This is a genomic window from Streptomyces sp. NPDC085524 (assembly GCF_044541755.1).
Lineage (GTDB): Bacteria > Actinomycetota > Actinomycetes > Streptomycetales > Streptomycetaceae > Streptomyces.
On the sequence record NZ_JBITTH010000013.1, the window covers coordinates 56,989 to 168,755 of the forward strand.

The 111,767-nt window shown below is 70.6% G+C and carries 109 protein-coding genes, 1 tRNA gene and 2 pseudogenes (2 of these 112 only partly in view); 68 read left to right on the top strand and 44 right to left on the bottom strand.

Going from position 1 to position 111,767, the window contains the following annotated elements; translation table 11 throughout:
* Window positions 1-433: the final stretch of a styrene monooxygenase/indole monooxygenase family protein gene (locus tag ACIGFK_RS21150; RefSeq protein WP_400053096.1), read on the top strand. 917 nt of this gene lie to the left of the window's left edge; the window shows 433 of its 1,350 coding nt (coding positions 918-1,350); its start codon lies beyond the left edge, outside the window; it ends in the stop codon at window positions 431-433.
* Between the two features lie 122 nt (window positions 434-555).
* Here ACIGFK_RS21150 and ACIGFK_RS21155 read toward each other — a convergent pair.
* From ACIGFK_RS21155 to ACIGFK_RS21170, 4 genes and pseudogenes are all read right to left on the bottom strand, one after another.
* A pseudogene (locus ACIGFK_RS21155) lies at window positions 556-1,602 on the bottom strand (C40 family peptidase); the annotation flags it as partial.
* Between the two features lie 870 nt (window positions 1,603-2,472).
* Window positions 2,473-2,970 (bottom strand): pyridoxamine 5'-phosphate oxidase family protein, encoded by a 498-nt coding sequence (locus tag ACIGFK_RS21160; RefSeq protein ID WP_400053097.1) that lies wholly within the window; start codon window positions 2,968-2,970, stop codon window positions 2,473-2,475.
* Between the two features lie 84 nt (window positions 2,971-3,054).
* Entirely contained in the window at window positions 3,055-3,507 is a 453-nt protein-coding gene (locus ACIGFK_RS21165; protein ID WP_376656674.1) for an iron chaperone, read from the bottom strand.
* A gap of 46 nt (window positions 3,508-3,553) precedes the next feature.
* Complete coding sequence (locus tag ACIGFK_RS21170) at window positions 3,554-4,009, bottom strand: carboxymuconolactone decarboxylase family protein (protein WP_376656673.1); 456 nt, start codon at window positions 4,007-4,009, stop codon at window positions 3,554-3,556.
* A gap of 172 nt (window positions 4,010-4,181) precedes the next feature.
* Here ACIGFK_RS21170 and ACIGFK_RS21175 point away from each other — a divergent pair, with 172 nt between their 5' ends.
* Complete coding sequence (locus tag ACIGFK_RS21175; RefSeq protein WP_376656672.1) at window positions 4,182-6,560, top strand: tetratricopeptide repeat protein; 2,379 nt, start codon at window positions 4,182-4,184, stop codon at window positions 6,558-6,560.
* Between the two features lie 176 nt (window positions 6,561-6,736).
* Here the strand turns inward: ACIGFK_RS21175 and ACIGFK_RS21180 are convergent, their stop codons facing one another.
* Together ACIGFK_RS21180 and ACIGFK_RS21185 are read right to left on the bottom strand one after the other, a co-directional pair.
* Complete coding sequence (locus tag ACIGFK_RS21180) at window positions 6,737-6,949, bottom strand: hypothetical protein (protein ID WP_386471433.1); 213 nt, start codon at window positions 6,947-6,949, stop codon at window positions 6,737-6,739.
* 224 nt (window positions 6,950-7,173) lie between these two features.
* A complete protein-coding gene (locus ACIGFK_RS21185; protein ID WP_376656670.1) occupies window positions 7,174-7,581 on the bottom strand; it encodes a DUF6325 family protein in 408 nt (135 codons plus the stop codon).
* Window positions 7,582-7,726: 145 nt separating this feature from the next.
* Between ACIGFK_RS21185 and ACIGFK_RS21190 the strand changes: the two genes are divergently transcribed.
* From ACIGFK_RS21190 to nadE, 3 genes are all read left to right on the top strand, one after another.
* A complete protein-coding gene (locus tag ACIGFK_RS21190; RefSeq protein WP_376656669.1) occupies window positions 7,727-9,163 on the top strand; it encodes an FtsW/RodA/SpoVE family cell cycle protein in 1,437 nt (478 codons plus the stop codon).
* On the top strand, window positions 9,160-10,617 hold the full coding sequence (locus ACIGFK_RS21195; protein ID WP_376656668.1) for a penicillin-binding transpeptidase domain-containing protein: 1,458 nt from the start codon (window positions 9,160-9,162) through the stop codon (window positions 10,615-10,617). Before ACIGFK_RS21190 ends, ACIGFK_RS21195 begins: the two co-directional genes overlap by 4 nt.
* A gap of 171 nt (window positions 10,618-10,788) precedes the next feature.
* Window positions 10,789-11,619: an ammonia-dependent NAD(+) synthetase gene (gene nadE, locus ACIGFK_RS21200; protein ID WP_376656667.1), complete on the top strand. Its 831-nt coding sequence runs from the start codon at window positions 10,789-10,791 to the stop codon at window positions 11,617-11,619.
* A gap of 439 nt (window positions 11,620-12,058) precedes the next feature.
* On the opposite strand, the gene ACIGFK_RS21205 is transcribed toward nadE, so the two are convergent.
* Window positions 12,059-13,165 (bottom strand): ferritin-like domain-containing protein, encoded by a 1,107-nt coding sequence (locus ACIGFK_RS21205; RefSeq protein ID WP_376657923.1) that lies wholly within the window; start codon window positions 13,163-13,165, stop codon window positions 12,059-12,061.
* 212 nt (window positions 13,166-13,377) lie between these two features.
* Here ACIGFK_RS21205 and ACIGFK_RS21210 point away from each other — a divergent pair, with 212 nt between their 5' ends.
* Genes ACIGFK_RS21210 through ACIGFK_RS21220 form a run of 3 tightly spaced genes read left to right on the top strand, consistent with a single transcriptional unit; the run spans window position 13,378 to window position 15,341 of the window.
* A complete protein-coding gene (locus tag ACIGFK_RS21210; RefSeq protein ID WP_376657924.1) occupies window positions 13,378-14,307 on the top strand; it encodes a diiron oxygenase in 930 nt (309 codons plus the stop codon).
* Window positions 14,308-14,347: 40 nt separating this feature from the next.
* Window positions 14,348-15,064: a TetR/AcrR family transcriptional regulator gene (locus tag ACIGFK_RS21215; RefSeq protein WP_376657925.1), complete on the top strand. Its 717-nt coding sequence runs from the start codon at window positions 14,348-14,350 to the stop codon at window positions 15,062-15,064.
* Window positions 15,065-15,074: 10 nt separating this feature from the next.
* Window positions 15,075-15,341, top strand: a complete 267-nt coding sequence (locus tag ACIGFK_RS21220; protein ID WP_376657926.1) for a hypothetical protein — start codon at window positions 15,075-15,077, stop codon at window positions 15,339-15,341.
* Window positions 15,342-15,543: 202 nt separating this feature from the next.
* Here ACIGFK_RS21220 and ACIGFK_RS21225 read toward each other — a convergent pair whose 3' ends face one another.
* The 3 genes from ACIGFK_RS21225 to ACIGFK_RS21235 form a co-directional block, all read right to left on the bottom strand.
* A complete protein-coding gene (locus ACIGFK_RS21225; RefSeq protein ID WP_400053101.1) occupies window positions 15,544-16,806 on the bottom strand; it encodes a histidine kinase dimerization/phospho-acceptor domain-containing protein in 1,263 nt (420 codons plus the stop codon).
* A complete protein-coding gene (locus ACIGFK_RS21230) occupies window positions 16,803-17,711 on the bottom strand; it encodes a hypothetical protein (protein ID WP_400053103.1) in 909 nt (302 codons plus the stop codon). Before ACIGFK_RS21230 ends, ACIGFK_RS21225 begins: the two co-directional genes overlap by 4 nt.
* A gap of 229 nt (window positions 17,712-17,940) precedes the next feature.
* Entirely contained in the window at window positions 17,941-18,534 is a 594-nt protein-coding gene (locus ACIGFK_RS21235; protein WP_376657929.1) for a hypothetical protein, read from the bottom strand.
* 187 nt (window positions 18,535-18,721) lie between these two features.
* Here ACIGFK_RS21235 and ACIGFK_RS21240 point away from each other — a divergent pair, with 187 nt between their 5' ends.
* Window positions 18,722-19,531, top strand: a complete 810-nt coding sequence (locus ACIGFK_RS21240; RefSeq protein WP_376657930.1) for a nuclease-related domain-containing protein — start codon at window positions 18,722-18,724, stop codon at window positions 19,529-19,531.
* A 132-nt stretch (window positions 19,532-19,663) separates the two neighbouring features.
* Here the strand turns inward: ACIGFK_RS21240 and ACIGFK_RS21245 are convergent, their stop codons facing one another.
* On the bottom strand, window positions 19,664-20,758 hold the full coding sequence (locus ACIGFK_RS21245) for a Ku protein (protein WP_400053105.1): 1,095 nt from the start codon (window positions 20,756-20,758) through the stop codon (window positions 19,664-19,666).
* Window positions 20,759-20,798: 40 nt separating this feature from the next.
* Here ACIGFK_RS21245 and ligD point away from each other — a divergent pair, with 40 nt between their 5' ends.
* Window positions 20,799-21,683 (top strand): non-homologous end-joining DNA ligase, encoded by an 885-nt coding sequence (gene ligD, locus ACIGFK_RS21250; protein WP_376657932.1) that lies wholly within the window; start codon window positions 20,799-20,801, stop codon window positions 21,681-21,683.
* The gene (locus tag ACIGFK_RS21255; RefSeq protein WP_386469139.1) at window positions 21,683-22,567 is read left to right on the top strand and encodes an ATP-dependent DNA ligase; all 885 of its coding nucleotides are present in this window, start codon (window positions 21,683-21,685) and stop codon (window positions 22,565-22,567) included. The genes ligD and ACIGFK_RS21255 overlap by 1 nt, the downstream gene beginning before the upstream one ends.
* 41 nt (window positions 22,568-22,608) lie before the next feature.
* Here the strand turns inward: ACIGFK_RS21255 and ACIGFK_RS21260 are convergent, their stop codons facing one another.
* Together ACIGFK_RS21260 and ACIGFK_RS21265 are read right to left on the bottom strand one after the other, a co-directional pair.
* Window positions 22,609-23,004, bottom strand: a complete 396-nt coding sequence (locus ACIGFK_RS21260) for a DUF6479 family protein (RefSeq protein ID WP_376657942.1) — start codon at window positions 23,002-23,004, stop codon at window positions 22,609-22,611.
* A 68-nt stretch (window positions 23,005-23,072) separates the two neighbouring features.
* A complete protein-coding gene (locus ACIGFK_RS21265) occupies window positions 23,073-24,059 on the bottom strand; it encodes an XdhC family protein (protein WP_386469058.1) in 987 nt (328 codons plus the stop codon).
* Window positions 24,060-24,553: 494 nt separating this feature from the next.
* Here ACIGFK_RS21265 and ACIGFK_RS21270 point away from each other — a divergent pair, with 494 nt between their 5' ends.
* Together ACIGFK_RS21270 and ACIGFK_RS21275 are read left to right on the top strand one after the other, a co-directional pair.
* Entirely contained in the window at window positions 24,554-24,805 is a 252-nt protein-coding gene (locus ACIGFK_RS21270; protein ID WP_400053108.1) for a hypothetical protein, read from the top strand.
* Window positions 24,806-24,823: 18 nt separating this feature from the next.
* Window positions 24,824-25,747: an ABC transporter ATP-binding protein gene (locus ACIGFK_RS21275; RefSeq protein WP_400053110.1), complete on the top strand. Its 924-nt coding sequence runs from the start codon at window positions 24,824-24,826 to the stop codon at window positions 25,745-25,747.
* A 650-nt stretch (window positions 25,748-26,397) separates the two neighbouring features.
* Here the strand turns inward: ACIGFK_RS21275 and ACIGFK_RS21280 are convergent.
* Window positions 26,398-26,583, bottom strand: a pseudogene (locus ACIGFK_RS21280) (NERD domain-containing protein); the annotation flags it as partial.
* Window positions 26,584-26,773: 190 nt separating this feature from the next.
* Between ACIGFK_RS21280 and ACIGFK_RS21285 the strand changes: the two are divergent.
* Window positions 26,774-28,267 carry an HNH endonuclease gene (locus ACIGFK_RS21285; RefSeq protein ID WP_400053112.1) on the top strand — a complete coding sequence of 498 codons (1,494 nt, stop codon included), beginning with the start codon at window positions 26,774-26,776 and terminating at the stop codon, window positions 28,265-28,267.
* Window positions 28,268-28,378: 111 nt separating this feature from the next.
* Window positions 28,379-31,828, top strand: coding sequence for a DEAD/DEAH box helicase (locus ACIGFK_RS21290; RefSeq protein WP_400053113.1), 3,450 nt, complete (start codon window positions 28,379-28,381; stop codon window positions 31,826-31,828).
* Window positions 31,829-31,900: 72 nt separating this feature from the next.
* Here the strand turns inward: ACIGFK_RS21290 and ACIGFK_RS21295 are convergent, their stop codons facing one another.
* The 4 genes from ACIGFK_RS21295 to ACIGFK_RS21310 all read right to left on the bottom strand — a co-directional run bounded on the left by ACIGFK_RS21295 (window position 31,901) and on the right by ACIGFK_RS21310 (window position 34,020).
* The gene (locus tag ACIGFK_RS21295) at window positions 31,901-32,203 is read right to left on the bottom strand and encodes a hypothetical protein (protein WP_400053115.1); all 303 of its coding nucleotides are present in this window, start codon (window positions 32,201-32,203) and stop codon (window positions 31,901-31,903) included.
* A gap of 14 nt (window positions 32,204-32,217) precedes the next feature.
* A complete protein-coding gene (locus tag ACIGFK_RS21300; protein ID WP_400053117.1) occupies window positions 32,218-32,847 on the bottom strand; it encodes a ParA family protein in 630 nt (209 codons plus the stop codon).
* On the bottom strand, window positions 32,844-33,155 hold the full coding sequence (locus ACIGFK_RS21305) for an ATP-binding protein (RefSeq protein WP_400053119.1): 312 nt from the start codon (window positions 33,153-33,155) through the stop codon (window positions 32,844-32,846). Before ACIGFK_RS21305 ends, ACIGFK_RS21300 begins: the two co-directional genes overlap by 4 nt.
* A 238-nt stretch (window positions 33,156-33,393) precedes the next feature.
* Window positions 33,394-34,020 carry a helix-turn-helix domain-containing protein gene (locus ACIGFK_RS21310; protein ID WP_400053120.1) on the bottom strand — a complete coding sequence of 209 codons (627 nt, stop codon included), beginning with the start codon at window positions 34,018-34,020 and terminating at the stop codon, window positions 33,394-33,396.
* 456 nt (window positions 34,021-34,476) lie between these two features.
* On the opposite strand from ACIGFK_RS21310, the gene ACIGFK_RS21315 reads away from it, so the two are divergent.
* Window positions 34,477-35,964: a hypothetical protein gene (locus ACIGFK_RS21315; RefSeq protein WP_400053122.1), complete on the top strand. Its 1,488-nt coding sequence runs from the start codon at window positions 34,477-34,479 to the stop codon at window positions 35,962-35,964.
* Between the two features lie 642 nt (window positions 35,965-36,606).
* On the opposite strand, the gene ACIGFK_RS21320 is transcribed toward ACIGFK_RS21315, so the two are convergent.
* Both ACIGFK_RS21320 and ACIGFK_RS21325 read right to left on the bottom strand, forming a co-directional pair.
* Complete coding sequence (locus ACIGFK_RS21320; protein ID WP_400053124.1) at window positions 36,607-37,158, bottom strand: hypothetical protein; 552 nt, start codon at window positions 37,156-37,158, stop codon at window positions 36,607-36,609.
* A gap of 231 nt (window positions 37,159-37,389) precedes the next feature.
* Window positions 37,390-37,752: a hypothetical protein gene (locus ACIGFK_RS21325; RefSeq protein WP_400053126.1), complete on the bottom strand. Its 363-nt coding sequence runs from the start codon at window positions 37,750-37,752 to the stop codon at window positions 37,390-37,392.
* Window positions 37,753-38,537: 785 nt separating this feature from the next.
* Between ACIGFK_RS21325 and ACIGFK_RS21330 the strand changes: the two genes are divergently transcribed.
* Window positions 38,538-39,455, top strand: coding sequence for a nuclease-related domain-containing protein (locus tag ACIGFK_RS21330; protein ID WP_400053128.1), 918 nt, complete (start codon window positions 38,538-38,540; stop codon window positions 39,453-39,455).
* 10 nt (window positions 39,456-39,465) lie between these two features.
* On the opposite strand, the gene ACIGFK_RS21335 is transcribed toward ACIGFK_RS21330, so the two are convergent.
* From ACIGFK_RS21335 to ACIGFK_RS21345, 3 genes are all read right to left on the bottom strand, one after another.
* A complete protein-coding gene (locus ACIGFK_RS21335; RefSeq protein ID WP_400053130.1) occupies window positions 39,466-39,951 on the bottom strand; it encodes an NUDIX domain-containing protein in 486 nt (161 codons plus the stop codon).
* A gap of 19 nt (window positions 39,952-39,970) precedes the next feature.
* Window positions 39,971-41,185, bottom strand: a complete 1,215-nt coding sequence (locus ACIGFK_RS21340; RefSeq protein WP_400053132.1) for a helix-turn-helix domain-containing protein — start codon at window positions 41,183-41,185, stop codon at window positions 39,971-39,973.
* 237 nt (window positions 41,186-41,422) lie between these two features.
* Window positions 41,423-41,791 carry a winged helix-turn-helix domain-containing protein gene (locus ACIGFK_RS21345; protein WP_400053134.1) on the bottom strand — a complete coding sequence of 123 codons (369 nt, stop codon included), beginning with the start codon at window positions 41,789-41,791 and terminating at the stop codon, window positions 41,423-41,425.
* Between the two features lie 151 nt (window positions 41,792-41,942).
* Here ACIGFK_RS21345 and ACIGFK_RS21350 point away from each other — a divergent pair, with 151 nt between their 5' ends.
* The 11 genes from ACIGFK_RS21350 to ACIGFK_RS21400 all read left to right on the top strand — a co-directional run bounded on the left by ACIGFK_RS21350 (window position 41,943) and on the right by ACIGFK_RS21400 (window position 48,697).
* Entirely contained in the window at window positions 41,943-42,299 is a 357-nt protein-coding gene (locus ACIGFK_RS21350; RefSeq protein ID WP_384729822.1) for a hypothetical protein, read from the top strand.
* A gap of 2 nt (window positions 42,300-42,301) precedes the next feature.
* Complete coding sequence (locus ACIGFK_RS21355) at window positions 42,302-43,657, top strand: FtsK/SpoIIIE domain-containing protein (protein WP_400053137.1); 1,356 nt, start codon at window positions 42,302-42,304, stop codon at window positions 43,655-43,657.
* 83 nt (window positions 43,658-43,740) lie between these two features.
* Window positions 43,741-43,926 (top strand): hypothetical protein, encoded by a 186-nt coding sequence (locus ACIGFK_RS21360; RefSeq protein WP_400053138.1) that lies wholly within the window; start codon window positions 43,741-43,743, stop codon window positions 43,924-43,926.
* A 72-nt stretch (window positions 43,927-43,998) separates the two neighbouring features.
* Window positions 43,999-44,667 (top strand): DUF2637 domain-containing protein, encoded by a 669-nt coding sequence (locus ACIGFK_RS21365; protein ID WP_400053140.1) that lies wholly within the window; start codon window positions 43,999-44,001, stop codon window positions 44,665-44,667.
* Between the two features lie 14 nt (window positions 44,668-44,681).
* Window positions 44,682-44,876: a mobile element transfer protein gene (locus ACIGFK_RS21370; protein WP_112446752.1), complete on the top strand. Its 195-nt coding sequence runs from the start codon at window positions 44,682-44,684 to the stop codon at window positions 44,874-44,876.
* A 19-nt stretch (window positions 44,877-44,895) separates the two neighbouring features.
* Window positions 44,896-45,054 (top strand): hypothetical protein, encoded by a 159-nt coding sequence (locus ACIGFK_RS21375; protein WP_328298446.1) that lies wholly within the window; start codon window positions 44,896-44,898, stop codon window positions 45,052-45,054.
* Between the two features lie 23 nt (window positions 45,055-45,077).
* The gene (locus ACIGFK_RS21380; RefSeq protein ID WP_400053142.1) at window positions 45,078-45,398 is read left to right on the top strand and encodes a SpdD protein; all 321 of its coding nucleotides are present in this window, start codon (window positions 45,078-45,080) and stop codon (window positions 45,396-45,398) included.
* 89 nt (window positions 45,399-45,487) lie between these two features.
* The gene (locus ACIGFK_RS21385) at window positions 45,488-45,673 is read left to right on the top strand and encodes a hypothetical protein (RefSeq protein WP_400053144.1); all 186 of its coding nucleotides are present in this window, start codon (window positions 45,488-45,490) and stop codon (window positions 45,671-45,673) included.
* A 47-nt stretch (window positions 45,674-45,720) separates the two neighbouring features.
* Window positions 45,721-47,142 carry a replication initiator gene (locus ACIGFK_RS21390; RefSeq protein ID WP_400053210.1) on the top strand — a complete coding sequence of 474 codons (1,422 nt, stop codon included), beginning with the start codon at window positions 45,721-45,723 and terminating at the stop codon, window positions 47,140-47,142.
* An 11-nt stretch (window positions 47,143-47,153) separates the two neighbouring features.
* A complete protein-coding gene (locus ACIGFK_RS21395; RefSeq protein ID WP_073798448.1) occupies window positions 47,154-47,327 on the top strand; it encodes an AlpA family transcriptional regulator in 174 nt (57 codons plus the stop codon).
* Window positions 47,324-48,697 (top strand): tyrosine-type recombinase/integrase, encoded by a 1,374-nt coding sequence (locus ACIGFK_RS21400; protein WP_400053146.1) that lies wholly within the window; start codon window positions 47,324-47,326, stop codon window positions 48,695-48,697. The genes ACIGFK_RS21395 and ACIGFK_RS21400 overlap by 4 nt, the downstream gene beginning before the upstream one ends.
* A gap of 213 nt (window positions 48,698-48,910) precedes the next feature.
* On the opposite strand, the gene ACIGFK_RS21405 is transcribed toward ACIGFK_RS21400, so the two are convergent.
* Window positions 48,911-48,982, bottom strand: a tRNA-Arg gene (locus tag ACIGFK_RS21405).
* A 106-nt stretch (window positions 48,983-49,088) separates the two neighbouring features.
* Here ACIGFK_RS21405 and ACIGFK_RS21410 point away from each other — a divergent pair.
* The 25 genes from ACIGFK_RS21410 to ACIGFK_RS21530 all read left to right on the top strand — a co-directional run bounded on the left by ACIGFK_RS21410 (window position 49,089) and on the right by ACIGFK_RS21530 (window position 75,198).
* The gene (locus ACIGFK_RS21410) at window positions 49,089-49,562 is read left to right on the top strand and encodes a response regulator (RefSeq protein WP_376657954.1); all 474 of its coding nucleotides are present in this window, start codon (window positions 49,089-49,091) and stop codon (window positions 49,560-49,562) included.
* Window positions 49,563-49,669: 107 nt separating this feature from the next.
* Window positions 49,670-50,692: an ArgS-related anticodon-binding protein NrtL gene (gene nrtL, locus ACIGFK_RS21415; RefSeq protein WP_400053148.1), complete on the top strand. Its 1,023-nt coding sequence runs from the start codon at window positions 49,670-49,672 to the stop codon at window positions 50,690-50,692.
* Window positions 50,693-50,711: 19 nt separating this feature from the next.
* Window positions 50,712-52,103, top strand: a complete 1,392-nt coding sequence (gene lysA / locus ACIGFK_RS21420; protein ID WP_386469076.1) for a diaminopimelate decarboxylase — start codon at window positions 50,712-50,714, stop codon at window positions 52,101-52,103.
* 194 nt (window positions 52,104-52,297) lie between these two features.
* Entirely contained in the window at window positions 52,298-53,587 is a 1,290-nt protein-coding gene (locus tag ACIGFK_RS21425; RefSeq protein ID WP_365166373.1) for a homoserine dehydrogenase, read from the top strand.
* Window positions 53,588-53,593: 6 nt separating this feature from the next.
* Entirely contained in the window at window positions 53,594-54,664 is a 1,071-nt protein-coding gene (gene thrC / locus ACIGFK_RS21430; protein ID WP_376657953.1) for a threonine synthase, read from the top strand.
* Between the two features lie 345 nt (window positions 54,665-55,009).
* Complete coding sequence (gene thrB, locus ACIGFK_RS21435; protein WP_069921954.1) at window positions 55,010-55,936, top strand: homoserine kinase; 927 nt, start codon at window positions 55,010-55,012, stop codon at window positions 55,934-55,936.
* Window positions 55,937-56,360: 424 nt separating this feature from the next.
* Complete coding sequence (gene rho / locus ACIGFK_RS21440) at window positions 56,361-58,442, top strand: transcription termination factor Rho (protein ID WP_376662369.1); 2,082 nt, start codon at window positions 56,361-56,363, stop codon at window positions 58,440-58,442.
* A 282-nt stretch (window positions 58,443-58,724) separates the two neighbouring features.
* Window positions 58,725-59,825 carry an LCP family protein gene (locus ACIGFK_RS21445; RefSeq protein ID WP_376658932.1) on the top strand — a complete coding sequence of 367 codons (1,101 nt, stop codon included), beginning with the start codon at window positions 58,725-58,727 and terminating at the stop codon, window positions 59,823-59,825.
* A gap of 171 nt (window positions 59,826-59,996) precedes the next feature.
* A complete protein-coding gene (gene rpmE, locus ACIGFK_RS21450; protein WP_007266580.1) occupies window positions 59,997-60,215 on the top strand; it encodes a 50S ribosomal protein L31 in 219 nt (72 codons plus the stop codon).
* 127 nt (window positions 60,216-60,342) lie between these two features.
* Window positions 60,343-61,422, top strand: a complete 1,080-nt coding sequence (prfA, locus tag ACIGFK_RS21455; protein ID WP_376658933.1) for a peptide chain release factor 1 — start codon at window positions 60,343-60,345, stop codon at window positions 61,420-61,422.
* Window positions 61,423-61,491: 69 nt separating this feature from the next.
* Window positions 61,492-62,337: a peptide chain release factor N(5)-glutamine methyltransferase gene (gene prmC / locus ACIGFK_RS21460; RefSeq protein WP_030008688.1), complete on the top strand. Its 846-nt coding sequence runs from the start codon at window positions 61,492-61,494 to the stop codon at window positions 62,335-62,337.
* Between the two features lie 49 nt (window positions 62,338-62,386).
* Window positions 62,387-63,034: an L-threonylcarbamoyladenylate synthase gene (locus tag ACIGFK_RS21465; RefSeq protein WP_376658934.1), complete on the top strand. Its 648-nt coding sequence runs from the start codon at window positions 62,387-62,389 to the stop codon at window positions 63,032-63,034.
* The gene (locus tag ACIGFK_RS21470; protein WP_376658935.1) at window positions 63,031-63,660 is read left to right on the top strand and encodes a protein-tyrosine-phosphatase; all 630 of its coding nucleotides are present in this window, start codon (window positions 63,031-63,033) and stop codon (window positions 63,658-63,660) included. Before ACIGFK_RS21465 ends, ACIGFK_RS21470 begins: the two co-directional genes overlap by 4 nt.
* 196 nt (window positions 63,661-63,856) lie before the next feature.
* Window positions 63,857-65,086, top strand: coding sequence for a serine hydroxymethyltransferase (glyA, locus tag ACIGFK_RS21475; RefSeq protein WP_376658936.1), 1,230 nt, complete (start codon window positions 63,857-63,859; stop codon window positions 65,084-65,086).
* A 116-nt stretch (window positions 65,087-65,202) separates the two neighbouring features.
* A complete protein-coding gene (locus ACIGFK_RS21480) occupies window positions 65,203-66,537 on the top strand; it encodes an MraY family glycosyltransferase (protein WP_376658937.1) in 1,335 nt (444 codons plus the stop codon).
* A gap of 275 nt (window positions 66,538-66,812) precedes the next feature.
* On the top strand, window positions 66,813-67,250 hold the full coding sequence (locus ACIGFK_RS21485; RefSeq protein ID WP_376658938.1) for a hypothetical protein: 438 nt from the start codon (window positions 66,813-66,815) through the stop codon (window positions 67,248-67,250).
* A gap of 210 nt (window positions 67,251-67,460) precedes the next feature.
* The gene (gene atpB / locus ACIGFK_RS21490) at window positions 67,461-68,300 is read left to right on the top strand and encodes a F0F1 ATP synthase subunit A (RefSeq protein ID WP_376658952.1); all 840 of its coding nucleotides are present in this window, start codon (window positions 67,461-67,463) and stop codon (window positions 68,298-68,300) included.
* Window positions 68,301-68,377: 77 nt separating this feature from the next.
* Window positions 68,378-68,611: an ATP synthase F0 subunit C gene (atpE, locus tag ACIGFK_RS21495; RefSeq protein ID WP_030857147.1), complete on the top strand. Its 234-nt coding sequence runs from the start codon at window positions 68,378-68,380 to the stop codon at window positions 68,609-68,611.
* A gap of 70 nt (window positions 68,612-68,681) precedes the next feature.
* The gene (locus ACIGFK_RS21500; RefSeq protein WP_376658939.1) at window positions 68,682-69,194 is read left to right on the top strand and encodes a F0F1 ATP synthase subunit B; all 513 of its coding nucleotides are present in this window, start codon (window positions 68,682-68,684) and stop codon (window positions 69,192-69,194) included.
* A complete protein-coding gene (locus ACIGFK_RS21505) occupies window positions 69,191-70,006 on the top strand; it encodes a F0F1 ATP synthase subunit delta (RefSeq protein ID WP_376658940.1) in 816 nt (271 codons plus the stop codon). The genes ACIGFK_RS21500 and ACIGFK_RS21505 overlap by 4 nt, the downstream gene beginning before the upstream one ends.
* Before the next feature lie 130 nt (window positions 70,007-70,136).
* Entirely contained in the window at window positions 70,137-71,732 is a 1,596-nt protein-coding gene (gene atpA / locus ACIGFK_RS21510; RefSeq protein ID WP_376658941.1) for a F0F1 ATP synthase subunit alpha, read from the top strand.
* Between the two features lie 20 nt (window positions 71,733-71,752).
* Complete coding sequence (locus ACIGFK_RS21515; RefSeq protein ID WP_376658942.1) at window positions 71,753-72,670, top strand: F0F1 ATP synthase subunit gamma; 918 nt, start codon at window positions 71,753-71,755, stop codon at window positions 72,668-72,670.
* The gene (gene atpD / locus ACIGFK_RS21520) at window positions 72,670-74,112 is read left to right on the top strand and encodes a F0F1 ATP synthase subunit beta (RefSeq protein WP_054224704.1); all 1,443 of its coding nucleotides are present in this window, start codon (window positions 72,670-72,672) and stop codon (window positions 74,110-74,112) included. Before ACIGFK_RS21515 ends, atpD begins: the two co-directional genes overlap by 1 nt.
* A 141-nt stretch (window positions 74,113-74,253) precedes the next feature.
* Window positions 74,254-74,628, top strand: coding sequence for a F0F1 ATP synthase subunit epsilon (locus ACIGFK_RS21525; protein WP_329379191.1), 375 nt, complete (start codon window positions 74,254-74,256; stop codon window positions 74,626-74,628).
* Between the two features lie 123 nt (window positions 74,629-74,751).
* Window positions 74,752-75,198: a DUF2550 domain-containing protein gene (locus ACIGFK_RS21530; RefSeq protein ID WP_376658943.1), complete on the top strand. Its 447-nt coding sequence runs from the start codon at window positions 74,752-74,754 to the stop codon at window positions 75,196-75,198.
* 128 nt (window positions 75,199-75,326) lie between these two features.
* Here ACIGFK_RS21530 and ACIGFK_RS21535 read toward each other — a convergent pair whose 3' ends face one another.
* A complete protein-coding gene (locus tag ACIGFK_RS21535; RefSeq protein WP_376658944.1) occupies window positions 75,327-77,231 on the bottom strand; it encodes a glycosyl hydrolase family 18 protein in 1,905 nt (634 codons plus the stop codon).
* A gap of 394 nt (window positions 77,232-77,625) precedes the next feature.
* Between ACIGFK_RS21535 and ACIGFK_RS21540 the strand changes: the two genes are divergently transcribed.
* Window positions 77,626-78,381 carry a DUF6777 domain-containing protein gene (locus ACIGFK_RS21540; RefSeq protein ID WP_376658945.1) on the top strand — a complete coding sequence of 252 codons (756 nt, stop codon included), beginning with the start codon at window positions 77,626-77,628 and terminating at the stop codon, window positions 78,379-78,381.
* A 6-nt stretch (window positions 78,382-78,387) separates the two neighbouring features.
* A complete protein-coding gene (locus ACIGFK_RS21545) occupies window positions 78,388-79,812 on the top strand; it encodes a hypothetical protein (RefSeq protein WP_400053156.1) in 1,425 nt (474 codons plus the stop codon).
* Between the two features lie 22 nt (window positions 79,813-79,834).
* Here the strand turns inward: ACIGFK_RS21545 and ACIGFK_RS21550 are convergent, their stop codons facing one another.
* A complete protein-coding gene (locus ACIGFK_RS21550) occupies window positions 79,835-80,479 on the bottom strand; it encodes a response regulator (RefSeq protein ID WP_376658947.1) in 645 nt (214 codons plus the stop codon).
* A complete protein-coding gene (locus ACIGFK_RS21555) occupies window positions 80,476-81,660 on the bottom strand; it encodes a sensor histidine kinase (protein ID WP_400053158.1) in 1,185 nt (394 codons plus the stop codon). The genes ACIGFK_RS21550 and ACIGFK_RS21555 overlap by 4 nt, the downstream gene beginning before the upstream one ends.
* 162 nt (window positions 81,661-81,822) lie before the next feature.
* Between ACIGFK_RS21555 and ACIGFK_RS21560 the strand changes: the two genes are divergently transcribed.
* The gene (locus ACIGFK_RS21560) at window positions 81,823-82,389 is read left to right on the top strand and encodes a hypothetical protein (RefSeq protein ID WP_376658949.1); all 567 of its coding nucleotides are present in this window, start codon (window positions 81,823-81,825) and stop codon (window positions 82,387-82,389) included.
* Here ACIGFK_RS21560 and ACIGFK_RS21565 read toward each other — a convergent pair.
* Window positions 82,386-82,958 carry a cob(I)yrinic acid a,c-diamide adenosyltransferase gene (locus ACIGFK_RS21565; protein ID WP_376658950.1) on the bottom strand — a complete coding sequence of 191 codons (573 nt, stop codon included), beginning with the start codon at window positions 82,956-82,958 and terminating at the stop codon, window positions 82,386-82,388. The genes ACIGFK_RS21560 and ACIGFK_RS21565 overlap by 4 nt on opposite strands.
* 318 nt (window positions 82,959-83,276) lie before the next feature.
* Here ACIGFK_RS21565 and ACIGFK_RS21570 point away from each other — a divergent pair, with 318 nt between their 5' ends.
* The 3 genes from ACIGFK_RS21570 to ACIGFK_RS21580 all read left to right on the top strand — a co-directional run bounded on the left by ACIGFK_RS21570 (window position 83,277) and on the right by ACIGFK_RS21580 (window position 87,686).
* On the top strand, window positions 83,277-84,125 hold the full coding sequence (locus ACIGFK_RS21570; protein WP_030708166.1) for a 3-hydroxyacyl-CoA dehydrogenase family protein: 849 nt from the start codon (window positions 83,277-83,279) through the stop codon (window positions 84,123-84,125).
* 197 nt (window positions 84,126-84,322) lie between these two features.
* The gene (locus tag ACIGFK_RS21575) at window positions 84,323-84,646 is read left to right on the top strand and encodes an STAS domain-containing protein (protein ID WP_030153791.1); all 324 of its coding nucleotides are present in this window, start codon (window positions 84,323-84,325) and stop codon (window positions 84,644-84,646) included.
* A gap of 202 nt (window positions 84,647-84,848) precedes the next feature.
* A complete protein-coding gene (locus ACIGFK_RS21580) occupies window positions 84,849-87,686 on the top strand; it encodes an ATP-binding protein (RefSeq protein WP_400053161.1) in 2,838 nt (945 codons plus the stop codon).
* Window positions 87,687-87,719: 33 nt separating this feature from the next.
* Here ACIGFK_RS21580 and nucS read toward each other — a convergent pair whose 3' ends face one another.
* The gene (gene nucS, locus ACIGFK_RS21585) at window positions 87,720-88,391 is read right to left on the bottom strand and encodes an endonuclease NucS (RefSeq protein WP_376658830.1); all 672 of its coding nucleotides are present in this window, start codon (window positions 88,389-88,391) and stop codon (window positions 87,720-87,722) included.
* Between the two features lie 220 nt (window positions 88,392-88,611).
* Between nucS and ACIGFK_RS21590 the strand changes: the two genes are divergently transcribed.
* The gene (locus ACIGFK_RS21590) at window positions 88,612-89,004 is read left to right on the top strand and encodes an SCO5389 family protein (RefSeq protein WP_376658831.1); all 393 of its coding nucleotides are present in this window, start codon (window positions 88,612-88,614) and stop codon (window positions 89,002-89,004) included.
* Window positions 89,005-89,087: 83 nt separating this feature from the next.
* Here the strand turns inward: ACIGFK_RS21590 and ACIGFK_RS21595 are convergent, their stop codons facing one another.
* The gene (locus tag ACIGFK_RS21595) at window positions 89,088-90,119 is read right to left on the bottom strand and encodes an LLM class flavin-dependent oxidoreductase (protein WP_376658832.1); all 1,032 of its coding nucleotides are present in this window, start codon (window positions 90,117-90,119) and stop codon (window positions 89,088-89,090) included.
* Between the two features lie 228 nt (window positions 90,120-90,347).
* On the opposite strand from ACIGFK_RS21595, the gene ACIGFK_RS21600 reads away from it, so the two are divergent.
* Window positions 90,348-90,674 (top strand): ATP/GTP-binding protein, encoded by a 327-nt coding sequence (locus ACIGFK_RS21600; protein WP_400053164.1) that lies wholly within the window; start codon window positions 90,348-90,350, stop codon window positions 90,672-90,674.
* Window positions 90,675-90,678: 4 nt separating this feature from the next.
* On the opposite strand, the gene ACIGFK_RS21605 is transcribed toward ACIGFK_RS21600, so the two are convergent.
* The 7 genes from ACIGFK_RS21605 to mce form a co-directional block, all read right to left on the bottom strand.
* A complete protein-coding gene (locus ACIGFK_RS21605; protein WP_400053166.1) occupies window positions 90,679-91,494 on the bottom strand; it encodes an ABC transporter permease in 816 nt (271 codons plus the stop codon).
* Window positions 91,491-92,606 (bottom strand): ABC transporter ATP-binding protein, encoded by a 1,116-nt coding sequence (locus tag ACIGFK_RS21610; protein WP_376658835.1) that lies wholly within the window; start codon window positions 92,604-92,606, stop codon window positions 91,491-91,493. The genes ACIGFK_RS21605 and ACIGFK_RS21610 overlap by 4 nt, the downstream gene beginning before the upstream one ends.
* A 152-nt stretch (window positions 92,607-92,758) precedes the next feature.
* On the bottom strand, window positions 92,759-93,538 hold the full coding sequence (locus tag ACIGFK_RS21615; protein ID WP_400053212.1) for an ABC transporter permease subunit: 780 nt from the start codon (window positions 93,536-93,538) through the stop codon (window positions 92,759-92,761).
* A gap of 2 nt (window positions 93,539-93,540) precedes the next feature.
* Window positions 93,541-94,563, bottom strand: a complete 1,023-nt coding sequence (locus tag ACIGFK_RS21620) for an ABC transporter ATP-binding protein (protein ID WP_376658836.1) — start codon at window positions 94,561-94,563, stop codon at window positions 93,541-93,543.
* 114 nt (window positions 94,564-94,677) lie between these two features.
* Window positions 94,678-95,616 carry a cellulose-binding protein gene (locus ACIGFK_RS21625; protein ID WP_376658837.1) on the bottom strand — a complete coding sequence of 313 codons (939 nt, stop codon included), beginning with the start codon at window positions 95,614-95,616 and terminating at the stop codon, window positions 94,678-94,680.
* A gap of 193 nt (window positions 95,617-95,809) precedes the next feature.
* Window positions 95,810-100,366, bottom strand: coding sequence for a polarized growth protein Scy (gene scy, locus ACIGFK_RS21630; protein WP_386469113.1), 4,557 nt, complete (start codon window positions 100,364-100,366; stop codon window positions 95,810-95,812).
* A 408-nt stretch (window positions 100,367-100,774) separates the two neighbouring features.
* Window positions 100,775-101,218: a methylmalonyl-CoA epimerase gene (mce, locus tag ACIGFK_RS21635; RefSeq protein WP_376658839.1), complete on the bottom strand. Its 444-nt coding sequence runs from the start codon at window positions 101,216-101,218 to the stop codon at window positions 100,775-100,777.
* 137 nt (window positions 101,219-101,355) lie between these two features.
* Between mce and ACIGFK_RS21640 the strand changes: the two genes are divergently transcribed.
* Window positions 101,356-102,558: an acetyl-CoA C-acetyltransferase gene (locus ACIGFK_RS21640; RefSeq protein ID WP_376658840.1), complete on the top strand. Its 1,203-nt coding sequence runs from the start codon at window positions 101,356-101,358 to the stop codon at window positions 102,556-102,558.
* Window positions 102,559-102,621: 63 nt separating this feature from the next.
* Entirely contained in the window at window positions 102,622-103,584 is a 963-nt protein-coding gene (gene meaB, locus ACIGFK_RS21645; protein WP_376658841.1) for a methylmalonyl Co-A mutase-associated GTPase MeaB, read from the top strand.
* Between the two features lie 140 nt (window positions 103,585-103,724).
* Here the strand turns inward: meaB and ACIGFK_RS21650 are convergent, their stop codons facing one another.
* The 5 genes from ACIGFK_RS21650 to ACIGFK_RS21670 form a co-directional block, all read right to left on the bottom strand.
* A complete protein-coding gene (locus ACIGFK_RS21650; RefSeq protein WP_400053169.1) occupies window positions 103,725-104,276 on the bottom strand; it encodes a PepSY domain-containing protein in 552 nt (183 codons plus the stop codon).
* Window positions 104,277-104,388: 112 nt separating this feature from the next.
* Entirely contained in the window at window positions 104,389-104,871 is a 483-nt protein-coding gene (locus tag ACIGFK_RS21655) for a MarR family winged helix-turn-helix transcriptional regulator (protein ID WP_376658857.1), read from the bottom strand.
* A 70-nt stretch (window positions 104,872-104,941) separates the two neighbouring features.
* On the bottom strand, window positions 104,942-105,700 hold the full coding sequence (locus ACIGFK_RS21660) for an AIM24 family protein (protein ID WP_376658858.1): 759 nt from the start codon (window positions 105,698-105,700) through the stop codon (window positions 104,942-104,944).
* 116 nt (window positions 105,701-105,816) lie between these two features.
* Complete coding sequence (locus ACIGFK_RS21665) at window positions 105,817-106,467, bottom strand: AIM24 family protein (protein WP_376658843.1); 651 nt, start codon at window positions 106,465-106,467, stop codon at window positions 105,817-105,819.
* Complete coding sequence (locus ACIGFK_RS21670; protein WP_376658844.1) at window positions 106,467-107,105, bottom strand: AIM24 family protein; 639 nt, start codon at window positions 107,103-107,105, stop codon at window positions 106,467-106,469. The genes ACIGFK_RS21665 and ACIGFK_RS21670 overlap by 1 nt, the downstream gene beginning before the upstream one ends.
* Before the next feature lie 186 nt (window positions 107,106-107,291).
* On the opposite strand from ACIGFK_RS21670, the gene ACIGFK_RS21675 reads away from it, so the two are divergent.
* Window positions 107,292-107,636 carry a DUF3817 domain-containing protein gene (locus tag ACIGFK_RS21675; protein WP_376658845.1) on the top strand — a complete coding sequence of 115 codons (345 nt, stop codon included), beginning with the start codon at window positions 107,292-107,294 and terminating at the stop codon, window positions 107,634-107,636.
* The gene (locus ACIGFK_RS21680) at window positions 107,633-107,929 is read left to right on the top strand and encodes an MTH1187 family thiamine-binding protein (RefSeq protein WP_376658846.1); all 297 of its coding nucleotides are present in this window, start codon (window positions 107,633-107,635) and stop codon (window positions 107,927-107,929) included. The genes ACIGFK_RS21675 and ACIGFK_RS21680 overlap by 4 nt, the downstream gene beginning before the upstream one ends.
* A 201-nt stretch (window positions 107,930-108,130) precedes the next feature.
* Here the strand turns inward: ACIGFK_RS21680 and ACIGFK_RS21685 are convergent, their stop codons facing one another.
* Window positions 108,131-109,141: a quinone oxidoreductase family protein gene (locus ACIGFK_RS21685; protein ID WP_400053172.1), complete on the bottom strand. Its 1,011-nt coding sequence runs from the start codon at window positions 109,139-109,141 to the stop codon at window positions 108,131-108,133.
* Between the two features lie 551 nt (window positions 109,142-109,692).
* Here ACIGFK_RS21685 and ACIGFK_RS21690 point away from each other — a divergent pair.
* The 3 genes from ACIGFK_RS21690 to ACIGFK_RS21700 are packed head-to-tail and all read left to right on the top strand — an operon-like array spanning window position 109,693 to window position 111,697.
* Window positions 109,693-110,391 carry a hypothetical protein gene (locus ACIGFK_RS21690; RefSeq protein ID WP_400053174.1) on the top strand — a complete coding sequence of 233 codons (699 nt, stop codon included), beginning with the start codon at window positions 109,693-109,695 and terminating at the stop codon, window positions 110,389-110,391.
* Window positions 110,388-111,068 (top strand): DUF4166 domain-containing protein, encoded by a 681-nt coding sequence (locus tag ACIGFK_RS21695; RefSeq protein WP_376658849.1) that lies wholly within the window; start codon window positions 110,388-110,390, stop codon window positions 111,066-111,068. The genes ACIGFK_RS21690 and ACIGFK_RS21695 overlap by 4 nt, the downstream gene beginning before the upstream one ends.
* A complete protein-coding gene (locus ACIGFK_RS21700; protein WP_376658850.1) occupies window positions 111,065-111,697 on the top strand; it encodes a TetR/AcrR family transcriptional regulator in 633 nt (210 codons plus the stop codon). The genes ACIGFK_RS21695 and ACIGFK_RS21700 overlap by 4 nt, the downstream gene beginning before the upstream one ends.
* Window positions 111,698-111,746: 49 nt before the next feature.
* Here the strand turns inward: ACIGFK_RS21700 and ACIGFK_RS21705 are convergent, their stop codons facing one another.
* Window positions 111,747-111,767, bottom strand: the 3' end of a protein-coding gene (locus ACIGFK_RS21705; RefSeq protein WP_376658851.1) for a DUF5937 family protein. The gene runs 987 nt beyond the window's last position; 21 of the gene's 1,008 nt are visible here — the last part of the coding sequence; its start codon lies beyond the right edge, outside the window — the gene reads right to left on this strand; its stop codon occupies window positions 111,747-111,749.

Sequence of the window (111,767 nt, forward strand, 5' to 3'; positions counted from 1 at the left end):
GGGCTCGAACTCGGCCGCCAAGTGCGCGGCCTCGTACCTGTCGTCCATCCTGATGCACGGCGACAAGCCGTTCGACGAGGCGTGGATGAAGGGCACCTTCGACAAGTACTGGTTCACCACCGGCAAGCCGGTGACCCAGTGGACCAACGCCATGCTGGGCGTCCCGCCGGAGCACGTGCTGAACCTGATCGGCGCGGCCGGGCAGCTCCAGCCGGTGGCGAATCGATTCGCCAATGGCTTCGACAACCCGGCCGACTTCGATGCGTACTTCTACGACCCGGAGGACGCGGCGGACTACCTGGCGGAGGTTGCGGCCGCCTCCGCGGCTTCCGGGGCTTCTGAGGTTGCCGGGGTTTCCGTCGCTTCCGGGGCTTCTGGGCTTTCCGGGGCTTCTGAGGTTTCGTCGTCTGAGGGTGCGTCCTCCGACGAGTAGCCCGTGTCGTCCCCCTCCGCCGCGGTCGGCTCAGGCAGCGGCGGAGGGGTGAACTCCTTGAGCGGGGCCCCGTCCGGGTCCGGCCGCACCGCCCCGAGCAGCGGGTTCGCGGCGATGGGGGAGACCTTCACGCGGGCCCCCGGGCGCGGGGCCTGGATCACCTTGCCGCCGCCGACGTACAGGCCCACGTGCGTGGCCTTCGGGAAGTACACCACCAGGTCCCCGGGCCGCAGCCGGTCCAACGGCACCTTCGGCAGCTGCGCCCACTGCTCCTGGCTGGTCCGCGGGATGGAGCGGCCGGCGTGCGCCCAGGCCTGCGAGGTCAGCCCCGAACAGTCGAAGGACGCCGGGCCCTCGGCTCCCCAGACGTACGGCTTGCCGATCTGGGCCGCCGCGTACCTGAGGGCCGCGCCGCCGGCCGCGGTGGGCGTACCGGTGCGGGTGGGGAGCCGGCCCGAGTCCAGCAGCTCGCGCTGGGCCGCGTCGGTGTTCGCGGTCTCCCGCGCGCCGAGCCGGGTGAGTTGCTCCGGCGTCAGCGAGGCCAGCATGCGCTCGACCTCCTTGAGCTGCGCCCCGACCTCCTCCTTCTGGGTCTGCTGCCTGGCCGCCAGGGTCTGCTGGGTCTCCAGGGCCTTGCGGGCCCGGGCGGCGAGCGCGGCGGCCGCGGTCTTGTCCCGGGTGAGCCTGTCCAGGACGCCGGCCCGCCGAGCCCCCTCACGGGCGGCGAGCCGCCGCTCGTCGAGGGCGGCCTGCGGGTCCCTGGCGAGCAGCATCCGGGCGTACGGGGAGAGCGCGCTCCGGGTGCCCTGGTACTGCTCCCGCGCCAGTCGCCCGGCGAGGGCCTTCTCGGCGTCGAGGGCACTGCGCGCCTTCCCGAGCTCGGCGCTCCGCAGCCGCTCCTCCTCCCGGCCGGCCTTGAGGGCCGCCTCGGTCGCGTTGTACGCCTCGGTGGCCCCCTCCGCCTTCTGGTACAGGCCCTGGAGGCGGGCGAGCAGCGCGGCCACGGGCTCGGTGGGGGCGGCGGGTGCGGGTGCTGGGGCTGGGGCTGGGGCGGCGGGGGCAGCGGGGTTGCCGGGGTTCGCCGGCTCGGCGCCGGCTTGCGGGACGGGGCCCGCGACGAGGAACGCTGCGGCGATGCAGCAGGCAGCGCGAAGCGGCCGCTGTGACATGGGATCACCTCCGAGGCGCCCGATGCTGCCACGCCCGGTATGACAAATCGCCCAACGGTGTCGGCCGGTCGCGCGGGGGTCACCCGGTTGGGGGCCTGCGCGGGCGGGACTTCTTCCCCCTCGGGCCCCGCTCCGGGGCGGTGGTTGCCCACCCGGCCCCTTGGGCGCGGGTGGGCCCTGGCTGGTGTGTGGGCCGCGGCCCGGGCATTGGGCCTCGCCGGGGCCGACGATCCAGCCTCGCCGGCGTTTGAGGCGCGGGGTCTGGGGCGGAGCCCCGGGAAACGGTGAAAGGGCGGGGCGGGGACCTGCTCCGCGCAGCGGCACCCCGCCGGGCCGGGTCCGAGCAGGGCGGAATCAGGGAGGTCTTGGGGGGTTCCCGGCTGTCCCATCGTCCTTCCGGTTCGGGCCGGTCCCTCAAGGGCGCTCCTTCGTCGCGTCGCTTCGCGATCGCCTTCGGCGACCCTTGACCGACCGGCCCGCCCCGGAAAGACAAAGGACAGCCGGGAACCCCCCAAAAGGACGGGCCGGTCCGAGGACAAAGGACGGCCGTGTCGACGATGCCCGACCCCGCTCCGGCCCCCACTCTCCCCTCGGGCCCTCCCAGACCGCCCCCCGGACCGGCCGGGCGCAACAGATCGCTACGCGCTTCGCCCGTCTCGGCGTCCGCGACCCGTCTGGGGCCGGTCCCGCCCCAGATCGCTACGCGCTCCTCGATGACGGCGTCCGACGGCCGTCTGAGGCTGGTCATGGCCGCCCCAGATCGCTACGCGCTCCTCGATGACGGCGTCCGCGCGCCGTGAGGGGCCAAGCCGCGTCAGATCGCTACGCGCTCCCCGCCGACGGCGGCCGACGGCAGTCCGGGGGCGGGGGTCAGAGGTGACCGCGTTCGTCCCGTTCCCGGAGCAGCTCCTCCACCGCGCTGGGGAGGGTGGTCTCGAAGTCGATCAGCTTGGCCCAGGTCGGGGTCACGACGATCCGGACCATCTCGCGGTAGAGCGAGCGGACCTCGGCCTCCCATTCCACCCGCTGCTCGGGGGTCATCGCGTACGTGGAGTTCGCCTCGAGGTACTCGTCCGGGATGCCCTCGACGACGTCGAGCTCGGCCAGGCCGCGGACGAGGAGGATCTGTGGCGGGTGCACCTCGGTGTCGATGGTCAGGGCGACCGCCGGGTTGTGGCGCAGGGCCGTCAGTTTCGGGGCGTTCGTCGGCGTGCACATGACGATCTCCGAGCCGTTCCAGGCGAAGGAGATCGGGATGGCCCGGGGGGTGCCGTCCTTGGCCACGTAGGCCAGGCGGGCCACGTCGCGGGCCAGGAGTTCCCGGCTGATCGGGCGGTTCAGGATCTCGGTGATCTCGCTCGGCTGCACGGTCGGATCCTCCCCGGTCGGGAGGAGTCCGGCACGCCGGGGGCGGGGCGGTCCCCCGGATGGGGGACCTGGCCCCGGTCCGGGTCAGCTCGCGGACTGCTTCACCAGGGCGGCGATGGCGGCCTCGTTGGCGGGGGTGATCTCCGTCAGGGCGTAGGTGGTCGGCCACATGGTGCCCTCGTCGAGGTTCGCCTGGTCGCTGAAGCCGAGGGTCGCGAACCTGGCCTTGAACTTCTCCGCGCTCTGGAAGAAGCAGACGACCTTGCCGTCCCTGGCGTACGACGGCATGCCGTACCAGAGCTTCGGCGCGAGGCCCGGTGCGCTGGCCTTGACGATCGCGTGGACGCGCTCGGCCATGACGCGGTCGGAGTCCTGCATCTCGGCGATCTTCGCGATCACCGCGGCTTCCTCCTCCGCCGCCCTGTCGGCCTTCGAGGCGCGGCGCGCGGTCGCCTTCAGCTCCTTGGAGCGCTCCTTCATGGCGGCCCGCTCCTCGTCGGTGAAGGTGTCGGCCGTGGTGTCGGTGGTCTTGTTCATTGCGGGTTCCTCTCGGTGGGTGGATTTCGGATGGGCCGGGCGTCCGTCAGCCCCAGGCGCCGGCGATCTGACGGGTCGTGGCGTTCAGGCGGTTGAACATGTTGGTGACGCTGATCATCAGGATGATCGCGGCGAGCTGCTTCTCGTCGAAGTACGTGGCGGCGGTGTCCCAGACCTCGTCGTTCACCGCATCGGGACGGTCGGCCAGCCGGGTCGCGGCCTCGGCGAGCGAGAGGGCCGCCCGCTCCTCGTCGGAGAAGTACGGGGTCTCCCGCCACACGGCGACCGTGGCCAGGCGCTCGTCGCTCACGCCGGCCTTGCGGGCCGTCTTGGCGCCGCCGTCGACGCAGGCGCTGCAGCCGTTGATCTGGCTGACCCGCAGGTGCACCAGCTCCAGGATCTGGCCTTCCACCCCGCCGGAGTGCACGGCCTTGAAGATCTCCTGGATGGGCTGCATCGCGCCGGAGAGGACCATCGCGGGGTTCTGCATACGAGCCTTCATGTCTGTTCTCCTCTGTGGTGGTTCTCGCTTGCGGTGTGACTCCATAACAGCCGTTGCCGGCCGATCGGAGGAGGGCGATGGGACGCCGTGGGACAGGCGGAACAGCCTTGACCAGCGGAGATTCGGGCCGAAATACTGCTGCCCGAGCGGGACAACAGAACGAGGGGGAACGGTGGAACAGGACGAGCTGGCCAGTCGGCTGCGCGCACTGCAGGAGCTGTCCGGATTAGGCGTACGAGCCCTCGCGCGGGACACCGGTCTGAGCTCCTCCTCGCTCTCCCGCTACCTCAGCGGCCAGACCGTGCCGCCCTGGCCCGCGGTGGTGGCCCTGTGCCGCCTGGTCAAGCGGGATCCCCGGCCGCTGCGCCCCCTGTGGGAACGCTCCTCGAACCCGTTGCCGGCGCCCCCGAAGGCCAGCCGCCAGGTCCCGCCGCGTCCCCGCAACGATCTGCCGCGCGACGTACCGGACTTCACCGGGCGGGAAGCCCAACTCGCCGATCTGCTGGCCGCGGTGGAAAGCCATCAGGTGGTCGCGGTCGACGGCATGGCCGGAGTGGGCAAGACCTGCCTGACCGTGCACGCGGCCCACCGGCTCGCCGCCGACTACCCGGACGCCCAGCTCTACGCGGACCTGCACGGATTCACCGAGGGCCGGGAGCCGATGACTCCCGACTCCGTACTGCGCATGCTGCTCGGCGCCCTCGACGTGCCCTCCGAGCGGGTCCCGCAGGACGGCCTGGAGCAGCTGGCCGCCTGCTGGCGCGCAGAACTGGCCGGCCGGCGGGCCGTCGTGGTCCTCGACAACGCCGCCGACGCCGACCAGGTCCGCCCCCTGCTGCCCGGCGCCGGCCCCTCCGTCGTCCTGATCACGAGCCGCAACCGGCTGCTGGGCCTGGACGAGGTGCCCCCGGTCTCCCTGGAGGTACTGAGCCCCCAGGAGAGCGCGGAGCTCCTGACCCGTGCCAGTGGCGCCGACGCCCGCCTGTCCAAGGATCCGGATTCCGCCGCCGAGGTGCTGCGCCTGTGCGGCCACCTCCCCCTCGCCCTCCGGCTGGCCGCGGCCCGGCTGCGCCACCGGCCGGGCTGGACCGTGGGCATCCTCGCCGAGCGGCTCTCACAGGGCACGGGCGAGTTCGACGCGGCGTTCGCCATGTCCGTCAGGCAGCTGGACCGCTCCCAGGCCCGCCTGTTCCGGCTCCTGGGCCTGCTGCCCGGAGGGACCTTCGACGAGTACGTCGTGGCGGCCCTGGCGGACCTCCCCCTGGGCAGCGCCCGCGTGATGCTGGAGGACCTCCTCGACGCCCACCTGGTCCAGCAGCCCACCGTGGGCCGCTACCGCCTGCACGACCTGGTGCACCAGCACGCCCGCCGCGCCTGCGCGGAAGAGGACTCACAGGCCGACCGCGAACGCGCCCTGGCCCGCTTCCTCGACTACTACGTCCACGCCGCGGCCGCCGCCGACGCCGCGATGCCGGTCCTGGCACCCGGCCGATCCGTCTCCGCCGGCCGCCCCCCGGCCGAGCTCCCGCAGTTCGCCGACAAGAACCACGCCATCGCCTGGCTCACGGCGGAGTACGAGAACATGATCGCCGCCTTCGAGACGGCGGACGCCATCGGTGCCGACCTCCACGTGGCCGAGCTGCCCCGCTTCCTGCGCGCGTACTTCGCCCGCCGCTGCGGCACCACGCACCTCAACTACCTCTTCGAACGCTCCCTCGCCGCCGCCCAGCGCCTCGGCGACCCGCTCCGGCTGGCCGAAGCCCACAGCGACCTGGGCTTCGCCCGCTACAACGCGGGTCGGATGGCCGAGGCCGCGGCCGCCTACGAGGCGGCCGAACTCCACGGCGACACGGCCGAACTGGCCATGCGCCGCGGCTACCTCAGCTGGGACGAGGGCCGTACCGAAGAGCCCCTCGAACTCTTCCGGCTGGCCGCGAAACTCTACGAAGAATCCGGCTGCCCCACCGGTGCGGCCCACGCCGCCGCCTCCGAGGCCTGGTCCCTGCTCCAACTCGGCCACCGCGACCAGGCCGCCCAGCGCGCCCGCGAGGTCCTGGACATCCCCCACCCGGACCCCGCATGGCCCCCCACCCTGACCGCCCGGATCACCCTCGGCGTGGCCATCGCCGCCGAAGCCCCCGACGAGTCCGTGGAACACCTGAACCGCGCCCTCGCCCTGGCCCGCGAGGACGGGCACATGAACAACGAGGCCTGGTGCCTCAACTGCCTGGGCGTCGCCCTGCGCGAGATGGGCCGCTACGAAGAGGCCCTGGCCAGCCATCGAGAGGCGTTCACCCTTCTCGACGCGCTCTTCGAGGACCACTGGAAGATCCGTTTCCTCAACGCCTACGCCGAGACCTGCCGCCTCGCCGGCCTGCCCGGCCAAGCCCTCCGCCTGCACCGCCACGCCCTGGAGCTGGCCCCCGAGCTGGGATACCGGCACGAGGAAGCCCTGGCCCACGAGGGAATCGCGACCCTGCTCCAGGAGACCGACCCGACCACCGCCGCCGAACACCGCACGGCGGCCGAATCCATCCTCGTACGCCTCTGACCAGCCCCGGACAACCGCCGGACGCCGTCACGGAGGAGCGCGCAGCGAGCTGAGGCGAGACCGGCCCCAGACGGGCCGCAGACGCCGAGACGCGAGAAGCGCGTAGCGATCCGACGCGCCCACCGGAGCAGGGCCGGCCGGGAACCCCCCAAGAGCTCTCCGATCCCGCCCGGCCGTCACCCCCGCAGCAAGCGTCCCTTGGCCGTGGTGAACTCCTGAGGGGTCAGCAGCCCCTCCCGGGCCAGGGCGGCCAGCTGCGTCAGTTCCGCCACGAACGTGCCCACCGCGGCCCCCTCGGCGCGGCCGCCGGACTCCGGCTCCCGCTCTGCCCCGGCGTTGTCCCCCTCGACCGGCACCCCTGCCTCGGGTTGCTCGGGTTCCTCCTCCACCCCCACCCCCTCCTCCACCCCCACCGGCACCGGCTCGATGGGCCCACCGGTAGTCCTCCACCGCACCCCCTGACGCGGCCCGTCCTGACGCGGCCCATCCACGTCCACGGACCCCGCCCCGACCCCCGACATCCCCGTGGCCTGCGCCAGCAGCCCCCGCAGCAGCGGGTGCCCCGAGGGCCGGTCCGCCGATCGCACGGTCACTCCCACCGGACGGATGAACATCAGGACACCTCCACCTGGGGGTCGGACGCCACCCGATCCGGCGGAATCCGCACCGAGCCCGCGATCCGCCCGCCCGCCGCCCGTACGGCGATCGCCGCGTCCTCGGCCCACACGTGCTCGACCAGCAGCAACAGCGCACAGCTCCCGCGTTCGAGCAGCTCCGCCGCCTCCCGTACGTCCTCCGGGCCGATCAGCCGGGCCGCCTCCCGCCCCGTCAGCAGGCCCCGCAGCTCGACGAACTCGTCGAACTCCGCCGCGAGCACTTCACCCGCGGCCGTCCTCGTGGCCACCAGCCCGTCGATCAGCCGGACCACTCCCGTCTTGCGCAGCCCCATCACGGCCTCGACCGCAGGCACCCGCAGCTGTTCCTCCGGGAACGCGAGGACGATGAATTCCACAGGCCCCATGCGTACGTACCCCGTCTCCCGCTCAGCGCCACTCGGCCCCATGCAGACCCACTCAGCCCACACAGGTCTGACCGTTTCTGACGACTCTTCGGCACACTATGACATAAGCGGACATAGCATCCGTCTGCTTGCTACGTTTCGCTGTATGACCGCTCTGACGGCACAGGTGGCGGAGCCCGCCCCGCCCCCACCCCCCGACGCCCGCGCCCCCAAGCGTCGCGGCGTCGAGCTGGCGCTCCTCGCCGGAGCCGTCCTGATCTCCGTCCTCGGCCACCTCTACGTCGGCCTCGCGACCACCGGCCGCATCCCCGCCCCCGCCGCGCGCTACGCCGGCGGCCTCGCCGCAGCGGCCCTCCTCGCCCACCTCGCCGTCCGCCTGAGAGCCCCGTACGCCGATCCCCTCGTGCTCCCCATCGCCGTCCTCCTCAACGGCCTCGGCCTCGTCCTCATCCAGCGGCTCGACGCGACGACCCCCGGCCATCTCACCGCGGGGGACCAGCTCCTCTGGTCCGGGCTCGGGATGGTGCTCTTCGTCCTGGTCGTATCGCTCCTCCGCGACCACCGCACGCTCCAGCGCTACGCGTACCTCTCCGTCGCCGCCGCCCTGGTCCTCATGCTCGTCCCCGTCTTCTTCCCGGCCGTCAACGGCGCCCACATCTGGATCCGGTTCGCCGGACTGTCCTTCCAGCCGGGGGAGTTCGCCAAGATCCTGCTCGCCGTGTTCTTCGCCGCCTACCTCGCCGCGAACCGCACCGCCCTCGCCCTCACCGGCCGCCGCCTCTTCTGGAAGCTGCGCCTGCTGCCCGGCCGCGTCCTCGGCCCGATCCTCGCGATCTGGCTGCTGAGCGTCGCCGTACTCGTCCTGGAACGCGACCTCGGCACCTCCCTCCTCTTCTTCGGCCTCTTCGTGATCATGCTGTTCACCGCCACCGGCCGGATCGGCTGGATCGCGATCGGCCTGCTCCTCGCCGGCCTCGGCGCGTACGCCGTAGGCACCTTGGAGCCGCACGTGCACAGTCGCGTCGAAGACTGGCTGAATCCTTTCGCCTCCATCGACCGCGGGGAGGGCCCCGGCCAGCTCGCCCAGTCCCTCTTCGCCTTCGGCGCCGGCGGCCTCCTCGGGGCCGGCCTGGGCCACGGGCAGTCCTTCCTCATCGGCTTCGCCGCCAAATCGGACTTCGTCCTCGCCACCGCAGGCGAGGAACTCGGCCTCGTCGGTCTCGCCGCGATCCTGCTCCTCTACGGACTCCTCGTCGCCCGCGGCTTCCGCGCCGGGCTCGCGCTGCGCGACCCCTTCGGCCGGCTGCTCGCCACCGGTCTCTCCTCGATCGTCGCGCTCCAGGTGTTCGTGATCGCGGGCGGCGTCACCGGGCTGATCCCCCTGACCGGCATGGCCATGCCGTTCCTGGCCCAGGGCGGCTCATCGGTGGTCACCAACTGGATCATCGTGGCCCTGCTGATCCGCCTCAGCGACAGCGCGAGGCGCCCGCGCCCGACGGCAGTACCACCCCCACCCCCCACGGCAACGGAAACGGCAACGGAATCGGCACCCACGCCCCCGACCCAGGAGCCCAAGGCGTGATCCGCTACATCCGCTGGTGCGCCTACTTCTGCGCGGCCCTGCTGGTCGCCCTGCTGGTCAACGTCGCCCGCGTACAGGTCTGGGAATCCGCCGCCTACGGTGCGAACCCGGCCAACAAGCGCCCCGTCATCGAGCGCTACGCCGAGCCCCGCGGCGACATCCTGGTCGACGGCCGCCCCGTCACCGGCTCCCGCGACAGCGGCCAGCTCCTCCGCTACGAGCGCACGTACAAGAACGGCCCGCTCTACGCCCCCGTCACCGGCTTCTCCTCCCAGACGTACGGGACCAGCTTCGTGGAGCGCGCCGAGGACGGCATCCTCTCGGGCACCGACCCCGGGCTCTCCGCCTTCCCCCTCTGGTACGAGCTCGCACGCGGCCGCCCCGCGGGCGGGAACGCCGTCACCACCATCCGCGCCGCGATGCAGCAGGCCGCGTACAGGGGGCTCGCGGGCAAGCGCGGCGCGGTCGCGGCGGTCGAGCCGGCGACCGGGAGGATCCTCGCGCTGGTCAGCAGTCCCTCGTACGACCCCGCCCTGCTCTCCGGTACGGGCACGCAGGTCAAGGAGACCTGGGCGCGGCTGAACGCGGACCCGGCCAAGCCGATGCTCAACCGCGCGCTGCGCGAGACGTACCCGCCCGGCTCCACCTTCAAGATCGTGACGGCGGCCGCCGCCCTCGACGCGGGCGTGGTCACCGACGTGGACGCCCCGACGGAGACCCCCGACCCCTACCCGCTGCCCGGAACGAGCACCCTGCTGCCGAACGCGGGCACGGGCTGCCAGGACGCCTCGATGGCGGACGCCGTGCAGTGGTCCTGCAACACGGTCATGGCGAAGATCGGCGTACAGGTCGGCCTGCGCGGGATGGTGGAAGCGGCCGAGCGCTTCGGCTTCAACGACGACGGCCTGCGCGTGCCGTCCTGGGTCTCCCGCTCGAACTTCGACACCGACATGAGCCAGGACCAGCTGGCCCTCTCCTCCATCGGGCAGTTCAACACCAAGGCCACGCCGCTGCAGATGGCGATGGTGGCGGCGGCCGTCGCGAACGGCGGCGAGCTGTACTCGCCCTACCTGGTGGAACGCACCACGCAGGACGACGGGGACCAGGTCCGCCGCGGCGGCACGCGCAGCCTGGGCCGCCCCATGAACCCGGCCACGGCGCTGCGGCTGCAGCAGCTGATGGTGAAGGTGGTGGAGAGCGGGACGGGCCGGAACGCGGCGATCCCGGGCGCGGTCGTCGGCGGCAAGACGGGCACCGCGCAGCACGGCGTCGGCAATGCGGGAACGCCGTACGCCTGGTTCATCTCCTGGGCCAAGACGGAGGGCGCGCCGCTGCCGGCGGTCGCGGTGGCGGTGGTGGTCGAGGACGCGTCGGCGGACCGCGGCGAGGTCAGCGGCAATCTGGCGGCGGCTCCGATCGCCCGGGCGGTGATGGAGGCGGCCCTCAAACACTGAGCAGCCCGCAGGCCCGCCCAGCCCGCAGGCCGCATCGCCCCGCCCGCACACCCGCACCCCGCCCAGCCCGCCCAGCCCGCACCCCGCCCGCCAGGGCCGTCCTCCGGGCGTGTCGACTAGGGTTCCGGAGGCAGAACAGCCCGACCCCACGCACGACCCCGAGGAGCAGCCGTGAGCGAGCCCGCGTCCACCGCCCTGCAGCTGGAGATCGCCCGTGACCTCCTGGTGAGCGAGACCTTCGACGCGGAGCGCGAGATCGAGCGCCGGGTGGCCTTCCTCACCGAGCGGCTCACCTCGACCGGCCTGCGCTCCCTGGTCCTCGGCATCAGCGGCGGCGTCGACTCCACCACCGCCGGGCGCCTGTGCCAGCTCGCCGTGGAGCGGGCCCGCGCCGCCGGGCACGAGGCCGTCTTCTACGCCATGCGCCTGCCCTACGGGGTCCAGGCCGACGAGAAGGACGCCCAGCTCGCCCTCTCCTTCATCCGCGCCGACCAGGTCCTCACCGTCGACGTGAAGCCGGCCAGCGACGCCGCCCTCGCGGCAGCGCTCGCCGCCGGGGTCTCCTTCCGCGACGCCCACCACCAGGACTTCGTCCAGGGCAACATCAAGGCCCGCCAGCGCATGATCGCGCAGTACGCGGTCGCCGGCGCGCACGACGGCCTGGTCGTCGGCACGGACCACGCCGCCGAGGCCGTCTCCGGCTTCTTCACCAAGTTCGGCGACGGCGCCGCCGACCTCGTCCCGCTGACCGGCCTGACCAAGCGCCGGGTGCGCGCCGTCGCGGACGCCCTGGGCGCCCCGGCCGAGCTGGTGTGGAAGGTCCCGACGGCCGACCTGGAGACCCTCGACCCGGGCAAGGCCGACGAGGACGCGCTGGGCGTCACGTACGACGACATCGACGACTTCCTGGAGGGCAAGCCGGTGGACGGACGCGCCTTCGAGATCATCGCCCGCCGCTACCGGCTCACCGAGCACAAGCGTCAGCTCCCGATCGCCCCGTAGCGCCTGCGGCGGGCGCCCTGCTGTGACCGCCGCCCGCCCGGGCTCTCCGCCGCCCAGCCGGGCCACGCGTGCGGCAGCGCCGATCCCCACCCCAGCGACCGGGACCCATCCGCATCGCATACCGCCGAGCCCCACCCAGCCTCGCCGGCGTTTGAGGCGCGGGGTCCGGGGCGGAGCCCGGGGGAACGGTGGAAGGGCGCGGGTAGGGGACGGCTCCGCGCAGCGGCACCCCGGCGCGGCCCGCACGCAAGCGGCCGCCGGGGCCGGGCGCGCGGCGGGGCACCTCCTCGGGCGTCGAACGTTTCCAGGCGCTGGAAGAGCGCGGGGCGGTTGCGTTCGACGCCCTGCGGGGGCGCCCCACCGCACACCCGACCCCGACGGCACGGCGGTGCGGGCTGCGGGCACGCCCCGGCGCACCGATCCGGCCCGGCCCTCCGCGCTAGGAGTCGGCGCCCTCCGAGATCGCCTCCCGCACCTCCGCCACCCGCTCCGACTCCTCGGCCGCGAACCGTTCGCGGTCGAGGGCCTCGGCGATCTCCTCGTCCTGGCTCATCAGCAGGTCGAGGTTCGAGTCGCCCATCTCGAAGACGCCCATGTCCAGGTACGCCTTCTGCAGCCGCTCGCCCCACAGCCCGATGTCCTTCACGCACGGCACGATCCGGCTGAAGAGCAGCTTCCGGAACAGGTGCAGGAACTCCGACTGCTCGCTGTACTCCTCCGCCTCCCGCCGCGCGATGCCGAAGTTCTCCAGCACCTCCACCCCGCGCAGCCGGTCCCGCATCAGGTAGCAGCCCTCGATCACGAACTCCTCGCGCTCCCTGAGCTCCGCGTCCGTCAGCTGCCGGTAGTAGTCCCGCAGCGCCATCCGCCCGAAGGCGACGTGCCGGGCCTCGTCCTGCATCACGTACGCCAGGATCTGCTTGGGCAGCGGCTTGTCGGTCGTGTCGCGGATCATGCCGAACGCGGCCAGCGCCAGCCCCTCGATCAGCACCTGCATGCCCAGGTACGGCATGTCCCAGCGGGAGTCGCGCAGGGTGTCGCCGAGCAGCTCCTGGAGGCTGTCGTTGATCGGGTAGAGCATCCCGACCTTCTCGTGCAGGAACCGTCCGAAGATCTCCGCGTGCCGGGCCTCGTCCATGGTCTGGGTGGCGGAGTAGAACTTCGCGTCCAGGTCCGGCACCGACTCCACGATGCGTGCCGCGCACACCATCGCGCCCTGCTCGCCGTGCAGGAACTGGCTGAACTGCCAGGCGCTGTAGTGCCGGCGCAGCTCGCCCTTGTCCTTCTCGGTGAGCTTCGCCCAGTGCCGCGTCCCGTACAGGGTCAGCACCTCGTCGGGGGTGCCGAGCGGGTCGTACGGGTCCACCTCGATGCCCCAGTCGATGCGCTTGGCGCCGTCCCACTGCTTGTCCTTGCCCTTCTGGTACAGGGCCAGCAGCCGCTCGCGGCCGCCGTCGTACTCCCAGTTGAAGCGGGCCGAGCCGGTGGAGGGGATCTGCCAGACGCCCTCGCCCGGGTCCGTGGTGTAGAGCTCGTGCGTAGACACTGACGCCCCCTTGTCACGCGCATCACGCGCATACGCGAACCGCACGAAATCGCGCGAAGTCGCGTACTGCCTTACAGGACTGGACAGTTGGCAGCGTCACACGTTGGTAGACGCGCGGTCAACAAGTCGTGCGCGAGGGATTGACGACCTTGCTGACAAGCAGTCTCATAAGCAGTGACCGCCGGTAACCCAACAGCGAGGTGTCCGAAGCCATGACGACGGTGACCGACCGAGCCGAGCTGAGGGACGCCCTCGGCCTGCTCAAGGACCGCGAACAGATCGCCGAGCGGCTGCTCGAATCCTCGGCGAAGCACTCCTTCGACCCCGACAAGGAACTCGACTGGGACGCCCCGCCCATCGACGGGAAGTACTACTGGCCGCCCGAGCTGCTCTCGCTCTACGACACCCCGCTGTGGAAGAAGATGGGGGAGGAGCAGCGCATCGACCTCTCCCGCCACGAGGCGGCGGCGCTCGGCTCGCTCGGCATCTGGTTCGAGATCATCCTGATGCAGTTGCTGGTCCGGCACATCTACGACAAGTCGCTGACCAGCAACCACGTCCGCTACGCACTCACCGAGATCGCCGACGAGTGCCGCCACTCGATGATGTTCGCCCGCCTGATCAAGCAGTCCGGCGCCCCCGACTACCCGGTCTCCCGGCTCAACCACAACCTCGCCCGGATCCTGAAGACCGTCTCCACCACCCCCGGCTCCTTCGCCTGCACCCTCCTCGGCGAGGAGATCCTGGACTGGATGCAGCGCCTGACCTTCCCGGACGAGCGCATCCAGCCCCTCGTCCGCGGAGTGACCCGGATCCACGTCATCGAGGAGGCCCGGCACGTCCGATACGCCCGCGAGGAACTGCGCCGCCAGATGCTGACCGCCCCGCGCTGGGAACAGGAACTCACCCGGCTCAGCTGCGGCGAGGCCGCCCGCGTCTTCTCCGTGGCCTTCGTGAACCCGGCCGTCTACGACAACATCGGCCTCGACCGCCGCGAAGCCGTGGCCCAGGTCAAGGCGAGCGGCCACCGCCGCGAGGTCATGCAGACCGGCGCCAAGCGGCTCACCGACTTCCTCGACGACATCGGCATCCTGCGCGGCCCCGGCCGCCGCCTCTGGAAGAGCTCGGGCCTCCTCGCGTAAGCGCGGACGACGCGCGACGACGGTCGTCTACCCTGCGGACATGACGACCGCACGCGCCTACCGCAGGCTGAGCGTCGAGGAGCGGCGGGCCCAACTCCTCGACGCAGCCCTCTCGCTGTTCGCGCACCGGGCGCCGGAGGAGGTCTCGCTCGACGACGTCGCCGAGGCCGCCGGCGTCTCGCGGCCGCTCGTCTACCGGTACTTCCCGGGCGGCAAGCAGCAGCTCTACGAAGCCGCCCTGCGCTCCGCCGCGGACATCCTCGAGCTCTGCTTCGCCGAGCCCCAGCAGGGCCCCCTCACCCAGCGGCTGAGCCGCGCCCTGGACCGCTACCTCGCCTTCGTCGACGAACACGACGCCGGCTTCGCGGCCCTCCTCCAGGGCGGCAGCGTCGTCTCCACCTCCCGTACGACGGCCACCGTGGACGGCATCCGCCGCGCCGCGGCCGACCAGATCCTCGTCCACCTCGCCGTCCCCGCCCCCGGGCCGCGCCTGCGCATGATGGTCCGCACGTGGATCACGGCAGTCGAGGCGGCCTCCCTCATCTGGATCGACGAGGGCAAGCAGCCCGAGGTCGAATCCCTCCGGGACTGGCTGGTCGACCAGTTCCTCGCCCTCCTGACGGCCACGGCGGCCACCGACCCCGAAACGGCGGCCGCCGCCCGCGCGGCCCTCGCCCTCGAATCCGCGGACGGACCGGTGGGCGTCCTGGCCCGGCGCGTCATTCCGGTGGTCTCCGAGGCCGCCCACCTCCTGTGACACTGGTGGCGTGAGAAGCCAACCCACCCCCTTCGAGGGCGGCCCGATGGACGGCCGGGTCCTCCCGATCCTGCTGGGCCCCACCGGCCACCCGCCGAAGTGGTACGAAATCCCGGTCCCGACGCCGGACGGCCCGCCGACGGTACTGCTCTACGAGCGCGTCCCGGCGGGCTACTCCAAGCGGCTGGGTCTCCAGAAGGGCTGGAAGTACCAGCACCGCCCCGATGCCGTGAAGCCGAAGCCCCGCTGGCCCTGGACGAAGCCCCCACGCCCCTGAGCCGCCGGGGTGCCGCTGCGCGGGGCTGGTCCCCTACCCCGCTCCTCAAACGCCGGAGGGGCTGGAATGAACACACCCCACCCCGTCCCCGACCCCGGCCCCCGGAGCCCCGACCCCGGCACCGCCACCCGCCCCGACCCGGTCCCCCCGAAGCCGCCCCGGCACCACCACCCAGACCCCCGCAGCCCCGGTCAGGGACCTGTCAGGGAACCGGTACGTCACCCGGACTCCCCGGAAGGACCAGTACCGCCAGCCCCCCGCCGCCCTCCGCCCGCCGGAACGACAGCTCCGCACCGATCGCCTCCGCCTGGCCGACCGCGATCGTCAGCCCCAGCCCGTGCCCCTTGCCCCCGCCGCTGCGGAACCGCTGCGGCCCGTGCTCCATCAGGTAGTCGGGGAACCCGTCCCCGTGGTCCCGTACGGTCACCACCGGCCCGTCCACCGTCAGCACCACCGGCGCCCGCCCGTGCTTGTGCGCGTTGGCCACCAGGTTGCCCAGCACCCGCTCCAGCCGCCGCCGGTCCGTCTCCACGTGCGCGTCCCGGACCACGACCAGCTCCGTGTGGGCGTCCGCCCCGGACGCCCGCACCACCCGCCCCGCCAGCCGCCCCAGCTGGTGCAGGTCGGTCTCCACCACCTCGCTGCCCGAGTCCAGCCGCGAGATCTCCAGCAGGTCCTCCGTCAGCTGCCGCATCGTGCGTACGCGCTCCCGCACCAACTCCGTCGGCCGCCCCTCCGGCAGCAGCTCGGACGCCGCCTGCAGACCCGTCAGCGGCGTCCGCAGCTCGTGCGCCACGTCCGCGGTGAACCGCCGCTCGCTCTCCAGCTTCGTCTGCAGGCTCCCCGCCATCGTGTCCAGCGCCCCGGCGACCGTCGACACCTCGTCCTGGTGCCGCGAGGGATCCTTCGTACGCGGGTCGCCGACCCGGGCATCGAGGTCGCCCTGGGTGATCCGCCGGGCCACGGAAGCCGTCTGGTGCAGCCGCCGGGTCACGCGGGTCACCGCGAACGCGCCCACCAGCAGCGTCCCGCCGATCGCGAGCACCGACGACCCGATGATCGCGTTGTCCAGCCCGTTGATGGTGCGCGCGCTCTGCTCGTAGTCGATGGCGGTGGCCAGCGCCCGCCCGTCGGCCGGCGCCGCCGCCCACATCGTCGGCCGGCCGTCGAGGTCGGCCACCATCGTCCCCCGGTGCCCCCCGACGGCCAGCGCCCGCAGCTTCGCCGGCAGCCCCACGGGGTCCAGCCCCGAGCCGGGCGGCAGCGCCTCGCCCGCCTCGTAGGCGCGCGAGACGTCGTGGAGCCTGCCGAGCGCCTTGTCCCGCGCCGTGGCCACGGTCTGCCGGGTCACTTCGACGTGCACGAGCGCGCCGAGCAGCGCCGCCAGGGTGCAGCACATCACCACGATGAAGCACGCGGACTTCCAGGTCAGCGTGGCCGTCCAGGCGGGCAGCCGGACCTTCACAGCGAGCCGGTTCCGACGCCGGGGCGGCCGACGCCGCCACCGCCGCCCCTGCCGGTGCCGGGCCCCGTCCCGCCCCCGGAACCCGTACCGGGTCCGCCGCCGGGTCCGCCGCCCGGACCCTTGGTGCGCGACGGCTGCCTGCTGCCCGAGGGCTTCGCCGGTGCCTGCGGATTCGCCGGCACCCGTACGATCTGCTCGCGCGTCGGCAGCATGGTGAGCTGCTTCTCGTCCCAGGACCAGGCGGTGATCAGCTCGTAGCCGTTGTTGCCGCTGGGCGCGCGCAGGATCACGTCCTGACCGGCCAGTTCCACGGTGATCACGCTCTGTGTGGTCGCCATGATCCGGTTGAGCCGACCGGCGGGGTCCGCGGTGTACACCCGTACGGACATCTCCTTCTCGGGGGTCTCCGGGCCGGTCCCGAACTCGATGCCGATGATCAGCTCGTCCTTGCCGTCGCCGGTGAGGTCCCGGTAGTACGGCTTCATCACCGGGCACCCCGCGCCGCCCGGGTCTTCGTCCCGGTCGTCCCCGTCGTCCCCGTCCTCCGCGCCCTCCGCGTCCTCCCGGCACGCGAGGATGGCCGCGGCGGTCTTCGGCGGCATGCCGTCGGGGCCGACGTCCGTGTTCGGGTGGGCGCGCAGTTCCGCCTGGACCAGCGCCACCGGGTCGACGGCGTGCACGTCCTGGTCCTTGACGGGAGGGATCCCCTTGACGTACTCGGGCGGAGCCCCGCCCGGATCGGCGGGCGGCACGGTCGCACCCTGCCGTTCCGGCCAGAGGTGGACGGGTCCGCGCGCGGTCGGGGTGGCACCGGCACCGGCGAGCCCGCCGGTGTCGCCGCAGCCGGTCAGCAGCGGGAGCAGCGCGACGGCGCCCACGACGAGGACGGCGGCGGCCGTACGCAACGGAAACCTGTACACAGAACGCCGCGCCCTCCTGCCCGCTCCACGACAGCCGGTCGCGTCAACCTTATGCGGAGCTCCACCCTGTTTGCCCACGGCGTTGACGCGAGTCAATGATCCGTGGCCCGTCCGTATCCGCTCCGTATCCGCACGGCGGCCCGCCGACGGCCCCTCCGCGGGCCGGGCCGCAGCCCCCGGCAGCCCGTCCCGCAGCCCGTCCCCCGTCCGTCCCTCAGCCGTTCGTCCGACCGCGCCGCAGCATCGCGAAGCCGAGCCCGGCCGCGCCGATGGCCGCGATGCCGCCGCCGGCGGCGAGCAGCAGTACGCCCTCGCCCGGCCCGTCGGCCAGGTTGCTCAGCCGCTGCACGCTCCCCGCCTTGCCCGACGCCACCACGGGGACGACGTGCCCGCTGCGGGTGCCCGTCTTGTACCCGTCGGCCGCGAGGACGTGCCCGCGCCCGCCCTGCGCGGGGACGTCCCCGACCCAGGAGGTGAGCCGTCCGTCGGAGGCCAGCGAGGCGTGCAGCGCCCCGGCGCCGCCGGTGGCGCGGTCATCGCTGGTCAGGGTGGTGGTGCGGTGCCCGTCGGCGCCCAGGATCTCGGCCTGGTAGACGCCCTTCGCGACCAGGTAGACGTTGGCCGTGGACACCCCGTCCGCAAGGCCGAGGGTCTTGACGAGGGTCCGCTGCGGGCCGGCGGAGTGCGCGGAGGAGGCTGCGGGCACTCCGTCTGCGAGCGCGGCGGCGGTGGGCACGGCCAGCAGACTTCCGGCGCATGCGGTCACGGCGGCGGCGCGAACGAGGGTGCGGCGGCGGACGGTGCTCACGGGGAGTCCTCCGGTGCTGGTCAGGGGCCTGGCGTGTCCAGGTGGGACAAACGTAGGGGCCCGCCGTTGCGGCCGAGCCCCGTTCGTGTAACAGCAGAGCCGCAACGTCCCGTCGGAGTCGTTACACATCCGGGGGATTGCCGTGCGGGGCCGGGGCTGCTCCCATGGACGGCGGGGGGTGAGCTCGATGTCGGCACTCAAAGTCCTGCCGTCGGCCGGCCGGGGCGGCCGCGGCCGGCTGTTCGTCAACCGGCCCGACGGGCAGGCGGTGGCCTGGTACGACCGCCAGGCGAACCGCATCAGCGTCCTGGCGGACGACCACCGGGAAGCGATCCTCGCTGCCCTGCGCCCCTATCTGAGCGGGACGGTCTCCATAGGCCCGCCCCCGGTCCCCACGGCCGCCGACCTGCGGCGTCTGGCCCTCCCGCCGGACGCGGACCTGGCGCCGAACCGCCCGGGGGAGACCCTGCTCGGCGAGCTGGAACACGGCCCGGCGGGCACCAGGGCCCGCCACCGCCTCCGCCAGGACCTGGCGGCCCAGCAGCGGATGGGCGACGTACTCGACGCCCTGGAGCCGGACGGCTGGCGCACCCTGCACTGCGTCCCGCTCCCGGGGCTGGGCCGCATCGACCACCTGGTCCTCGGCCCGGCGGGGATCTTCTGCGTCCGTACGGCCCCGGGCCGCCGCCAGCGCGCGGCCGTCGGCGACCTCCTGCTCACGGTGGGCCGCGCCGAACCCCGCCCCGACCCCCGCTGGACCCGCCGCGCGGCAGCCCTCGCGAGCCGCGCCCTGGAGGCCGAGGTCATCCCGGCCCTGGCGGTGGTGGACGCATCCCGGCTGGACGTGGCCCCCACGGTCCGCGACATCCGCATCCTCCAGCCCCTGACCGCCCTCCCCACCCTCACGACGGCCCCGACCACCCTCAAACCCGGCGACGTGGAAGCCCTGTTCGCCCTGGCCCGCGACACAAGAACCTGGCTACCGAGCCGCCCCTGAAGTCCCAGCCCCGCCGGCGTTTGAGGCGCGGGGGTGTGGGGGCGGAGCCCCCGGTTTCGGGAAGGGGCGGGGTGGGGGAAGCGCCGCAGGCAACGCCCGCCCACCCACCCGCCCACCCCGACCCGCGCACGCTCAGGCCGAGGTCCGCTTCCGCGGCGTCGCAGCCTTCTTCGAACCCGCCGCAGCCTTCTTCGCCGCGGCCGAAGTGGACTTCGTACCCCCCGCCTTGCCCGAAGCCGTCGCCTTGGACGTCGACTTGGCCGTCGTGGTCTTCTTGGAAGCCGCCGCCGCGGTCTTCTTGGCCGAAGCCGCCGTCGACTTCTTCCCCCCGACCGCCTTCGGCGCAGGCGCAGACGCAGACGCAGACGCAGACGCCGCCCGCTTCCGCCGAATCGGAGTCACCTCGGCCGCACCTTCGGCAGCGGCGCCCGCAGCCTCCCCCTCCCCCCGAGAGGCCTTCGCCGCCCGCACGCTCTTCTCCAACGCCGCCATCAGGTCGATCACCTGCCCACCCGCCGGCTCCACCGCCGCCTCCGACGGCGGCTCGAACGCCCCGCCCGCCTTCGATGCGATCAGCTCCTCAACGGCCTCCCGGTACTCGTCCTTCAGCGAGCCCAGCTCCACGTCCCCCAGGGTGGCCATCAGTGCATCCGCCAGGTCGAGTTCGGCCTCCCGTACCGACACCGAGGCCTCCGGCGCCACCCCCTCCGGCTCCCGGATCTCGTCCGGCCACAGCAGTCCGTGCATCGCGATCACATCGCCGACGACCCGCAGCATCCCCAGCCGCTCCCGCCCCCGCAGCGCGTACTTGGCGATCGCGACCTTCCGGCTCCGCTTCAGCGCCTCCCGCAGCAGCGTGTACGGCTTCGCCGCCGTCGCCCCGTTCGCCGCCAGGTAGTACGCCGCGTCCATCTGCAGCGGATCGATCTCCTCGGCCGGGACGAAGGACATGATCTCGATGGTCCTGGCGGTGGCGAGCGGCAGCTGCGCCAGATCATCCTCCGTGATCGGGACGATCGACCCGTCGGCCTCCTCGTACCCCTTGCCGATCTCGGCGGCCGGCACTTCCTCCCCGTCCAGCTCGCACACCTTGCGGTAGCGGACGCGCCCGCCGTCGGCGAGATGGATCTGGCGGAAGGAGATCGAGTGGCTCTCCGTGGCGTTCACGAGCTTGATCGGAATGCTGACCAAGCCGAAGGAGATCGCCCCGTTCCATATGGATCGCATCGCTCGCCCGCTTCCTCCCGTTTCGTGGCAGTCTCATCGTATGACGCCGATCACCATGGTGGAGGGCCGTCGCATCGCGCTCAGCAATCTCGACAAGGTCATCTACCCCGAGACCGGCTTCACCAAGGGCGAGGTGCTGCACTACTACGCCACCATCGCGGGCCCCTTCCTCGCCCACGTCCACAACCGCCCGGTGTCCTTCCTGCGCTATCCGGACGGCCCGGAGGGCCAGCTGTTCTTCACCAAGAACCCGCCGCCCGGCACGCCCGACTGGGTGAAGACCACCCCCGTGCCCCGCTCCGACGAGCCGTCCGCGGAACAGGTCGTCGTCGCCGACATGGCCTCCCTCATGTGGGCCGCCAACCTGGTCGTCGAGTTCCACACCCCCCAGTGGCCGGCCGGCAGCCCGGCCGTCGCCGACCGCCTGATCCTGGACCTGGACCCGGGCCCGCCCGCCTCCGTCGTCGAGTGCTGCGCCGCCGCGCTCTGGCTGCGCGGCCGGCTCGCCGCCGACGGACTGCACGCCTACGCCAAAACCTCGGGTTCCAAGGGCCTGCACCTCTCCATCCCCCTCGAGCCGACCCCGTCCGCGGAGGTCTCCTCGTACGCCAGGCTCCTCGCCCAGGAGGCCGAGCGGGCCCTCCCCGACCTCGTCGTGCACCGCATGGCGAAGGCCCTGCGCCCCGGCAAGGTCTTCGTCGACCACAGCCAGAACGCCGCCGCCAAGACCACCGCGGCGCCCTACACCCTGCGCGCCAGGACCCTGCCGACCGTCTCGGCCCCCATCTCCTGGGAGGAGGTCGAGGCCTGCCGCACCCCCGACGACCTGCTCTTCCTCGCCGACGACATCGGGCCGCGCCTCGCCCGCGACGGCGACCTCTTCGCCCCCCTGAACGACCCCGGCCTGGCGGGGCGACTGCCGTGATCCGCGTCGCGCTGGCCGCACCCGTACGGACGCTGCCGCGCGGAGCCGGCCTGGCGTACGAGCCGAAGTTCGACGGCCACCGCCTCGTCGTCCTGCGCACGGAGGACGGCGTCACGCTCCAGGCCCGCTCGGGCCGCATCGTGACCAGCGCCTTCCCCGACCTGGCCGCAGCCGCCCGCGAACTCCCCGCGGGGACGGTCCTGGACGGCGAAGTGGTGGTCTGGCACGCGGGCCGTACGGACTTCGCCCTGGTCCAGCGGCGCGCGGCGGCCACCCCCGCCCGCGCGGCCGTGCTCGCGCAGAGCCTGCCGGCCTCGTACGCGGCCTTCGACGTCCTCGAACTGGCCGGCCTCGACCTGCGCACCCGCCCCTACGAGCGCCGCCGCGCGCTCCTCGTGGACCTGCTCCTGCCGCTCGGCCCGCCCCTCCAGCCGGTGCCCATGACCACGGACCCGGAACTGGCCGAGACCTGGTACGAAACCCTCCCCGCCAGCGGTATCGAGGGCCTGGTCGTCAAACGCCTGGACCAGCCCTACCCGGCCGGCCGGCGCGGCTGGCGGAAACTGCGGCACACGGACGTCCGCGACGCGGCGGTGATCGGCTACACGGGCACCCCCCGGCGCCCGCAGGCCCTCGTACTCGTCCTCCCGGTGGGCGACGGGACCCCGCTGGTCTCCAGCCCCCTGACCTCGTCCCTCCGCGCCGAACTGGCGGAGGACCTGACCACCCGCACGCCGGCGGCCGGCCCCGCGCCCACCATCACGGCGACCGGACTGGGCGAGGTCCCGTACCACCCGCTGGACCCGCCCCTCACCGCCGAAGTCCGGGCCACCTCGGCCCGCCACCCGCCCCCGGAGGTGCTCCGGCTCCGCACAGACCTCTGACCCGCGCGGGAAGCGCGGGTCAGGGCGGCGGTCATCGGGGGTCAGGCGTGGGCACCCCGCCCGGCGTCCGGGGGAGACCCCGGCTGGGGGTGCGGGCCGGGCCCCTCGACGTGCTCGTACCCGGACTCCCGTTCCTTGCGGACCTCGTCCGGATGGCTGGAGGTGGTCGAGCCGAAGTTCCCGTACCCCTGCATCTCATGGGGCCTGAGCCCACCGTTGGGGATCTCCACGGGGTCCCGCTCCTCGCGGACCTCGTGGACCGCCCCGCCGTTCGGCAGGTGCGGCTGCTCTTCGGGAGCCGGAGGCGGCGGCTCCTTGGCCCGCACCCGCTGCCCCAGCTTGAAGCCGCCGAGCAGCATGGCGACCACGAACAGCCCGACGACCGCGAACCACGCGATGTCGGTGAGAACCGCGTCCACGCTCAGGATCATGTCCATACGACCCATTTTCCCGCATATCGCACGAACATGCGCACTCCGGTACGCGCTCCGTTACGCACTCCGGGTCAGGGATTGATGGGCCCCTCGGTGTCCCGCAGCGCACCGGCGCCGGTCCGGGCCCCGAGCACCCCGAGGATCTCCGCGCAGATCGCGAGCGCCGTCTCGGCGGGCGTCCGCGCGCCCAGGTCCAGCCCGATCGGCCCGTGGACCAGCCCCAGTTGGGCCTCGCCGACCCCGGCGGCGATCAAGCCCTCCCGCCGCCGCGTCGCCGTACGCCGCGACCCGAGCGCCCCGATGTACGGAACCTCCTCGGCCAGCGCGAACCGCAGCGTCGGCACGTCGAACGACTCGTCGTGGCTCAGCATGACCACGCACGCGGCATCCCGCCGCGCGCCGATCACCTTCTTGGCCTCCGCGGCGTCCTCCACCAGCACGGCTTCCCAGCCCAGCAGCAGCGCCTGCCTCCGGATGATCTCCGCGAGCTCACCCCCGCCGCCGATGACCACGTACGGAGCCGACGGGTACGCCTCCACCAGTACCAGCCCGGACTCCCCGTAGAGCGCGTCCCGCCCGGCCCGCCGCGTGGCGAGCAGCTCCCCGGCGCGCCGCCCGGCATCGTCCGTCACCGCACCGTCAGCCCGTACCACCTCGCTGACGGCCTGGTCGGCGGCCTCGTTCAGCCGGGTCACGAGAGCCACCCCGACCCCCTCCCCGAGCAGGTCCCACCACTCCGCCGGCACGGCGCTCAGGGGCTGCAGCAACACCTCGGCCTGCCCGCCGCACGTCAGCTTCGCCTCCTCGGCCTCGGCCCTGCGCACGGACACCTCGCACACCCGCGCCGTGACCCCGGCCCCCATGGCCCCGGCCTCGGCAACGAGCTCGGCGTCGAACACCCCGTGGTACAGCCCGCCGGCACACTCCCCCCGGGCATCGACGAGCACGGCCCCACCCGGGTCCCGCGGCCCGAACCCCTGCTCGGTCACGGGCCGCGCCACATACGCGGTCCGCCCCTCGGCCACCCACTGCCGCGCCGTGTCCACCAGCTCACGCATCCCGCATCGCCCCATCCTCATTGTCAGAGCACGCCACAAAATGCCTGGTCAGTGGCACAAGGTGGCCTCACCACCCAACCTACGCAGCGCCCCCACCCCCACCCACCCCCCAATCCCACAGACCCCACCCCACCTCCCTCGTACAGACCACCGGAACCGTTCCGGCCCGCGCGGACCGATGCCGCCGGCGCGTTGACGCCGACATCACCCGTTTGGGGCCTATCGGGGCTCCGGCCTCCCGTCCGGGGCAAACGGCTGCATACCGCATGGCATGCTCGGGCATCCCAAAACCCCTCCCTGAAAAGTGCGTTCATGCTCCGTACGCCCCTTCGAACGACCGTCCTGGCCGCCGGCGGGGTTCTCCTCGTCACCGCCATGGCGGGTTCGGCCTCAGCTGTGGGTTGGGGGAGCGTCGGTCCTATGACGGCAAGCTCCGCGCGACTGCCCAGGGAGACTTCCGCAACGATCGGAACATCAACGCGAAGAACGAGGTCATGTCGAAAGACCTCGCTGCGGACGGCAACGCGATCTACACCACCGGTAGCTGGTATTTCGACAACGGTACCGAGCTGCACGTGTTCAACACGCCCGAGCACAGCCACACGTACTACGTCACCCACCACCTGAAGCACCCCCTCGAAGCCACGGCGAAATCCGTCCGAGCAGCCACTCAGGCATGCGTGCAGCTCGGCTGGCCGGTTCCCGATACCTGCTCCCCGTCGGCACTCGCCACGTTCGACTACTGAGACCCCGAGGACATCGCGATGATCAACCTTCCTCGGCGAGTGTGCGGGGCGCCGGATGATGCCGGTTCCCTTGCTCACTCCGACTGTGCCTCCAGGCTCGAAGTCCGCGACCTCGTGGTTCGCTACCGGGCCAGGACGGCCCTCGACATCCCGGCCCTCTCCTTCCGCCAGGGAATCACCGCCCTCACCGGCGCCAACCGATCGGGAAAGACGACCCTGCTCAAGTCCTGCGCCCTCCTCCAGCGACCCACGGCCGGCTCTGTCTCTCTCGGTAACCAGAAACCGGAGCATCGGACGGGTCTCCGCCGCTACCGCGAGGGCATCGGCTGTCTCCCCCAAGCACCGGATTTCCCCGGCCACTTCACCGTCCGAGAAGCGGTTGCTTACTCGGCGTGGCTGCGTGGCGTACCCCGTAGCCGGCGCGCGGAGGCCATCGAGCGCGTGGTCGAGGACCTGAACCTCGGAGACGTTGCCAACGCCCGCCTGCGCAGCCTCTCCGGAGGCAACCGCCAGCGCGCCCACATCGCCCAGGCCGTGGTCCACGAGCCCGCGGTGCTCCTCCTGGACGAGCCCACGACCGGCATCGACGTGGAACACCGCATCGAGCTGCGCACCTACCTGGCCCGCACGGGCCGCACCCGCTGCGTCGTCCTGAGCACGCACCACACCGAGGACATCGAGCTGCTGGCCGACCGGGTCGTCTCACTGCGCGAGGGTCGCATCGTCTTCGACGGCACACCCGCGGAACTCATGGCCCGAGCCGACGTCGGCGACGCTGCCGCAGCGACGGCCCGCTCGGTGGAACAAGCCCTCCATGACCTGAGCGCCGGCGGAAGCCCCACCCAGGGCGCCTCGGGCCGGTGGTCGTTGCCCAGCGAAGAGGTAGCGAATCCTCCTGTGGAACAGCCAGCACTCGATCACACCGACGGTGGTGCCCGATGACCATCAGTGCTCCCCTTCTCCACATGCGCCGGTCCCTCGGACGCACCGCCTTCCCGTTCTTCCTTCTCCTCGTGGTCCTCAACACCCTCCTGCGCCCGATGTCCTGGCGGCACGAGCCCATGTGGGCGGTGTACCAGTACAACTTCACGGTGATGCTGCTCGGACCACTCCTGGCGGGCGTGGCCGCCTGGGAAGGTCACCGTCTCTCCCGCGCCGATGCCTTCCTCTCCGCCCATCACCGCCCCCTCGCGATGCTGACGTCAGCCTGGGCCGCACTCCTCGCCTGGTCCTCCGCGGCCTTCCTCCTCGGCCTGGCTTTGGTCCTCGGCCTGGTGATGTCGGCCGGCACCCCGCCCGCACTCGGCCTCCCCGAACTGCTCACCCCCCCTGCCCGCGCTCACACTCCTCGGCCTCGCATGCGCCGTCGGCCTCACGGCCGGCTGGCTTGGCGGAGATGGCGGCAAGATCGCAGCCCCGATGACTGCGATCGCCGTGTTCCTGGCCTTCCTCCTCCTTTACGCCGGCGACCTCTCCGCGTTCGTGATGGTCGGCGGAGACCCGGCCGAGAGTGCGCAGAGCACGGCGGTGGCGGCTGCGGCTAGGAGGTGCCGCGGACTCAGGCGGTGGAGCGCGGCGCTCCAGGCTCCGGCAACCCCGCCGGGGGCGATCACCAAAAGGTCGACCTCGCGGGCGTGGCCGGTGCCCGCGGTGAAGGGGAAGTTCGACCAGGCACGCCAAGGGTCGTTGTCGCGGAGCTTCTCACGGATGGCCTCGAGGCCGCGCTGCTCGTGCGGAAACTCGGATTCGGTGACCGACACCCACCGGCCGTCCCGCATGTGTGGCTTCCCTCTTCGTGGTGATTTTTCGTGGTGACTTTTGGGGGTCTGTGACTGCTCGCGGGCGTTTTCCGCGCCCCGAATCCTATCGGGTGGCATCCGGTAGCGGCTCAGACTTGGGTGATCTTGATCCAATCCACCTTCACTGTCGGACCGTATTACTAATGTGATCACCGTGGGAGGGGAACACATGACACAGGCGCCCGCTGAGGGTACGGACATCCAGTGGCTGCTGCAGCCGATCGGGCAGGCCGCCCAGCGCGGACCCGAGCACTTCGAGCATTCCGTCCGGAAGGGAGTGGAGCTTGCCGACTACGCGGCCGAGCTCGGCGACCAGGCGGATGAACTCACGACGCTCTTCCCCGGGGGGCGCGCCCGGTTCTGGGGGTCTGTGCGGGCCAAAAAGGAGAGCCACGGCAAGAACAAGGCGATCGACGGCACCCGTCCGGGCGACGAGGTGCTGTTCTACGCCAAGGGCTCGTTCATCGCTCGGGCCACGGTCGTGGCCACCTTCAGGAACCGGGCTCTGGCCGAGAAGATCTGGGACCTGGACAAGGACGGCAATCCCTGGGAGTACATGGTCGCCCTCGACGACGTCGTCGAGATCAGCGTCCCGGCCCGGCGGATCCTGGAACGGCTGAACTACAAGGGGGGCCACGTCCAGTCCCTGATCCAGGTGACGGCCGCAAATACGCGCCGCCTCCGCCCAATGCTGGACAACCCGGACGACCTGACGCCGCCGCTGCCCGAACAACCGGTGATCCCGCGGCAGAAGCGGCCCGCACCCGGGCTCGGACGCGAGGACGTGCTGCGCCGCGTCGGCGGCCTGAACACGTTCGTTCAGCCCGACGGCAGCCCGGCCCGCCACAAGCCGCTGGCGCTGCTCTGGGCGATCGGTCGGTTGACAGCCGGGCATGAGCGATTGGCCCGCTGGGAGGAATTCGAGGCGGAAGTCGGCTCCCTGCTCGACGAGTTCGGCGGGGAACATGACCGCAGAACACCCGAGTACCCGTTCTGGCACCTGCGCAGCAGCGGAGTATGGGAGGTCCAGGGCATCGATGCGGCCAACGGCTTCAAACCCACAGCCGCGGCCCTGCGCGCCGCCAAGGCCCGAGCAGGCTTCAGCAGCGACGCGGCGAAGCAGCTCGAACGAGCCCTCACCCGCGCCCGGGCGGTCGGCCGGCTGCACTCCACATACTTCGCCGAATCCGGCATCGACAAGGACGTGCTCCTCGATCGGGTCGGTCTCGGTGGGTACAAGAGCGCCAGCGGAAGGCGTACGGACGCTCCGGCTGTGCCCGGCCCCGTCGACCGCCGCTCGGTGACCGGCACGCGGCCCGACCGGGACCGCAGCCTGCCCGACGACGTCAAGATCCTGCACGAGGACCGGTGCCAGGTGTGCGGCCAGCAGCTGGAGACGCGCGACAGCCACTACAGCGAGGCCGCGCACATCCAGGGTCTCGCCAGCCCGCACCTGGGACCTGACGTACTGGAGAACCTGCTCTGCCTCTGCCCCAACCACCACAAGCAGTTCGACCACTTCGGCATCTACATCGATGTGGACTGGGCCGTCCGGAACACCAGAAGTGGCGAGCAGGTCGGAACCCTCACACTCATCCCCGAGCACCGGATCGATCCGGAGTACGTCGAGTACCACCGCGACCTGTGCCTCCATAGCTGGTAATCGGCTGGATCTCGGCCCCCCGGACGGCGGGCGCGCGCCTCCCGCGCGCCTGTCGGCGGCCACTAGGGTGATCCAACTCGTGGCGGCTGGAACGGTGGGGGCGGGGGCTGGATGACAGTGCGGGGCGAGCGGCAGCGCAGGGCGGACATCGTGCGGTACTGGCGCGCCGTGGAGATGTTCAGCCCACAGCAGGTGGGGAAGACCGACCCGCGCAAGGGGATGTATCCCGTCGACGCCGGCACGCCCCTGCCATGGGAGCAGGGGCACCCGGTCCGGCGCCGGCCGGTCGACCGGAACATGACGCGTCAGCACACCGTCTACTGCGGGGTCTACCGGATCGCCGCCGTACGAGACGTCCTGCTCGAGGTCTTCGGCGGTGGCGAGGAGGACCACGACGGGCGCCTCGACGGAGACAGCGCGATGCTCGCCTTCGAGGTCACCGAGGACGGGCTCCTCGTCCAGGACTCGATCGTCTTCTCGGCCTGCGCATGGGCCACGGGCCGTGCGCGCAAGCCCGGGCCCGGCGCCCGGACTTGGTTGGACGGCTTCGACGAAGAGAAGGAGTACTGCGAGCGCACCCTCCTCGACCTCGGTGACGGCAAGCTCGACATCGTGGACAGGGTGGCGGGTCGCGCCGTTCCCTTCGCCGGACTGGTCTGCCAGATCACTCTCGGCGCGATGGGCGGCGTCCTCGCCCCTGCCCTCGCCCCCCTCCTGGGCGAGGTCGCGGCGGGTCTCGTCGCAGGCGGGGCGCAAAGCCTGGCCGAGGGGCTGCTGCCCGACCTGCCGGGGAGCGGGCAGGGCGAGGGCGAGGCTGCGAGCGAGACCGACGACGAGGGCGAGGCTCCGAAGCTCGGGGTCAAGCCGCTGACCGTACGCGATCTGTCGGCGGTCACCCGGTGGCTCGCCGACCGTTTCGGCGTCACGGAGGATCTGGCGCCCCACACCGTGCGGGTACAGACCCGTGAGGTATCCCGCCGCAAGGCCGGCCGGCCGAGTGGAGCGGAGTTCCTCAACAGCTTCATCGCCGATGACCTCCACCTCGTCGCCGGGAAACTCGCGAAGGGGGACCCGGGGCGTGCCCTGGGGGAGTACCTGACGGCCGCCCACGCCGTACGGACCCACGCGCGGGTCGACATCAGGCAGCAGCCCGGTGCGGTCCTGGCCGGGGTGACACCGTCCCGCTTCCCTCTCGGCCGCTGGCCAGCCAAGACCGGGCACCCGCTCGTCCTGAGCCAGCAGTTCGCCGTGAACACGATCCTTGAGCAGCTGGCCGATGGCGAGGGCCTCTACGCCGTCAACGGCCCTCCGGGCACTGGCAAGACCACCCAGCTACGCGACCTCATCGCGGCGGTTCTGGCCCTGCGGGCAGAACGGCTGGCAGGCCTCGCCCGCCCCGAGGACGCGTTCCAGAAAACCCCGCTGCGCTGGAGCACCGGAAACTTCTCCCGCTCGCTGCTCCCGCTCAAGCCGGAGCTGACCGGCTACGAGATGGTCATCGCCTCGGCCAACAACGGCGCCGTGGAGAACGTCTCGGTGGAGCTCCCGGCTGCCGGTTCCGTTGCCGCCGAATGGCAACCGGAAGCCTCGTACTTTCCCGACCAGGGGCGGCTCATCCTTGACGGCTCCCCGGCCTGGGGGGCACTCGCGGCGAAGCTCGGCAACAAGGGGAACCGGCTGGATTTCCGTAGCGACTACTGGTTCGGGCCGACGAAGGCGGGTGCGCGCAGCAGAGCCCAGGGCGGCGAGGAGAATGTCGGCATGCGCGAGCTGCTCAAGCAGACGGCAGTTGCCCAGCGCAGTACCACGGCAGACTGGCAGCAGGCGGTGCGTCGGTTCCGCGAGGCCCGGCAGGCCGTAGTGGCCATGCGGGACGAGCGGCAGAACGCGCAGACGGCGTTCGTCGCGTATCACGCCGCCATGCGATCCGTCGAGACCGCCCGCCGCGGGACGCAGGACGCCGAGGAGCGGTGGCGGGGGCTTCGGGTACCGCTGGAAGAGGCCCGTGCCGTACGGCACACCGCGCAAGGGATCCATCAGGCAACGCTCGAACGACTTGCCCAGCACGGGCAGACCAGGCCCGGCCTCATGGCGGGGGTGTTCTCACTCGGTGCCACCCGGCGCGAGTGGGAGATGCAGGACGAGCTCCTTCGGGCTGCGGAGCGGGAGGCACGCGAGGCATTCCACGAACGCACCCGAATCCTCGCCATCCACGAGCGTGCTGATGAAATGGCCGCCCGGGACCTCGATCGGCTCAGAGAGGAGCTGGAGGGGGCGAACCGGCATGCGGCACAGGTCGGGTGGACGGTCACCGACGCCATCGAGCGCTGGGGACCGTACCTGCCGGGACAGGAGGCGACCGAAGGGCGTACACCCGAAGAAGCCCGCGAACTCTCCTCGCCCTGGTCCGATCCGGATTTCACCCGTGCCCGCACCCGGCTCTTCCTCGCCGCCATGGACCTGCACCGGGCGTTCCTCCTCGGAGCCGCGGACCGCATGCGCAAGAACCTCGACGCGGCCATGGACGTGCTGTGCGGCGACGCCCCGAAAACACTCCCACCGGCCACGGTGCTCGCGGCCTGGCAGAACCTCTTCCTCGCCGTCCCGGTCGTCTCCACCACGTTCGCCTCGTTGGACCGTATGTTCGCGGGGCTGGGCGCCGCCGCACTCGGCTGGGTCCTGATCGACGAAGCCGGCCAGGCGACCGCCCAGATGCCGGTCGGCGCGCTCTGGCGGGCCAAGCGGGCCGTCATCGTCGGCGATCCCCTCCAGCTGGAGCCGGTCGTCACGCTTCCGCACACCGGCCAGCAGGCACTACGCCGCACCTTCGGAGTGGACGAGGAGTGGGCCCCTTCCAGTACCTCGGCGCAGCGCGTCGCCGACCGGCTGAACCGGTACGGGACCTGGCTGCCCGCCCCGAGCGGAGGGGAAGAGGAACGTGTATGGGTCGGCTCGCCGCTCCGGGTGCACCGGCGCTGCGAGGACCCCATGTTCAGCATCAGCAACGACATCGCCTACGAGGGCCTGATGGTGCATGGCGTCCACCACGACGAGGAGTACCCGATCGCCCGCCGCAGCGTGTGGTGGCATGTCGGGGCGGGCACGTCCGACGGGAAATGGAGCCCTGGGGAGGGCGAGGCGGCGAACGTCATCGTGCACCGACTTATGGATCAGGGCCTGGAACCTGGGCAGATCTTTGTGGTCAGCCCGTTCCGCGATGTCGTCGGCGGTCTCAAACGCAGCCTCTGCCGGACCGTCCCCCGCGACCGGATCGGCACGGTGCACACCACTCAGGGCAAGGAAGCCGACGTCGTCCTGCTGGTACTCGGATCAGGCACCAAAGCCGGACCGCGGGCCTGGGCCTCGTGTACCCCGAACCTCCTTAACGTGGCGGTCAGCCGCGCCCGCCGCCGCCTCTTCGTCGTGGGAGATCACGACGCCTGGAGTCGACACCGCTACTTCGACGTCCTGGCCGGCCGTCTCACGCGCATGACTCCCGAAGACCAGGCAGTCATGCGCCAACTCGCTCCTGCCGCCCTGCCGGAGACCTGCCGCTGCTGAGTCCCGGCGCCGTTTCGGGTCTGGCAGCGAGATCGTCTGGTGCTACTCGTCACCGTGCTCAGTGTTCGCCGATCAGACCGCAGTGTTTTCGAGACGATCCATGATTGCCTGTGCCAGATCGCGGAACTCCTGGTAGCAGGTCTGCACGTATTTCTGCGTGCTGCCCAGCGCACCGTCCGCGGCCCGAAGGTCGAACATGGGCTTACGCGCATCATGGGCGAGCGGCATGAGACTGCGATAGTTCCGCAGCGTTGCGATCTCATACGAACGGTCGTCACTCGGCCAGGTGTCATAACCGAGAACTGCTGTTCCATAGACCCAGGGGATGCGGGTCAGCCAGCGCTCGTACGCACGCACGGGCCGGTCCAGCCGCATCTCGGGCTGTATAATCACATATCCCAGGGGTTCCATCGTCGCAGTGGGCGCAGAGATGTTCGCGGGAATCTTCGGCTGGACCAGGTCACGCCATTGGGTACGCCATTCTCGGAGCGTGGGGCCAAGGTTGAGTAGCCCACATCGATGAGTACGATGTCGGCGTCCACGGCGGCGGCGGCGCCCTCGATGATCCGATGGAACGCGGTGGTAGTCCGCACGGCGGCCAGGTCGCCGCCGTAGCCGCTGAGCCACGATGCGGAGACTCTGTCTTCGAACTTGCTCAATTCGAGATTGCCGGCGAGCAGCCAGAGTCCGTCCACGACGGCTACAGGGTTTACCGGCTCGATGTCACCGGTGCCTTCGAGGATGGGGCGGACTGCGTCCGCAATCGTGCGATGGCCGTCCGTTCTACTGAAGAGCGCCTGCTGCGCTGCATATCCGTCCTGTGCGAACAGTTCAGAGTCCTGCCCCCATAGGACCTCCAGCTCGGCCTCGTCCAGAACTGCCGCTGTGAGATTGGACTGCGGGTCGAGATCGACTGCGAGTACGCGCTTGCCCTGCCGCTGGAGCATATGGGCGAGGTGGTAGGTGAGAGTGGTCTTACCAACCCCGCCCTTGTTGTTGAACAGCGCGACAGAGATCACTGTGCCCTCCTGAGGACAACGGACCAGGACGAGTCGTCTACGGTGAATTCGGCGGCCGGGTTACCGTTGCGTTCCAGCGAGGTGCGTACCCTGCCGATGCCACGCCCGAATCGGTTCACGTACCCCAGAGCCTTCATGGCCGCGGCCAGGGACGGGTTGCGGTAGTCGTTTACTTGCTCGAAGTTATCGCTTCGAACCTGACCGAATGGGCCGCCGGGGTTGGTGATTTCGATACGGTCCTCGAACCAAGCGATACGAACGGGTGCGTATGACGTCTCGTGCCGCGGTGCATGAGGGCGTTCATGCACAACTCCCGCAGTGCTTCGAAGGGGTACTCGGGATGCTGTTCCTCTCGGAATCCGCCAGAGTCCACCAGCCGGGTGTGGAGATGGCCACGCATCACTGTTTCAAGCCGCGCCGCCGTGTCGATGACGTTGTGTCGCAACTCCTGATCGTCCACGACCGGAGCGTCCAGCTCCGTTCCTTGGTAGCGGACGAACTGGACGTACGCGCCAGGGATCACACGGCTCGGATCGAACCCCGTAATCAGCAGCCCGAGTGCCGTGGGGGTGCCGTCGAGGCCAGCGAAACGCACGATGCCAGCTGCTGGAGCAAAGGGCGCCCGTTCTCTTGCAGGACGTCCGGGTCTACGACGGCCGGAAGATAGCTGGAGCGGAACACTCCCAGATCGAGATCGTCCAGCGTGCTCCCGGCCATGGCTCTGATGTCGAATGGACCATCGCCGGCGCGACGGAGCTCAGTCAGGACTCGCTCGTCGTCCCGGTTGGCGCGGCGCGTGGTTGGTCCCGGCCGAACCCAGATGACCCCGTCGAACCGCACGGGTGGCGCTGAGGCTGCTTCCACGCGGATGCGGATAACCGGCTTGCCCTGGTAGGCCTCGACGGTCACCGTCATGGAGGGCCGGTCAAGAATGAGACCGTCGTCCCGCATATCCGTCAAGGCAAGCAGGGCCCGGTCGCTGGTGTCGACTCCCTCGACGGGCAGTCCGTTGTCGGCGACCCCGATCAGCAGATCACCCCCACTATGGCGGCCAAGATCGTTGGCGAGTGCGCAGATCGCCCTGCGGATTGCCTCAGGGCGCTTGGCGCTCTGCTTGAACTCCAGGCATGCCGTTTCCTTCGTGCCGAGGAGGTCTGCCAGGTCCATGGTCATGGGCTCATTCTCCCGGAAGCCACTGACAGTGGGCGCATCGATGGGCATCCCCTCGCTCGGCCACCTGAACATGGCCTCTGTGCGCCCTCGGGCCGTCAGGAGATGCTTCCAGCAAACCTCAGCTCGCTCCCAAGAAAAGACCCCGTGTCAGCAAACTCGCTGATCACGGGGTCTTTGGGCACTTCATCGGAAGTGCCCCCGGCAGGATTCGAACCTGCGCACACGGCTCCGGAGGCCCCGTGCGTCTCACGCGTTTCGGCAGCTCACAGCCTTACGGCCCGAGCGCATGCCCTGGTGAGTCCACAAATAGGCCGCGCAGGCGTGGAGGATGCGCGGAGCCTTCCTCGATGCGCCGCCCTAGGCGTGGACCGGCTAGACCAGCCGAGTGTTTACCGAGGGTGATAACTCGGGTAGGGAGAGCCCCTGTCGCTCGGTGCTGATCGATCAGGGGGGCTCATGCGGGTTTCGGAGTACTACAACCTTGGCCGCACGCAGGGGACGCTGGACTTTGTCGATGTTGACACTATTGCCGACATCCCTGTTTACATCGACCCCAGCACCATCCGCCACCTGTCTGATGATTGGGGGCAGGAGTGCATATTCATGCTCACTACGTTCTTCGATAGTGTTCTGGACGCCGTTCGGCATGGCGACAAAGAGCGCTCGGCTTACCTCCTTGGGAACCTTGGAGAACCTAACGAGACGCACCTGGGCATCTCGAAGGGGAAGAGTGCTGGCAGGGGCTTCGGAAAGCAGATGAGCCAGGATTTCGCCGCTAAGCTGGCTGCAAGTCAGGCAGCTAAATCTGGTCTGATCGAAGATCTGGAAGACACGGCTTTCTTCATTGATAAGGTCGACAAAGATATCGTCTCCGATATCACGACGAACATCATCCGTGGGCCATTGATTACCTACACCCAGCAGATGGCCGCGGTCCTTAGGATTCCACTGGTAGAGGGTGTCGATAGCGGGCCTGTTTGGAACCCGCAATCGCTCAAATGGGAGCAAGAGTACATCAAGCTTCCGGTCGCGGACGGGGAGAAGTTGCTCCTTGTCCCCAAGTTGATCGTACGACGGGACCTGCACCTGTCTCGCGGTGAGTACTACAAGAATCATCTGGTGCCGGCGTTGCAGGCCGAAGAGGAAGCGGATCCTCGCAGTAAGCTCGTAACGGTCTTGAAGAGTGGCGCCAAGAAGGTTTATAGGGGCGACATTGAGAAGGCGTATGGGCGCTCGAAGCCTGACGTGACAAGGGAGACGCTGCGTAGGGCGTCCGTGTACCACCACTACAAGGAGATCAAGAAGGGCGTCGCTCCGAAGCCTATTTCACACGAGGAGTTGAGCGAGGTGGGCAAGACGATGCCACCCGACTACGAGGCACTGCTTAATGCCGTAGTGGAGACGCCGGCTGGTAAGGAGCACGCGAACGCCTATCACGCGCGCGTGGAAGCTCTTCTAAGTGCCCTCTTCTATCCATCGCTTGCAATGCCGGAGATGGAAGAGGATATTCATGAAGGCCGGAAGAGGGTGGACATCTCCTACACTAACACTGCGACTGATGGATTCTTTCGATTTCTGTCGCGCCATAAAATTCCATCCCAATATCTTTTTGTTGAGTGCAAGAACTATGGCAAAGAGGTCGGGAATCCTGAACTTGATCAACTCTCGTCCCGATTTTCTCCGCTGCGAGGGAAGTTCGGCATCTTGGCCTGCCGGTCCTTCGCAGACAAAGAGCGCTTCTTGAGTCGTTGCCGAGACACGGCATTGGATCATCGTGGGTTCGTAATTGCGCTGGATGACAACGATATGAAGCAGCTCGTCGACGACGTCCTGGAAGCAGTCAATTGGGCTCCGCCAAACCCGCCTCCTGCCGAGCCGGTCGCGCCGCCGCGGGTTCAGGACTATCCCCTCCTGCACGAGAGGCTTAAGGCACTTGTGAGCTGAGCGTGGCGCCTTGCTGTTTGGCGCTGCCGTACTGGCTTCGGGCCCCGCTCGCGCCGGGGCCCTGGGAGCGTTAGTCGGCGTAGTAGTGGTGGTCGCGGGGGGTCGTAGCCGTGGTTGCAGGCGGGGCAGAGGATGAGGCCCTCGGGGTTGGGGATGATGCCGCTATCGCACTGGGGGTCTGTGCCGGCCATGGTCTGCTCCTTCGAGGTCGGTGCCGTTGCCCTGATGGGCATTGCCCCTCTGGAACCATGCTGCCTTCGGGATCAGGGCAGCGGTGCCGGCCGGCGGCCACCACGCCGGCATCCCAGCCCGTGGCCTGAACCTGGTCATGGTCCCGCACCCCACCCCACACCCACCACACGTGAATAACCCCTGCCCAGGAGACCTGGCCCTGGGCCGTTTGGTGGTGTGGCGCCGTCATTGCTGCCACCGTTCATGATCGCGGGCTTGGCACACGAGCACCCTTTGGCTATCTGCTCCGTATACCCGGGCTGAGTCATCGCCCCGTCAACGACAACCACTAGGAGGCCCCGGCGAGGCGGACAGGAGCACCGCCGACGCACAGCTCCGTAGCCTCAGCGCGTCTCAGATATCTGCAGGTCAGAGCCTTGCCCACGTCCGATGGTGGCCGTGGACTCAGTTCTACTCAGCTTCCAGGACCGTGAACCAGTTCCGGTACTCATCCGGTTCGGGAAGATCATCGATCAGTGCAAACTCATGCCTCCCGAGAAAGGCCTCACTTGCTGCGTTGCGGCGGTCCACGCGCGCAATCACGAGCGTCGGGGCGTATCTCTCGCGAGCGAACATGTCTGCGAGGACGTACTCCATAGCGTCATCGGCGATAGCGCCACCTTGGCCGCGGTGCTTGCAGTCGATCCCGAACGCCTTGAAGTTTCTGATTGGACCCGGGAACGCGAGCAGCTTGCGGAGAGGTGTCTCAACTCCAGGGTGGTTCAGGCGCGAGTGGGACGCACATGCAGCAAGGCCGCCCCCTACCAACCCAAGCAGGAGGCGACCGTCATGCACTGCGTCGCCATTGGCGTCGGCCATCGCGTCGCCAGAGCGAAACCACTTCTGAACCTCGAACTCCCACTCTTTGTGGTGGGGCAAGCTCCGCCCGTTGCGAGGGTTCCGTCTGGCTGGCTCAGTGCAGGTGAAACCCTGCATGAGGGTCCTGTCTGCCTTCGTAGCCACTTGCCACGAAAGTTGGCTCAAACGAGCTTACGCACCTTACGACGAGGGACGTTCCCGGACTGGAAGCGCTGGTTGAGGGCCACTACAGTAGCGCGGCTCAGAGGCGCGTTCACTGAATCCCTGTATCCATGGTCGTCACTGACAGCGGTGCTGCTTGCGAACGAGCTGCTGATCAGCCACGGGAAGACCTCAACCTGGGTCTGGCTGACAGCGCTGAGCTGCGAGGCCTGCTCAGGGCCCTTCGCTTGCGTCTTCATCTAGCGTGCCCCCTGTCGCTCGATCGTAGATGTCTGCAGCTCCCTGCAGCAGGCTAATCAACTCACTCAGCCTGCTTCGAGTAAAGACGTAGCGCCCAAGCACGTCAACTTCCAAGGACTGGATCTGGGCAGCTTGATTCTCAACATCGCTTGGAGTGCCGACGAGGAACGGGGGATCTACATGCCCAATCATCAGGTAGATCTCATCTGGCCCCGAGCCGGCTGGAACCCCCAGGGACACGGCGAACTGGTTGGACAGTAGGGCCTTGGGCTGTTCCCTCGGCCACTTGAGGGCGAGTTTCAGGTTCGTCGCGGATGTCATCTTGGGCTCGCTCACACGGGCAGTCTGTCACGGGTCGTGCCTGGCCGGCAGGAGTGTAGGGGGCTCCACATCCCCGTTCAGGCGTACCCACGGTGGATGGTCCGCCTGTTGGATGCGTGTGATCGGTTACGGAGGGTGGCGGAACGTTTTGCCGGGTCGAGATTTGAACGCGTAGCGTAACGTTTTTGTGTTGCGCTGTGCTGTTGCGGCGCGCGTCAATGTCTGCCAGATGGGTGCCTTGCTGACCTGGAGAGGTGCCCGATTGGCGCCACGTTGAGCCCGCTGGGGCTGCTGCCTCAGCCACAACGCTCCCTGCTGTCATCCCGTCTGCCGTCGACCCACACGGAGTGATAGTGGGGCAGGCTTCTGGGGCCCAGGTGGAGCGCCCTACTGGACGAACGACCTGGGCCCCAGAAGCCTGGTCTGCTATGGCTTGCCTGGGTCGACGGCAGACGGGATGACAGCTCCTCCCGAACCACGAACCGGCCGGTTGTCGCAGTACGGGCCCAGGTCATCCCGGAGCCTGAGCGCCCCCGCCGGAGGCATCTGTGCTGACAGGAAGCCGACCGATCAGGCCAGGCCTGTCTCCCGTCGAGCCTTAGCCATTGGCGCGCGGCCGGCGCCCCGGGCTGGAGCGGGGCGGAGACAGGAGCGCAGGCCCGGGGCGACGGGCGCGCGACGCCGCCTTGGCGGCGGAAGCGCCCTTGATGAAGTAGGGAAACTCTTATCGCAAGGCGCTCTTGCCGGGCCCGTGCCTGGCTGGTCCCATGTCATTGGGGTCGGCACACATCGGGGGGCCAATGAGCGATCTCACCGTGAGCTCGTGGAAGCGGCACGGCTTGGAACGGCTGTACGTCAATCTGCCGGATGGCACTGCGGTCGCTTGGGCGGACTGCAAGACGAAAGCCATCACGGTCAAGGTGCCGCAGTACCAGCGCGAAGCGGTAGCCCTGCTCCGCCAGCACCTGGGGGAGTCTGCAACCGTCCAGCCACCCTCATCGAGTCCGGGGCAGTCTCGCGATACGGGAACCGGGAAGGCTCCACGCTCAGGTCGGGGCATCGAGCGTGGCGCTGATCGTCCGTTGAAGTTGCCGCAGCTGACCGTGGCTGACGATCTTGCCCGGAACCCGCCCGGCGCGATGCTGATAGAGACGATCGCCGCCCGGGGGCCGTCATTCGTCCAGCGGGCCTGGTCCAAGATGCTGAGGCGGCCTTCGGAGTGGGATTCCTGGTACCGCGGTTTGGAGGGCGAGCGTCGTGTCGGTCGTGAGTTGCAGCGGTTGACCGCCCACGGTTGGCGCGTCCTGCACGGAGTGCGGAAGAGCAATGGCGGGGACATCGACCACCTGCTGATCGGCAGCGGCGGGATCTTTGCGATCAACACCAAGAACCACCCAGGCGCTTCGGTCTGGGTCGGGGATGAGATGGCCAAGGTGAATGGCGGCCCGCCCGTGCCGTACACCGCCGCCAGTAAGGGCGAGGCTGCATACGTCCGGGGAGTGCTGGAGCGGTATTGCGGCTTCGCCGTGCCAGTGGAGCCCGTGCTGGTCTTCGCTGGGGCGGCCTCTATCCGGCGGGCCATCACACAGCATGATGTGCGTGTGTACCTGGAACGGGAGGTTTCCGCGCTCGGCCCGCTCTCGGGCAAGCTGAGCATGGAGCAGGTGGACCAGGTCTATGCCGTGGCCCGCCATCAGCGAGCCTGGCTGCGCTCCTGACCGCTTCGCATCAAGCCGCGTTTTCCTGTGGCTGCTGACCGTGCTCCAGGTAGATCTGGGTGCCCTCCTGCCTGGCCTTGCCGGCCGCGAGGATCCGGCGGGCAAGCCGCGGGATGGTGCGCTCGCTGATTTCGTCCGGCTCGACAAACGCGTAGCTCTTCAGCTCGTCGGCCTGCAACTCGATCTGCGCCAGAACCTCGGGGCTGAGCTGTCCGCCATCGAAGAGGTACAGAACCTTGTCGCCCTCGTCGGCGCTCGGGGCCCAGTCCACGACCAGCAGCCGCCCCAGCGGCGGGGCGATACCCAGCTCCTCCTCGACCTCGCGCCTGGCAGTGGAGAGCGGGGACTCCCCGGTCTCTACGTATCCGCCGGGGATATCCCAGTAGTTCTTGTAGATCGGCTCCACCATGAGGATGCGGCCGGAGTCGTCAAAGAAGAGCGCACCCGCTGCCATCCGCGGGTGCGCCATCTTCGCTTCGTGCTCGTTCGCTGCCATGCAGGTGAGCCTACCTATGTCAGATCACGTGGAGTCGGTGGGCGAGGTCGGCCAGCGTCCGGCTCGGGCGCCCTCGGTGGTTGCGAACCCAGGAGAGGACGAGTTCTCGCGCGAGGTAGTGGCTCCGCACTTGCTCTGGTGCCCAGACCTCCGCTTCGAGGATCTTGGCGAGGGCGTCGTCCTGGCGGTTGTGAGCACTGAGCGCCCGCGCCACTTCGAGATTGTGGCGTGTGCGACGTTCGGTCGGCAGGGTACTGGTGTCGATGCGAGGTCCAAGGTCTACTGCGACCTGCATGTCGCCCAGCTCGGCCGCCGTGGCTACGCGGTGGATTGCGACGTTGGTGGGGCCGAAGGCGGTCCAGACGTGATTGGCATCGTGGCCGAGTCGCTGAGCCGCCTGGTCCGCCTCGGCGAGGAAATCGCGTGTCGTGGCGCGATCGTCAGCACGGGCAGCGGCCATCGAGCCTGCGAGGTAGAGCGTCCCGTAGATCGAGAGGAATTCGGGGCCGGCATCTTCGAGTCCGGGACGCAGGTGGTCGGAAGCGTCGCCGACGAGTTGTACGGCTGCATCGAAGCGGCCGTTGGACAGCAGGCAATGCGCCACAGAGCGGAGCAAAGAACCCGTCACCACGGTGTTTCCGGACTGTTGGGCTGCGGCGAGTCCTCGATCGGCCGCGATCCAGGCGAGGTCCGTTTCGCCGAGCTTCGTGAGCACCATGGCGGCGCCCTGGTACGTCATGGCAGTCAGCTCGTGCGCCCGTTCGCGCTCTGCACCCTCGCAGCTCTGGGCAGTGATGAGGGCATCGGCGAGGAGGAGCGGAAGACGGCGCGTTGCAAAGCCGTAGTGGGAGTTCTGGTAGGCGTCCCAGACCTCGGCGACGTTGCGGCTCAGCTCGTCGAGCGGTGTTGCCTCGCCTTCGGTGGTGACCCCCAGGAGTGGGGTGAGCTGGCGATAGTTCATGAGTGCAGACCGAAGGGCCGGCACGGTGCGTGTGCCGCTGTCGGCTGTCCAGTCCATCAGGGCCGGTTCGGCAAGGAGATCGCCGAGTGTCACGTCCAGCGCATCGGCCAGTGACTTGATGACCGAAAGCCTGTCGAGCTCCAGCCGGTTGTTCTCGGCTTTGCTCAGCCAGTCGACTGTCCGGCCGACGAGTCCGGCCAGGACTTCTTGGGAGAGGCCACGCCGCCGGCGGTACCACGCAACGCGCTCGCCGATCGTCAGGTTCGTCGTCATTCCTCGCATGAGAAGAGCGTCCCCCCGTCTCTCAGCTTGACCCCGGAGAGATTTTCCGGGGTGGTGCTGCGATCTGCTCCTAGCGTTGCAGACAGCTCGAACGACTGTCGGAACGAAGGTGCAACTAGGGGGCGGGGCGGGTGGCGCTGACCGCGGCTGAGGTGCTGGAACTGATCAGTGAGGTCAAGGTGCTTGGTGAGGAAGTCGCGGCACTTGTACGCCGTGCGGACGCGATGGTCACTCGGCTTGCGACTGCTTCCGCACCAGAGCCTCAACCTGGTCCATGCGCTCGGCGAGCCGATGCATGTCCCGGCGCATCTCCGCCAGGTACTCGGTGATCTGCTCGAACTCGGGGCTGCGCTTCACAGGACGGTCTTCACCCGGAATGGTCGCGAAACTGCCCTTGCCCTGGTGCGAGATCACATAGCCGTCCTCCCGGAGGCGGGAGATCGCCTGGCGGGCGACAGTGCGTGAAACGCCGTGATCGGTCATCAGCTCGGCCTCGGAAGGGAGCTTCTCGCCCGGAGCCAGCTGCCCGTCTCGGATTCGCCGCTTGAAGTCGTCAGCGATCTCCAGGTACCTCGCACGCCCGGTGAACTCGGCCATAGCCCCTCTCAGTGGTTGTCGCACCAAGTGCACCACACCGCGTCCGCAGGAGTCGAGATTCAGCACTTGACGTACTAGGTATGACAAGTGCATCCTCAAGTCAGGTTGACCCACTAAGTGGGCCAAGTTGGTCGATTCAAGGAGAGCATCAATGCGTCAGATCCCTGTCGACACCACCGGCGCAACCGTGATGGTTGCCCAGCCGCCGCAGCTGAAGCTGCGCGACAAGAAGACCGGCCAGGTTGCCGTCGACAACGAGACCGGCAACAACCTCGTGACCGTCGACGTGCTGTTCGTGATGAACGGCAACGCCGAGGTCATCTCCGTCACCGTGGCGGAGCCCGACGTCTCCGGTCAGCTGGCCATGGGTACGCCGGTCGCGCTGACCGGGCTGGTGGCCCGGCCGTGGGAGAACGAGTTCAACGGCCAGAAGCGGCACGGGATCAGCTTCCGTGCGGTCGCGGTGACCTCACTCGCCGGGGACGCGTCGAAGCCGAAGGCGGCCTGACGGTGAACTGGTTAACGGTCACGCTGCTGGTTCTAGCCACCCTCGCACTCGTGCTTCGGTGGCGGTGGCCGGCCTGGTACTGGCTGACCTTCGGGGTCACCTTCGCGGCCCTGCGGGTCCTGGTCCGCTACCGGTCGGTGATGGAGGCCTGCGGGCTCACCGTCCCGCCCTCGCGGTGGCGCCTGGCCCTGGCTCGCTGGTCCGACCGTCCAGTCCCGGAATCCCGAGCACCTCGGATCCTGCGGATCCGGCCGACTCGCACGGGTCTCGTTCTGCGGCTCAAGCTCCGGCCTGGTCAGGACGCCTACGACGTGGCCGCCGCCACTGACCGGCTCCGGCACTCGTTCGCCCTGCACAACGTCACCGCCCGGGAGATCAAGTCCTCGGTGATCGAGCTGAGGATGACCGGCTACGACGTCCTCAAGCGGGTCCAGATGCCCGCCCTACGCGACGACGAACCCATGAGCGTCCCGGTGGCACTGCGTGAGGACGGCGAGGTGTTCCACCGGGACTACCTCCAGGTGCCCCACGCCCTGAACGTCGGGGCGACACAGTCCGGGAAGTCCGTCTACCTGCGCAACCTGGTGGCCGGCCTCGCCACTCAGCACGTCGCCCTTGCCGGGATCGACTGCAAGAACGGCGTGGAACTCGCCCCGCTCGCTCGCCGGTTCACCGCACTCGCCGACAACCCCGACACCGCCGCCGACCTGCTCGCCGCGCTCGTCCGCTACATGACCCGCGTCTACGACATCATCCGACGGGAGCAGCGCATCAGCGCCGACATCCCGGACGCGGAGATCACTGCGAACATCTGGGACCTGCCCAAGCACCTGCGCCCGGTGCCGGTCGTGCTCCTGGTCGACGAGGTGGCAGAGCTGGCCCTGTACGTCACCAAGGACGAGGAGAAGCGCCGGGATCAGATCATCACTGACCTGGTTCGCCTCGCCCAGCTCGGCCGCGCTGCCGGGATCTACCTGGAGATCTGCGGTCAGCGCTTCGGCTCCGAACTCGGCAAGGGGATCACGATGCTTCGTGCCCAGCTCACCGGCCGCACCGCTCACCGCGTCAATGACGAGACCTCGGCGAACATGGCCTTTGGGGACATCTCCCCGGACGCTGTCCTCGCCACGGTCCAGATCCCCACCGACCGACCCGGTACGGCCGTGGTCGGTGATTCCTCCGGCGGCTGGGTTCGTATCCGTACCCCGCACCTCACGCTCCGCCAGGCCGTCAACGTCTGCAACGCGAACGCCCACCGCACCCCGGACATCGGCGAACTCGCCCCCTTCCGGCCGGCACTCCCGACCCCGGCGCTGACTGGCACCGTCCAGCCGAAGCCCACCGCCGCGAGCGTCTGAACCTCCCCCTGCTCCATCGGTCGGCGTGACCGCATCACGCCAGGTCCCTACCCCTCCCATGCCAAGAAGCAGGAGTGATCCTCATGGCCACCGCGAGGAAGAGCACCGCCCGCAAACCCACCGCGAAGAAGTGCCCCGACTGCGACGGCAAGGGCGAGACCACCGAAACCGTCCGCGTGGGATCCCGCCGCACTCCCCGTGACACCGCAGACCGGCAGGCCGCCTTCTGCCTGGCCTGCTTCGGCACCGGAGAAGCCCCTACCACCTGAGCCGCCGTGGCCGGGCGGCTGGCCAATCGCCCTGCCCGGCCCTGGCTCCAACCCCTGGAAGGAGGAACCCCGATGCTTCCCAAGGCCCGCCCGGACGCCGTGCTCGTACAGGCCGTGATCGCCGGGGCCCTGTCCTTCGCCCACCTTCACGACCTGGCCGAAGCAGCCGGACAGGCCGGCTGGAAGGCGTGGGCCTATCCGGTCAGCGTGGACCTGCTCCTGGTCGCCGCTTGGCGCCGTCTCCGGCTCCTGCGAGATGCCGGGGAACCGGTCCGCTCGGCCTGGACCTGGTTCACCGTGGCACTCGTCGCCTCGCTTGGCGCGAACGTCGCCACCGCGGGACTCCTCGACCTGGGCCACGTCCCCGACTGGCTTCGGATCCTGGTCGCCGGCTGGCCCGCCCTGGCCTTCCTCGGCGGAACCCTTCTCGTCCACCCCACGCCGGCTGCCAGTCCCGGCCCGGTGAAAGACAGCGCCCCTGCGGACGAGATCGAGTCCACGGTCATCGAACGTGACACAGCCGCCGAGCCTGTCGCCGAGCCAGAGCCTGTCCCCGCCCTCCCCGCACCCGTACCAGCACCGGAGCCGGTGCCCGTTCCGGCCGCGCTGGTCGAGCACGCCCGCAAGCTCGCAGCCGATCATCTGGCCCGCACCGGCACGGCGCTCGATACCGACACCCTGCGTGCCCGCCTCGGCGTCCCGGCCGATATGGCAGTCGCCATCACCGCCCAACTCGCCTGAAAAGGAGACCCCGTATGCCCGCCCCGGATCGCTTCCACTCGCTCATGCAGATAGGCCCCGTCCAGATCGGCACCTACCGCGACCGCCACGGCCGTACCAAGCACGCTGCCGTCTGTACCACCGACGGATGCGGCTGGTCGGTCACGAACTACACGACCAGCACTGCCGCACAGCTCGCCGCCCGCTCCCACCGCTGCCGCGTCAGCTGACCCCGGAAGGCCACCCGTCATGGACGTTCCGCTCTGGCTCGCGCTGATCGTCGTCGGCGCCCTCGGAATCAAGCTGATCCGCCCGCCCTGGTGGCTCGTCGCCGTGATCCTCCTCGGCGGCTACCTCCTCGCGGACAGCCTCCTTGCCCCGGTCATCGACACCGCCATCACCAAGTAACCCACCCCGGAAGGAGATCAGCCGTGTTCAAGCCCAAGTACCCCAGCCCCGACACGTACACCCCGGCCACCATCCGCCCGACCCCCGCGCCCGTCGAACACTCCGAGTCGGCACCAGCCCCAGTCCCCGCGAAGTCCCCGACCTCCCTCGGCGGCCTGGTCCAGCACTCGCCCGGTACCACGCTCGCCCTCGCCGCCGGCGGAGTCGCCGGAGTCCTCGCCCTGGCCTCCGTCGCCGTCTCGCTGCTCCTGGCCGTCGCGGTCACCGCCGTCGCCCTGTCCATCAGCGGCGTCGTCCTGCTCTTCCTCGTCCGCGCCATGCGCCAGGAGTTCAAGAGCCGTTGACCGGCCCCGGGACGGCCTCAACCGCCAAGTCTCCGCCGTCCCGGCGCCGCGCTCCTGCCCGATCCAACGAACCGGAAGGAAGCACCATCATGGCCCAGCCCACCATCACGCCCGCCCAGATCTGCCCCGACTGCGACGGCTTCCCCGCCGTAAAGATCACCCTCGGCGGCCGCGACCGCACCGGCGCCCTGCGCACCATCACCGCCCACTGCCAGGCCTGCCACGGCACCGGCAACCGCCGCTCCATCCGTCCCCGCCGGACGGTGACGGCGTGACCAACCCCGCGCCCCTCGCGGACCTGGACCCCGGCCTCCTCGGCGACATGCTGAAGGTGGCCGGGGCTCCCGGTTACGCCCGCTGGGAGGACCAGATCCGCCGCACCGGCGGGTGCTCCGACCCGATCCACATCACCGGCTGGACCGTCGCGAAGGACAAGACCTCCGGCGAGACCCTGCACCGCTACTCCACCGAGAACGAACCCGGCGCCCGCCTCCGGATCGCCTGCGGCAACCGCCGCGCCTCCCGCTGCCCCGCCTGCGCCTGGACGTACGCGGGGGACACCTATCACCTGATCCGTGCCGGGCTCGCCGGAGACGACCGCCGCGGCATCCCCGAGACCGTCCGTGAGCACCCCCGCGCCTTCGTCACCCTCACGGCTCCGTCCTTCGGCCCGGTCCACAACCGCCCCGCCGGCCGCCCGTGCCGCTGCGGCAAGCACCACCAGGGGGATGATGCTGAACTCGGCACCGCCCTCGACCCGGCCACTTACGACTACGCCGCTGCCGTCCTGTTCAACAACGTGGCCGGTCAACTGTGGCAGCGCTTCACCACCCGTCTGCGCCGCGAGATCGCCGCCTACGCCGGGCTGACCCAACGGGAGCTGAAGGAGGTGGCCCGCCTCTCCTACGGCAAGGTCGCCGAGTTCCAGAAGCGCGGAGCCATCCACTTCCACGCAGTCATCCGCATCGACGGACCGGCCGGCCCCCTCGGCCCGCCACCCCCGTGGGCAAGCACCGACTTCCTCGACCGGGCGATCCGGGCCGCGGTCACCCACTCCTACACTTCGGTGTCGGTCCCGGCCGCCGCTGGTCAGCCCGCCCGGACCTTCCGCTGGGGCACGCAGCTCGACGTCCGCCCCATCAAGGCCTTCGGGGATGGCTCCGACATCACAGAACAAGCCGTCGCCTCGTACGTCGCCAAGTACGCCACCAAAGCGGCCGAGACCACCGGCGCGACCGACACGGCTGTGCACTGCCGCAGGTGCCGCGGATCCGGCCTCTCCGACCGCTACTACCGCCCCGGCTCCGCACTGAACGACTGCTCCCGCTGCCACGGCACCGGCCTCAGCGACGACCTCGCCCGGCTGCCCATCGCCGACCATGCCCGGCGCCTTATGGAGGCCTGCGCTGCGTTACAGCCCCTCTATCCAGACCGCCCGCTCACCCGCTGGGCCCACATGCTCGGCTTCCGAGGCCACTTCTCCACCAAGTCCCGCCAGTACTCCACCACCCTCGGAGCCCTCCGCCAGACCCGCGCCGACTACCGCGCAGCCCAGGAACGGGAAGCCCGCGGCCTGGACGACGTCGCGCCAGACACCGTGCTCGTCCTCGCCTCCTGGCAGTACGCCGGCCACGGACACACCCCCGGCGAATCCGTCCTCGCCGCCACCATCGCCCGCGACATCCAGCTCAACCGAGAGACCGCCCGTGAAGCCCTGCTCGAATTGGAAGGGGACGTGACGTGAAGGACGAGCTGATGACCACGGCGGAGGTCCTCTCCGAGCTGAAGGGGATCTCGCGGCGGACCTTCTACCGGTGGCGTGAACTCGGCAAGGCGCCGAAAGCATTCACCCTGCCGAATGGAGAGCTGCGGGTGTGGCGGAGTGACTTTCTTGCCTGGCTGAGGAGTCGGGAGGGAGCTGCCGCGTGAAGTCCACCGATGTGCGGGTCTGGTCCATTCGCGTCAAGCCCGGAAAGCGTCCCTCCTACGAAGTTCGATGGAAGGTTGCGGGGCTGCCCTTCTCCGAAACCCGGAAGACGAAGGCGCTCGCCGACAGCTTCAGGTCGAAGCTCCTTCGTGCCGCACGCGACGGCGAGGAATTCGATACGGCATCGGGTCTTCCCGACTCGATGGCGGAACGCCGGGCATCCCTCAGCTGGTACTCCTTCGCGTTGCAGTACCTCGCGATGAAGTGGCCGCACGCGGCTCCGAACACCCGTGACGGGATCAACGAGTCGCTGACCTCGGTCACGCTGGCCCTGTTGGACGATCGGCCCGGACGCCCGGAGGAGAGGCTTCTCAGGCGAGCGCTGCGCAACTGGGCATTCGTCTTGCCGGGGCCTGGTGATCGAGAAATCCCGGACGAGATCGCCAACGCGCTGCATTGGGTTTCCAAGGCCTCCCGTCCTCTCGGGGATCTTGTGGATCCTGTGGTGGGGCGCGCCGTACTCGACTCCCTCAAGATCAAGCTCGACGGGACTGCTGCCGCAGCTGAGACCGTTCACCGGAAGCGGCGAACCTTGGTCAATTCCATGCACTACGCGGTTGATCTCGGTGAGTTCCAGGAGAATCCCCTCGGCGCTGTCCGCTGGCAGAAGCCGAAGGTTGCCAACGACGTGGATCCCCGCGTCGTGGCGAATCCGGAGCAGGCGCGGTCGCTGCTGTGCGCCGTGTCCTACATCGGCGGCTTCAAGCGGGGCCGCGGCCGGCGCCTGGTCGGGCTCTTCGCCGGGATGTACTTCGGGGGCTTCCGGCCCGCCGAGGCGGTCGGGCTGTCCCTGCCGGATCTCACCCTCCCCGCCAGTGGCTGGGGAGAGGCCTTGCTGAACCGGTCCCGCCCGAGTGTCGGGCGGCAGTGGACGGACTCCGGCCTGAGTCATGACGACCGCGGGCTCAAGAACCGGCCCGCCGAGGAGGTGCGGCGTGTGCCGATCCCGCCCCAGCTCGTTGCTGTCCTGCAGGAGCACATCGATACCTTCAGGACCGCCGAGGACGGGCGGCTCTTCTTCAGTGAGGGTGGGGGAGTGGTGTCCTCCTCGACGTACTACCGGGCCTGGCAGGAGGCGCGGCTCCTGGCCCTGCCGCCGGCCGTGGTCGCCTCTCCGCTCGCGCGTCGGCCGTATGACCTGAGGCACTCCGCGCTCTCCACTTGGCTCAACGCGGGTGTCGACCCGACCGAGGTTGCGGCGCGGGCTGGCAACAGCGTGGAGGTTCTGCTCGGCCGGTACGCGAAGTGCCTCGACGGCCGGCAGGAGGTCGGCAACCGGCGGATCGAGGAGCTGCTTCGCGAGTACGAGTGAGAGGTGAGCCGTTGCGGCCCGAGGCCCCTGGGGAGACCCGGGGGCCTTCGTGTTTCCCGGGCTGACCTGGGGAGTTGCGGAGGGATCCAGGCCGCGAATAGGCCGCAGGGGCTGTCATAGGGCTGCATGGCCTGGCACACGGCTACACATACGCGAAGACCCCGTCCTCAGCGTTCTCGCTGGTGGCGGGGTCTTTGGGCACTTCATCAGAAGTGCCCCCGGCAGGATTCGAACCTGCGCACACGGCTCCGGAGGCCGTTGCTCTATCCCCTGAGCTACGGGGGCGCTGTCGCGGTGTTGCTGCGACGGGTTGAACACTACCAGCTTCCACGGGGTGATCAGGAACCCGTTTACGGGGGAGTAGGGGGTGGGTCGCCCGGAGGGGGTGGAAGTGGCGAAAACCCGGACGCGGGGGGTTGGGTCGACCTACTCTCGAGTTGTGCCAGGCGTCTCAGGCCGGGTTCTTGTTGTCGACGACAACAAGGTCATCCGGCAGCTGATCAAGGTCAATCTCGAGCTGGAGGGCTTCGAGGTCGTGACCGCGAATGATGGTGCCGAGTGTCTGGACGTGGTGCATCGCGTGTGTCCTGATGCCATCACCCTTGATGTGGTCATGCCCAGACTCGACGGGTTCGGGACCGCCGCGCAGCTGCGGGCCGATCCGCGGACCAGGGACGTGCCCGTTGCGATCGTGAGTGCCTGTACGCAGCAGGAGGTCGAGGCCGGGATCGCGGCAGGGGTAGATGCCTTCCTCGCGAAGCCGTTCGAGCCCGCCGAGCTGGTACGGGTCGTGCGGCGGCTGATCGAGCGCAAGGACCGGCGCGACGGGAGGAAAGGGGCTCCTGCCGGGAGGGGGAGGGGGTGAGGTCGGCGAGTGTCTGCGCAGGCCTCCGTTCGCGTCTCCGTTCACGTAGCTGTTCACATGGCGAAACTCTTCGCGGGATGAGGGGGCGTCTCCCCTAGGCTGGTCCCGTGACCCCCGCTGACCTCTCCCGTTGCGTCGTACGTGCCGTGCGCTGCGCCGTTGAGGACGGGGAGCTGCCGGCGGCGGTGGTCGTGCCGGAGCGGGTCGTCGTCGAGCGGACCCGGCCCGGTGGGGTGGGGGACTATGCCTCGCCCGTCGCTTTTCAGGTCGCCAAGGGTGCCAAGGGTGTCGGCGGCGCCGGATTCCCGCCGCGTGGTGTGGCGGACGTGCTGGCGCGGCGGCTCGGTGCGGAGCCGGGGATCGAGAGTGTCGAGGTCACCGGGGCCGGGTTCCTGAACTTCGTGCTGCCCGCGGTTTCCGCCCCCGACGTGGTCCGGGACGTCGCGAGCCGGGACCTGCGGGTAGCGGCTGCCCTCCTCGCGGAGGGCGAGGGGGACGCCGGCGGGCTGCGCGAGACCGTTGTGCGGCGTTGTGTGCTGCGGCTCCTGCGGGTCCAGGGCGGGCATGCACGCGAGCTGCCCGGTGATTTCTTCGTCGCGCCGCTTGCGAAGAGGGACTCCGACGTCGTCGACCGGTACGGGGCAGATGCCGCCGTCTGGGGCATGGTCGTCGTGCCAGCCCGCGAGACGCCCCGGTTCGACGACCGGCTGCTCGTGCAGGGCGAGGCCAACGAGTTCTTCCGCGTGCGGTACGCGTACGCCAGGTCGCGCGCGCTGAGCAGGAACGCCGAGCAGATCGGGTTCCGGGCGGAGGCCGAGGCCGAGGCCGGGGACGTCGATGGCGCAGGCGATGCCGGAGATTCGGCCGGTGCTGCCGCGCTGGTCCGGGCCCTCGCCGATTTCCCCCTCGCACTCGAAGCCGCCGCGCACCACCGTGCGCCCGAGCGGCTCGCCAGGTACCTCGTCGAGCCGGCCGACGCGCTGCTCGACTTCCAGCACCGCGTACTGCCCAAGGGCGACGAGAAACCCTCGGCCGCCCACCGTGCCCGGCTGGCTCTTGCCGAAGCCGCCGGGACGGTGCTGGCCGGCGGCCTGGCCCTGCTCGGCATGGACGCATCCGAACGACTGTGACCTGCGAAGAGAGATACCGATGAGCCGTTCCGCGCACCCCGCCGGACCCCGTCACGCCGATGTGCTGCCCGAGGGGCACTACTCCCCGCCCGCCGATGATCTGAATGCGCTGGACGAGAAGGTCTGGGCGCGGACCGTCACCCGTAATGGAGATGGTGTGGTGACCGTCGGCGGGATCGAAGTCACCAAGCTCGCCGAGGAGTTCGGGACCCCCGCCTATTTTCTTGATGAAGAGGACTTCCGCTCCCGGTGCCGTGCCTGGGCCCACGCCTTCGGCAAGGACGCCGACGTGTTCTACGCCGGCAAGGCGTTCCTCTCCAAGGCCGTCGTCAAGTGGCTGCGGGAGGAAGGGCTGAACGTGGACGTGTGTTCCGGTGGGGAGCTGGCCACCGCGCTGGCCGCCGGGATGCCGGCATCCCAGATCGCTTTTCACGGGAACAACAAGTCGGAGAGCGAGATCCGCCGGGCCGTCGAGGCCGGCGTCGGGCGCATCGTGCTCGACTCCTTCCAGGAGATCGCCCGCGTCGCGCACATCGCCCGTGAGGCGGGCGTGCGCCAGCCCGTGCAGATCCGCGTGACGGTGGGTGTGGAAGCGCACACCCACGAGTTCATCGCGACCGCGCACGAGGACCAGAAGTTCGGGATCGCGGTGGCCGACGGCAGCGCCGCCGAGGCGGTGAGGCGGGCGCTCGGGCACGAGAGCCTCGAGCTGCTCGGCGTCCACTCCCACATCGGCTCGCAGATCTTCGACATGGCCGGCTTCGAGGTCTCGGCCAAGCGGGTCGTGCAGCTGCTGGCCGCCGTGCGCGACGAGCACGGGGTGGAGCTGCCCGAGATCGACCTCGGCGGCGGCCTCGGGATCGCGTACACGTCCGACGACGACCCGCGCGAGCCCCACGAGATCGCCAAGGCGCTGACCGAGATCGTCGCCCGGGAGTGCGAGAGCGCCGGGCTGAAGGCGCCCAGGATCTCCGTCGAGCCGGGGCGGGCCATCGTCGGGCCGACCGCCTTCACGCTCTACGAGGTCGGCACGATCAAGCCGCTCGAGGGGCTCCGGACGTACGTGAGCGTCGACGGCGGCATGTCCGACAACATCCGGACCGCCCTCTACGACGCCGAGTACTCCATCTCGCTGGTGTCCCGCACCTCCGACGCCGAGCCCATGCTCGTCCGCGTCGTCGGCAAGCACTGCGAGAGCGGCGACATCGTCGTGAAGGACGCCTTCCTGCCCGCCGACCTGGCGCCCGGCGACCTCGTCGCCGTGCCCGCAACCGGCGCCTACTGCAGGTCCATGGCCAGCAATTACAACCACGCGCTGCGCCCGCCCGTCGTCGCCGTGCGCGGCGGTCAGGCACGGGTGATCGTCCGGCGCGAGACGGAGGAAGATCTCCTGCAACTCGACCTCGGGTGATTCCGTTATTTCTGGGGGAGGCCCTCCGAACCCAGAAATAATGGCCTCAGGAGTCTCATGGGATGTCTCACGCATTGGACCGAGGGTGGAAACTGCTGTCCATTGCGTGAGACTTGTTCTCACCCCGCGTTCTCACCCCGCGCGCAAGCCGCGCGCGGGGTACTGATGGAAGATCGAAAGGCGTAGGTCGAATGATGCGTACGCGTCCGCTGAAGGTGGCGCTGCTGGGCTGTGGAGTGGTCGGCTCGGAAGTTGCCCGCATCATGACGACGCACGCCGACGATCTGACGGCCAGGATCGGCGCGCCCGTCGAGCTCGCCGGCGTCGCGGTGCGTCGTCCCTCCAAGGTGCGCGAGGGGATCGACCCGGCGCTCATCACCACCGATGCGACCGCGCTGCTCAAACGCGGCGACATCGACGTGGCCATCGAGGTCATCGGCGGCATCGAGCCCGCCCGGACACTGATCACCACCGCGTTCGAGAACGGCATCTCCGTCGTCTCCGCCAACAAGGCGCTGCTCGCGCAGGACGGTGCGGCGCTGCACGCCGCCGCCGAGACCCACGGGCTGGACCTGTACTACGAGGCCGCCGTCGCCGGCGCGATCCCGCTGGTCCGGCCGATGCGCGAGTCCCTCGCGGGCGACAAGATCAACCGCGTGATGGGCATCGTCAACGGAACGACGAACTTCATCCTCGACAAGATGGACTCCACCGGCGCCGGCTACCAGGAGGCGCTCGACGAGGCCACGGCCCTCGGGTACGCCGAGGCCGACCCCACCGCCGACGTCGAGGGCTACGACGCCGCCGCCAAGGCCGCGATCCTGGCCGGCATCGCCTTCCACACCCGCGTCCGCCTCGACGACGTCTACCGCGAGGGCATGACCGAGGTCAGCGCCGCGGACTTCGCCTCCGCCAAGCGGATGGGCTGCACGATCAAGCTGCTCGCCATCCTGGAGCGGGCCGCCGACGGCGAGTCCGTCACCGCGCGCGTGCACCCCGCGATGATCCCGCTCACCCACCCGCTCGCCTCCGTCCGCGAGGCGTACAACGCGGTCTTCGTCGAGGCGGAGGCCGCCGGGCGGCTCATGTTCTACGGGCCCGGCGCGGGCGGTTCTCCGACCGCGTCCGCGGTCCTCGGCGACCTCGTCGCCGTCTGCCGCAACAAGCTCGCCGAGGCAACGGGGCCCGGCGAGTCGGCGTACACCCAGCTGCCGGTCAGCCCCATGGGGGACGTCGTCACCCGCTACCACATCAGCCTCGATGTGGCGGACAAGCCGGGCGTGCTCGCCCAGGTGGCGACCACCTTCGCGGAGCACGGAGTCTCCATCGACACCGTGCGGCAGCAGGGCAAGGACGGCGAGGCCTCCCTCGTCGTCGTCACCCACCGCGCGCCCGACGCCGCCCTCTCCGGGACCGTCGAGGCGCTGCGGAAGCTGGACACCGTCCGCGGTGTCGCCAGCATCATGCGTGTTGAAGGGGAGTAAGGACCCATGAGCAGCAATCGCACCCACCAGTGGCGCGGCATCATCGAGGAGTACCGGGACCGCCTGCCGGTGACGGACACGACTCCCGTGGTCACGCTCCGCGAGGGTGGCACTCCTCTCGTCCCCGCTCAGGTGCTCTCCGAGCGCACCGGCTGCGAGGTGCACCTCAAGGTCGAGGGCGCGAACCCGACCGGGTCCTTCAAGGACCGCGGTATGACGATGGCCATCACCAAGGCCAAGGAGGACGGCGCCAAGGCCGTCATCTGCGCCTCCACCGGCAACACCTCGGCCTCGGCCGCCGCGTACGCGGTGCGCGCCGGGATGGTCTCCGCGGTGCTCGTGCCCCGCGGCAAGATCGCGCTGGGCAAGATGGGCCAGGCCCTCGTGCACGGCGCGAAGATCCTCCAGGTGGACGGCAATTTCGACGACTGCCTCGACCTGGCCCGCTCGCTGTCCGACAACTACCCGGTGGCGCTGGTCAATTCGGTCAACCCGGTACGCATCGAGGGTCAGAAGACGGCTGCGTTCGAGATCGTCGACGCGCTCGGTGACGCGCCCGACATCCACGTGCTGCCCGTCGGCAACGCCGGCAACATCACCGCGTACTGGAAGGGCTTCAAGGAGTACAAGGCCGACGGCCTGGCCTCCCGTACGCCCCGCGTGTGGGGTTTCCAGGCCTCCGGTTCCGCGCCGATCGTGCGCGGCGAGGTCGTCAAGGAGCCGCACACCATCGCCACCGCGATCCGCATCGGCAACCCGGCCTCGTGGGACTACGCGCTGGCCGCGCGCGACGAGTCGGGCGGTTTCATCGACGAGGTGACGGACCGCCAGATCCTGGCCGCCTACCGGCTGTTGGCCTCCCAGGAGGGCGTCTTCGTCGAGCCCGCCTCGGCCGCTTCGGTGGCGGGTCTGCTCAAGGCCGCCGAGCAGGGCCTGGTCGACCCCGGCCAGAAGATCGTGTGCACGGTCACCGGCAACGGCCTGAAGGACCCCGACTGGGCGATCGCCGGCGCTCCGCAGCCGGTCACCGTTCCGGTGGACGCCGAGGCCGCCGCGATCCGGCTCGGCCTGGTCTGACGCCGGAGCCGGTTTTGGAAGTTCCCGGAGTTCCGGAGGGCCGCGACGCCCTCCGGAACCCGGCAACTCACCCCGTACGGCCATAAAGGGGCCGTCGAAACCGGTCTCGGACCGGTCTCGAACCGGTCCGAGCGTTCGAAGGGTGCGACACGCATCGTGCGCCTCCTGTGCGCCCTATGTCGCGAGAGAACCTTCCTTCGATACGCTGTACTTACATCCGCCACCGCGCATATGACCGTGGTGCTGCCCAGAGGGCCTTCGGGTGTCGTACGTTCTCAAGTACATTTCGCAGCGAGCCAGCGAAGAGCGAAGTTCTCGCACAGTCACAAGGAGTGTCTTCGGACGATGGCCGGTCCAGCGTTCCGCGCCGCCGCCGTACGGGTGCGCGTCCCCGCCAGCAGTGCCAATCTCGGCCCGGGCTTCGATGCCCTCGGCCTGGCCCTGGGGCTCTACGACGACGTAGTCGTCCGGGTGGCCGACTCCGGCCTGAACATCGACATCGCGGGCGAGGGTGCCGACACCCTCCCGCGGGACGAGAGTCACCTGCTCGTACGCTCCATGCGCACCGCCTTCGACCTGCTGGGCGGACAGCCGCGCGGCCTCGAGGTCGTCTGCGCCAACCGCATCCCGCACGGCCGTGGCCTCGGCTCCTCCTCCGCCGCCATCTGCGCCGGCATCGTCGCCGCCCGCGCCGTGACCATAGGCGGCGAGGCCAAGCTCGACGACGCGGCGCTGCTGGAGCTGGCCACCGAGATCGAGGGCCACCCCGACAACGTCGCCGCCTGTCTGCTCGGCGGCTTCACCCTGGCGTGGATGGACGGGGGCAGCGCCAAGGCGATCCGGATGGACCCCGCCGATTCCATCGTTCCGGTGGTCTTCGTACCTTCCAAGCCCGTCCTCACGGAGACCGCGCGCGGCCTGCTGCCGCGCACTGTCCCGCACGTGGACGCGGCCGTCAACGCAGGTCGCGCAGGTCTGCTGGTGGAGGCCCTGACCAGGCGTCCCGAGTTCCTGCTGCCGGCCACCGAAGACCGGCTCCACCAGGAGTACCGGTCCCCGGCGATGCCCGAGAGCGTGGCACTCGTCAACCGACTGCGGGCGGACGGCATCCCCGCGGTCATCTCCGGCGCGGGCCCCACGGTCCTCGCGCTGGTCGACAACGACGCGGCCGACAAGGTCGCGCAGCTCGCGGGCGAGGGGTGGGCCGCGAACCGGCTCGCGCTCGACGCCGCGGGTGCGAGCGTGCTTCCGCTGGGTACCCAGGGCGGCTAGGACAGATCAGAGCCGGCCAGGGGCGGGCGGTCAGGGCAGGCCGCCCGCGCGGAAGCAGCGCGATTGCCGGTGATCGAGAGGGGGAATATCTGTTGGATCCGGTAGTGTTAGTCTCAAGTGCGCATCGGAAGCCGTCATGGCTCGGTGCTCAGTGTCCCCATCCGGGACCACCTTTCTTCCGGGAGCCTCCCCGACTGCTTTGATCACTTCCAGCAGTTTCGAGCACGCTCCGGAATCGGCGTGACATTCCCACGCTTTCAGCTCGGGGGCTTCTCGCCGGAACCAGCCACGCACGTTTCTTTCCGCCGTATCTCCCACCGGCGGACCACCGCCCCGGCACGGTCCACACCTAGGACCGTCGTCGGACAGCACAACCGGTCGCCGAGCCAGACAGGCCGACGTCCGCTCCAGGGAAGGACCCTTCGTGAGCGACACCACCGATCTGATGGGCGCTGCCGACACCTCTGTCGACACCAGTGCTCCCGCCGCGGGCGCCGCGCCCAAGCGTCGCCGCACCGGCACCGGCCTTGACGGCATGGTCCTCGCAGAGCTCCAGCAGGTCGCGTCCGGCCTCGGCATCAGGGGCACCGCGCGGATGCGCAAGAGCCAGCTGATCGAGGTCATCAAGGAGGCGCAGGCGGGTGGCGGCGCCCCCAAGGCCGCAGCCTCCGCCGCCGCCGGCGAGGCCGCCGAGGCCAAGCCGAAGCGCCGTGCCACCAGCAAGGCCCGCACGGGCGAGGCCGCCGCCGAGGCGCCCGCCGAGAAGCCCGCCGCCGCTCCGGCGCAGATCGAGATCCCGGGCCAGCCGGCCAGCGAGGACGCGCCGGTCGGCGAGCGCCGCCGCCGTCGGGCCACCGCCCCGTCCGGCAGCCCGGAGGGCTCGGCTCCCGCCACCGTCGTGCAGGTCGAGCAGAAGACCGAGACGGTCGCGGCTCCGCAGGCCGACGCCAAGGCCGAGGCCGCGACCGCGGTCTCCGCTCCTGCTCAGGACGGCGAGGGCCGCGGCCGTCGCGACCGTCGTGACCGCGGGGACCGCGCCGAGCGCGGTGACCGTCAGAGCCGCCGCGAGCGCGGTGCCAAGGCCGACGAGCAGGGCCAGGGCGGCCAGGGCCAGGGCGCGCAGGGCGGCCAGGGCGGCCGTCAGGACCGCGCCGAGCGCGGCGACCGCCAGCAGCAGGGCGGCGGCCGCGGCCAGGGTCAGGGCCAGCAGGGCCGTCAGGACCGTCAGGGCCCCCAGGACAACGGGCCGCAGGACGACTTCGACGACGAGGGCGGCCGTCGTGGCCGTCGCGGCCGCTACCGCGACCGCCGTGGCCGTCGCGGCCGCGACGAGTTCGCGCCGAACGAGCCGCAGGTCGCCGACGACGACGTGCTGATCCCCGTCGCGGGCATCCTCGACATCCTCGACAACTACGCGTTCATCCGGACCTCGGGCTACCTGCCCGGCCCCAACGACGTGTACGTCTCCCTCGCCCAGGTCCGCAAGGCGGGTCTGCGCAAGGGTGACCACACCACCGGTGCCGTGCGCCAGCCCAAGGACGGCGAGCGCCGCGAGAAGTTCAACGCACTCGTGCGACTGGACTCCGTCAACGGCATGGCTCCCGAATCCGGGCGCGGACGGCCGGAGTTCCAGAAGCTGACCCCGCTGTACCCGCAGGACCGGCTCCGCCTGGAGACCGACCCGGGCGTGCTGACGACCCGCATCATCGACCTCGTGTCGCCGATCGGAAAGGGTCAGCGAGGCCTGATCGTGGCCCCGCCGAAGACCGGCAAGACCATGATCATGCAGGCGATCGCCAACGCGATCACCACGAACAACCCCGAGTGCCACCTGATGGTCGTCCTGGTCGACGAGCGTCCGGAAGAGGTCACCGACATGCAGCGGTCGGTCAAGGGCGAGGTCATCTCCTCGACCTTCGACCGCCCGGCCGAGGACCACACCACCGTTGCCGAGCTGGCCATCGAGCGCGCCAAGCGTCTCGTCGAGCTGGGTCACGACGTGGTCGTCCTGCTGGACTCCATCACCCGTCTGGGCCGCGCGTACAACCTCGCGGCGCCCGCCTCCGGCCGCATCCTGTCCGGTGGTGTCGACTCGACCGCGCTGTACCCGCCGAAGCGCTTCTTCGGTGCCGCGCGCAACATCGAGGACGGCGGCTCGCTGACCATCCTGGCCACCGCGCTGGTCGACACCGGCTCGCGCATGGACGAGGTGATCTTCGAGGAGTTCAAGGGCACCGGCAACATGGAGCTCAAGCTCGACCGGAAGCTCGCCGACAAGCGCATCTTCCCGGCCGTCGACGTCGACCCGTCGGGCACCCGCAAGGAGGAGATCCTCCTCAACGCGGAGGAGCTCGCCATCGTCTGGAAGCTGCGCCGGGTGCTGCACGCGCTCGACTCGCAGCAGGCGATCGAGCTGCTGCTCGACAAGATGAAGCAGACGAAGTCGAACGCCGAGTTCCTGATGCAGATCGCGAAGACGACTCCGTCGGGCAAGAACGACGACTGAGTCATCGGCTCGCAGAACACGGCCGCCCCCGTCGCACGCGCGACGGGGGCGGCCGTCTTCGTACCGTGCGACCTTCGCCACACGCCGGCCCCGCCCGAACCGGAGGCTGCGGGGCTGTGCGCCGCAGGGAAACCGCAGGTGAGGGTGGGGTTACGCAAGGTTCGTGGCGGAACGCGCCCTTCGTTGCCCCGGCACGGGCCCCTCGGCGGCCTTGGAACCCTGAGGGACGTTCGGCCGTCTGTGACAAGGGACAGGGGACCCGCATTCAGGACTGAGGAGAGCATGAGCCAGGACAGCAACGGCGCCGGCCACCGTGCCGCGGGCCGGCGACGCCGTAAGCCCGCGAAGCGCCGCAGGGGCCTCGTCATAGCCGCCTGGAGCGCTGCCGGTGTGGTCCTGCTGGGCGGGGCGGGCCTGGGCTGGTTCTACTTCAAGCTGAACGGCAACCTGAAGACGGTCGACATCGACCAGGCGCTGGGCAAGGACCGCCCGCAGAACATCGACAACGGTTCGATGGACATCCTCGTCCTCGGCTCCGACTCCCGCGGCGGCGAGAACTCCGAGTACGGCCAGGACGACGGCGGCTCCGCCCGCGCCGACACGGCGATGATCGTCCACCTGTACGAGGGCCACAAGCAGGCCAGCATCGTCTCCATACCCCGCGACACGATGACCGCCCGCCCCTCGTGCCCCACGGGCAACGGCAAGACCGACCCGGGCGGCCAGCGCCGGCAGTTCAACGAGGCCTACACGATCGGCGGGGCCGCCTGCGCGGTCAAAACCGTCGAGAAGATGTCGGGCATCCGCATGGACCACTACATCGAGGTCGACTTCACGGGCTTCAAGAAGATCATCGACACCCTCGGCGGGGTCGAGGTGACCACCACCAAGCCCCTCAAGGACTCCTACAGCCACCTGGACCTCCCGGCCGGCCCCAACCGGCTGAACGGCGAGCAGGCGCTCGGCCTGGTCCGTACCCGCCACGCCGTCGGGGACGGCGGCGACCTCGGCCGGATACAGCTCCAGCAGGCCTTCATCAAGGCGCTGATCAAGCAGGTCAAGACCGTCGGGCTGTTCGACAACCCGAAGAAGCTGCTCGACCTCGCCGACACCGGCACCAAGGCGCTCACCACCGACAAGGCGCTCGGCGACGTGAAGTCCCTCATGGGCTTCGCCCAGAGCCTGCAGGGCATCGACTCCCAGAACATGCACATGATCACGCTGCCGGTCACCACGGACGCGATCGACCCCAACCGCGTGGCGCCCCTGAAGAAGGAGTGCCAGCTCGTCTGGGACGCCCTCCTGGCAGACCGGCCGATCCCCGCCGAGGCCACCGCGAACTCCACCGGCGACAAGGGCACGGCAGGTTCCGTCGTCCGGTGACGACGTCTTCGGGGCCTGCAGGAATAGATGCCGGTCCGCCTCCGTTGAGGGATGCGTCCTCAGAATTTTGACAGGCAGCCCGGTCCTGGCAGACTGGTCTGTCGGCCCCGGTTCACGCAGTGCGCAATTCGGCTCCTGCGACCCGGCGCCCTCCCGAATCTAGGAGACACCTTGAAGCGCGATGTTCACCCCGAGTACGTCGAGACCCAGGTCAGCTGCACCTGTGGCGCGTCGTTCACCACCCGTAGCACCCTGACCGAAGGCACCATCCGTGCCGAGGTCTGCTCCGAGTGCCACCCGTTCTACACGGGCAAGCAGAAGATCCTCGACACCGGTGGCCGTGTGGCCCGCTTCGAGGCCCGCTTCGGCAAGGGTGCGGCCAAGAAGTAGCGCGACCCAGGCGCCGGTTTCCGGTCGCCCCCTGACCATCCGGGGGCGGCTGGACCGGCGCCTTTGTCGTCGTCCCGGTCCCTGACCACTTGCAGCCCTTTCGTACTTTTACCCCAGGAGTCTCCCGATGTTCGAGGCGGTCGAGGAACTGGTTGGCGAACACGCCGACCTCGAGAAGAAGCTCGCCGACCCTTCGGTGCACTCGGATCAGGCCAACGCGCGCAAGCTGAACAAGCGCTACGCGGAGCTGACCCCGATCATCGCGACCTTCCGGGCGTGGAAGCAGTCGGCCGAGGACATCGAGACGGCCAAGGAGCTCGCGGCCGACGACCCCGACTTCGCGGCCGAGGTCAAGGAGCTCAGCGCCCAGCGCGAGGAGCTCACCGAGAAGCTCCGCCTGCTGCTGGTCCCGCGCGACCCCAGTGACGACAAGGACGTGCTCCTCGAGGTCAAGGCGGGCGCGGGCGGCGACGAGTCGGCGCTGTTCGCCGGCGACCTGCTGCGCATGTACCTGCGCTACGCCGAGCGCGTGGGCTGGAAGACCGAGATCATCGACGCCACCGAGTCCGAGCTCGGCGGCTACAAGGACGTCCAGGTCTCCGTCCGCACCAAGGGCGGCAACGGCGCCACCGAGCCCGGCCAGGGCGTGTGGGCCCGCCTGAAGTACGAGGGCGGCGTGCACCGCGTCCAGCGCGTTCCGGCCACCGAGTCGCAGGGCCGCATCCACACCTCCGCCGCCGGCGTGCTCGTCACCCCGGAGGCCGAGGAGGTCGAGGTCGAGATCAACGCGAACGACCTGCGCATCGACGTGTACCGCTCCTCCGGCCCCGGCGGCCAGTCCGTCAACACCACCGACTCGGCCGTGCGCATCACGCACCTCCCGACCGGTGTGGTCGCCTCCTGCCAGAACGAGAAGAGCCAGCTCCAGAACAAGGAGCAGGCCATGCGCATCCTGCGTTCGCGCCTGCTGGCCGCCGCCCAGGAAGCCGCCGAGCAGGAGGCCTCCGACGTGCGCCGCAGCCAGGTGCGCTCCGTGGACCGTTCCGAGAAGATCCGTACGTACAACTTCCCGGAAAACCGGATCTCGGACCACCGCACCGGATTCAAGGCGTACAACTTGGACCAGGTGCTCGACGGCGACCTCGACTCGGTCATCCAGGCCTGCGTCGACGCCGACTCCGCCGCCAAGCTCGCAGCCGCGCAGTAGGCGGACGCGCAGTACCGCGGAACCACCCCGTACCACCCCCCCCGTACGACAGCAGCCCGGAGGACCAGCGTGAACTTGCTGCTTGCCGAGGTGGCCCAGGCCACCCAGCGGCTGGCCGCCGCCGGCGTGCCCTCACCGCGTTTCGACGCGGAAGAGCTCGCGGCCTTCGTGCACGGCGTCAAACGGGGGGAACTGCACCACGTCAAGGACGCGGACTTCGACGCCCGCTACTGGGAGGCCGTCGCCCGCCGCGAGGCGCGCGAGCCGCTCCAGCACATCACCGGCCGCGCGTTCTTCCGGTACCTGGAGCTCCAGGTCGGTCCCGGGGTGTTCGTGCCCCGGCCCGAGACCGAGTCGGTCGTGGACTGGGCCATACACGCCGTGCGCGCGATGGACGTCGTCGAGCCGCTGATCGTCGACCTGTGCACCGGCTCCGGCGCGATCGCGCTGGCCATGGCGCAGGAGGTGCCCCGCTCGCGCGTGCACGCGGTCGAGCTGTCCGAGGACGCGCTGCGGTGGACCCGCAAGAACGCCGAGGGCTCCCGGGTCACCGTCCACCAGGGCGACGCGCTCAGCGCGCTGCCCGAGCTGGACGGGCAGGTGGACCTCGTCATCTCCAACCCGCCGTACATCCCGCTCACCGAGTGGGAGTACGTCGCCCCCGAGGCCCGTGACCACGACCCGGAGATGGCCCTGTTCTCCGGCGAGGACGGCCTCGACACCATCCGCGGCATCGAGCGCACCGCGCACCGGCTGCTGCGGCCGGGCGGCATCGTCGTCATCGAGCACGCCGACACCCAGGGCGGCCAGGTCCCGTGGATCTTCGCCGAGGAGCGGGGCTGGGCCGACGCCGCAGACCACCCCGACCTCAACAACCGCCCGCGTTTCGCGACCGCCCGCAAGGCCCTGCCGTGATGGGCGCGATCCTTCCCGTGACCCCCCCGCTGCTTGAGGAGGCCCGCTGATGGCCCGGCGATACGACTGCAACGACGCGACGGACCGCAAGACGGGCCTGCGCGAGGCCGCATCCGCCGTCCGCCGTGGCGAGCTCGTCGTGCTGCCCACCGACACCCTGTACGGGATCGGGGCGGACGCCTTCAGCCCGGAGGCCGTCCACGACCTCCTCGCCGCCAAGGGCCGCGGCCGCGGCATGCCCACCCCGGTGCTCATCGGCTCCCCGAACACCCTGCACGGCCTGGTCACGGACTTCTCCGAGCAGGCGTGGGAGCTCGTCGACGCCTTCTGGCCGGGCGCACTGACGCTCGTCGCCAAGCACCAGCCGTCGCTGGCGTGGGACCTGGGGGACACCCAGGGCACCGTCGCCGTGCGGATGCCGCTGCACCCCGTCGCGATCGAGCTGCTGACCGAGGTCGGCCCGATGGCCGTCTCCTCGGCGAACATCTCCGGCCAGCCGGCGCCCGAAGACTGCGACGCCGCGCGCCAGATGCTCGGGGACTCCGTCTCCGTGTACCTGGACGGCGGGCCGACGCCCGGTATCGAGCCGTCGTCGATCGTCGACGTCACGGGGAAGGTCCCGGTGCTGCTGCGGGCCGGTGCGCTCACCGCCGAGCAGCTGCGGGAGGTCGTACCCGACCTCGAGGTCGCCCCGTGAGCCCTGAGGGGCGTGGCATAGCGAAGGACTCGTTCCGCATACTCCACGTCAGCACCGGCAACGTCTGCCGCTCGCCGATCACCGAGCGGCTGACGCGGCACGCCCTGTCGCACCGGCTGGGCGGGCTCGTCTCCGGGGACCTCATCGTGGAGAGCGCCGGTACCTGGGGCCACGAGGGGGCCCCGATGGAGGCGAACGCGGCCGCGGTGCTGGCGGACTTCGGAGCGGATGCGTCCGGTTTCACCGGGCGGGAACTGCTGGACGAGCACGTCATCCGGGCCGACCTGGTGCTGACCGCCACGCGGGACCACCGGGCGCAGGTCATCTCGATGGGGCACTCGGCCGGGCTGCGGACCTTCACGCTGAAGGAGTTCACCCGGCTGGTGCGGGCCATAGACCCGGCCACGCTGCCGCCGCTGGACGACGGCATGGCGGAGCGGGCGCGGGCGCTGGTGCGGGCCGCCGCGGCGCTGCGGGGGTGGCTGCTGGCGCCGTCGCCGGACGCGGACGAGGTGTACGACCCGTACGGGGCGCCGATCACCTTCTTCCGCTCGATCGGCGACGAGATCAACCAGGCGCTGGAGCCTGTCGTCACTGCCCTGACGGGCGTTCCCGCTTCGCGCTGAGCCGTTGGGGGTGGGCGGTGCGGTGCGGGTTCCGCTGCGCGGAGCTGGTCCCCGCCCCGCCCTTTCTCCGTTTCCCGGGGCTCCGCCCCGGACCCCGGTCCTCAAACGCCGGACGGGCTTAATGGCGGTCAAAGGGGGCATTTCGGCACTCCGGGGCCTACAGTGGCTGGTACCCGGTAGCCCCTGGAGTCGCGCCATGAGCGTCATCACCCAGCCCACGGACCTGTTGCGGCAGCAGGATCCGCAGATGGCCGACGTACTCGCCGGGGAGCGGCAACGGCAGGCCGGCACGCTGCAGATGATCGCCGCCGAGAACTTCACCTCCGGCGCGGTGCTCGCCGCGCTCGGGTCGGTGCTCGCCAACAAGTACGCCGAGGGGTACCCCGGTGCCCGCTACCACGGCGGGTGCGAGTACGTCGACGTGGCCGAGCGGGTCGCCATGGAGCGGGCCACCGCGCTGTTCGGGGCCGAGCACGCCAACGTCCAGCCGCATTCGGGTTCTTCCGCCGTGCTGGCCGCCTACGCGGCGCTGCTGAGGCCAGGGGACACCGTGCTGGCGATGGGGCTCCCGTACGGCGGGCACCTCACGCACGGCTCGCCCGCCAACTTCTCCGGACGCTGGTTCGACTTCGTCGGGTACGGGGTCGACGCCGAGACGGGGCTCATCGACTACCGGCAGGTCCAGGAGCTGGCCCGCACGCACCGGCCCAAGGCGATCGTGTGCGGCTCCATCTCCTATCCCCGCCACCCCGAGTACTCGGTGTTCCGGGAGATCGCCGACGAGGTGGGTGCCTACTTCATCGCCGACGCGGCCCATCCGATCGGGCTCGTGGCCGGCGGGGCCGCGCCCAGCCCCGTCCCCTACGCCGACGTCGTGTGCGCGACCACGCACAAGGTGCTGCGCGGTCCACGTGGCGGGATGATCCTGTGCGGCTCCGAATTCGCCGAGCGCATCGACCGGGCGGTGTTCCCCTTCACGCAGGGCGGCGCCCAGATGCACTCCATCGCCGCCAAGGCCGTTGCGTTCGGCGAGGCGGCGACCCCCGCCTTCACCACCTACGCCCACCGGGTCGTCGCCAACGCCCGGGTGCTCGCGCAGGCGCTGGAGGAGCACGGGTTCGCGATCACCACCGGCGGTACCGACACCCACCTGATCACCGCGGACCCGGCACCGCTGGGCCTGGACGGCCCGACCGCCCGGGGCCTGCTGGCCGCCGCCGGGATCGTGCTCGACACCTGCGCCCTCCCGTACGGGGACCAGCGCGGGATCCGGCTCGGGACCGCGGCCGTCACCACCCAGGGCATGGCGGAGGCGCAGATGGCCGAGATCGCGGGTCTCTTCGCCCGCGCACTGCGCGGGGACGGCGCGAAGACCCGTACGGAGGTCGCCGATCTCACGAGGGAATTTCCCCCTTACGGGGAGTAATGGGGGCAAGCGGGGCGTACTGCAACCGGGATGCGGCCCCCTCGCGTCCTCGGTGGAGGGGACATCGCAGCTAATGTGTGGGGCTGAGATGGCCGGCGATACATCTGGGGCAGCCAGTGCGTGAATATCTGCTGACGCTTTGCGTCACGGTGGCGGTGACCTACCTGCTGACCGGGCCCGTGCGGAAGTTCGCGATCGCGGCCGGGGCCATGCCGGAGATCCGTGCCCGCGACGTGCACCGCGAGCCCACCCCGCGCCTCGGCGGCATCGCGATGTTCGGCGGACTGTGCGCCGGCCTGCTCGTCGCCGACCACCTGCGCAACCTCAACGGCGTCTTCGAGCTGTCGAACGAACCGCGCGCACTGCTCTCCGGAGCGGCCCTGATCTGGCTCATCGGCGTGCTCGACGACAAGTTCGAGATCGACGCCCTGATCAAGCTCGGCGCGCAGATGATCGCCGCCGGTGTGATGGTCATGCAGGGCCTGACGATGCTGTGGCTCCCGGTGCCCTTCATCGGCACGGTCGCGCTCACCCAGTGGCAGGGCAACCTGCTCACCGTCGCGCTCGTCGTCATCACCATCAACGCCGTGAACTTCGTCGACGGCCTCGACGGCCTGGCCGCCGGCATGGTCTGCATCGCCGCGTGCGCGTTCTTCCTCTACGGCTACCGGATCTGGTTCGGCTACGGCATCGAGGCGGCTGCCCCCGCGACCCTCTTCGCCGCGATCCTGATGGGCATGTGCCTCGGCTTCCTGCCGCACAACATGCACCCGGCGCGCATCTTCATGGGCGACTCGGGCTCGATGCTCATCGGCCTGGTGCTCGCCGCCGCCGCGATCTCCATGACCGGCCAGGTGGACCCGGACGCGATGGCCCTGTTCGCCGGCGGTGAGCGCAACGCGACGCACGCGATGCTCCCCGTCTTCATGCCGCTGGTGCTGCCGCTGACCATCATCGCGATCCCGGTGGCCGACCTGGTCCTGGCCATCGTCCGGCGTACGTGGAAGGGTCAGTCGCCCTTCGCCGCCGACCGCGGACACCTGCACCACCGGCTGCTGGAGCTCGGGCATTCGCACAGCCGCGCGGTGCTCATCATGTACTTCTGGTCGGGGCTCATCGCCTTCGGTGCGGTGGCCTATTCGGTGCACTCCACCTCGATGTGGATCGTGCTCGCCATCGCCGCACTGAGCGCCGTGGGCCTGATCCTGCTGCTCCTGCCGCGCTTCACCCCGCGCGCACCGCGCTGGGCCGAGGGCCTGGTCCCGCCGCGCTACCGGCACGCCGCACGAGCCGCGGAGGCCGCGGCGGAGGCTGCCCTGCAGGACGACTCGGGTGCCGAGCCGGAGCCCGTCAGGCCGATCGCGGCGGGGGTGTCCGGCGTCAACGGGGCGACCGCCGTGGGCCCCCGTTCGCGCTTCCCCGACCGGCGTAAGGCTGAGTCGACGCGCTGACGACGGCGGGTGCATGTCGGACATCAACGCCCTTTAGCACACAAGATTGCCGGTTGTCGCGCACACACGCGCAGGGTCCCTCTCATGTGTGACAGTCAGCACACCCACCAGGTAAAGCTCTCATCAAATAGTTTGTGATACCGTTCACTAAACCCGGCGACAGAGCCGAAGGACCGTAGTGCGACGGTCCATTGGCCCGAGGACCTCACTCGGACCGGGCTTACGCTCGTCCCGTACGAGTCCCGTGCCCCCACCACCACGCGGAGCAAACCGCCATGCGGTCAAACGACGTCCGATCTCTCCTGCAAGCCGCCGTGCCCACGGCTGTCGCCGGCGCTGTCGCCGCTGCGATCAGTGCCGTCGTGGCCGGTGGCAAGGGGGCGCTCGGTGCCGTCATCGCGACGCTGCTGGTGATCCTGTTCATGGGCATCGGATTCGTCGTCCTGCAGCGCACGGCGAAATCGCTTCCGCATCTCTTCCAGGCCATGGGGCTCATGCTCTACGCGGCCCAGATCCTGCTGCTCTTCGTCTTTCTCGCCGCGTTCAAGAACACCACTCTGTTCAACCCCAAGGCCTTCGCGATCACGCTCGTGGCGACCACCCTCGTGTGGATCGCCGCGCAGACCCGTGCTCACATGAAGGCCAAGATCCTTTACGTGGAACCGGACTCGACGCCGGGCGACAAGCCCGGAAATTCGGGGCCGAAGACGTGAAGGGTAGGGCCGGGATAAGTGCGCGTTCGAGATCCTGCTATCGTCCGGTGCCATATGCGGCACTGCGGGCGCGGGCACCTGAGCTGACGCCTGTTCCATCGCGAGGCTCGATGCCTGACTGCCGCCCCACCATCCGTAACACCAGTCCAGTGCCGAACCGCGGCTTCTCGCCGCGCCGACACAACGAGGTTGCCGTACCTATGCGCCACGCTGAAGGAGCCCGCGGTGAGTGCTGACCCGACGCAGGTCCTCGCCTTCGAGACCGACTGTCACATCTTCGACGGATGTGGCTTCCCCGGACCGGGCCTGCACTCGTTCCTCTTCGAGCCGCTGTGGGGCGAGCCCGGCACCACCAGCACGTACTTCAACAAGCCGATGCTGCTGGCCCTCCTGGGCTCCCTGATCATCGTGGGCTTCTTCTGGGCCGCCTTCGGCAAGCCGAAGGTCGTCCCCGGCAAGCTGCAGATGGTCGCCGAGGCCGGCTACGACTTCGTGCGCCGCGGGATCGTCTACGAGACGCTGGGCAAGAAGGAGGGCGAGAAGTACGTCCCCTTCATGGTCTCGCTGTTCTTCTTCGTGTGGATCCTGAACGTCTGGTCGATCGTCCCCGTGGCCCAGTTCCCGGTGACCGCGATCATCGCGTACCCGGCCATCCTCGCCGCGATCGTGTACTTCATCTGGATGTCGGTGACCTTCAAGCGTCACGGCTTCGTCGGCGGCTTCAAGAACCTGACGGGCTACGACAAGTCGCTCGGCCCGGTCCTCCCGCTGGTCATGGTCATCGAGTTCTTCTCGAACGTCCTGGTGCGCCCGTTCACCCACGCGGTCCGACTCTTCGCGAACATGTTCGCCGGTCACACCCTGCTGCTGCTCTTCACGATCGCCAGCTGGTACCTGCTGAACGGCATCGGCATCGCCTACGCGGGTGTCTCGTTCGTGATGGTGATCGTGATGACCGCCTTCGAGCTCTTCATCCAGGCTGTCCAGGCGTACGTCTTCGTCCTCCTGGCCTGCAGCTTCATCCAGGGCGCGCTCGCCGAGCACCACTGAGTCGGCCCACTCCCAAACCCCCTTGTCGTCCGGTGGCCAACCCCCACCGGATCCGTGAAAGAGAAGGAAGAACTGGCATGTCCCAGATCCTCGCCGCCGCCGAAGGCGTCACCGGTTCCCTCAGCTCCGTTGGTTACGGCCTCGCGGCCATCGGCCCCGGCGTCGGCGTCGGCATCATCTTCGGTAACGGCACCCAGGCCCTCGCCCGCCAGCCCGAGGCCGCCGGTCTGATCCGCGCCAACCAGATCCTCGGTTTCGCCTTCTGTGAGGCGCTCGCCCTCATCGGTCTGGTCATGCCGTTCGTCTACTAAGACGAACCGCACCCACTAGTCCGATTAGACGAAAGGCACTGATGTGAACCTCCTGGTTCTCGCGGCTGAGATGGAAAACCCTCTCATCCCGCCGATCCCCGAGCTCGTCATCGGTCTGATCGCCTTCGTCATCGTCTTCGGTTTCCTCGCGAAGAAGCTCCTCCCGAACATCAACAAGGTTCTGGACGAGCGCCACGCGGCGATCGAGGGCGGTATCGAGAAGGCAGAAGCCGCTCAGACCGAGGCTCAGAGCGTTCTGGAGCAGTACAAGGCCCAGCTCGCCGAAGCCCGGCACGAGGCCGCGCGCCTGCGCCAGGAAGCGCTGGAGCAGGGCACTGCGCTCAAGGAAGAACTGCGCGCAGAGGGCCAGCGGCAGCGTGAGGAGATCATCGCTGCCGGCCACGCCCAGATCGCGGCCGACCGCAAGGCCGCCGCTCAGGCGCTGCGCCAGGACGTCGGCAAGCTTGCCACCGACCTGGCCGGAAAGCTCGTCGGCGAGTCCCTCGAGGACCACGCCCGGCAGAGCCGTACGATCGACCGCTTCCTCAGCGAGCTTGAGGAGAAGGCCGAGGCGGCCCGATGAACGGAGCGAGCCGCGAGGCGCTGGCCTCCGCGCGCGAGCGTCTCGACGCGCTGACGGACAACTCGTCCGTCGACGCGGCGAAGCTCGCCGGCGAGCTGGCAGCCGTCACCGCGCTGCTCGACCGTGAGGTCTCGCTGCGTCGGGTCATCACGGACCCGGCGCAGTCCGGTGAGGCCAAGGCCGAGCTGGTGGGCCGACTGCTGTCCGGCCAGGTGGGCGGGGAGACCCTCGACCTGGTGTCCGGTATGGCGCGGTCCCGCTGGTCGCAGTCCCGTGACCTGGTGGACTCGCTGGAGGAGCTGGCGGCCACCGCCGACCTCACGGCGGCCCAGAAGGCCGGCGCGCTCGACGACGTCGAGGACGAGGTGTTCCGCTTCGGGCGGATCGTCTCCTCGAACACCGAGCTGCGTGCCGCGCTGACCGACCGTGCGGCCACCGCCTCCGCCAAGAGCGAGCTGCTGCGCAGCCTGCTCGGCGGCAAGGCGAACGCCGTCACCGAGCGCCTGGTGACGCGTCTCGTCACGCACCCGCGTGGACGTAGCCTGGAAGCGGGACTGGAGTCCCTTTCCACGCTCGCCGCCGAGCGCCGCAACCGCATGGTCGCCACCGTGACCACCGCGGTTCCGCTCAGCGACGTGCAGAAGCAGCGTCTCGGCGCGGTGCTGGCGAAGCTGTACGGCCGCCAGATGCACCTGAACCTCGACGTGGACCCCGCGGTCCTCGGCGGAATCCAGGTGCGGGTCGGTGACGAGGTCATCGACGGCACCATCGCGGAGCGCCTCACCGAGGCGACCCGTCGCATGGCCGGCTGACCAGCCACCAACTAGAACAACGCATTCCTAGCGGCCCGGTTGGGCCGTGCAGAACTTGCAGAAGATTCCTGGGGGTCGCCCCCAGACCCCTAAGAAGCTTCAGGCCCAACAAGGAGAGCAGGGAACCCAGATGGCGGAGCTCACGATCCGGCCGGAGGAGATCCGGGACGCACTGGAGAACTTTGTCCAGTCGTACCAGCCGGACGCGGCCTCGCGCGAGGAGGTCGGAACGGTCAGCGTTGCCGGCGACGGCATCGCGAAGGTGGAGGGCCTGCCCTCCGCCATGGCGAACGAGCTGCTGAAGTTCGAGGACGGCACCCTCGGTCTCGCCCTCAACCTCGAGGAGCGCGAGATCGGTGCGATCGTCCTCGGCGAGTTCAGCGGTATCGAGGAGGGCCAGCCGGTGCACCGCACCGGTGAGGTTCTCTCCGTAGGCGTCGGCGAGGGTTACCTCGGCCGCGTTGTCGACCCGCTCGGCAACCCGATCGACGGCCTCGGCGAGATCGCGACCGAAGGCCGCCGCGCCCTCGAGCTGCAGGCCCCGGGCGTAATGGTCCGTAAGTCGGTGCACGAGCCCATGCAGACCGGCTACAAGGCCGTCGACGCGATGGTGCCGATCGGCCGTGGCCAGCGTCAGCTGATCATCGGCGACCGTCAGACGGGTAAGACCGCTCTGGCCGTCGACACGATCATCAACCAGCGTGACAACTGGCGCTCCGGCGACGTGAACAAGCAGGTCCGCTGCATCTACGTCGCCATCGGCCAGAAGGGCTCGACCATCGCGTCCGTTCGCGGCGCCCTGGAAGAGGCCGGCGCGCTCGAGTACACGACGATCGTCGCGGCCCCGGCGTCCGACCCGGCCGGCTTCAAGTACCTGGCGCCGTACACCGGTTCCGCCATCGGCCAGCACTGGATGTACGCCGGCAAGCACGTCCTGATCATCTTCGACGACCTGTCGAAGCAGGCCGACGCCTACCGCGCCGTGTCGCTGCTGCTGCGCCGCCCGCCGGGCCGTGAGGCCTACCCGGGTGACGTCTTCTACCTGCACTCCCGTCTGCTGGAGCGCTGCGCGAAGCTGTCCGACGAGATGGGTGCCGGTTCGATGACCGGTCTGCCGATCGTCGAGACCAAGGCGAACGACGTGTCGGCGTTCATCCCGACCAACGTCATCTCCATCACCGACGGCCAGTGCTTCCTGGAGTCCGACCTGTTCAATGCGGGCCAGCGCCCGGCGCTGAACGTCGGTATCTCGGTCTCCCGCGTCGGTGGCTCCGCCCAGCACAAGGCCATGAAGCAGGTTTCGGGTCGTCTCCGCGTCGACCTGGCCCAGTACCGCGAGCTCGAGGCGTTCGCCGCCTTCGGTTCCGACCTGGACGCCGCGTCGAAGGCCTCGCTGGAGCGCGGCAAGCGCATGGTCGAGCTGCTGAAGCAGGGCCAGTACCAGCCGATGCCCGTCGAGGAGCAGGTCGTCTCCGTCTGGGCCGGCACCACCGGCAAGATGGACGACGTCCCGGTCAACGACATCCGTCGCTTCGAGTCGGAGCTGCTGGAGCACCTGCGCCGCGAGCGCAAGGACCTCCTCACCTCCATCGCCGACGGCGGCAAGATGTCGGACGACACCCTGGGTTCGATCGCGGACGCCATCGCCGCCTTCAAGCGGCAGTTCGAGACCTCGGACGGAAAGCTCCTGGGCGAGGACGTTCCGGCCGTCAACGTCTCCAAGTGACGACGGAAGGGACCTGACTCATGGGAGCGCAGCTCCGGGTCTACAAGCGTCGCATCCGTGCCATCACGGCGACCAAGAAGATCACCAAGGCGATGGAGATGATCGCCGCCTCGCGCATCGTCAAGGCGCAGCGCAAGGTGGCGGCGTCGATGCCGTACGCGACCGAGCTCACCCGTGCGGTGACCGCGGTGGCGACCGGTTCGAACACCAAGCACGCCCTGACCACCGAGGTCGAGGCGCCGACCCGCGCCGCGATCGTGCTCATCACGAGCGACCGCGGTCTGGCCGGCGGCTACTCCTCGAACGCCATCAAGCAGGCGGACCGGCTCACCGAGCGGCTGCGGGCTGAGGGCAAGGAGGTCGACAGCTACATCGTCGGCCGCAAGGGTGTCGCCTACTACGGCTTCCGTGAGCGCAAGGTCACGGACTCGTGGACCGGCTTCACCGACAGCCCGACCTACGCCGACGCCAAGCGCGTCGCGGCGCCGCTGATCGAGGCCATCCAGCTGGAGACGGCCGAGGGTGGTGTCGACGAGCTGCACATCGTCTTCACGGAATTCGTGTCGATGATGACGCAGAACGCGGTGGACGGCCGGATGCTGCCGCTCAGCCTCGAGAAGGCTGCGGAGGAGGACGGTGCGAAGGGCGAGATCCTTCCGCTGTTCGAGTTCGAGCCGTCGGCGGAGGACGTCCTCGACGCCCTTCTGCCGCGCTACGTCGAGAGCCGTGTCTACAACGCACTGCTGCAGTCGGCCGCTTCCGAGCACGCCGCCCGCCGCCGCGCGATGAAGTCGGCGACCGACAACGCCGGAGACCTCATCAAGAGCCTCTCCCGGCTTGCCAACGCGGCCCGCCAGGCCGAAATCACCCAGGAAATCAGCGAGATCGTCGGTGGCGCCAGCGCCATGGCCGACGCGACCGCGGGGAGTGACAAGTAATGACGACCTCTGTTGAGACGGCCGCCGCCACGGGCCGCGTCGCCCGGGTCATCGGCCCGGTCGTCGACGTGGAGTTCCCCGTCGACGCGATGCCCGACATCTACAACGCGCTGAAGGTCCAGGTCGCCGACCCGGCCGAGGACGGCGCGCTCAAGACGCTGACCCTTGAGGTCGCCCAGCACCTGGGTGACGGCCTGGTCCGCACCATCTCGATGCAGCCCACCGACGGTCTGGTCCGCCAGGCCCCGGTGACCGACACGGGCGAGGGCATCACCGTCCCCGTCGGTGACTTCACCAAGGGCAAGGTGTTCAACACCCTGGGTGAGGTGCTCAACTACCCCGAGGCGAACGCCGAGGTCACCGAGCGCTGGCCCATCCACCGCAAGGCCCCGAGCTTCGACGAGCTCGAGTCCAAGACGGAGATGTTCGAGACCGGCGTCAAGGTCATCGACCTTCTCACCCCGTACGTCAAGGGTGGAAAGATCGGTCTGTTCGGTGGTGCCGGTGTCGGCAAGACCGTTCTGATCCAGGAAATGATCTACCGCGTCGCCAACAACCACGACGGTGTGTCGGTGTTCGCGGGCGTCGGTGAGCGTACCCGTGAGGGCAACGACCTCATCGAGGAAATGGGCGACTCGGGCGTCATCGACAAGACCGCCCTTGTCTTCGGCCAGATGGACGAGCCCCCGGGCACCCGTCTGCGCGTCGCGCTCGCCGGTCTGACCATGGCGGAGTACTTCCGCGATGTTCAGAAGCAGGACGTGCTGTTCTTCATCGACAACATCTTCCGGTACACCCAGGCCGGTTCCGAGGTGTCGACCCTGCTCGGCCGCATGCCCTCCGCGGTGGGTTACCAGCCGAACCTGGCCGACGAGATGGGTCTCCTCCAGGAGCGCATCACCTCGACCCGTGGTCACTCGATCACCTCCATGCAGGCGATCTACGTCCCCGCGGACGACCTGACCGACCCGGCGCCGGCGACCACCTTCGCCCACCTCGACGCGACGACGGTTCTCTCCCGTCCGATCTCCGAGAAGGGCATCTACCCGGCCGTGGACCCGCTGGACTCGACGTCCCGCATCCTCGACCCGCGGTACATCGCGGCGGACCACTACGCGGCCGCCATGCGTGTCAAGGGGATCCTGCAGAAGTACAAGGACCTCCAGGACATCATCGCGATCCTCGGTATCGACGAGCTGGGCGAGGAGGACAAGCTCGTTGTCCACCGTGCCCGTCGCGTCGAGCGCTTCCTGTCGCAGAACACCCACGTGGCGAAGCAGTTCACCGGCGTGGACGGTTCGGACGTTCCGCTCGACGAGTCGATCACCGCGTTCAACGCGATCTGCGACGGTGACTACGACCACTTCCCCGAGCAGGCGTTCTTCATGTGCGGTGGCATCGAGGACCTGAAGGCCAACGCCAAGGAGCTGGGCGTCTCCTGATCCGGCGCGCTCCGCGAGGAGCGCATCCGGTTCGCAGGTTTCGAAGGAGAGGGGCGGGTGCGTCCCGTCCCTCTCCCCACGCCCATTAGAATTTGACCCAACACCCGGCTGACCCGCCGGGTGGTGACCCGAGGAGCCACCTTGGCTGCTGAGCTGCACGTCGAGCTGGTCGCGGCGGACCGCAATGTATGGTCCGGCGAGGCCACCCTTGTTGTCGCCCGCACCACGTCCGGCGACATCGGCGTCATGCCCGGTCACCAGCCGCTTCTCGGTGTGCTGGAATCGGGCCCGGTGACCATCCGTACCAGCGAGGGCGGCACCGTCGTCGCCGCGGTGCACGGCGGATTCATCTCGTTCGCGGACAACAAGCTGTCCCTGCTGGCCGAGATCGCCGAGCTCGCGGACGAGATTGACGTCCAGCGCGCGGAGCGGGCACTGGAGCGCGCCAAGTCGGACGCCGATGCGGCATCCGAGCGACGCGCCGAAGTCCGGCTGCGCGCCGTCGCGGGGCACTGAGCCCCGTACCAAAGTGTGAAACCTCAGCCGCGGTCCGTTCCGGAATTTTCCGGAGCGGGTCGCGGCTGAGGCGATGCAGGTCTGTTTTTCGTCTGTATTCGATGAGCGAGGAGGTCGGTGAAGATGCTCCTCGCTCTGCTTGTGAGCGGCCTGGTCGTAGCCCTGGTGGTGATCGGGCTGTTTGTGTTCGGGCTGCGCCGCCGGCTCATCCAGCGCTCCGGCGGGACCTTCGACTGCAGCCTGCGCTGGGGCGTGGCCGAGGAGCCCGACGTCTCCGGCAAGGGCTGGGTGTACGGGGTCGCCCGCTACGGCGGTGACCGCATCGAGTGGTTCCGCGTGTTCAGCTACTCGCACCGCCCGCGCCGGGTTCTGGAACGGGCCTCCATCGAGGTGATCGCGCGCCGCGCGCCCGAGGGCGAGGAAGAGCTGGCCCTGCTGTCCGACGCCGTCGTGCTCGGCTGTCTCCACCAGGGGACCCGCCTTGAGCTCGCGATGAGCGAGGACGCGCTGACCGGGTTCCTCGCGTGGCTGGAGGCCGCGCCGCCCGGGCAACGGGTGAATGTCGCGTAAAAATTCCTTGCCCGTTGGCTGGGGTCCCCCCGGACGAAGTCTGGGGGAGGGTGAACGTGGCCTGATCGATCGCAGGCGTGGAGAAGCCGGGAAGACGGGGGCGGACCCGTCTTCCCGGCTTCCGTCCTTTACTGGAGACCGGTGTGGATCGCGTTCGCGAGCTCACCGTTCGTGGTGTCGCCGCTGAACTCCCAGAAGAAGGCGCCCTTCAGGCCCTGCTGCTTGGCCCAGGTCATCTTCCCGGCGATGGTGGCGGGGGTGTCGTAGCTCCACCAGTTGCTGCCGCACTTGGCGTAGGCCGTGCCGGCGACGGTGCCGGTGGCCGGGCAGCTGCTCTTGAGCACCTTGTAGTCCTCGATGCCCTGCTCGTAGGTGCCCTGCGCGGGGCCGGTGGCGGTGCCGCCCGGTGCGGCCTGGGTGACGCCGGTCCAGCCGCGGCCGTAGAAGCCGATGCCGAGGTTGAGCTTGGAGCCGGGGATGCCCTTGCCCTTGAGCTTGGTGATGGCCGCCTCGGAGTTGAAGCCGGCGATCGGGATGCCGGTGTAGGAGGTGAGCGGGGAGTGCGGGGCGGTCGGGCCCTTCGCGTCCCAGGCGCCGAAGAAGTCGTACGTCATGACGTTGTAGAAGTCCGCGTACTGTGCGGCGCCCGCGTAGTCGGCGAGGTCGAGCTTGCCGCCGTTGGAGCCGTCGGCGGAGATCGCGGCGGTGACCAGGTTGGAGCCGCCGAACTTGGTGCGCAGCGCCGACATCAGGTTCTTGAACGCGGCCGCGCCGCTGGTGTCGCAGGACAGACCGCAGGCGTTCGGGTACTCCCAGTCGATGTCGATGCCGTCGAAGACGTCGGCCCAGCGCGGGTCCTCGACCAGGTTGTAGCAGGACTGGGCGAAGGCGGCCGGGTTGGCGGCGGCCTGGCCGAAGCCGCCGGACCAGGTCCAGCCGCCGAAGGACCACAGCACCTTGATGTTCGGGTACTGCTTCTTCAGCTTGCGCAGCTGGTTGAAGTTGCCGCGCAGCGGCTGGTCCCAGTTGTCGGCGACGCCGTCGACGCTCTGGTCGGCGGTGTAGGCCTTGTCGTAGTCGGCGTAGGCGTCACCGATGGTGCACGCGCCGTTCTGGACGTTGCCGAAGGCGTAGTTGATGTGGGTGATCTTCGCGGCCGAGCCGGAGGTGACCAGGTTCTTCACGTGGTAGTTGCGGCCGTAGACGCCCCACTCGGTGAAGTAGCCGAGCTTGACCGGGCCGCCGGGCTGCGGGGGCTCGGTGGTGCCGCCGGTGGTGCTGACCGTGAGGCTGCCGGAGGAGGGGCCGGTCTGGTCGATGGTGTCGCGGGCGGTGACGGAGTAGGTGTAGGCGGTGGCCTTGGTGAGGCCGGAGTCCGCGTACGTGGTGCCGGTGACCGTCGCGATCTTCGCGCCGCCGCGGTAGACGTCGTAGTTCTTGACGCCCTTGTCGTCGGTTGCCGCGCCCCAGCTCAGGGTCAGCGAGGTCTCGGTGACCCCGGTCGCGGTGGGGGTGCCCGGTGCGGTGGGGGGAGTGTCACCGGGCTGGGTGGTGCCGTCGCAGGAGCCGCCGTTGACCTTGCAGCCGCTGGGGGAGCCGCCGCCGGTGCCGTTGAAGCCGAAGCTGGCGGTGGCGCCGGGGGCGAGGGTGCCGTTCCAGCCGACGTTCTTGCCGGTCCAGTGGGTGCCGGAGCTGGTGACGGTGGCGTCCCAGGCGGAGGTGACGGCGGTGCCGGCGGGGTAGTCCCACTCGACGGTCCACGAGCTGATCGTGGTGGTGCCGGTGTTCTTGATCGTCCACTTGCCCTCGAAGCCGGTGCCCCAGTCGGAGACCTTGGTGTACGTCGCGGTCGCGGAAGCGGCGGCCTGGGCCGGCCCGGCGAGCGCGACGAGCCCGGTGACGGGCACGGCGAGGGCGGCTACGACGGCCGCGACTCTGGTGAAGAACCGGCTGCGCCTGGTGCGGGGTGGGGATGCTGTGCTCAAGGGTGCTCCTCCGTAGGTCCGTCTCCGTCGTGGGGCCGACGTCGACATGGGGGTGGGACCTGCGCCGCCCGTGAGCACGCTTTGTCATGGCACGCTCACCACAGTGTTGCGGTGAGACTAGAAAGGTCTGGACCAACCGTCAAGAGGTCCAGACCGGTGCGGGGCCGGCGTGAAGGGGCCGGGCGGGTCGGGCGGGGGCTGCTTGACATTGCTCGGCGGGCGGCGAAACGTGGATTGCGCAAACACGTGGGATGTGTCGTCCATGTCGGATCCTCGTCGGATCGGATCCGCGTCCACCGAGCCTTCCGCGCCTCCTCCCGGCCCGCTGTCCGAGGCGCCGCCGCCACCGCCGCCCCCGCCGTCACCCCCGTCACCCCCATCTCTGCCCGAAGGGAAGGCGCCGACAGGTCCGCACCGCCAGTGGCCACGCCGGGTCCTGGTCGTGGTCGGCCTGGTCTCGGCGGCCTTGTCGGCCGGCCTGTTCTTCCTCGGCAGGCAGGCCCAGCAGCAGCACGGGGAGATCCTCCTGCAGCCGGCCGGCACGCCGGGCCGCGATCCGTTCACCCCGTCCCTGGCCAGTGCCACGCCCGCCCGTACGGCGGGCGGCGCCGACCACGCGGCTGCGGACGGCCCGCGGACCCCTGGGAACGTGGCCGTGACCAGCCACTACGGGAACGAGTCCGGCCTCTTCGGCGGGGTCCGGAAGGGTGCCGCCTGCGACCCGAGCCGTCTGGTGGACTTCCTGAGCCGGAACCAGGGCCGCGGCCAGGCGTGGGCCGGGGCCCTCGGCATGGCTGCGGCCGACATCCCCCGGTACGTGAAGTGGCTCACCCCGGCGCTGCTTACCGAGGACACCCGGGTCACGGACCACCGCTATCACGACGGCCGGGCGGTGCCGCACCAGGCGGTACTGCAGGACGGCACGGCCGTACTGCTGGACTGGTACGGGGTGCCGCGCGTGCGATGTGACGGCGGCAATCCGCTGCTCGAGCCGGTGGTGGTCGACAGGCCGGTCTACTCCGGGCCGCAGTGGGCCGGATTCGAACCCGGCAGGATGATCGTCGTGGTCCCCTCCCCGCAGCCGCTGCGGGGTGTGGTGCTGACCGACGTGACCACGGGGGAACGGTTCGGCCGGCCGGTGGGCGGTACCGGCCCCACAGACAGGGCGCCGGCCGGGACGGCCGGCTCATCCAGGTGATGTGTCATGACCCCCGAAGAACTCATGCGGATGTCGGCTCAGCAGCTGCAGGACATGAACCTCACTCCTGAGGAGTTGAAAGCGCTCAACCCGGGTCAGCTGCGAACAGTCGCTTTGAAGATCGCTCAGGGATCGCGGCAGGCCAAGCAGCTGATTCCTGAGCTGGAGAAAGACGTTGCGTGGTTCGAGAAGCAGTTCGCTCACAACAGTGCAAGGGTTTCCCGCCTCTCCCAGCTGCCCGGCGACGACCCGGCGAGAGTCATGATGCGCGATGCCGAGAGGTTGACGGGCCAGGCCAGCGACAACCTGATCGACAAGCGCAAGGAGCTCGCGAACGCGCGGGCGGTGTTCGAGAGGGCACAGCAAAACCGGCAGGTGTACCAGCAGGTGAGCCAGCTGCGCGCCGCTGCGGGCGAGGCTGCGGGAGCGGCTGAAGAGGTTCGTGAGGCGGCGGGGGGCGCGGAACCGAGCCGTCTGGCGTCGCTCGCGCAGCGCCTCTGGAGCAGCGCCCCCGTCCAGTGGGTCAGGGGCGTGGTGGACAAGGGAGCGAACGGGTTCGTGCAGGGCGTGCGCGTGGTGCGCAACGGCGTGGTGAACGTCGTGAACGTCGTCTGGCCGCCGCTCAGGAACGCCGGAGCGTCGATCTTCTCCGCCGCGGGAGCCCTGCTCACCGCGGCGAGGTCAGGCGTCGCTGCTATTGGTGCTGCGGTCGTCCGCGGTTACCCGGGCGGCGTGCCCGGGATCATCGCCTCGGTCGGCGTGCTCGTGCTCGCGGGTGCGGGTGCCTGGGCGTGGAGCGCCTCCAACGCACCCGCCCCCGACCACCCCCCGACCGCGCCGGCGCCGGTCGTGCCGCCGGGCGAACACCCGCCGGGCGAGCTCCCGCCCGCGGAGCAGCCACCGCCGGCCGAGCAGCCCCCGGCGGAGCAGCCTCCGGCCGAGCGGCCTCCTGTGCTGCCGCCTCCGGCGGAGCAGCCTCCGGCCGAGCAGCCGCCCGTGGTGCCACCTCCGGCGGAGCAGCCGCCCGTGGAGCAGCCGCCGGAGCCGCAGGTCGTGCCTCCCCCGGTCGCCCCGCCGCAGCCGGAGCCCCAGCAGCCGGAGCCCCAGCAGCCGGAGCCCCAGCACCCGGAGCCCCAGCAGCCGGAGCCGGTCGCGCCCCCGCCGGCTGTACCTCCCCAGCCCGAGCCCGCGCACCCCGAGCCCCAGCACCCCGTGCCTCCTCCGGTCGCCCCGCCGCAGCCCGAGCCCCAGCACCCGGAGCCGGTCGTACCTCCGCCGGCCGTGCCGCCGCAGCCCGAGCCCGCGCACCCCGAGCCCCAGCAGCCCGAGCCCGTGGCCCCCGAGCCTCAGCCGCTCGTGCCGCAGCCCGTCGAGCCTCAGCCCGTGGTGCCGCCACCCCAGCCACCGCCCGACGGCCGGCCCGGCCAGTGACCACGGGCGGCGGAATCCGCACCTAGAGGCCCAACTCCTGCGCCAGTACGGCCGCTTGGAGGCGGCTGCGGAGTTCCAGCTTGCCCAGGAGGCGGCTCACATGCGTCTTCGCCGTCGCCTCCGCCATGTCCAGCCTTACGGCGATCTCCGCGTTCGACAGCCCCTCGCCCAGGCAGGACAGCACCTCGCGCTCCCGTCGGGTCAGCGTCTCCAGGGCGGGCGGTGCGGCGGGCCTCGCCGGGCGCGCCGGAGCCGCGAACTCCGCGATCAGCCGCCGCGTCACCGCCGGGGAGATCAGGCCCTCCCCGCGCGCCACGGTCCGTACGGCCCCGATCAGCTCCGCCGCCTCCGCGTTCTTCAGCAGGAAGCCCGCAGCGCCTGCCCGCAGCGCCCCGAACACGTACTCGTCCAGGTCGAAGGTGGTCAGCACCAGTACGTCCGCCAGGCCCTCCGAGACGACCTGGCGGGTCGCCGACACCCCGTCGAGCCGCGGCATCTGCACGTCCATGAGCACGAGGTCCGGCCCCAGTTCCCGGGCCAGGCGCACCGCCTCCTCCCCGTCGGCGGCCTCGCCCACCACCTCGATGTCGCCCGCGCTGCGCAGGATGAGCACCAGCCCCGCCCGCACCGCGCTCTGGTCCTCCGCCACCACCACCCGGATGGTCATGCCTCCACCACCTCCATCTCCGCGGGCAGTGTCGCCCGCACCTGCCACGCCGCTCCGCTGCGGCCCGCCGTGAACTCCCCGCCGAGCAGTTCCGCCCGCTCCCGCATGCCGACCAGCCCGGCCCCGGAACCCGGCGCGCGGGGGCCGGGTCGCTCCCCGTACGGGGAGTCCACGGCCACCGTCAGCGCGTCGGAGGTGCGTGCCACGCGGACCGTGACCGTGCCCGGGCAGGCGTGCTTGACGGCGTTGGTCAGCGACTCCTGGACGATCCTGTACGCCGCCAGCTCCACCGGGGCCGGCAGGGCCCGGCCGGGGGGCCGCTCGTCGGCGAGCACGAAGTCCAGCCCGCTCGCCGATCCATTCGTCCGGGCCTGTTCCACGAGGGCCTCCAGCCCGTCCAGGGAGGGCACGGCGGCCGCCTCCTGCTCCGCCCCCGCGTCGCGCAGCAGCCCGATCAACCGTCGCATTTCGGCCAGCCCCTGCACGCTGTTCTCCCGGATCACCCCGAGCGCGTCCCGGCTGGTCTCCGCCCGGTCGATGGAGAGCGCGGCGGTGGAGTGGATGGCGATGGCGGAGAGGTGGTTGGCCACCATGTCGTGCAGTTCCCGCGCCATCCGCGCCCGCTCGGCGGCAACGGCCTGGCTGCGGTCCATCTCGGCCAGCAGCGCGGTCTGCTCGGCGCTCAGCCGGGCGGCCTCGGCGGCCTCGCGGTGGTTGCGCAGGGTGGCGCCGGTCAGCGCCGGGGCGAAGCACACGATGCCGGTGATCACGCCGATCAGCAGGGCCTGCGGGGTGCGCAGCCAGGCCACCGAGGCGATGGTGACGATGACGGTGATCAGCCCGGTGGAGACCGGGAGCCGCCGGGCCGTGGACGGTTTTCCGTAGACGACGGCGGCGTACATCAGATCGGTGAAGATCACGACGGTGGCGAGGCTGCCGACCGTGAACTGGTCGGCGATCACCCCGGCGGTCCCGACGGCCAGGGTCAGCGACGGCCTGGTGCGGCGCAGCAGCTCCATGGAACCGAGGGCCACGAGGGGCACCAGGGCGGCCCAGTCGGGCAGGAGGTGCCGGCTGCCGTTGCTGTAGATCCCGAGCGACCAGAACACGAGGCCGACGAGCACGCTGAACACCGCCAGCAGGACGTCGTCGCGGTGGGGGCGCAGGCTCTTCGTGGTCACGGACCCATCCAACAGGGTGTGCGGGCCGCGCACGTCGGCGCAGGGGCCGAGGCGCGGCTACATCGAAGGGTGCAGCCACGGGTCGTCAGCGGCGACGACGCGAGCGGCCCGGCGGGACGGGAGCCTGGGAGGGAACCGGGAACCTGGTGGAGGGAGAGTTCCGTGATCGTCACGCTGATCATCGCCTGCGAGGTCGGCTTCTGGGTGCTGCTGGTCGCCGGCCTGGCCCTGCGCTACCTCGCGCGGATGCCCCGGCTGGGCGCGGCCGTGCTGCTGTGCGAACCGCTGATGGAGCTGGTCCTGCTGGTGGTGACCACGCTGGACCTGAAGAACGGTGCCGAACCTGACTGGAAGCACGGCCTCGCCGCCCTGTACATCGGCTACACCGTCGCCTACGGCCATTACACGGTGAAGTGGCTCGACGGCCACGCCGGCTACCGGCTGGCCGGGGGACCGAAGCCGCCCGGCGCCGGGTACGGGAAGGCCCGCGCGGTCCACGAGTGGAAGCTGTGGATCCGTACGGTCGTCGGCGCGGCCGTGGCCCTCGGCCTGCTCCAGGCCGCCATCTGGTACGTGGGCGAGGCCGGGGACGTCAGTTCCCTCAAGGCGTGGCAGTACGGCGCCCTGCGGGCGGTCGGCATCCACGCCCTGATCGCCGCCACGTACACGATCTGGCCGAAAAAGGCTCCCGTGCCGCAGAGCCTCCAGTGTTCCGGTCGGAGCAACTAGCGCTCGCCGCCGGGCACCCACAGCACGTCGCCGACCTCCTTGTTGGCCACCCGGGCCAGGATGAACAGCAGGTCGGACAGGCGGTTGAGGTAGGTCGCGGTCAGCGGGTTCATCACCTCGCCGTGCACCTCCAGCGCCGCCCAGGTGGAGCGCTCGGCCCGCCGGACCACCGTGCAGGCCTGGTGCAGCAGGGCCGCGCCCGGGGTGCCGCCGGGGAGGATGAAGCTGCGCAGCTTCTCCACCTGCTCCAGGAAGGTGTCGCAGTCCGCCTCGAGCTTGTCGACGTAGAACTGCTCCACGCGCAGCGGCGGGTACTCCGGGTTCTCGACGACCGGGGTGCACAGGTCCGCGCCGACGTCGAAGAGGTCGTTCTGCACGCGGACCAGGACCTTGACGACCTCCACGGACAGGCCGCCGAGCGCGATCGCCGTCCCGATGGCCGCGTTGGCCTCGTTGGCGTCGGCGTACGCGGAGATCCGCAGGTCGGTCTTGGCCGTGCGGCTCATGTCGCCGAGGGCGGTCGTGCCCTTGTCGCCGGTACGGGTGTAGATGCGCGTCAGGTTCACCATGCGGCCAGCGTAGACGGGGCCGCTGGGGAAATTACGGGCGCGGTGGCGGCCGTCGGCGTCCGGCTGCGCGAGCCGGCCCGCCGGTTGGGGGACGACGGCGCCGACACGTATGCCGACACGGACGCCGGCACCTGCGACGCATGAACTGTGAGGCAGCGCACGGCTGCTGGGCCGGACCGGTGTGATGTCCGTCATTTGAGACGTGACGCGTGTTACTTCGCGGTCACTCCGCGCCGCCCGGGCGCTAGTCTCCGCCGGAGTGGCTACGAGACCGGGCCCTGACGGGGCCGGGGTCCAATCGAAAACTTGGGGTGTGCAGTGGCTGGGAAGCTCGCCGTCATCGGTGCCGGGCTGATGGGTTCCGGAATCGCTCAGGTCTCCGCTCAGGCAGGTTGGGACGTCGTGCTGCGCGACGTCACCGACGCGGCGCTGACCCGGGGCACGGACGGGATCAAGGCCTCGTACGACAAGTTCGTCTCCAAGGGCAAGCTGACCGCCGAGGACGCCGAGGCCGCGCTCGCCCGCATCACGACGACCACCGACCTCGACGCCGTCGCCGACGTGGACATCGTCGTCGAGGCCGCCTTCGAGAAGATCGAGATCAAGCACGAGATCTTCCGCGCCCTCGACAAGATCGTGCGCGAGGACGCGATCCTCGCCTCCAACACCTCCGCCATCCCGATCACCAAGATCGCAGCCGTGACGGAGCGTCCGGAGCGGGTCGTCGGCGCGCACTTCTTCTCGCCCGTCCCGATGATGCAGCTCTGCGAGCTCGTCCGCGGCTACAAGACGAGCGACGAGACCCTCGCCACCACCCGCGCCTTCGCCGAGTCCGTCGGCAAGACCTGCATCGTCGTCAACCGCGACGTCGCCGGTTTCGTGACGACCCGTCTGATCTCCGCCCTGGTCGTCGAAGCCGCAAAGCTCTACGAATCGGGCGTCGCCTCCGCCGAGGACATCGACATCGCCTGCAAGCTGGGCTTCGGACACGCGATGGGCCCGCTGGCCACCGCCGACCTCACCGGCGTCGACATCCTGCTCCACGCCACCAGCAACATCTACACCGAGTCGCAGGACGAGAAGTTCGCGCCGCCGGAGCTCATGCGCCGGATGGTGGACGCCGGTGACATCGGCCGCAAGAGCGGACAGGGCTTCTACAAGCACTGAGCCGCCGGGCCCCGGCCGGGCCCAGCGGGTCCGGCCACTGAGCACCACCGTTCGAATGCCATCACCCGTCGGGGTGAATTAGGTATCGGTTCGCTCACGGTCGGCAACTTCCCTGCCCGCAAGGCAGTCAGTTGCAGTGAGAGTTGCCGACCACGGACCAATCGGACCATACGTACGCGGTAATGCCGGGAGCACACATGCACATCAGGGGCGACCACGCCGAACTCGCTGTCGGGGGCCGCCTCGACGTGCGCAGCGCGGCGGACGCCCGTACGGCCCTCCACACCGCCCTCGACGACGGCCACGGCGACCTCGTGCTCGACCTCACCGGACTCGACTCGTGGGACGCCACCGGACTCGGCGTGATCATGGGAGCGCACCGGCGGGCCGGCCGGACCGGACGCCGCCTCGTCCTGCGCGGGGTGCCGCCCCAGATGCAGCGGCTGCTCGTCGCGACCCGGCTGCACCGGATCCTCGCGATCGAGGGCGGCCTGGAGGCGGAGTCCCTTCCCCGGGTCTGACCCGCCGCGACCCCCAAGCCTGCCACCTGCACATTTCCTGCGGAAACGTAACGGTCCGGTGGTGATGGCACCCCTGCGGTTCCCCGCACGACCGGCCACCGTCTAGGGTTCGGGCGGAAACCGGACCAGTAGCGAGAGCGGCGTGTGCGAAGGCCGGGCGGGAAGACGGCGACGGCGCGCAGCGCGATCGGGGGACTTGGTCATGGACCTTACGCAGGGGCAGACCGATCCGGAGGAGCGGTCCGGGGCAGCCGGGCGGTCCGCCCGGACTCCGGCGTCCGCGCCCGCCGCGCGGCTCGTCAGCCTGACCGCCGGCGAGTTCACCCTGGCCGTCAACCCCGTCGACGGCAGCGAGATCGAGCCGCTGCGCCCCGGCAGCGGGGCGAGCCGCCCCGCCAAGCGCGACGCGGCCTCCCGCGCCGCCCGGGACGCCGCCGCCCGCCCGCCCGCACTGCCCGGACCGCCCATACCCGTCCGGCCCCTCTTCGAGCGCGAGGAGGAGCGCGAGCGCCTCGTCCGGATGCTCGGCCGCGGCCGCTCCGTACGGCTGACCGGGCCCCCCGGATCCGGCCGCACCGCCCTGCTCGACGCGGTCGCCGCCCGCTGCGCGAACCTCGCGCCCGACGGCGTCGTACGGCTCTCCGGCCACGGGCACCAGCAGCCCGGCGAACTCCTCCAGGCGCTCTACTCGGCCGTGTACGAAGCCCCGCGCGAGCGGCCCGACCGGATCACGCTCCTCGCCCGCGTCCGCGAGATCGGCGCCATCGTCCTCCTCGACGACCTGGACATGGGCGGCAACGCCCTCGACGAACTGCTGCGCGCCACCCCCGAGTGCGCCTACCTGCTGGCCGCGACCCCCGAGACGAAGGCCCCCGGCGACGACGCGCACCTCGAAGAGGTCTTCCTCGGCGGCCTCGGCAAGGCCGGCTGCACGGCGCTGCTGGAGGCGGGCGTCGGACGCCCGCTGACCGAGCCGGAAGCCGCCTGGGCGGCCGACCTGCGGTTCGCCTCCGAGGGCCTGCCGCTGCGCTTCGTGCAGGCCGCCGCCCTGCTGCGGCAGCGCGACGAGCTCAACCACAGCGACGCGGACGACTTCGAGGACGAGCCCGGCGTCTTCGAGGAGCGCCCGCGCGACGGTGCGCACGTTCCGCTGCCCACGCTGGCCGAGGGCGCGGCCCCGGCCGAGCTGCTGGCCTCGAGGGTCAGCGAGTCGGCGCGGGCCGCCCTGCGGATCGCGTGCGCGCTCGGCGGCGAGATGCCGCACCACACGCACTTGCCGGCGCTGGTGGGGGACACCCACGCGGACTCGGCCGTGGCGGAACTGCTCGCCTGCGGGCTGCTGACCCCGGTCGGCGCCCGCTACCGGCTCGCCGAAGGCGTCGCACGCCAGCTGGAGGAGGCCGGGTACGGGGACACCGCCGCCGAGGAGGCCCGTACGGCCGCCCGGCACTACGCCTGGTGGACCGGGCACGCGTCGGTGACCCCCGAGCGGGTCGCGGTGGAGGCGGAGGCGGTACTCGCCGCGCTGGCCGGTGCGGACGTGGTGGCGGCCGTGCTGCTCGCGCGCACCGCGGCCCCGGCGTTCGCCGCCTCGCTGCACTGGGAGGCCTGGGAGCGCGTGCTGCGCGCGGGCGCGGAGGCCGCGCGCAAGGCGGGGGAGGTCGCCGAACAGGCGTACTTCCACCACGAACTCGGCGTGCTCGCCCTGTGCGAGGGGCGGCTGGACCGGGCACGGGCCGAGCTGGAGACCTCGATCGGGCTGCGCGGCGCGCTGGCCGACAAGCGGGGCACGGTGGCCGGGCGGCGCGCGCTGGCGCTGGTCGTGGACCGAGAGGCGGCCGGGGTGTCGTCGTCGCCGCCGCTCCGCCTGGAGGCTCCGGCGGCCGCAGGCGGCCCCGCGGGCCAGTCCGCTCCGGCCCTCCCGGCGCGCTGGGCGGGCGAGGGCGGTCCTGCGGGTGAGCCCGGTGCTGCTGCCGCCGCCCTCCCCGGGCCGGGCGGCGCGGCCGGACCCGCGGGCGGGGTCGTGCTGCGCGGGCCGGGAGCGGCCGACGGCGAGGGCGCGGCGGGCCGTGCGGGCGGTGCCGGCGCGGGCGGTGCGGCGGGGAACGCTGCTCCGGCCGGGCCGGGCGGCGCGACCGGTGGCGCCGGTGCGGCCGGCCTCGCGGCGGCCTGGACGGGTGCGGGCGGCGCTGCCCAGGCCGGTGGCACCGGTGGCGGGGTTGCACTGCGCGGGCCCGCTGTCGGCGGCCCCGGTGTCGCTGGTCCTGGTGTCGGCGGTCCCGGAGTCGGTGGCCCCGGCGTCGGTGGCCCCGGCGTCGGTGGCCCCGGCGTCGGTGGCCCCGGCGTCGGCGGGGGCCGGGGTGCTGCGGGTGGTCCTGGGGGTGCGAAGGAGCCGGGCCGTCCCGCCGGTGCCGCGGGGGTGACGTCGCCCCTGCCCGTGCCGGTCTCGCCGGAGGCGGTGACGCGGGTGACCCCCGTGGTGCCCGTGCTGCGGCGTACGGAGACGCCCACCACGCTGTCGGCGGTGTTCGAGGACGCCTTCCCGCTGGACCCGAAGCCGGTCGCCGCCCCCCGGCCGGAGCCCGTCGCGGGGCCCGCCGCGGACCACGGCCGCCGCCGCAAGGCGCTGCTGGCCGCGGCCGGTGCGCTGACGGTGGTGGCACTGGGCACCGTGGTGAGCCTGGCCATGAGCTCCGAGGACACCGCGCCCCCGGCGAAGGGTCCCGCGGTGTCGGGGAACCCGACGCGGGTCGCCCCGTCCTCGGCGCCCGGCACCACCGACCCGGCCGAACAGCCGCCGGTGGCGCCCGCGACCTCGGAATCCCCGGCTCCGGGGGAGAGCACCGCCCAGAGCACCCCGGGCAGGTCCCCGTCGCGGCGGCCGTCCTCGACCCCGCCGAAGTCCCAGCCGCCGTCGTCGGTCTCGCCGCCGGTGACGTCCGCGAACCCGACGCCCACGCAGTCGAGCGCGTCCCCGTCGGTGTCGGTCTCCCCGTCCGCGTCGGCCCCGGAGACCGTCCCGCCGCCCGTCACCCCGTAGGGCGGCGGGGGCGGCCGGGCGGCCCGGAACCCGTCAGAACAGGCGGAGCTTGTCGTCCTCGATGCCGCGCAGGGCGTCGTAGTCCAGAACCACGCAGTCCATGCCGCGGTCCGTCGCCAGCACCTTCGCCTGCGGCTTGATCTCCTGCGCCGCGAACACGCCCCGGACCGGGGCCAGGTGCGGGTCGCGGTTCAGCAGTTCCAGGTAGCGGGTCAGCTGCTCGACGCCGTCGATCTCGCCGCGCCGCTTGATCTCCACGGCCACGGTCGCGCCGGAGGCGTCCCGGCACAGGATGTCCACCGGGCCGATCGCCGTCATGTACTCGCGCCGGACCAGCGTGTAGCCCTCGCCCAGCGTTTCGATGCGGTCCGCGAGGAGCTCCTGGAGGTGGGCCTCCACACCGTCCTTGATCAGGCCGGGGTCGATGCCGAGCTCGTGGGAGGAGTCGTGGAGGACTTCCTCCATGGTGATGATGAGCTTCTCGCCCGCCTTGTTGACGACCGTCCAGACACCGGCCTCGTCACCGCTCCCCTCCTTGAGGGTGCACGGAGGCGACATCCAGTTGAGCGGTTTGTACGCCCGGTCGTCCGCGTGGATCGAGACACTGCCGTCAGCCTTCACGAGGATCAGACGGGGTGCCGAGGGCAGATGGGCGGTGAGCCGGCCCGCGTAGTCGACGGAGCAGCGGGCAATGACGAGACGCATGGTCGGCAACGCTACTCGACCGACGGGCCTCCACGCGATTCGCCCCTGAAAGCCCCCTTCGCCGATGGCGCGTTGTATGCGCATTCTCCTGGTGCGTCACCCATGGGGCGCCTACCGTGGTGAGCGGGAGGTTGCGGAGCGTGCACGCTGCGTCGCGATCTCCTTCCCTGCCCGTAAGGCTCCGGCAACCCAATCGGCCGGGGCCGCGAGAGGAGAACCCATGTCGCTCGACGTCTCACCGGCCCTACTCGAACAGGCCGAGCGAGGCGAGGTCGACGAAGCCGCATTCGTCGACTGCGTCCGGACCTCCCTGCCCTACGCATGGGAGATGATCAGCTCGCTGGTGGCCCAGCTGAAAGTGGACGGCGGAGAGTTCGCCGACAACCAGACGCCGCCGCCGGACGAGCAGGCGCGTGGGCAGCTGCTGCGCGCTCTTGCGAGTGACGCGATACGAGGTGCGCTGCAGCGCCACTTCGGAGTGCGCCTGGCATTCCAGAACTGCCACCGGGTAGCGGTGTTCCCGCTTGATCCCTCGGTGGACGACCGGCTGGCCAAGTTCACTTCGATCCGCGGCCAGCTGCTCAACCAGTCGCCGACACTGCGCGACTGCTAGCCCGCACCACCCGCACAATCCGTACTACCTGCACCACCCGCACCATTCGTACTGATCGCACCACCCGTGCCTCCCGGCGGATCTCAGCCGAGACGGGGCAGGACCTCGGCGCCGAGGCGCCGTACGTTCTCCTCCGTCGCGGCGAGATCCCCGGAGCCCTCCGTCAGGAGGGCGAAGCGCGTGATGCCGGTCCGGGCGGACGTGGCCGCCAGACGGTCCGCCGCCAGGGCCGGGGTTCCCACCGGGTGCAGGTCGCACAGGAGTTCCGTGTACGCGACGGGATCCCGCATCGAGCGGATCCGGCCGTCCACCGTCACGTGCGCGTCCAGGCCCTGCTTCAGCCAGCCCGGCATCGACTTCACCAGCGTTTCACGGGCGTCGGCCGTGCTGTCCGCCAGCTGGCACACCCCGGCGGACACATGGCCCGCACCGGCCACGAAGTCCGCGGAACGGCCCGCCTCCAGGGCGGTCCGCCGCCACAGCGCGACCATCTCCGCCTTCTCCTCGTCCCCGCAGTGCATGCCCAGCAGCATCGGCAGCCCCCGCTCTGCGGCGAGCCGGACCGACGCGGGCGAGGTGCAGGCCACGATGACCTCCGGGCCCGTCCCGTCCCCGTCGAGGGCTTCCGAGGGCCGCGGTACGACGGCCACCTCGCGGAAGCCGTACCGCTCGCCGGCCGCACCCACGCGCGGCTCGGTCAGCCAGCGCCGCAGCAGGTCCAGCGCCTCCGGGAAGCCGTTCTCGTACGAGTCCAGGCCGCCCTCGAAGACCTCCAGGTCCACCCACGGCCCGCCGCGGCCCACGCCGAGCGTGAACCGCCCGCCGGAGGTCAGGTGCAGCAGGGCGGCCTGCTCGCCGAGGGCCACCGGGTGCGCGTTCGGCAGTACGCTCACCGCCGTGCCCACCCGGAGCCGCCGGGTCCGCCCCAGCAGCAGGGCGGCCAGGGTCACGGCCGAGGGGCACACCCCGTACGGGACGAAGTGGTGCTCGGCCAGCCAGACCGCGTCGAGCCCGGCCTCCTCCGCCACCTCGGCCGTCCGCACCGCCCGGTGCAGTGCCTCGCCCTGTCCCTGCCCCGGGAACTGGGCAGCCAGTACAAACGCTCCTACGCGCATCGCCTTTAGCCTCCTCGCGGCTGACGCGGCCTCCCCCAGGCGGACCGGTTCTTCCTATGGCAACAACGTCTGACACGTGCCAAAGGCACGGGCTGACAGGAAAGTTATTGGGATTGTCGGGCCATCTCCCGTCGTGCAGCCGCCTTCCACGACCACCCTGCGGGTACCCCGGCTCGCTGCGCGTAGTCTGGGAGAAAGTCCCTGCCGCCGCTCATCCGTGAGGTATACGTGTCACCGCGCCACAACCGACCCCGAGGCGGCGAGACCCCGGAGGAACGCCCCAACACCGGCTTCGACCGCTACGGGCTGGAGCGCACCGAGGAGTACCAGGGCGAGGACTGGAAGGTGCGGCACGTCGCGGGCGCGAGTGCGGCGGGCAAGCGCTACCGCTGCCCCGGCTGCGACCAGGAGATCCCCTCCGGCACCCCGCACCTGGTGGCCTGGCCGGAGTACGGCGGCGTGGACGACCGGCGCCACTGGCACAAGGCCTGCTGGAACGCGAAGGACCGCCGCACCTCGAAGGTGCAGCGGTCCCGCAACGCGCCCAGGTACTAGGGCCTCAGACGTCCCGGCGGCCGACCACCACGTAGGAGGCGGCCACGGTGGCGCCGGTGACCAGCGCGATCAGTGCCAGGTGGGAGAGATCGCTGGTCGGCGCGCCCATGTCGCTCCCGGCCGGCATGCCGAACAGCTTCATCAGCGCCACCGGCGCGTTGTGCCGCAGGATCGCCGAGCCCACGGGCTGGAGCGCCTCCCAGCTGCTGAGCATCCCGCCTATCACCGGGGGCAGCGTGACCACGCCCAGCATCACGGCGATCGCCCCGGCCGAGTGCCGCAGCAGCGCCCCGACGGACAGGGCCAGCACGCCCAGCAGGGTCACGTAGAAGGCGCCCGCCATCGCGCCGAGCCACTCGGACGTCGCGTGAGGACCGGCGGCGGAGCCGTTGTGGACGAGCGCCGCGCCCAGGCCCACGAGGAAGACGGAGCCGGCGGTGACGAGGAAGGCGGTGGCACTGAAGACGAGGTACTTCGCGGTGAGCACGCGGTGCCGGTCGGGGGCGGCCGTGAAGGTGGTCCGGGCCAGACCGGTGGCGTGCTCCGAGGTGATCGTCAGGACACCGAGCACCATCACGGCGAGCTGCCCCACCAGCAGGCCGAAGAGGGCCGGCGTGGTGAAGGAGATGTCCGTGTAGTCCCGGTCGACGGTCTGCACGACGAAGAGCAGCCCGATGCCGACGACGGTCAGCACGAGCGCCCCGAGCGTCCACAGGGTGGAGCGGACCGAGACCATCTTGGTCCACTCCGAGGCCAGGGCGTGCCCCAGATGCGGCCGCGGTGTCGGCAGCGGCGAGCTGTACGTGGCCGGCGCGGTCATCGTGCGTCCTCGGGGTCGTTCTTCACGGCGCCGGCGAGCTCGCCGGGGTCGCTGGGCATCAGGAAGGGCCGGCCGCCCGCGCCGGGCGGCGGCGGAGCGAAGAACCCGGCCTGCGGGACCTCCGGTGCGGCCGCCTCGCCCTCCCACTCCGGGACCGTGAGCGGCTCCGGCTCCCACAGCTCGGCCCGGGGGTCGTCGGTGGAGGTGTACTCGACGGAGGACTGGGTCATCCGCATGTACGCCTCCTCCAGCGAGGCCCGGTGCGGCGACAGCTCCCACAGCCGGATGCCGGCCCCGTGCGCGAGGTCGGAGATCCGCGGCAGCTCCACACCGGTCACGCGCAGTGCACCGTCGGTCTCCTGGAGGACCCGGCCGCCCGCCTCGCGCAGGACCGCACCCAGTGCGTCCCGGCCATCGGGGTCGGTGTCGGCCGTGCGCACCCGAGCGAATCCGGCCGAATTGTGCGTGATGAATTCCTGCGTGCCCATGTCGGCCAGCAGCCGGCCCCGGCCGATCACGATCAGGTGGTCGGCGGTCAGCGCCATCTCGCTCATCAGGTGCGAGGAGACGAAGACGGTACGGCCCTCGGCGGCGAGCCGCTTCATGAGGTTGCGCACCCAGAGGATGCCCTCGGGGTCGAGGCCGTTGACCGGTTCGTCGAACAGCAGTACCTGGGGGTCGCCGAGCAGGGCGGTGGCGATGCCGAGCCGCTGGCCCATGCCGAGCGAGAAGCCCTTCGTACGCACCTGGGCGACGTCCTGGAGGCCGACCACCGCCAGCACCTCGTCCACCCGCTTCTCGGGGATCCCGGAGAGCTGGGCGATCGACAGCAGGTGCTTGCGCGCCCGGCGGCCGCCGTGCACGGCCTTGGCGTCGAGGAGGGCCCCGACGTGCCGCTGGGCGTTCGGCAGCTCCCGGAAGGGGTGGCCGTTGATCGTGACCCGGCCGGACGTGGGCCGGTCCAGGCCCAGGATCATGCGCATGGTCGTGGACTTCCCGGAGCCGTTCGGCCCCAGGAATCCGGTGACGTGACCCGGCTTGACCTGGAAGGACAACTGGTCGACGGCGGTCTTCGCGCCGTAGCGCTTGGTCAGGCCGACTGCCTCGATCATCTTTACTGCCCCTTACCAGGCCGGGACGACTTTCGCCCGCGTAAGGCTTAAGAGGATAACGAGCTTCCTGTGGTTCCGTCCCGGGCCGATCCCCGAGCCGACCCTGAGGCCGACCCGGGGATCACCCGTAGTACTTCAGACGGGTACGACGCTCACGCGTCCCTCTTCTTGAGGACGAGGTAGCCCCCGAGTACCGCTGCCAGCGTCCACAGGACCATGATCCCGAAGCCGCCCCAGGCGCTGTACGGCGCCGGATCGCTGCCCATCGCGCCGGGGACGACCTGCATGATCTTGCCGCCGGCCTGGTCCGGGAAGTACTGGGCGACCTTCCGGGTCGCCTCGACCGCCCCGAGGATGTTCGAGACCAGGAAGAAGAACGGCATCAGGATGCCGAGGGACAGGATCGAGCTGCGCAGGATCGTGGCCATGCCCATCGAGAACAGGGCGATCATCGCCATGTAGAGGCCTGCGCCGATCACCGCGCGCAGCACGTTCGGCTCGCTGATGGCGATGCTGCGGTCGCCCAGGATGGCCTGCCCGAGGAAGAAGGACAGGAAGCTGGTGACCAGGCCCACCACGAGCGCGAGACCCGTGGCCACGGTGAGCTTGCCGAAGAGGAACTCCGCGCGCCGGGGCACGGCGGCCAGCGAGGTGCGGATCATGCCCGAGCTGTACTCGGTGCCGACGACCAGGACACCGAAAACGATCATGGCGAGCTGGCCGAGGGTCATTCCGGCGAAGCTGGCCAGCGTCGGGTCGAAGGTGGCCCGCTCCTGCGGCGCCATGCCGTCGAAGGAGTTGTTGATCACCGCGCACAGCGCGGCGCTGATCCCGACGGTGACCACCAGGGCGGAGATCAGGGACCAGGTGGTGGAGGCGACCGTGCGGATCTTGGTCCACTCGGACTGGAGGACGGCGGGGAAGGAGGACACGGTCACTCGCCGCCCTTGCGCGTCGCCTCGAAGCCGGCGCCCCACGCGGGGACGTCCGCCGGCCGGGCCGGGTTGTCCGCCGTGAAGCCCGCGGGCACCGGCGCACCCGGTACGCCCGGGGCGTGGGCGTGGTACTCGACGGAATCCGCCGTCATGCGCATGAACGCTTCCTCCAGTGAAGCCCGTTGCGGGCTGAGTTCGTGCAGCACGATCTGGTGCTGGGCGGCGAGCTCGCCGAGCCGCTCCGATTCCACGCCGTCGATCTCCAGCGCGCCGGTGCCCGGGACGCCGACCGCCTGGATGCCCGCCTCGTGCAGGACGTCCTTCAGGCGCTCCTGCTGCGGCGAGCGCAGCCGCACGTAACTGCGCGAGTTCTGCTGGATGAAATCGGCCATCGACAGGTCTGCCAGCAGTTTTCCCTGACCGATGACGACCAAATGATCTGCCGTCAGGGCCATTTCGCTCATCAGATGGGAGGAGACGAAGATCGTCCTCCCCTCCGAGGCCAACCCCTTCATCAGATTCCGGATCCAGAGAATTCCCTCCGGGTCCAGACCGTTGACGGGTTCGTCGAACATCAGGATTTCCGGATCACCCAGCAGTGCGGAGGCGATACCGAGGCGCTGGCCCATGCCCAGCGAAAATCCTTTGGACTTCTTCTTCGCCACGGCGGTCAGACCGACCAGGTCCAGCACCTCGCCGACCCGGCTCTTCGGGATCCGGTTCGACTGGGCAAGACAGAGAAGGTTGTTGTACGCGCTGCGACCGCCGTTCATGGCTTTCGCGTCCAGCAGCGCCCCGATGTGCTTCAGCGGCTCCGGCAGGTCCCGGTAGTGCTTCCCGTCGATCCGGACCGTACCGCTGGTCGGGTTGTCGAGGTCGAGCATCATGCGCATGGTCGTGGACTTGCCCGCCCCGTTGGGGCCGAGGAAGCCGGTGACCACCCCCGGTCTGACCTGGAAGCTGAGGTTGTCCACGGCGGTCTTCGCGCCGAATCGTTTGGTAAGGCCCTCAAGCTCGATCATGCAGGCCACGCTAGAACGCCGAAGGGCCGTACGCCACCTACGAAAGGTGACGCACGGCCCTGCTTTCGTCGCGAAGCGGGCGAACCGAACCGCCCGGTAACCGCGAACGCGGCGTCAGCGCGTCTGCTGCGCCGGAACGCCGCGGGTGACGGGCTCGTCGTCCACGATCGGGTTGGCCGCCGCGACGGCCGCACCGGTCAGCGTCGCCAGCATCTCGCGGACGTTGGTCAGCTGGGCGTTGATCGAGTCGCGGCGGTTGGTGAGCGCCGCCAGCTCGCGCTCGGACTCGCTGCGGATGCGGTCGGCCTTGGCGTTGGCGTCGGCCACGATGTCCTCGGCCTGGCGCTGCGCGGTCTCCACCGTCTGGCGGGCCCGGCGCTCGGCGTCCGTACGGAGCTTCTCGGCCTCCAGACGCAGCTGCTCGGCGCGGTGCTCGATCTCGGCCAGGCGCTTCTCGGCCTTGGCCTGACGCGAGGCCAGGTCGCGCTCGGACTGCTCGCGGCGCTTGGCCAGGTTGGTCTCGAAGTCCGCGGCGGCCTGGGCGGCCTTGGCGCGGGTCTCCTCGAACAGGGCGTCGGCCTCCTCGCGCTTGGAGGCCGCGTCCTTCTGGGCCTCGGCGCGCAGGGTGGCGGCGTCGCCCTTGGCCTTCTCGACGATGCGGACGCCCTCGTCCTCGGCCTTCGACTTGCGGTCGGCGGCGAACGACTCGGCGTCGTTGCGCACCTGCTGCGCGGCCGACTCGGCCAGCTCGCGGTGCTGCTCGGCCGCGCGACGGGCCTCCTCGCGCAGGTCCTTCGCCTCCTCCTCGGCCAGGCGCAGGATCTTCTCGACCCGGGCGCCGAGGCCGGCGTACGACGGCTCGGCGTCGCTCACCTGGGCCTGGGCGTTCTGCGTTTCGAGGTGCAGCTCCTCGATCCGCTTTTCCAGAGAGTTGATACGTCCAAGGGCGCTGTCGCGGTCGGAGACCAGCTTGGTAATGCGGTCGTCCACCTGACCGCGGTCGTAACCGCGCCGCACGAGCTCGAAGCCGAAGGGGGAGGAAGGGTCGCTCATGGGGTTCCTGTCGAATGAGACCGATGAGGTGCTACGTGAGGTGTTAGGGGAATCCTAGGCGCCAGGACGGCGTGTCTTCGAGTCAATCCGCGATTGATCTGGACAATGACACCCCTTTTGAGTGGCAAGGCGGCAGAATGCTTGTCACTCGTTCGCCTGAACACCTGTCAGAAGCACACTCATCGCTCGCGGACTAGCCCTCCGACGACTTCCCACCCGATCGAGTGGAACCCGCCGTCGCGCCGGCCTTCGCACCCCCCGAGCCCTGGCTTCCGACCGTCGGCTTCGCGCCGCCCGAAGGCGCCTCGAATGATTCCAACGCCTCAAGAACGTCCTGGACACGGGAGATCTCGCCCTGAATGTCCTGACGCCTGCGCACCAGGACCTCCAGCTCACGGCGGCCCTCCTCGACGAGCCGCTCGGCCTCCGCCTTCGCCTCGGCCAGGGCGTTCTCCGCCTCCCGGGCCAGCTCCGCCTTCTTCTGCTCGGCCTCCTTGAGCAGCGCCTCGGCCTTGCGCACCGCGGCGATGCGCACCTTGCTCGCCTCGCTGCTCGCGTCCGACACCAGGGCCTTGGCCTTCGCCTCCGCCTCGACGCTCTGCTCGGTCGCCGCGCGCACCAGCTTGTCCACGCGCTCGCCGGCCGACTTCATCTGCTCGGCAGACTCCCGGCGGGCCCGCTCGTGCAGCTCCTCGACCTCCGACTCGACGCGGCCGCGCAGCTCCTCCGCCCGCTCCCTTATGGCAGCGGCGTCCGAGCGCGCACCGACCAGCAGCTCGTCCGCGTCCGTACGGGCCTTCTCCACCACGGAGTTGCCCTCGACGGTCGCCTCCGAGGTGATCCGCGCGGCCTCCTTGCGGGCTGCGTCGACCATCGCGTCGGCCTGCTCCTCGGCCCCCGTGGTGGCGGCCAGGGCCTGCTTCGCCGCCTCGGCGGTGAGCTTGTCGGCCTCCGCCGCGGCCTCGGTGATGAGCCGGTCGACCTGCTCCGCGGCCTCGCTGCGGCGCTTGTTGGCCGCCTCGCGCGCCTCGTCCAGCAGCCGCTCGGAGTCCTTCCGGGCCTCGCTGCGGATGCGCTCCGCCTCGGCCGCCGCCTCCGCCTTGACCCGCTCGGCCTCCGACCGGGTACGGGTGGCGTGCTCCTGCGCCGAGGACAGGGACTCCGACGCCTCCGCGCGCAGCCGTTCGGCCTCGTTCGCGGCCTCGCCGACCGTGCGCTCGTTCGCCTTGCGGGTCTCTGCCATGAGCCGGTCCGCTTCCGCGGCCGTCTCGGCGGTGAGCTTGTCGGCCTCCGACGCGGCTTCGGTGATGAGCCGGTCCGCCTGCTCGGCGGCCTCGCTGCGCAGCCGGTTGCCCTCGGCACGGGCCTCGTCGAGGATCCGCTCGGACTCCCGCTCGGCGCTCGCCAGGGTCTCGTTCGCCGCGGCCGTGACGCGCTCCGCCTCCGCGGTGGCCTCGCCGATGATCCGGCCGCCCTCCGCCCGCGCGTCCTCCAGGACCTTCGCGGCCTCGGCGACCGTGGCCTCGTTGGCCGCGCGGGTCTCGTCGACCAGCCGGTCGCCTTCGTTGCGGGCGTCGACCAGCACGCGCGCCGCGTCCCGCTCGGCCGCGACCAGGGTCTCGGCCGCCTGGGCCGTGAGCCGCTCCGCCTTCGTACGCAGGGCGTCCGCGGCGGCCTCGGCCTCGCCGACGGTGGCCTCGTTGGCCGCGCGGGTCTCCTCGGTGAGGCGCTCGGCCTCGGCCGTGGCCTCCGTGATGAGCCGGTCCGCCTGCTCCGCGGCCTCGGTGCGCAGCCGGTTGCCCTCGGCGCGGGCCTCGTCCAGGATGCCCGCGGCCTCGATGCGGGTCGCCTCGGCGGCCTCGGCGGCCTCGCGGGTGAGCCGCTCGGCCTCCTCCGCGGCCTCGCCGACGGTCTCCGCGTTCGCGGCGCGGGTCTCCTCGGTGTGCCGCTCCGCCTCGGCAGTGGCCTCGGCGGTGATCCGGGCCCCCTCGGCGCGGGCCGACTCCAGGGACTCCGCCGCCTCGCCGCGGATCCGGTTCGCGTCCTCGCGGGCGTCCGCCCGGGTACGGGCCGCGTCGCGCTCGGACGAGGCCAGCGCGTCCGTGGCCTCCGTGCGCACCCGCTGCGCGTACTCCGCCGTGTCGGTGCGCAGCTGCTCCGCCTCGGCGATCGCGTCGGCGACCGTGCGCTCGGCCAGCGCCTTCGCCGCGTCCGTCTCGGTGCGGGCCTCGCTGCGGATCCGGTTGGCGTCCTCGGTGGCCCGCTCCCGCTCCGCGTACGCGTCGGCGCGCACCCGGGCGGCCTCTTCCTCGGCCTCCGTCTTCGCGCGCTCCGCCGCGTGCTCGGCGGCGCTGCGCAGCCCGGTGATCTCCTCCTCGGCCTGCTCGTGCAGACCCGCCACGGCGTCCCGCACCTGCTGGGCGGTGGCCTCCGCCGCCGACACGACCTCCGACGCGCGCCGCTCGGCCTCCTCGGTCAGCCAGACCGCCTCGGCCTGCGCCTCCTCGGAGCGCTTGCGCGCCTGCGCCAGCAGTTCCTCGCTCTGCTCGCGGGCCTGGGCCCGCTCGCTCTCCGCGTCGGTCCGGGCCGCCGCCAGGGTCTCCTCGGACTCGCGGCGGCGCCGGGCGGCCTCCTCCTGCGCGGCGGCCAGCGCCTCCGCGGCCTCCTCGGCGACCCGCTCGGCCGCCGCCTTCGCCTCGGCGCGCAGCCGGTCCGCGGTCTCCTGCGCCTCGGTGCGCACCCGCTCGGCCTCGGTCTCGGCCTCGCTGCGCAGCCGTACGGCCACCTGCTCGGCCTCGGCGCGCACCCGGCCCGCGTCGTCCGCGGCGTCGGTGCGCAGCTGGTCGGCCTCGGCCTCCGACTGGGTCTGGAGCGTGCGGATCCGCTCCGCGGACTCGGCGCGGAGCCGGTCGGACTCCTCGGCGGTCTCCCGGCGGATGTTCTCCGCCGCCGCGCGGGCGTCGCGCAGCGTCTGCTCGGCCGTGGCCAGCCGGGCCTCGGCGTCCGTGTGGAGCCGTACGAGCTCCTCGTCGGCCTCCGCCCGCTTCGCGGCCAGCGCCTGCTCGGTCTCCTCGCGCCGGGCGAGGGCAGCCGCCTCCGCCTCGGCCACCGCGGCCTGCGCCTGCTCCTCGGCCTCGGCGCGCAGCCGTTCCGCCTCGGCGCGGGTCCGCTCCAGGGTCTCCTCGGCCTGCTTGCGCAGCGTGCCGGCCCGCTCGACGGCCTCGGCGCGGACCCGCTCGCTCTCGGCGGTCGCCCCGCCGCGCAGCTCGTCCGCGTCCGCCTTGGCCTTGCCGAGCAGCTCCTCGGCGGTCCGGGCCGCCTCCTCGATCTGCTGGACGGCCTCGCGGCGCGCCTCGCCGCGGATCCGCTCGCCCTCGGCGACGGCCTCCGCACGCAGCTGCTCGGCCTCGCCGCGCAGCCTGCGGGCCTCCTCCTGGAGCTCGACCGTGCGGGCCCGGTACTCCTCGGTGTCGTCCTTCGCGGCGCCCTTGAGCTCATCGGCCGTCGCCGCCGCCTGGAGGCGCAGCCGGTCGGCCTCCGCCTCGGCCTCGCGGCGGATCCGCTCGGCCTCCTCGGACGCGGCGCGGGTGGTGGCCCGGGCGTCCTCCGATGCCTTGTTCAGTACGTCCTCGGCGGTGCGGGCCGCCTTCGCCAGCTGCGCCGCCATGTCCTCGGCGGCGGCCGTACGGGCCTGCTCCCCGGCCTCGGTGCGCAGCCGCTCCGCCTCCGCGCGGGCGTCGGCCAGGGCCTGCTCGGCCTCCGCCTTGAGGGTCTCGGCCTCCTTCGTGGCCTCGCCGACCAGCCGGGCGACCTGCTCCTTGGCGGTACGGGTGCGCTGCTCGTTGACGGACTCCGCCGACGAGAGCTGGCGGGCCGCGCTCTCCTTGGCCTCGGCGAGGAGCTTCTCGGCCTCGGCCCGGGCCGTGCGCAGCGCGGCATCGGCCTCCTGCGCCCGCGCCTCGGCCACCCGGCCGAGGTCGAGGGTCTGCTGCCGGGTCTGCTCGGCCTCGGCGGAGGTGGTGGAGCGCAGCCGCTCCGCGTGCTCGGTGGCCTCCTGGGCCTGCGCGGAGGCGGCGGTCAGCAGCCGCTCGGCCTCCTTGCGGGCGCGCAGCAGCGTGGCTTCGGCCTCCGCGCGCGTGGCCTCCGCGTCGGCGGCGATCCGGCGCCGGGTCTCCTCGGCGACGCGGGCGGCCTCGGCGCGGGCGGCGTTCAGGGACTGCTCGGCCTCGGCGCGGGACTCCTCCATGAGGCGGCGCGCCTGGGACTCGGTACGGGCGCGGAGCTGCTCGGCCCAGGCCACGTTCTCGTTGACGTGGGCCTCGACGGTCTGGCGGCGCTCGTTGAGCTCCTGGTCCAGCCGCTGGCGCCGGTTGACGGCCTCGGCGTGCAGCTCCGCCTGGAGCCGGGACTGGTGTTCGGCGTGCTCCTGCAGGATGCGCTGGGTCTGCGCCCGGGCATCGCGGAGCTCGCGCTCGGCGTCGGAGCGCATCTGGTCGGCCTGGATCTGGGCATTGCGGAGCAGCTGCTCCGCCTGGTAGCCCATGTCCGCGCCGTCGTAGGCGGGCCGGGACGCCAGGGCCCGTCGCACCTCGTGGAGCTTGGCGCGCAGCACCTCGACCTGGTACCCCAGGTCCTCAGCGTGCTGGACGGCCTTCCCGCGCTCCTTCTTCAGCCGCTCCATCTCGGCCTCGAAGCGCGAGAGATGGTCGGCCTCGGCCTGATGGCTCTCCTGGCTTTCGTAGCCCCGCACAGCGCGGTCCCATCCGTCCCCTGGTCGCAAGCTCACTCCCAAATGAGCATCGCTCGCCCGCTGAACGACGCCCCCGGGGCATGGTGTCAGATACCGGGGCAGACCTCACAGGCCCCGACACCGTCTCCGCACCGAATCCCGGCCGAGCCATGGCCACTCTACCGGCCGGGGATAGGGGACATCAGTGCACTCTTGCGGGTACTCCGGAAGCCGGGCACGCGGCAATTCCCCCACCGGGTCCGCGGAGGGGCGATTTGCGGCGTTCGGACGCCGGCGCGGAGCACTTGGGGCCGGGCGGGGGCGGGAGGGCCCGGAGGGCGGACCGCCCGGCATGTGATCAAGGAAACGCACGGTGTCCGTACGGCGGACGGCACACCACGGCCCGGTGGTGTGCCGCGACGCGGGCCGTCAGTGGTGGTCGGCCGACTGCTCGGGGTTGGAGGTGACGAGCTCGGTCAGGACGCCGTGGCAGTCCTTCGGGTGCAGGAAGGTGATCGACGAGCCCATGGAGCCGGTGCGGGGCTGGTCGTAGAGGACGCGGACGCCCTTGCCGCGGATGGCCTCCGAGTCGCCGAGGACGTCCTCGGTGCCGAAGGCGATGTGGTGGACGCCCTCGCCGTTCTTCGCCAGCCACTTGCCCACCGCGGAGTCCTCGCGGGTGGGCTCCAGGAGCTGGAGGTAGGAGGCGCCGCCGTCGGAGGTCTCGTTGATCTTGAGCATGGCCTCGCGGACGCCCTGCTCCTCGTTGACCTCGGAGTGGAACACCTCGAAGCCGTACGTGGCACGGTAGAACTCGACGGTCTTGTCCAGGTCGAAGCAGGCGATCCCGATGTGGTCGATTCTTGTCAGCATGGGACCAGTGCACCGCCCGCGAGGGTGGTCACGCAACGTGCCAGCGATCACACCGACATGCCGGTGACGGCGCGGGTACCGCTCAGTACATTCGGGTAAACCCTCGTTCACTCCTCATCTTCAAGGGGCTGTGCCTCATGTCCGGAACGAACAACACCACGTCAGTGATCGTCGCCGGGGCCCGCACCCCCATGGGGCGGCTGCTCGGCTCGCTGAAGTCCTTCTCGGGTGCCGACCTCGGCGGCGTCGCCATCAAGTCCGCGCTGGAGCGGGCCGGAATCACCGGCGACCAGGTCCAGTACGTGATCATGGGCCAGGTCCTCCAGGCCGGCGCGGGCCAGATCCCGGCCCGCCAGGCCGCCGTCAAGGCCGGCATCCCGATGAACGTCCCGGCGCTCACCATCAACAAGGTGTGCCTCTCGGGCCTCGACGCGATCGCGCTGGCGGACCAGCTCATCCGCGCCGGCGAGTTCGACATCGTGGTCGCGGGCGGCCAGGAGTCCATGACGAACGCCCCGCACCTGCTGCCCAAGTCCCGCGAGGGCTTCAAGTACGGCGCCATCGAGATGCTCGACGCGATGGCCTACGACGGCCTCACCGACGCCTTCGAGAACATCGCGATGGGCGAGTCCACCGAGAAGCACAACACCCGCCTCGGCATCGAGCGCGCCCCGCAGGACGAGTTCGCCGCGGCCTCCCACCAGCGGGCCGCCGCCGCGCAGAAGAACGGCGTCTTCGAAGCCGAGATCACCCCGGTGCACATTCCGCAGCGCAAGGGCGACCCGGTCGTCTTCGCGCACGACGAGGGCATCCGCCCCGAGACCACCGTCGAGTCCCTCGGCAAGCTGCGCCCGGCCTTCGCCAAGGACGGCACCATCACCGCCGGCACCTCCTCGCAGATCAGCGACGGCGCGGCCGCCGTCGTCGTGATGAGCAAGGCCAAGGCGGAGGAGCTGGGCCTGGAGTGGCTCGCCGAGATCGGCGCCCACGGCAACGTGGCCGGTCCCGACAACTCCCTGCAGTCGCAGCCGTCCAACGCGATCCTGCACGCCCTGAAGAAGGAGGGCCTGGAGGTCGGCGACCTGGACCTCATCGAGATCAACGAGGCCTTCGCGGCCGTCGCCGTGCAGTCGATGAAGGACCTCGGCGTGGACCCGGAAACGGTGAACGTCAACGGCGGCGCCATCGCCCTGGGCCACCCGATCGGCATGTCCGGCGCCCGCGTGGTGCTGCACCTGGCGCTCGAGCTCAAGCGCCGCGGCGGCGGCGTCGGCGCGGCCGCGCTGTGCGGCGGCGGCGGGCAGGGCGACGCGCTGATCGTGCGCGTGCCGCAGGCCTGACGGCCGGCACCGGCCCGTACCCGTAGTCCCGAAGTCCCGTAGTCCTCGAGGAGCGCAGCACGTATGACGGCGGTGGACGTCCCCCAGCTGGTGGCCCAGGCCCGTGAAGGCAGGCCGAGAGCAGTGGCCCGGCTGATCTCGCTGGTCGAGGGGGCGTCCCCGCAGCTGCGGGAGGTGATGGCCGCCCTGGCCCCGCTCACGGGCGGGGCGTACGTGGTGGGGCTGACGGGGTCGCCGGGCGTCGGCAAGTCGACCTCGACCTCGGCGCTGGTCTCCGCGTACCGCAAGGCCGGGAAGCGGGTCGGCGTCCTCGCCGTCGACCCGTCCTCGCCCTTCTCGGGCGGTGCGCTGCTCGGCGACCGGGTGCGCATGTCCGACCACGCCTCGGACCCGGGCGTGTACATCCGGTCCATGGCCACCCGGGGGCACCTGGGCGGTCTGGCATGGGCCGCGCCGCAGGCGATCCGGGTGCTGGACGCGGCCGGCTGCGACGTGATCCTGGTCGAGACGGTCGGGGTCGGGCAGTCGGAGGTGGAGATCGCCTCGCAGGCCGACACCTCGGTGGTGCTGCTGGCCCCCGGGATGGGCGACGGGATCCAGGCCGCGAAGGCGGGCATCCTGGAGATCGGCGACGTGTACGTGGTGAACAAGGCCGACCGGGACGGCGCGGACGCCACGGCCCGGGAGCTGAACCACATGCTGGGCCTGGGGGAGGCGCGCGGCCGGGAGGACTGGCGGCCGCCGATCGTGAAGACGGTCGCGGCCCGGGGCCAGGGCATCGACGAGCTCGTCGAGGCGCTGGAGAAGCACCGGGCGTGGATGGACGAGCGCGGGGTGCTGGCCGAGCGGCGGGCCGCTCGGGCCGCGCGGGAGGTGGAGACCATCGCCGTCACCACGCTGCGGGCGCGGATGGCCGATCTGCACGGCGATGCGCACCTGGACGCGCTGGCGGGGCGGGTCGCCGCCGGTGAGCTGGACCCGTACGCGGCGGCGGATGCGCTGCTGGCGACGCTGACGGAGGGCTGAGGCGCGGGCCGCTCGGGCGCGGGCCGCCGGGGCGCGGGTGTCCGTGCGGCGCCGTTGCCGGGGCGCTGCCCCGGATCCCGCGCCTCAAACGCCGGCGGGGCCGGATGTGCCCCGGGGCCGGATTGCGCGGCGAGTCCGGTTCAGTTGTTGTCGTTGTCGTTGTCGTCGGAGGCTGCGGTGACCTTGCCCGTCGTGGGGTCCACGTGGGCGTTCCAGGTCTTGCCGCCGGATTCCTTGACCTCGACGTGCCAGTAGGCGGCGCCGCCGTCGTCGTCCCACTCCACCGACCAGACCTTCCCGGGGTGCGCGGCGAGGGCTGCCTTCATCGCCTGCTGGGCGTCGACCTTCGCGGCGAGCAGCGCCTTGTTCCCGCCGCTGTCGTCGCTGTCGTCGTCCGCGTTCTCGGTGAACACCTTGCCGCTGCGGGTGTCGACCGTCAGTTCCGCGTGCTTGCCGTTCTTGCCGATGACGTCGACGTGCCAGACGGCGTCGTCCTTGTCGAGGGACTCCACGACGCCGGGGTACGTCTTCAGGGCCGCCGCCGCGGCCGCCTGGGCGTCCACGTCGGCCGGGGCCACTGCGGCGGGGGCGGTTCTCGCCGTGTCGGCGGATGCCGCTGCCGCGGCCGCCGCCGGGCCTCCTGCGATCAGGACCACGGACGCGGCCGCAGCGATGTACGCGTTGCGCTTCATGGCTTGGACCTCCTCAGGCCGGCCATGGCGCTCACGGTTGCTCGGCGGTCGGCCGGCAGCGGGCGGATAGTGCCCATTGTCCGGCCGACCGCGCGGTGGCGCCCGGCGGGCCTCAGGCCTTGCCGCGGTTGGCGCGCAGGTGCTCGGCCACCGGGGTCAGGGAGGCGCGGATGGCCGCCAGGTCCTCCGGGGCCAGCAGGTCGATGAAGTGCCGGCGGACCGATGCCACGTGGTGCGGGGCGACCTTGCGCATGGTCTCCATGCCCTGGTCCGTGAGCACCGCGTACAGGCCGCGGCGGTCGGACTCGCAGTTCACGCGGACGACCAGGCCGGCCGCCTCCATGCGCGTGATCTGGTGGGACAGCCGGCTCTTGGACTGCAGGGTGGCGGTCGCGAGATCGCTCATCCGCATGCGGTGGTCGGCCGACTCCGAGAGGTTCACGAGGATCTCGTAGTCGTTGTTGGTGAGCCCGAAGGGCTGGAGATCCTTCTCCAGCTGGTGCATCAGCAGCCTGCTGACGTCCAGGTGGGTGCGCCAGAGGCACTGCTCGGCGTCCGTCAGCCAGCGTGTGGCGGTCTCGGTGTCGGTCTCCATGGTCTCCATGAGTGAATTCTACCTAAGAAGTTGAATTACGTACAAAAATCGGTCGGGGCGGCCGCGCGGATCACAGTCCGAAGCGCCGCTGCAGGTCACCGAGCTGCCCCGGCATCCGCGGCACGCCCAGCTGCCCCAGCGGTCCCTGGCCGGCCCCCGGAACGCCCTGCGCGTTGCCCGTGGCGGCGCCGGTGCCGACCGCCCCCACGTTCTGCTCGGCCATCAGCATCTCCGATGACTGCAGCAGCACCGTGCCCGCCCCCACGAACTCGAACTGGTGCTCCTCACCCGAAGTTCCCCCGATGCCGGTGAGCGACCGCAGCCCGCCCATGACCCCCGACATGTAGCCGTGGTCGTAGTGGTGGCAGGGCGACGGGCAGTCCGCCCAGCCCACCAGCGCCTGCGGGTCCACGCGCAGCGGCGGCTCCATGAACACCACCGGTCCGTTGGACGCAGCCACGAACTTGCCGGTTCCGATCAGCGTCAGGAAGCCCGGGACGATCGACTGCTTGAGGGCGAGCGACGGCTGGTAGGCGAGCAGGTTGCCCGACCGGATCGTCAGGTTGCCGTTGTCCAGGTCGTACGAGTTCACGTCGAAGGCGCGGTCGGCCAGCAGCATCTTGCCCTGCCCCTCGGCCACCACCCAGTCGCTGGCGTGCAGCGGCGAGTGGAAGCTGGTGCGCAGCAGCCGGTCGAAGCGGCCGTTGCCGATGCCGTTGAACTCGATGCTCCCGTAGTACGAGATCATCTTGCCCTTCTGCAGGAACCACTGGCTCCCCTTGAGCTCCACGCAGAAGGTGTAGGCGTTCACGTTGTCGTCGGAAGGCAGCGTGTACGGGTCGAAGACCGTCGGGCCGCCGGGGCCGCCGAGGCTCGTGGGCGGGGGCCCGAAACCACCCTGGCCGGGGACCGGGGCCGAACCGTATCCGGATGCGGGTCCGTAGTTCACAGCTTCTCCTCCGAGGCCTGTACGTACACCGCGCCCTGACCGGACAGCTCCAGCTGGAACGCCTCGCCCGAGCCGCGTCCCACCATGTCCCGCCAGCCGAGCGCCGTGGAGAGCTTGTTGCGGACGTCCCCGTGGTGGGCGACGTACGCCTGCGGGTCCACGTGGACCGGCCGGTTCGGGTGGATCGGGAGCTCGATGACGCCGCCGTGGGCCATCACGGCCACCGAGCCGTGTCCCTTGAGGGTGGTGGTGAACAGGCCCTGGCCCGTCACCTGGCCGCGGACCATGCCCATGACCCCGCCCTGGGAGCCCATGAACATCGTGCCCTGCTGGAGGGTGCCGTCGAAGGCGAGCAGCCGGTCGGCCTCGACGTAGAGGGTCTCGCCGGTCAGGTTGATCACCTGGATGTGGTGGCCGCCGTGGCCGAACATCACGGTGCCGCTGCCCTCGACCGCCATCAGCGGGGTCTGCTCGTTCGCCACGCGGCGCCCGATCATGCCCATCACCCCGCCCTGACCACCTGTCAGGCTCGGGGTGAAGGAGACCTCTCCGCGGTACGCGAGCATCGCGCCGCGCTGGCTGTACATCTTCTGGCCCGGGATCACCTGGGCCTCGACCATCTTCGAGTTGATCTCTCGGAACGGCATCAGAGGTCGCCGCCGATCGTGTTGCGCTCGCTGGGCTGCACGTACACCAGGCCCTCGCCCTCGAAGCGGATCTGGAACGACTCGCCGGAACCCTCGCCGATCAGCGTGCGGAAGTTCACGCCGGACTGGAACGACTGCGACAGGTTGCCGGTGTGCGCGATGTACGCCCCCGGGTCGACGGACAGCGGGTACTGGGAGCTCACGCGGAGCACGACCGCCGGGCCGTCGGACATGATCGCCGCCTGCCCGGAACCCTCGACGGTCGTCGTGAACAGGCCGTTGCCCGTCGTCGCGCCGCGCAGGCCGGTGAAGGTCGTGCCGGTGCGCAGCCCCGCGTCGGTGCACAGCAGGTTGCTGGACTCGACGTAGAGCTTCTCGCCGCGCAGATTGACGAGATTGATCTCACTCGCGCGGTCCGCGAAGAAGCAGGTTCCGTGCCCCTGTACCTCCATCACGGTCATCTGTTCGCCGGTCAGCCGGCGCGTCACCATGCCGCGCAGGCCTTCGCCGCCGCCGGTCATCTTCTTGAAGGCCATCTGACCGTCGTACGCGACCATGGAGCCGTTCTTCGCTTTCACGGCATCCCCGGTCAGGTCGACGGCGAGCACCTTGCTGCCTTGGAGTCGGAACTGAGCCACGGGGAGACGTTATCGGCAGCGGGCGGACCCGAACAGGGCGCGGCGGCCGATATACGCCACACCGGGGCACGAAGGACGGCGCGGGGGCCGGGTCAAGATCCGACAAAGCGGCTGAGACACTGGGACGGACCGCCTCCGGACCGAGCCCGGGGGCACGCCCGGCTCCAGACACCCCGAAGGTTCCCCGTGGACATCAAGACCGCCTCCGCCCTGCACCGGCTGCGCCTCATCTCCGTCCCGGAGGCGCTGTCGTTCCCGGCCCTGCTGATCTTCGGCTCGCTGCTGAGCCGGATCTCGGACATCGACTACCTGATGATGCCTCTGGGCATCCTCCACGGGATCCTGTTCGTGATCTACGCGATCTTCCTGCTGGACGTCTGGAACAAGGCGAAGTGGCCCCTCAAGAAGGTCGCCCTGTTCTTCGGTCTCGCACTGCTGCCCTTCGGCGGCCTGTACGGCGACAAGCTCCTCAAGCGGGACGAGGCCGACAGCGTGGTCGCGGCCCGTGCGCGCGAGGCGGCCCAGGCATGATCGTCGCGTTCTCCGTGACCCCGCTGGGGGTCGGCGAAGAGGTCGGCGAGTACGTGGCCGACGCGGTGCGCGTCGTCCGCGAGTCGGGCCTGCCGAACCGGACCGACGCCATGTTCACCACCGTCGAAGGCGAGTGGGACGAGGTCATGGACGTGATCCGGCGCGCGGTGGCGGCGGTCGAGGAGCGGGCGCCGCGGGTCTCGTTCATCCTCAAGGCCGACATCCGTCCCGGTGTCTCGGACGGGATCACGTCGAAGGTGGAGACGGTGGAACGCCACCTCGCGGAGGGCTAGGGGGTGTCCGGGAGGTTGTGGACGGGTGCGCCAGGTCTCGGCTGAGGGATCTTGAAGGGGCGTGACCCGGATGCGCCGGAAACCCGCCGGAACCTGATCTCGGCCTGCTGAGTGCCTGGCGCTGTCGGGGATCTTGGCGATGACGGTCGGCCATGCCCTCGGCATCTCGGTCTCCAAGATCCCCGACCTCGTCACCCGCGATCAGCTCGGCGTCTCCTCGCGGCGTCCGACAGCGGCCGCATCGGGTACGACGAGCAGCTTGCCGGTGGTGCGCCGAGCCTCCAGATCGCTGTGGGCCTGGGCGGCCTCGGACAAGGCGTAGCGGCCCGTTACGGTGACCTCAAGCGCCTTGGAGCGCACCCACTCGAACACATCGGCGGCCCGTCGGAGCAGTTCGGACCGATCGGCGATGAAGTCGCCGAGGCTGGGCCGGATCAGGGTCAGCGAACCGCCGTGGGCGAGCCGAATCGGATCGAACGGAGGCACGGCACCACTTGCCGCGCCGAAGAGCACGAGATGGCCGCGGGTTCGCAGGCTGGCGAGGCTCGCATCGAAGGTGTCAGCGCCGACGCCGTCGAAGACAACCGGCAGTCCCTGACCGCCGTTGAGCCGCCTCACCTCGGCTGCGAGATCGTCGACTGCGGAGGAGAGGATCACCTCAGCGGCCCCGGCACGCTTCGCCAGCTCGGCCTTCGCCGTGGTCGACGTCGTGCCGATCACCCTGCCGCCGAGACGGGTGATGAGCTGGGTCAAAAGCAGCCCCATGCCACCAGCAGCCGCATGCACGAGCACCGTGTCGCCCCCCTGGACCGGGTAGGCGTCCTTGACCAGATAGTGCGCGGTCATGCCCTGGAGGAGCACGGCGGCGGCTGTCTCGAAGTCGATGTCGTCGGGCAGCGGCACCAGCCGGGAGGAATCCACGACGGCCCGCTCGGCATACGTGCCGGGAATCTCCACCCAACCGACCCGGTCCCCGACCGCGACGTCGGTGACGCCGGGTCCGACTTCGACGACCGTGCCGGCGCCCTCAGTGCCCGGGGTGAAGGGCAGCGGGAGGCTGTAGCGGCCCTCGCGGTGGTAGACGTCGAGGAAGTTGACCCCGGATGCGGCGACCTCCACGACCGCCTCGCCCGGACCCGGCCGCGGCTGGTCCACCTCGGCCTCCTGCAGCACCTCGGGACCGCCCACTTCGTACACCTGAATCGCTCGCAAGACCCCTCCAATGACGGCTCATCCCCACCAACCCCGTTGACGGCGATCCGATTCCCGGCAAGCAGACCGGCCCGCCGCCCCTGCCGAGGGCTGAGACGCCTGCTGTGCACCCGGGTCCGGGACGGGAGACCGAGGCCGCCAAGGGCCGACGAACGCACCACCCGCCGCTTCCGCACCGCCGTACGGCCACCCACCATAAACGGCGTAGCCTCCGGCAGTTCCACCGCACGCGGCGCACGAAATCGGCCACCGCCTCCTGATTCCTCCGGCCCCGGGAACCGGCCCATCCGCTGGTCGACCGCGTCCTGACCCGCTACCGGCCGGCCCGCCCGGCCCACCTCGACCGCGCGACCGGGCACGTCATGCGCGGCTGCGAACGCGAGAAACCCGGCGAGTTCGTGCCCGTCCCCGAGCGCCCCCGGCCGCATGCGGCCCGGGGCGCTTTCGTGTGCCCGGCCTGTGGTCCGGGTCACCTTGAGCGATCGCTCAAACTCGCCTAGGGTCCCGTTTGAGCGACCGCTCAAACGGCAGGGGCAGGGGGAGGGGTGGGCGTGAGCCTGTACGTCGAGACCTTCATCAGGACGGAGATGGACGAGCTCTGGGCGCGCACTCAGGAGCCGGCCCAACACCAGCGATGGGACCTGCGCTTCACCACCATCGACCACCTCCCGCGCGCCGACGGCGAACCGCAGCGCTTCCGGTACGCGACCCGCGTCCTGCCCTTCCTCTCCGTCGCGGGCACCGGGATCTCCGCCGGCGAACGCCACCGGCCCGACGGGAGCCGGGTGTCGGCCCTGCGCTTCGCCTCGGCCCATCCGCTCTCGCTGCTCGCCGAGGGCAGCGGGTACTGGCGCTACGTGCCCGGCCCCGACGGGATCCGCTTCCTGACCGGATACGACTACCGCCCGCGCTGGGGCCGCTTCGGCGCCCTCGCCGACCGGCTGGTGTTCCGGCCGCTCATGGGCTGGGGCACCGCCTGGTCCTTCGACCGGCTGCGGCTGTGGTGCGAACGCGGGACCCCGCCCGGCCTCGCCCTCGCCCGGGCCCTCGGGGAGACCGCCCTGCGGGCGCTGCTCTGCGCGGTCGCCCTGGCCTGCGCGCCGCTCGGCGCCGCCCTGTTCGTCCTCGCCGCCGCTCTGCTCCTGCCCCCGCTGCCCGGTACCCCGGCCGCCCGCCGCTGCCTGCGCAGGCCGCCGGGCCGCACGGCCGCCCCCGCCCCCCGCCTGCTGACCACCCTGGAGCCGTCATGACCTCGATCTTCCGTGCGCACATGGGCGCCGACTTCGACCGCCTGCACCCGCAGATCCAGCGCCGCTTCTCGGTCGGGCTGGAGAGCGGCGAAGGGTCCGTAGGGCGCGGCACGATGGACCGGATCTGGCACGGGCGCCGCTTCGTGAAGCCGTTCCTGCGGATCGGCGGGACGCGCAACATCCTGGTTCCGCGGGAGGGGCGCGACGTCCCGTTCGTCATCGAGAACATGCCGTACCTCGACTCCTTCGGGCGCGAGACCGTCACCTTCGTACGGACCTTCCGGCTGCCCGGCGGACCCCACCGCTTCGACGCCACGATGGTGCACAGCCCCGAACGGGAATGCATCCTCGACTACCTGGGCACCCACCAGCACCTCGCCAGCGACCTCCACATGAGCGCGGAGCCCGACGGCTCGCTGCTCATCCGCTCCGGCGAGCACCGCTTCCGCGAGGGTCCCGTGGACGTCCGCGTCCCCGGACTCATCGGCGGCGACGCCGAGGTGCGCGAGTCCTTCGACGAGGCCACCGGCCGGTTCCGGATCCGGGTGCGCGTGGTCAACCGGCACTTCGGCCCGCTCTTCGGCTACGAGGGGTCCTTCACGGCCGAGTACGTGGACGTCGCCGCGCACGGCGTCCGCCGCGACCTGCGGCCCGTGCGCGAGGAGGTCCGCGCGTGAGCGCCGCCACCAAGGAGAAGCTCCTCGAAGGGGCCCTGCGCACCCTGGTCGAGCAGGGCATCGCCAAGACCTCGGCCCGCACCATCGCCGCCACCGCCGGGGTGGGGCAGGGCCTGATCTTCTACCACTTCGGCTCCGTCGACGAACTGCTCGGGGCCGCATGCCGGTTCGGGGCCGAGCAGCGGGTGGCCCGCTACCGCGACCGGCTCGCGGAGCTGGACAGCCTCGCCGGGCTGCTGGAGTTCGCCCGGGAGATGCACGCCGAGGAACGGGCCGGCGGACACGTCGCCGTGCTCGGGCAGCTGCTGGCGGCCGGACAGAGCTCGCCCGCCCTCGCGGCCGCCACCGCAGCCGGGCTCGGACTGTGGATCGAGGAGCTGGAGACGGTGCTCACCCGGCTGCTGGCCGCCACTCCGCTGGCCGGGTTCACCGACCCGGCGGGGCTCGCGCGGGCCACCGCCGCCTCCTTCGTCGGCATCGAGCTCTACGAAGGGGTCGACCCGCAGGGCGCAGGCCGTGCGCTCGACGCCCTGGAACAGCTCGCCGGACTCGCCCAGGTCCTGGAGGGGCTCGGGCCGCTCGGCCAGCGCGCGGTACGGCACGGCCTGCGCCGCGGCACCCGCACCTAGGCCGTCCCGGCCCGGGGTGGATGAATCGTGAGCCTTGGCTACGCGGCGGTCAGTCATCACCCGTCTGTGA

Excerpts from the sequence above, each read along its gene's own strand:
- ACIGFK_RS21165 (WP_376656674.1), bottom strand. The coding sequence starts at position 3,507 with ATGAACAAGACCACCGACACCACGGCCGACACCTTCACCGACGAGGAG.
- ACIGFK_RS21170 (WP_376656673.1), bottom strand. The coding sequence starts at position 4,009 with ATGAAGGCTCGTATGCAGAACCCCGCGATGGTCCTCTCCGGCGCGATG.
- ACIGFK_RS21185 (WP_376656670.1), bottom strand. The coding sequence starts at position 7,581 with ATGGGGCCTGTGGAATTCATCGTCCTCGCGTTCCCGGAGGAACAGCTG.
- ACIGFK_RS21190 (WP_376656669.1), top strand. The coding sequence starts at position 7,727 with ATGACCGCTCTGACGGCACAGGTGGCGGAGCCCGCCCCGCCCCCACCC.
- ACIGFK_RS21210 (WP_376657924.1), top strand. The coding sequence starts at position 13,378 with ATGACGACGGTGACCGACCGAGCCGAGCTGAGGGACGCCCTCGGCCTG.
- ACIGFK_RS21215 (WP_376657925.1), top strand. The coding sequence starts at position 14,348 with ATGACGACCGCACGCGCCTACCGCAGGCTGAGCGTCGAGGAGCGGCGG.
- ACIGFK_RS21240 (WP_376657930.1), top strand. The coding sequence starts at position 18,722 with ATGTCGGCACTCAAAGTCCTGCCGTCGGCCGGCCGGGGCGGCCGCGGC.
- ACIGFK_RS21245 (WP_400053105.1), bottom strand. The coding sequence starts at position 20,758 with ATGCGATCCATATGGAACGGGGCGATCTCCTTCGGCTTGGTCAGCATT.
- ligD (WP_376657932.1), top strand. The coding sequence starts at position 20,799 with ATGACGCCGATCACCATGGTGGAGGGCCGTCGCATCGCGCTCAGCAAT.
- ACIGFK_RS21260 (WP_376657942.1), bottom strand. The coding sequence starts at position 23,004 with ATGGACATGATCCTGAGCGTGGACGCGGTTCTCACCGACATCGCGTGG.
- ACIGFK_RS21265 (WP_386469058.1), bottom strand. The coding sequence starts at position 24,059 with ATGCGTGAGCTGGTGGACACGGCGCGGCAGTGGGTGGCCGAGGGGCGG.
- ACIGFK_RS21270 (WP_400053108.1), top strand. The coding sequence starts at position 24,554 with ATGTCGAAAGACCTCGCTGCGGACGGCAACGCGATCTACACCACCGGT.
- ACIGFK_RS21275 (WP_400053110.1), top strand. The coding sequence starts at position 24,824 with ATGATCAACCTTCCTCGGCGAGTGTGCGGGGCGCCGGATGATGCCGGT.
- ACIGFK_RS21285 (WP_400053112.1), top strand. The coding sequence starts at position 26,774 with ATGACACAGGCGCCCGCTGAGGGTACGGACATCCAGTGGCTGCTGCAG.
- ACIGFK_RS21290 (WP_400053113.1), top strand. The coding sequence starts at position 28,379 with ATGACAGTGCGGGGCGAGCGGCAGCGCAGGGCGGACATCGTGCGGTAC.
- ACIGFK_RS21295 (WP_400053115.1), bottom strand. The coding sequence starts at position 32,203 with ATGCGGCTGGACCGGCCCGTGCGTGCGTACGAGCGCTGGCTGACCCGC.
- ACIGFK_RS21310 (WP_400053120.1), bottom strand. The coding sequence starts at position 34,020 with ATGACCATGGACCTGGCAGACCTCCTCGGCACGAAGGAAACGGCATGC.
- ACIGFK_RS21315 (WP_400053122.1), top strand. The coding sequence starts at position 34,477 with ATGCGGGTTTCGGAGTACTACAACCTTGGCCGCACGCAGGGGACGCTG.
- ACIGFK_RS21330 (WP_400053128.1), top strand. The coding sequence starts at position 38,538 with ATGAGCGATCTCACCGTGAGCTCGTGGAAGCGGCACGGCTTGGAACGG.
- ACIGFK_RS21335 (WP_400053130.1), bottom strand. The coding sequence starts at position 39,951 with ATGGCAGCGAACGAGCACGAAGCGAAGATGGCGCACCCGCGGATGGCA.
- ACIGFK_RS21340 (WP_400053132.1), bottom strand. The coding sequence starts at position 41,185 with ATGACGACGAACCTGACGATCGGCGAGCGCGTTGCGTGGTACCGCCGG.
- ACIGFK_RS21345 (WP_400053134.1), bottom strand. The coding sequence starts at position 41,791 with ATGGCCGAGTTCACCGGGCGTGCGAGGTACCTGGAGATCGCTGACGAC.
- ACIGFK_RS21350 (WP_384729822.1), top strand. The coding sequence starts at position 41,943 with ATGCGTCAGATCCCTGTCGACACCACCGGCGCAACCGTGATGGTTGCC.
- ACIGFK_RS21360 (WP_400053138.1), top strand. The coding sequence starts at position 43,741 with ATGGCCACCGCGAGGAAGAGCACCGCCCGCAAACCCACCGCGAAGAAG.
- ACIGFK_RS21365 (WP_400053140.1), top strand. The coding sequence starts at position 43,999 with ATGCTTCCCAAGGCCCGCCCGGACGCCGTGCTCGTACAGGCCGTGATC.
- ACIGFK_RS21370 (WP_112446752.1), top strand. The coding sequence starts at position 44,682 with ATGCCCGCCCCGGATCGCTTCCACTCGCTCATGCAGATAGGCCCCGTC.
- ACIGFK_RS21375 (WP_328298446.1), top strand. The coding sequence starts at position 44,896 with ATGGACGTTCCGCTCTGGCTCGCGCTGATCGTCGTCGGCGCCCTCGGA.
- ACIGFK_RS21385 (WP_400053144.1), top strand. The coding sequence starts at position 45,488 with ATGGCCCAGCCCACCATCACGCCCGCCCAGATCTGCCCCGACTGCGAC.
- ACIGFK_RS21390 (WP_400053210.1), top strand. The coding sequence starts at position 45,721 with ATGCTGAAGGTGGCCGGGGCTCCCGGTTACGCCCGCTGGGAGGACCAG.
- ACIGFK_RS21395 (WP_073798448.1), top strand. The coding sequence starts at position 47,154 with ATGACCACGGCGGAGGTCCTCTCCGAGCTGAAGGGGATCTCGCGGCGG.
- lysA (WP_386469076.1), top strand. The coding sequence starts at position 50,712 with ATGAGCCGTTCCGCGCACCCCGCCGGACCCCGTCACGCCGATGTGCTG.
- ACIGFK_RS21425 (WP_365166373.1), top strand. The coding sequence starts at position 52,298 with ATGCGTACGCGTCCGCTGAAGGTGGCGCTGCTGGGCTGTGGAGTGGTC.
- thrC (WP_376657953.1), top strand. The coding sequence starts at position 53,594 with ATGAGCAGCAATCGCACCCACCAGTGGCGCGGCATCATCGAGGAGTAC.
- thrB (WP_069921954.1), top strand. The coding sequence starts at position 55,010 with ATGGCCGGTCCAGCGTTCCGCGCCGCCGCCGTACGGGTGCGCGTCCCC.
- ACIGFK_RS21445 (WP_376658932.1), top strand. The coding sequence starts at position 58,725 with ATGAGCCAGGACAGCAACGGCGCCGGCCACCGTGCCGCGGGCCGGCGA.
- prfA (WP_376658933.1), top strand. The coding sequence starts at position 60,343 with ATGTTCGAGGCGGTCGAGGAACTGGTTGGCGAACACGCCGACCTCGAG.
- ACIGFK_RS21465 (WP_376658934.1), top strand. The coding sequence starts at position 62,387 with ATGGCCCGGCGATACGACTGCAACGACGCGACGGACCGCAAGACGGGC.
- glyA (WP_376658936.1), top strand. The coding sequence starts at position 63,857 with ATGAGCGTCATCACCCAGCCCACGGACCTGTTGCGGCAGCAGGATCCG.
- ACIGFK_RS21485 (WP_376658938.1), top strand. The coding sequence starts at position 66,813 with ATGCGGTCAAACGACGTCCGATCTCTCCTGCAAGCCGCCGTGCCCACG.
- atpE (WP_030857147.1), top strand. The coding sequence starts at position 68,378 with ATGTCCCAGATCCTCGCCGCCGCCGAAGGCGTCACCGGTTCCCTCAGC.
- ACIGFK_RS21500 (WP_376658939.1), top strand. The coding sequence starts at position 68,682 with ATGGAAAACCCTCTCATCCCGCCGATCCCCGAGCTCGTCATCGGTCTG.
- ACIGFK_RS21505 (WP_376658940.1), top strand. The coding sequence starts at position 69,191 with ATGAACGGAGCGAGCCGCGAGGCGCTGGCCTCCGCGCGCGAGCGTCTC.
- atpA (WP_376658941.1), top strand. The coding sequence starts at position 70,137 with ATGGCGGAGCTCACGATCCGGCCGGAGGAGATCCGGGACGCACTGGAG.
- ACIGFK_RS21515 (WP_376658942.1), top strand. The coding sequence starts at position 71,753 with ATGGGAGCGCAGCTCCGGGTCTACAAGCGTCGCATCCGTGCCATCACG.
- atpD (WP_054224704.1), top strand. The coding sequence starts at position 72,670 with ATGACGACCTCTGTTGAGACGGCCGCCGCCACGGGCCGCGTCGCCCGG.
- ACIGFK_RS21530 (WP_376658943.1), top strand. The coding sequence starts at position 74,752 with ATGCTCCTCGCTCTGCTTGTGAGCGGCCTGGTCGTAGCCCTGGTGGTG.
- ACIGFK_RS21535 (WP_376658944.1), bottom strand. The coding sequence starts at position 77,231 with ATGTCGACGTCGGCCCCACGACGGAGACGGACCTACGGAGGAGCACCC.
- ACIGFK_RS21545 (WP_400053156.1), top strand. The coding sequence starts at position 78,388 with ATGACCCCCGAAGAACTCATGCGGATGTCGGCTCAGCAGCTGCAGGAC.
- ACIGFK_RS21550 (WP_376658947.1), bottom strand. The coding sequence starts at position 80,479 with ATGACCATCCGGGTGGTGGTGGCGGAGGACCAGAGCGCGGTGCGGGCG.
- ACIGFK_RS21565 (WP_376658950.1), bottom strand. The coding sequence starts at position 82,958 with ATGGTGAACCTGACGCGCATCTACACCCGTACCGGCGACAAGGGCACG.
- ACIGFK_RS21575 (WP_030153791.1), top strand. The coding sequence starts at position 84,323 with ATGCACATCAGGGGCGACCACGCCGAACTCGCTGTCGGGGGCCGCCTC.
- ACIGFK_RS21580 (WP_400053161.1), top strand. The coding sequence starts at position 84,849 with ATGGACCTTACGCAGGGGCAGACCGATCCGGAGGAGCGGTCCGGGGCA.
- nucS (WP_376658830.1), bottom strand. The coding sequence starts at position 88,391 with ATGCGTCTCGTCATTGCCCGCTGCTCCGTCGACTACGCGGGCCGGCTC.
- ACIGFK_RS21590 (WP_376658831.1), top strand. The coding sequence starts at position 88,612 with ATGTCGCTCGACGTCTCACCGGCCCTACTCGAACAGGCCGAGCGAGGC.
- ACIGFK_RS21595 (WP_376658832.1), bottom strand. The coding sequence starts at position 90,119 with ATGCGCGTAGGAGCGTTTGTACTGGCTGCCCAGTTCCCGGGGCAGGGA.
- ACIGFK_RS21605 (WP_400053166.1), bottom strand. The coding sequence starts at position 91,494 with ATGACCGCGCCGGCCACGTACAGCTCGCCGCTGCCGACACCGCGGCCG.
- ACIGFK_RS21610 (WP_376658835.1), bottom strand. The coding sequence starts at position 92,606 with ATGATCGAGGCAGTCGGCCTGACCAAGCGCTACGGCGCGAAGACCGCC.
- ACIGFK_RS21620 (WP_376658836.1), bottom strand. The coding sequence starts at position 94,563 with ATGATCGAGCTTGAGGGCCTTACCAAACGATTCGGCGCGAAGACCGCC.
- ACIGFK_RS21625 (WP_376658837.1), bottom strand. The coding sequence starts at position 95,616 with ATGAGCGACCCTTCCTCCCCCTTCGGCTTCGAGCTCGTGCGGCGCGGT.
- mce (WP_376658839.1), bottom strand. The coding sequence starts at position 101,218 with ATGCTGACAAGAATCGACCACATCGGGATCGCCTGCTTCGACCTGGAC.
- ACIGFK_RS21640 (WP_376658840.1), top strand. The coding sequence starts at position 101,356 with ATGTCCGGAACGAACAACACCACGTCAGTGATCGTCGCCGGGGCCCGC.
- meaB (WP_376658841.1), top strand. The coding sequence starts at position 102,622 with ATGACGGCGGTGGACGTCCCCCAGCTGGTGGCCCAGGCCCGTGAAGGC.
- ACIGFK_RS21650 (WP_400053169.1), bottom strand. The coding sequence starts at position 104,276 with ATGAAGCGCAACGCGTACATCGCTGCGGCCGCGTCCGTGGTCCTGATC.
- ACIGFK_RS21655 (WP_376658857.1), bottom strand. The coding sequence starts at position 104,871 with ATGGAGACCGACACCGAGACCGCCACACGCTGGCTGACGGACGCCGAG.
- ACIGFK_RS21665 (WP_376658843.1), bottom strand. The coding sequence starts at position 106,467 with ATGCCGTTCCGAGAGATCAACTCGAAGATGGTCGAGGCCCAGGTGATC.
- ACIGFK_RS21680 (WP_376658846.1), top strand. The coding sequence starts at position 107,633 with ATGATCGTCGCGTTCTCCGTGACCCCGCTGGGGGTCGGCGAAGAGGTC.
- ACIGFK_RS21695 (WP_376658849.1), top strand. The coding sequence starts at position 110,388 with ATGACCTCGATCTTCCGTGCGCACATGGGCGCCGACTTCGACCGCCTG.